Origin of the sequence: Streptomyces sp. NPDC005423 (genome assembly GCF_040606415.1) — a bacterium.
Classification (GTDB): domain Bacteria; phylum Actinomycetota; class Actinomycetes; order Streptomycetales; family Streptomycetaceae; genus Streptomyces.
The window spans coordinates 56,477-171,819 of sequence record NZ_JBEXET010000001.1; the positions used below are offsets into that span (position 1 = coordinate 56,477).

100 protein-coding genes and 4 pseudogenes (2 of these 104 running past the window's edge) are annotated in these 115,343 nt (G+C 68.4%); 55 read left to right on the forward strand and 49 right to left on the reverse strand.

The annotated features are described in order from the left end of the window. The 5 genes from ftsH to dacB all read right to left on the reverse strand — a co-directional run. On the reverse strand, nt 1-560 hold the 5' portion of the coding sequence (ftsH, locus tag ABZT12_RS00260; RefSeq protein WP_356374778.1) for an ATP-dependent zinc metalloprotease FtsH. The gene continues 1,474 nt to the left of window position 1, outside the view; only the first 560 of its 2,034 coding nucleotides appear in the window; the start codon lies at nt 558-560; its stop codon lies beyond the left edge, outside the window. 185 nt (nt 561-745) lie between these two features. Next, a complete protein-coding gene (gene hpt / locus ABZT12_RS00265; RefSeq protein ID WP_356374781.1) occupies nt 746-1,306 on the reverse strand; it encodes a hypoxanthine phosphoribosyltransferase in 561 nt (186 codons plus the stop codon). 66 nt (nt 1,307-1,372) lie between these two features. Then, nucleotides 1,373-2,425, reverse strand: a complete 1,053-nt coding sequence (gene tilS, locus ABZT12_RS00270; RefSeq protein WP_356374784.1) for a tRNA lysidine(34) synthetase TilS — start codon at nt 2,423-2,425, stop codon at nt 1,373-1,375. Between the two features lie 218 nt (nt 2,426-2,643). After that, nucleotides 2,644-3,762, reverse strand: a complete 1,119-nt coding sequence (locus ABZT12_RS00275; protein WP_356374787.1) for a zinc-dependent metalloprotease — start codon at nt 3,760-3,762, stop codon at nt 2,644-2,646. A gap of 49 nt (nt 3,763-3,811) precedes the next feature. Further along, on the reverse strand, nt 3,812-5,452 hold the full coding sequence (gene dacB, locus ABZT12_RS00280; RefSeq protein ID WP_356376642.1) for a D-alanyl-D-alanine carboxypeptidase/D-alanyl-D-alanine-endopeptidase: 1,641 nt from the start codon (nt 5,450-5,452) through the stop codon (nt 3,812-3,814). Nucleotides 5,453-5,576: 124 nt separating this feature from the next. Between dacB and ABZT12_RS00285 the strand changes: the two genes are divergently transcribed. Then, entirely contained in the window at nt 5,577-6,068 is a 492-nt protein-coding gene (locus ABZT12_RS00285; RefSeq protein WP_356376645.1) for an inorganic diphosphatase, read from the forward strand. Between the two features lie 136 nt (nt 6,069-6,204). Continuing rightward, on the forward strand, nt 6,205-7,848 hold the full coding sequence (locus ABZT12_RS00290) for a threonine/serine exporter family protein (RefSeq protein WP_356374790.1): 1,644 nt from the start codon (nt 6,205-6,207) through the stop codon (nt 7,846-7,848). A 3-nt stretch (nt 7,849-7,851) separates the two neighbouring features. Here the strand turns inward: ABZT12_RS00290 and ABZT12_RS00295 are convergent, their stop codons facing one another. Further along, complete coding sequence (locus ABZT12_RS00295; RefSeq protein WP_356374793.1) at nt 7,852-8,853, reverse strand: VTT domain-containing protein; 1,002 nt, start codon at nt 8,851-8,853, stop codon at nt 7,852-7,854. 244 nt (nt 8,854-9,097) lie between these two features. Then, nucleotides 9,098-9,880, reverse strand: a complete 783-nt coding sequence (locus tag ABZT12_RS00300; protein ID WP_356374796.1) for a MerR family transcriptional regulator — start codon at nt 9,878-9,880, stop codon at nt 9,098-9,100. 127 nt (nt 9,881-10,007) lie between these two features. Between ABZT12_RS00300 and ABZT12_RS00305 the strand changes: the two genes are divergently transcribed. Both ABZT12_RS00305 and ABZT12_RS00310 read left to right on the forward strand, forming a co-directional pair. Beyond that, entirely contained in the window at nt 10,008-11,291 is a 1,284-nt protein-coding gene (locus ABZT12_RS00305) for an ion channel protein (RefSeq protein WP_356374798.1), read from the forward strand. Nucleotides 11,292-11,321: 30 nt separating this feature from the next. Continuing rightward, the gene (locus ABZT12_RS00310; RefSeq protein WP_356374801.1) at nt 11,322-12,734 is read left to right on the forward strand and encodes a glutamate decarboxylase; all 1,413 of its coding nucleotides are present in this window, start codon (nt 11,322-11,324) and stop codon (nt 12,732-12,734) included. A 132-nt stretch (nt 12,735-12,866) separates the two neighbouring features. Here the strand turns inward: ABZT12_RS00310 and ABZT12_RS00315 are convergent, their stop codons facing one another. Together ABZT12_RS00315 and ABZT12_RS00320 are read right to left on the reverse strand one after the other, a co-directional pair. Beyond that, nucleotides 12,867-14,327, reverse strand: coding sequence for an aldehyde dehydrogenase family protein (locus ABZT12_RS00315; RefSeq protein WP_356374804.1), 1,461 nt, complete (start codon nt 14,325-14,327; stop codon nt 12,867-12,869). 72 nt (nt 14,328-14,399) lie between these two features. Next, a complete protein-coding gene (locus ABZT12_RS00320; protein WP_356376648.1) occupies nt 14,400-15,224 on the reverse strand; it encodes a helix-turn-helix transcriptional regulator in 825 nt (274 codons plus the stop codon). 364 nt (nt 15,225-15,588) lie between these two features. Between ABZT12_RS00320 and ABZT12_RS00325 the strand changes: the two genes are divergently transcribed. Beyond that, on the forward strand, nt 15,589-16,080 hold the full coding sequence (locus ABZT12_RS00325) for an ATP-binding protein (RefSeq protein WP_356374807.1): 492 nt from the start codon (nt 15,589-15,591) through the stop codon (nt 16,078-16,080). Nucleotides 16,081-16,171: 91 nt separating this feature from the next. Here the strand turns inward: ABZT12_RS00325 and ABZT12_RS00330 are convergent, their stop codons facing one another. Next, nucleotides 16,172-16,441 (reverse strand): DUF397 domain-containing protein, encoded by a 270-nt coding sequence (locus ABZT12_RS00330; protein ID WP_356374810.1) that lies wholly within the window; start codon nt 16,439-16,441, stop codon nt 16,172-16,174. A 421-nt stretch (nt 16,442-16,862) separates the two neighbouring features. Here ABZT12_RS00330 and ABZT12_RS00335 point away from each other — a divergent pair, with 421 nt between their 5' ends. Both ABZT12_RS00335 and ABZT12_RS00340 read left to right on the forward strand, forming a co-directional pair. Then, a complete protein-coding gene (locus tag ABZT12_RS00335) occupies nt 16,863-17,408 on the forward strand; it encodes a hypothetical protein (protein WP_356374813.1) in 546 nt (181 codons plus the stop codon). 82 nt (nt 17,409-17,490) lie between these two features. After that, complete coding sequence (locus ABZT12_RS00340) at nt 17,491-17,982, forward strand: DUF4232 domain-containing protein (RefSeq protein ID WP_356374816.1); 492 nt, start codon at nt 17,491-17,493, stop codon at nt 17,980-17,982. Nucleotides 17,983-18,015: 33 nt separating this feature from the next. On the opposite strand, the gene ABZT12_RS00345 is transcribed toward ABZT12_RS00340, so the two are convergent. Beyond that, the gene (locus ABZT12_RS00345) at nt 18,016-19,134 is read right to left on the reverse strand and encodes a DUF2786 domain-containing protein (protein ID WP_356374819.1); all 1,119 of its coding nucleotides are present in this window, start codon (nt 19,132-19,134) and stop codon (nt 18,016-18,018) included. 145 nt (nt 19,135-19,279) lie between these two features. Between ABZT12_RS00345 and ABZT12_RS00350 the strand changes: the two genes are divergently transcribed. The 3 genes from ABZT12_RS00350 to ABZT12_RS00360 all read left to right on the forward strand — a co-directional run bounded on the left by ABZT12_RS00350 (nt 19,280) and on the right by ABZT12_RS00360 (nt 22,425). Further along, complete coding sequence (locus tag ABZT12_RS00350) at nt 19,280-19,621, forward strand: hypothetical protein (protein WP_356374822.1); 342 nt, start codon at nt 19,280-19,282, stop codon at nt 19,619-19,621. Nucleotides 19,622-19,685: 64 nt separating this feature from the next. After that, on the forward strand, nt 19,686-20,432 hold the full coding sequence (locus ABZT12_RS00355) for a Clp protease N-terminal domain-containing protein (RefSeq protein ID WP_356374825.1): 747 nt from the start codon (nt 19,686-19,688) through the stop codon (nt 20,430-20,432). Nucleotides 20,433-20,688: 256 nt separating this feature from the next. Further along, complete coding sequence (locus ABZT12_RS00360; RefSeq protein ID WP_356374828.1) at nt 20,689-22,425, forward strand: bifunctional 3'-5' exonuclease/DNA polymerase; 1,737 nt, start codon at nt 20,689-20,691, stop codon at nt 22,423-22,425. Between the two features lie 99 nt (nt 22,426-22,524). Here the strand turns inward: ABZT12_RS00360 and ABZT12_RS00365 are convergent, their stop codons facing one another. The 6 genes and pseudogenes from ABZT12_RS00365 to ABZT12_RS00390 all read right to left on the reverse strand — a co-directional run bounded on the left by ABZT12_RS00365 (nt 22,525) and on the right by ABZT12_RS00390 (nt 33,899). Beyond that, complete coding sequence (locus ABZT12_RS00365) at nt 22,525-23,418, reverse strand: glycosyltransferase (protein ID WP_356374831.1); 894 nt, start codon at nt 23,416-23,418, stop codon at nt 22,525-22,527. 804 nt (nt 23,419-24,222) lie between these two features. Then, nucleotides 24,223-24,413: pseudogene (locus ABZT12_RS00370) on the reverse strand (IS5/IS1182 family transposase); the annotation flags it as partial. 778 nt (nt 24,414-25,191) lie between these two features. Then, complete coding sequence (locus ABZT12_RS00375; RefSeq protein ID WP_356374834.1) at nt 25,192-27,993, reverse strand: RNaseH domain-containing protein; 2,802 nt, start codon at nt 27,991-27,993, stop codon at nt 25,192-25,194. A 14-nt stretch (nt 27,994-28,007) separates the two neighbouring features. Next, nucleotides 28,008-31,337 carry a hypothetical protein gene (locus ABZT12_RS00380; protein WP_356374837.1) on the reverse strand — a complete coding sequence of 1,110 codons (3,330 nt, stop codon included), beginning with the start codon at nt 31,335-31,337 and terminating at the stop codon, nt 28,008-28,010. Then, on the reverse strand, nt 31,334-32,578 hold the full coding sequence (locus ABZT12_RS00385) for a hypothetical protein (RefSeq protein WP_356374840.1): 1,245 nt from the start codon (nt 32,576-32,578) through the stop codon (nt 31,334-31,336). The genes ABZT12_RS00380 and ABZT12_RS00385 overlap by 4 nt, the downstream gene beginning before the upstream one ends. Before the next feature lie 61 nt (nt 32,579-32,639). Then, nucleotides 32,640-33,899 carry a helix-turn-helix domain-containing protein gene (locus tag ABZT12_RS00390; protein ID WP_356374843.1) on the reverse strand — a complete coding sequence of 420 codons (1,260 nt, stop codon included), beginning with the start codon at nt 33,897-33,899 and terminating at the stop codon, nt 32,640-32,642. A 352-nt stretch (nt 33,900-34,251) separates the two neighbouring features. On the opposite strand from ABZT12_RS00390, the gene ABZT12_RS00395 reads away from it, so the two are divergent. Further along, nucleotides 34,252-35,190, forward strand: a complete 939-nt coding sequence (locus ABZT12_RS00395; protein WP_356374846.1) for a DUF5655 domain-containing protein — start codon at nt 34,252-34,254, stop codon at nt 35,188-35,190. Nucleotides 35,191-35,268: 78 nt separating this feature from the next. Here ABZT12_RS00395 and ABZT12_RS00400 read toward each other — a convergent pair whose 3' ends face one another. Both ABZT12_RS00400 and ABZT12_RS00405 read right to left on the reverse strand, forming a co-directional pair. Next, a complete protein-coding gene (locus ABZT12_RS00400; RefSeq protein WP_356374849.1) occupies nt 35,269-36,318 on the reverse strand; it encodes a hypothetical protein in 1,050 nt (349 codons plus the stop codon). A 3-nt stretch (nt 36,319-36,321) separates the two neighbouring features. Continuing rightward, a complete protein-coding gene (locus tag ABZT12_RS00405; protein ID WP_356374852.1) occupies nt 36,322-36,798 on the reverse strand; it encodes a hypothetical protein in 477 nt (158 codons plus the stop codon). 332 nt (nt 36,799-37,130) lie between these two features. Here ABZT12_RS00405 and ABZT12_RS00410 point away from each other — a divergent pair, with 332 nt between their 5' ends. Next, the gene (locus ABZT12_RS00410) at nt 37,131-38,192 is read left to right on the forward strand and encodes a hypothetical protein (RefSeq protein WP_356374855.1); all 1,062 of its coding nucleotides are present in this window, start codon (nt 37,131-37,133) and stop codon (nt 38,190-38,192) included. Nucleotides 38,193-38,223: 31 nt separating this feature from the next. Here ABZT12_RS00410 and ABZT12_RS00415 read toward each other — a convergent pair whose 3' ends face one another. From ABZT12_RS00415 to ABZT12_RS00435, 5 genes are all read right to left on the reverse strand, one after another. Then, complete coding sequence (locus tag ABZT12_RS00415) at nt 38,224-40,530, reverse strand: UvrD-helicase domain-containing protein (protein WP_356374858.1); 2,307 nt, start codon at nt 40,528-40,530, stop codon at nt 38,224-38,226. Beyond that, nucleotides 40,527-47,273: a DEAD/DEAH box helicase gene (locus ABZT12_RS00420; protein ID WP_356374861.1), complete on the reverse strand. Its 6,747-nt coding sequence runs from the start codon at nt 47,271-47,273 to the stop codon at nt 40,527-40,529. Before ABZT12_RS00420 ends, ABZT12_RS00415 begins: the two co-directional genes overlap by 4 nt. Next, nucleotides 47,270-52,804, reverse strand: coding sequence for a hypothetical protein (locus tag ABZT12_RS00425; RefSeq protein ID WP_356374864.1), 5,535 nt, complete (start codon nt 52,802-52,804; stop codon nt 47,270-47,272). Before ABZT12_RS00425 ends, ABZT12_RS00420 begins: the two co-directional genes overlap by 4 nt. Beyond that, nucleotides 52,801-55,815 (reverse strand): SNF2-related protein, encoded by a 3,015-nt coding sequence (locus tag ABZT12_RS00430; RefSeq protein WP_356374867.1) that lies wholly within the window; start codon nt 55,813-55,815, stop codon nt 52,801-52,803. Before ABZT12_RS00430 ends, ABZT12_RS00425 begins: the two co-directional genes overlap by 4 nt. A gap of 173 nt (nt 55,816-55,988) precedes the next feature. Then, nucleotides 55,989-57,158, reverse strand: a complete 1,170-nt coding sequence (locus ABZT12_RS00435) for a protein kinase (RefSeq protein WP_356374870.1) — start codon at nt 57,156-57,158, stop codon at nt 55,989-55,991. 482 nt (nt 57,159-57,640) lie between these two features. On the opposite strand from ABZT12_RS00435, the gene ABZT12_RS00440 reads away from it, so the two are divergent. After that, nucleotides 57,641-58,759, forward strand: a complete 1,119-nt coding sequence (locus tag ABZT12_RS00440) for a hypothetical protein (RefSeq protein WP_356374873.1) — start codon at nt 57,641-57,643, stop codon at nt 58,757-58,759. A 389-nt stretch (nt 58,760-59,148) separates the two neighbouring features. After that, the gene (locus tag ABZT12_RS00445; RefSeq protein ID WP_356374876.1) at nt 59,149-59,433 is read left to right on the forward strand and encodes a hypothetical protein; all 285 of its coding nucleotides are present in this window, start codon (nt 59,149-59,151) and stop codon (nt 59,431-59,433) included. Between the two features lie 322 nt (nt 59,434-59,755). On the opposite strand, the gene ABZT12_RS00450 is transcribed toward ABZT12_RS00445, so the two are convergent. Further along, the gene (locus ABZT12_RS00450; RefSeq protein WP_356374877.1) at nt 59,756-60,514 is read right to left on the reverse strand and encodes a site-specific DNA-methyltransferase; all 759 of its coding nucleotides are present in this window, start codon (nt 60,512-60,514) and stop codon (nt 59,756-59,758) included. A gap of 579 nt (nt 60,515-61,093) precedes the next feature. Here ABZT12_RS00450 and ABZT12_RS00455 point away from each other — a divergent pair. The 7 genes from ABZT12_RS00455 (at nt 61,094) to ABZT12_RS00485 (ending at nt 68,395) form a co-directional block, all read left to right on the forward strand. Continuing rightward, on the forward strand, nt 61,094-62,239 hold the full coding sequence (locus ABZT12_RS00455) for a C40 family peptidase (RefSeq protein WP_356374880.1): 1,146 nt from the start codon (nt 61,094-61,096) through the stop codon (nt 62,237-62,239). Between the two features lie 88 nt (nt 62,240-62,327). Further along, nucleotides 62,328-62,636, forward strand: coding sequence for a DUF6112 family protein (locus tag ABZT12_RS00460; RefSeq protein WP_356376652.1), 309 nt, complete (start codon nt 62,328-62,330; stop codon nt 62,634-62,636). After that, nucleotides 62,636-63,325: a hypothetical protein gene (locus ABZT12_RS00465; RefSeq protein WP_356374882.1), complete on the forward strand. Its 690-nt coding sequence runs from the start codon at nt 62,636-62,638 to the stop codon at nt 63,323-63,325. Before ABZT12_RS00460 ends, ABZT12_RS00465 begins: the two co-directional genes overlap by 1 nt. 26 nt (nt 63,326-63,351) lie before the next feature. Further along, a complete protein-coding gene (locus tag ABZT12_RS00470; protein ID WP_356374885.1) occupies nt 63,352-64,761 on the forward strand; it encodes an ATP-binding protein in 1,410 nt (469 codons plus the stop codon). Nucleotides 64,762-64,903: 142 nt separating this feature from the next. Next, on the forward strand, nt 64,904-66,376 hold the full coding sequence (locus tag ABZT12_RS00475; protein ID WP_356374887.1) for an SCO6880 family protein: 1,473 nt from the start codon (nt 64,904-64,906) through the stop codon (nt 66,374-66,376). Between the two features lie 33 nt (nt 66,377-66,409). Beyond that, nucleotides 66,410-66,862: a DUF6238 family protein gene (locus tag ABZT12_RS00480; protein ID WP_356374890.1), complete on the forward strand. Its 453-nt coding sequence runs from the start codon at nt 66,410-66,412 to the stop codon at nt 66,860-66,862. 27 nt (nt 66,863-66,889) lie between these two features. Then, nucleotides 66,890-68,395 carry an ATP-binding protein gene (locus ABZT12_RS00485; RefSeq protein ID WP_356374893.1) on the forward strand — a complete coding sequence of 502 codons (1,506 nt, stop codon included), beginning with the start codon at nt 66,890-66,892 and terminating at the stop codon, nt 68,393-68,395. Nucleotides 68,396-68,582: 187 nt separating this feature from the next. On the opposite strand, the gene ABZT12_RS00490 is transcribed toward ABZT12_RS00485, so the two are convergent. Continuing rightward, on the reverse strand, nt 68,583-69,056 hold the full coding sequence (locus tag ABZT12_RS00490) for a hypothetical protein (protein WP_356374896.1): 474 nt from the start codon (nt 69,054-69,056) through the stop codon (nt 68,583-68,585). A gap of 681 nt (nt 69,057-69,737) precedes the next feature. Between ABZT12_RS00490 and ABZT12_RS00495 the strand changes: the two genes are divergently transcribed. The 21 genes and pseudogenes from ABZT12_RS00495 (at nt 69,738) to ABZT12_RS00595 (ending at nt 85,322) form a co-directional block, all read left to right on the forward strand. Continuing rightward, complete coding sequence (locus tag ABZT12_RS00495; protein ID WP_356374899.1) at nt 69,738-70,220, forward strand: HNH endonuclease signature motif containing protein; 483 nt, start codon at nt 69,738-69,740, stop codon at nt 70,218-70,220. A gap of 540 nt (nt 70,221-70,760) precedes the next feature. Beyond that, nucleotides 70,761-71,278, forward strand: a pseudogene (locus ABZT12_RS00500) (IS5 family transposase); the annotation flags it as partial. A gap of 132 nt (nt 71,279-71,410) precedes the next feature. Beyond that, nucleotides 71,411-72,550: a hypothetical protein gene (locus ABZT12_RS00505; protein WP_356374902.1), complete on the forward strand. Its 1,140-nt coding sequence runs from the start codon at nt 71,411-71,413 to the stop codon at nt 72,548-72,550. 97 nt (nt 72,551-72,647) lie between these two features. Then, complete coding sequence (locus ABZT12_RS00510; RefSeq protein ID WP_356374905.1) at nt 72,648-73,424, forward strand: hypothetical protein; 777 nt, start codon at nt 72,648-72,650, stop codon at nt 73,422-73,424. Between the two features lie 28 nt (nt 73,425-73,452). Next, the gene (locus ABZT12_RS00515; protein WP_356374908.1) at nt 73,453-73,674 is read left to right on the forward strand and encodes a hypothetical protein; all 222 of its coding nucleotides are present in this window, start codon (nt 73,453-73,455) and stop codon (nt 73,672-73,674) included. A 61-nt stretch (nt 73,675-73,735) separates the two neighbouring features. Next, nucleotides 73,736-75,517: a TraM recognition domain-containing protein gene (locus tag ABZT12_RS00520; RefSeq protein WP_356374911.1), complete on the forward strand. Its 1,782-nt coding sequence runs from the start codon at nt 73,736-73,738 to the stop codon at nt 75,515-75,517. Beyond that, nucleotides 75,514-75,738: a hypothetical protein gene (locus tag ABZT12_RS00525; protein WP_356374914.1), complete on the forward strand. Its 225-nt coding sequence runs from the start codon at nt 75,514-75,516 to the stop codon at nt 75,736-75,738. The genes ABZT12_RS00520 and ABZT12_RS00525 overlap by 4 nt, the downstream gene beginning before the upstream one ends. Next, on the forward strand, nt 75,735-76,904 hold the full coding sequence (locus ABZT12_RS00530) for a DnaB-like helicase N-terminal domain-containing protein (RefSeq protein WP_356374917.1): 1,170 nt from the start codon (nt 75,735-75,737) through the stop codon (nt 76,902-76,904). The genes ABZT12_RS00525 and ABZT12_RS00530 overlap by 4 nt, the downstream gene beginning before the upstream one ends. A 54-nt stretch (nt 76,905-76,958) precedes the next feature. Beyond that, nucleotides 76,959-77,543 carry a hypothetical protein gene (locus tag ABZT12_RS00535; protein ID WP_356374920.1) on the forward strand — a complete coding sequence of 195 codons (585 nt, stop codon included), beginning with the start codon at nt 76,959-76,961 and terminating at the stop codon, nt 77,541-77,543. Between the two features lies 1 nt (nt 77,544). Beyond that, a pseudogene (locus ABZT12_RS00540) lies at nt 77,545-77,727 on the forward strand (DNA methyltransferase); the annotation flags it as partial. 115 nt (nt 77,728-77,842) lie between these two features. Further along, nucleotides 77,843-78,121 (forward strand): annotated as a pseudogene (locus tag ABZT12_RS00545) (DNA cytosine methyltransferase); the annotation flags it as partial. A 312-nt stretch (nt 78,122-78,433) separates the two neighbouring features. Continuing rightward, entirely contained in the window at nt 78,434-78,742 is a 309-nt protein-coding gene (locus ABZT12_RS00550; RefSeq protein WP_356376655.1) for a hypothetical protein, read from the forward strand. Nucleotides 78,743-78,895: 153 nt separating this feature from the next. Beyond that, nucleotides 78,896-79,501, forward strand: coding sequence for a DUF4913 domain-containing protein (locus ABZT12_RS00555; RefSeq protein WP_356374923.1), 606 nt, complete (start codon nt 78,896-78,898; stop codon nt 79,499-79,501). Continuing rightward, a complete protein-coding gene (locus ABZT12_RS00560; protein ID WP_356374925.1) occupies nt 79,498-80,265 on the forward strand; it encodes a glycosyl hydrolase in 768 nt (255 codons plus the stop codon). Before ABZT12_RS00555 ends, ABZT12_RS00560 begins: the two co-directional genes overlap by 4 nt. Then, nucleotides 80,262-80,750, forward strand: coding sequence for a hypothetical protein (locus ABZT12_RS00565; protein WP_356374928.1), 489 nt, complete (start codon nt 80,262-80,264; stop codon nt 80,748-80,750). Before ABZT12_RS00560 ends, ABZT12_RS00565 begins: the two co-directional genes overlap by 4 nt. Beyond that, entirely contained in the window at nt 80,747-81,415 is a 669-nt protein-coding gene (locus ABZT12_RS00570) for a hypothetical protein (protein ID WP_356374931.1), read from the forward strand. The genes ABZT12_RS00565 and ABZT12_RS00570 overlap by 4 nt, the downstream gene beginning before the upstream one ends. Further along, a complete protein-coding gene (locus tag ABZT12_RS00575; protein ID WP_356374934.1) occupies nt 81,412-81,735 on the forward strand; it encodes a hypothetical protein in 324 nt (107 codons plus the stop codon). Before ABZT12_RS00570 ends, ABZT12_RS00575 begins: the two co-directional genes overlap by 4 nt. A 533-nt stretch (nt 81,736-82,268) precedes the next feature. Then, nucleotides 82,269-82,811: a hypothetical protein gene (locus tag ABZT12_RS00580; RefSeq protein WP_356374937.1), complete on the forward strand. Its 543-nt coding sequence runs from the start codon at nt 82,269-82,271 to the stop codon at nt 82,809-82,811. A gap of 184 nt (nt 82,812-82,995) precedes the next feature. Then, nucleotides 82,996-83,697, forward strand: a complete 702-nt coding sequence (locus ABZT12_RS00585; protein ID WP_356374940.1) for a winged helix-turn-helix transcriptional regulator — start codon at nt 82,996-82,998, stop codon at nt 83,695-83,697. A 122-nt stretch (nt 83,698-83,819) separates the two neighbouring features. After that, complete coding sequence (locus ABZT12_RS00590; protein ID WP_356374943.1) at nt 83,820-84,761, forward strand: DUF317 domain-containing protein; 942 nt, start codon at nt 83,820-83,822, stop codon at nt 84,759-84,761. 72 nt (nt 84,762-84,833) lie between these two features. Then, nucleotides 84,834-85,322, forward strand: a complete 489-nt coding sequence (locus tag ABZT12_RS00595; RefSeq protein ID WP_356374946.1) for a hypothetical protein — start codon at nt 84,834-84,836, stop codon at nt 85,320-85,322. A gap of 4 nt (nt 85,323-85,326) precedes the next feature. Here ABZT12_RS00595 and ABZT12_RS00600 read toward each other — a convergent pair whose 3' ends face one another. Beyond that, nucleotides 85,327-85,599, reverse strand: coding sequence for a hypothetical protein (locus ABZT12_RS00600; protein ID WP_356374949.1), 273 nt, complete (start codon nt 85,597-85,599; stop codon nt 85,327-85,329). A 219-nt stretch (nt 85,600-85,818) separates the two neighbouring features. Here ABZT12_RS00600 and ABZT12_RS00605 point away from each other — a divergent pair, with 219 nt between their 5' ends. The 7 genes from ABZT12_RS00605 (at nt 85,819) to ABZT12_RS00635 (ending at nt 88,593) form a co-directional block, all read left to right on the forward strand. Further along, nucleotides 85,819-86,166: a DUF317 domain-containing protein gene (locus tag ABZT12_RS00605; protein ID WP_356374952.1), complete on the forward strand. Its 348-nt coding sequence runs from the start codon at nt 85,819-85,821 to the stop codon at nt 86,164-86,166. Nucleotides 86,167-86,421: 255 nt separating this feature from the next. Continuing rightward, nucleotides 86,422-86,544, forward strand: a complete 123-nt coding sequence (locus ABZT12_RS00610) for a hypothetical protein (protein WP_356374955.1) — start codon at nt 86,422-86,424, stop codon at nt 86,542-86,544. A gap of 53 nt (nt 86,545-86,597) precedes the next feature. Then, the gene (locus ABZT12_RS00615) at nt 86,598-86,810 is read left to right on the forward strand and encodes a hypothetical protein (protein WP_215127616.1); all 213 of its coding nucleotides are present in this window, start codon (nt 86,598-86,600) and stop codon (nt 86,808-86,810) included. Nucleotides 86,811-86,902: 92 nt separating this feature from the next. Then, nucleotides 86,903-87,232 (forward strand): esterase, encoded by a 330-nt coding sequence (locus tag ABZT12_RS00620; RefSeq protein WP_356374958.1) that lies wholly within the window; start codon nt 86,903-86,905, stop codon nt 87,230-87,232. A 104-nt stretch (nt 87,233-87,336) separates the two neighbouring features. Beyond that, complete coding sequence (locus ABZT12_RS00625; protein ID WP_356374961.1) at nt 87,337-87,573, forward strand: MarR family transcriptional regulator; 237 nt, start codon at nt 87,337-87,339, stop codon at nt 87,571-87,573. Nucleotides 87,574-87,605: 32 nt separating this feature from the next. Further along, nucleotides 87,606-87,785, forward strand: a complete 180-nt coding sequence (locus ABZT12_RS00630) for a hypothetical protein (protein WP_356374964.1) — start codon at nt 87,606-87,608, stop codon at nt 87,783-87,785. Between the two features lie 280 nt (nt 87,786-88,065). Beyond that, nucleotides 88,066-88,593 (forward strand): hypothetical protein, encoded by a 528-nt coding sequence (locus ABZT12_RS00635; RefSeq protein ID WP_356374967.1) that lies wholly within the window; start codon nt 88,066-88,068, stop codon nt 88,591-88,593. A 262-nt stretch (nt 88,594-88,855) separates the two neighbouring features. Here ABZT12_RS00635 and ABZT12_RS00640 read toward each other — a convergent pair whose 3' ends face one another. The 10 genes from ABZT12_RS00640 to ABZT12_RS00685 form a co-directional block, all read right to left on the reverse strand. After that, nucleotides 88,856-90,094 carry a DUF6236 family protein gene (locus ABZT12_RS00640; RefSeq protein WP_356374970.1) on the reverse strand — a complete coding sequence of 413 codons (1,239 nt, stop codon included), beginning with the start codon at nt 90,092-90,094 and terminating at the stop codon, nt 88,856-88,858. Nucleotides 90,095-90,200: 106 nt separating this feature from the next. Further along, entirely contained in the window at nt 90,201-90,605 is a 405-nt protein-coding gene (locus ABZT12_RS00645; RefSeq protein WP_356374973.1) for a hypothetical protein, read from the reverse strand. Nucleotides 90,606-90,712: 107 nt separating this feature from the next. Further along, nucleotides 90,713-92,476 (reverse strand): mobilization protein, encoded by a 1,764-nt coding sequence (locus ABZT12_RS00650; protein ID WP_356374976.1) that lies wholly within the window; start codon nt 92,474-92,476, stop codon nt 90,713-90,715. Continuing rightward, nucleotides 92,476-92,934: a plasmid mobilization relaxosome protein MobC gene (gene mobC / locus ABZT12_RS00655; protein ID WP_356374979.1), complete on the reverse strand. Its 459-nt coding sequence runs from the start codon at nt 92,932-92,934 to the stop codon at nt 92,476-92,478. The genes ABZT12_RS00650 and mobC overlap by 1 nt, the downstream gene beginning before the upstream one ends. A gap of 203 nt (nt 92,935-93,137) precedes the next feature. After that, entirely contained in the window at nt 93,138-93,362 is a 225-nt protein-coding gene (locus tag ABZT12_RS00660) for a hypothetical protein (protein WP_356374982.1), read from the reverse strand. Between the two features lie 104 nt (nt 93,363-93,466). Continuing rightward, on the reverse strand, nt 93,467-94,534 hold the full coding sequence (locus ABZT12_RS00665) for a DUF2637 domain-containing protein (protein WP_356374985.1): 1,068 nt from the start codon (nt 94,532-94,534) through the stop codon (nt 93,467-93,469). Then, nucleotides 94,531-95,097, reverse strand: a complete 567-nt coding sequence (locus tag ABZT12_RS00670) for a WhiB family transcriptional regulator (protein WP_356374988.1) — start codon at nt 95,095-95,097, stop codon at nt 94,531-94,533. The genes ABZT12_RS00665 and ABZT12_RS00670 overlap by 4 nt, the downstream gene beginning before the upstream one ends. A 117-nt stretch (nt 95,098-95,214) precedes the next feature. Then, a complete protein-coding gene (locus ABZT12_RS00675; protein ID WP_356374991.1) occupies nt 95,215-95,922 on the reverse strand; it encodes an ATP-binding protein in 708 nt (235 codons plus the stop codon). After that, nucleotides 95,922-96,941 (reverse strand): hypothetical protein, encoded by a 1,020-nt coding sequence (locus ABZT12_RS00680; protein WP_356374994.1) that lies wholly within the window; start codon nt 96,939-96,941, stop codon nt 95,922-95,924. The genes ABZT12_RS00675 and ABZT12_RS00680 overlap by 1 nt, the downstream gene beginning before the upstream one ends. Nucleotide 96,942: 1 nt before the next feature. Next, entirely contained in the window at nt 96,943-97,269 is a 327-nt protein-coding gene (locus ABZT12_RS00685; protein ID WP_356374997.1) for a transcriptional regulator, read from the reverse strand. Nucleotides 97,270-97,699: 430 nt separating this feature from the next. On the opposite strand from ABZT12_RS00685, the gene ABZT12_RS00690 reads away from it, so the two are divergent. Then, nucleotides 97,700-98,146: a helix-turn-helix domain-containing protein gene (locus ABZT12_RS00690; RefSeq protein ID WP_356375000.1), complete on the forward strand. Its 447-nt coding sequence runs from the start codon at nt 97,700-97,702 to the stop codon at nt 98,144-98,146. Between the two features lie 50 nt (nt 98,147-98,196). Here the strand turns inward: ABZT12_RS00690 and ABZT12_RS00695 are convergent, their stop codons facing one another. Further along, nucleotides 98,197-99,039: a helix-turn-helix domain-containing protein gene (locus tag ABZT12_RS00695; protein ID WP_356375003.1), complete on the reverse strand. Its 843-nt coding sequence runs from the start codon at nt 99,037-99,039 to the stop codon at nt 98,197-98,199. Between the two features lie 354 nt (nt 99,040-99,393). Here ABZT12_RS00695 and ABZT12_RS00700 point away from each other — a divergent pair, with 354 nt between their 5' ends. Genes ABZT12_RS00700 through ABZT12_RS00710 form a run of 3 tightly spaced genes read left to right on the forward strand, consistent with a single transcriptional unit; the run spans nt 99,394 to nt 102,348 of the window. Beyond that, the gene (locus tag ABZT12_RS00700; RefSeq protein ID WP_356375006.1) at nt 99,394-99,939 is read left to right on the forward strand and encodes a regulator component; all 546 of its coding nucleotides are present in this window, start codon (nt 99,394-99,396) and stop codon (nt 99,937-99,939) included. Beyond that, nucleotides 99,936-101,135: an MAB_1171c family putative transporter gene (locus tag ABZT12_RS00705; RefSeq protein ID WP_356375009.1), complete on the forward strand. Its 1,200-nt coding sequence runs from the start codon at nt 99,936-99,938 to the stop codon at nt 101,133-101,135. Before ABZT12_RS00700 ends, ABZT12_RS00705 begins: the two co-directional genes overlap by 4 nt. A 4-nt stretch (nt 101,136-101,139) precedes the next feature. Then, the gene (locus ABZT12_RS00710; RefSeq protein WP_356375012.1) at nt 101,140-102,348 is read left to right on the forward strand and encodes a cytochrome P450; all 1,209 of its coding nucleotides are present in this window, start codon (nt 101,140-101,142) and stop codon (nt 102,346-102,348) included. On the opposite strand, the gene ABZT12_RS00715 is transcribed toward ABZT12_RS00710, so the two are convergent. The 8 genes from ABZT12_RS00715 to ABZT12_RS00750 all read right to left on the reverse strand — a co-directional run bounded on the left by ABZT12_RS00715 (nt 102,298) and on the right by ABZT12_RS00750 (nt 110,143). Beyond that, complete coding sequence (locus ABZT12_RS00715; RefSeq protein ID WP_356375015.1) at nt 102,298-103,239, reverse strand: aminoglycoside phosphotransferase family protein; 942 nt, start codon at nt 103,237-103,239, stop codon at nt 102,298-102,300. The genes ABZT12_RS00710 and ABZT12_RS00715 overlap by 51 nt on opposite strands. A 136-nt stretch (nt 103,240-103,375) precedes the next feature. Continuing rightward, nucleotides 103,376-103,876 carry a LuxR C-terminal-related transcriptional regulator gene (locus tag ABZT12_RS00720; RefSeq protein WP_356375018.1) on the reverse strand — a complete coding sequence of 167 codons (501 nt, stop codon included), beginning with the start codon at nt 103,874-103,876 and terminating at the stop codon, nt 103,376-103,378. 32 nt (nt 103,877-103,908) lie between these two features. Next, a complete protein-coding gene (locus ABZT12_RS00725) occupies nt 103,909-105,339 on the reverse strand; it encodes a glutamine synthetase family protein (RefSeq protein ID WP_356375021.1) in 1,431 nt (476 codons plus the stop codon). Continuing rightward, nucleotides 105,339-106,871: an amino acid permease gene (locus tag ABZT12_RS00730; RefSeq protein ID WP_356376657.1), complete on the reverse strand. Its 1,533-nt coding sequence runs from the start codon at nt 106,869-106,871 to the stop codon at nt 105,339-105,341. Before ABZT12_RS00730 ends, ABZT12_RS00725 begins: the two co-directional genes overlap by 1 nt. Before the next feature lie 79 nt (nt 106,872-106,950). Beyond that, nucleotides 106,951-107,955, reverse strand: coding sequence for a hypothetical protein (locus ABZT12_RS00735; protein WP_356375024.1), 1,005 nt, complete (start codon nt 107,953-107,955; stop codon nt 106,951-106,953). Between the two features lie 206 nt (nt 107,956-108,161). Next, nucleotides 108,162-108,356 (reverse strand): hypothetical protein, encoded by a 195-nt coding sequence (locus ABZT12_RS00740; protein WP_356375027.1) that lies wholly within the window; start codon nt 108,354-108,356, stop codon nt 108,162-108,164. Next, a complete protein-coding gene (locus tag ABZT12_RS00745; protein WP_356375030.1) occupies nt 108,356-108,751 on the reverse strand; it encodes a hypothetical protein in 396 nt (131 codons plus the stop codon). Before ABZT12_RS00745 ends, ABZT12_RS00740 begins: the two co-directional genes overlap by 1 nt. A gap of 153 nt (nt 108,752-108,904) precedes the next feature. Next, nucleotides 108,905-110,143: a helix-turn-helix transcriptional regulator gene (locus ABZT12_RS00750; protein ID WP_356375033.1), complete on the reverse strand. Its 1,239-nt coding sequence runs from the start codon at nt 110,141-110,143 to the stop codon at nt 108,905-108,907. Between the two features lie 394 nt (nt 110,144-110,537). Here ABZT12_RS00750 and ABZT12_RS00755 point away from each other — a divergent pair, with 394 nt between their 5' ends. Further along, on the forward strand, nt 110,538-111,260 hold the full coding sequence (locus tag ABZT12_RS00755) for a haloacid dehalogenase-like hydrolase (protein ID WP_356375036.1): 723 nt from the start codon (nt 110,538-110,540) through the stop codon (nt 111,258-111,260). A gap of 111 nt (nt 111,261-111,371) precedes the next feature. Here the strand turns inward: ABZT12_RS00755 and ABZT12_RS00760 are convergent, their stop codons facing one another. Continuing rightward, complete coding sequence (locus tag ABZT12_RS00760) at nt 111,372-111,716, reverse strand: hypothetical protein (RefSeq protein ID WP_356375039.1); 345 nt, start codon at nt 111,714-111,716, stop codon at nt 111,372-111,374. 711 nt (nt 111,717-112,427) lie between these two features. Here ABZT12_RS00760 and ABZT12_RS00765 point away from each other — a divergent pair. Further along, nucleotides 112,428-112,787, forward strand: coding sequence for a hypothetical protein (locus ABZT12_RS00765; RefSeq protein ID WP_356375042.1), 360 nt, complete (start codon nt 112,428-112,430; stop codon nt 112,785-112,787). 8 nt (nt 112,788-112,795) lie between these two features. Here the strand turns inward: ABZT12_RS00765 and ABZT12_RS00770 are convergent, their stop codons facing one another. Then, on the reverse strand, nt 112,796-114,466 hold the full coding sequence (locus ABZT12_RS00770) for a hypothetical protein (protein WP_356375044.1): 1,671 nt from the start codon (nt 114,464-114,466) through the stop codon (nt 112,796-112,798). A 164-nt stretch (nt 114,467-114,630) separates the two neighbouring features. After that, nucleotides 114,631-115,343, reverse strand: partial view of an FAD-dependent oxidoreductase gene (locus ABZT12_RS00775; protein ID WP_356375047.1) — the 3' portion only. 40 nt of this gene lie beyond the right edge of the window; only the last 713 of its 753 coding nucleotides appear in the window; its start codon lies beyond the right edge, outside the window — the gene reads right to left on this strand; the stop codon is at nt 114,631-114,633.

The following is a 115,343-nucleotide window of genomic DNA, read 5'->3' on the forward strand; positions in this document are numbered from 1 at the left end:
TTGATCTCGTGGAGCTCCTCGACGGCCTCGTCCGAGCCCGCGACGTCCGAGAACGTCGTCTTCGGGGTGTCCTTGGTGATGAGCTTCGCCTTGGACTTCCCGAAGTTCATGACCCGGGAGCCGCCGCCCTGCATCTGGTTCATCAGGAACAGGAAGACGACCACGATGAGGACGAAGGGGAGCAGGGACAGCAGGACTCCGACGAAAGCGTTCTGCTTCGTCGGCGAGACCGTGTAGCCGTCCGGGATCTGCTTGTCCTGGTACTTGCTCTGCAGCGTGTCGGCGATGGTCACGCCTTGGTCGCCGATGTAGCTCGCCTGGATCTTCGAGCTGCCGGCGACCTTCACACCGTTCTTGAGCGTCGCCTTGATGGTCTGCTCGTCACCTGTGGTGATCTTGGCTGACTCGACCTTGTTGTCGTTGATCGCCTGGACTACCTGGCCGGTGTCCACCGTCTTGTAGCCGCCGGACGAGCCGACGACCTGCATCAACACGACCACGGCAAGGACGGCCAGCACGATCCACATGACCGGCCCACGGAAGTATCGCTTCACGTCCATCCATACGGAGCGAAGTCGCCCCGTCCCTCCTGCCATAGTGAGTTTGATAAAGACAGTTCTTCTGACGGTACCCCAGCATTGTGGCCCGAAGTCGCTCAGGACGACTGGCGAACCCGTCTGCATGCTCCAACGCCGCGAGGGCCGCTGGGGTTCCCGAAAGTCCTGTGAGGCTTGGCCCGGGTGGCTCAGCCGCCGTAGACGTGGGGCGCGAGCGTCCCCACGAACGGCAGGTTGCGGTACTTCTCGGCGTAGTCGAGGCCGTAGCCGACGACGAACTCGTTCGGGATGTCGAAGCCCACCCACTCCACGTCGATGGCGACCTTGGCTGCCTCGGGCTTGCGCAGCAGGGTGCACACCTTGAGGGTGGCGGGCTCGCGCGACCCGAGGTTGGAGATCAGCCAGGACAGGGTCAGCCCCGAGTCGATGATGTCCTCGACGATGAGGACGTGCTTGCCCTTGATGTCGGTGTCGAGGTCCTTCAGGATCCGCACCACACCGGAGGACTGGGTACCCGCGCCGTACGACGACACGGCCATCCAGTCCATCGTGACGGGGGTGGACAGCGCCCGGGCGAGGTCCGCCATGACCATCACCGCGCCCTTGAGGACGCCGACGATCAGCAGATCCTTGCCCGCGTACTCCGCGTCGATCTTCGCGGCCAGCTCCACGAGCTTCGCGTCGATCTCTTCCTTGGTGATGAGCACCGACTTGAGGTCGGCACCCATGTCTTTCGCGTCCACCCGCATCACTTTCGGTCGTCCGTCCCACCGGCTGCCTGGTCCCGCCCCCCGGAGGCCGGAGGGGGTGCCGATTCAGCCTTGCCGGATCACCAGTCTGCCACCCTGGCGCTGGGCGACGACTTTGCCCGGGAGATTGATGACCCCCTGGCCGCGCCAGCCGGTGATCAGCCGGTCGACTTCCTCGATGTGCCGGGCGGACAGGGATCCCGCCGGCGCGCCCGCGCCGATGGCGGCGCGCCGCAGGATGCGCCGGCGTACGGCGGCCGGCAGGGCGTAGAGCTTGGCGCACTCCAGGAGACCGGCGTCGTCGCGCACCGATGCCTCCGCTTCGGCGGCCCAGGCGTCGAGGGCGTCGGCGTCGTCCCGGGAGAGCCGTGCCGTACGGGCGAGCGCCTCCACGACTCCCTTGCCGAGCGCCTTCTCCAGGGCGGGCAGGCCCTCGTGGCGCAGGCGGGAGCGGGTGTACGCCGGATCGGCGTTGTGGGGGTCGTCCCAGACGGGGAGGGACTGGACCATGCAGGCCTTGCGGGCGGTCTGCCGGTCGAGGGCCAGGAAGGGGCGCCGGTAACGGCCGCCTGCTCCCGAGACCGCGGCCATTCCGGAGAGGGAGCGGATGCCCGAGCCGCGGGCGAGGCCCAGCAGGACGGTCTCCGCCTGGTCGTCGCGGGTGTGGCCGAGGAGGATCGCGGCGGCGCCGTGGCGGCCGAGGGCGGCGTCGAGGGCGGCGTAGCGGGCGTCTCGGGCGGCTGCCTCGGGGCCGCCCTCGCGGCCCACGGCCACGGTGGCGGCCTCGACGGGGTCCAGGCCCAGTTCGCGCAGCCGCAGGACGACCTCGTCGGCGCGGAGGTCGGAGCCGGCCTGGAGACCGTGGTCGACGGTGACACCGCCGGCCCGGACGCCCAGCCTGGGGGCTTCGAAGGCGAGGGCGGAGGCGAGGGCCATGGAGTCGGCGCCGCCGGAGCACGCCACGAGCACGAGCGGCGAGGGCGGGCGCTCGTGCGCCGTGTGCGCCGGAGCGGTCGTGAGGCCGGCCGACGGTTGGGCGTCGAGGCTGTCGTTGAGGATGTCGTGGAGTACGCGGCGGACCGCCAGGCGTATCGCCGCGACCGCAGGATGGGGACCCATGTCCGGTTCCCTTCATGGAGTTTCCGGGGGGTGAGGCCCGGAGGTTCGGTCACTCAGAGTGTGTAGATGGTGACAGAACCGGGCCGTTCCCCGAGCATCGCACGCCTACCCATCCCTGATGGTCCCTCGGACGGGTGATTGAAGAGGCGTTCGCCTGCCGCAGGCGGGATTCGCTTCACGACGTCCGCGCGCGGCTCACGACTCCGGCGCGCGGCTCACTACTCGGCCTTGCGGTGCACCCGCGCGACCCAGTCCGCCGGTTTGGCGATCTCCGACTTGGTCGGCAACGTGTTCGGAGAGGTCCACACCCGGTTGAAGCCGTCCATGCCGACCTCGTCGACGACCGCACGCACGAAACGCTCGCCGTCGCGGTACTGCCGGAGCTTGGCGTCCAGGCCCAGCAGCTTGCGCAGCGCGCTGTCCAGCCGGGAGGCGCCCTTGGCCCGCCGCTGCTGGAACTTCTCCCGGATCTCGGCGACGGTCGGGACGACCTCGGGACCGACGCCGTCCATCACGAAGTCGGCGTGCCCCTCCAGGAGGGACATCACGGCGGTGAGGCGGCTCAGGATCTCGCGCTGGGCGGGCGTCTGCACGATCTCCACCAGGGAGCGGCCCTCGTCCTCCTCGCCCTCGGGCCGGCCGCCCGCGAAGGACTGGGCGGCCTCCCGGACGCGCTCCAGGACGGTCATGGGGTCGACCTCGGTCTCTCCGAGGAAGGACTGGATCTCGCCCTCCAGGTGGTCGCGCAGCCAGGGCACCGCGGTGAACTGCGTGCGGTGCGTCTCCTCGTGCAGACAGACCCAGAGGCGGAAGTCATGAGGCTGTACGTCGAGTTCGCGTTCCACGTGGACGATGTTCGGCGCGACCAGCAGCAGCCGGCCGCCACCGTTCTGGCCGGCCGGGAGGTCGCGGGTGTCCGGGGCGAACGTCTCGTACTGGCCGAGGACGCGCGAGGACAGGAACGACAGCAGCATGCCCAGTTCCACGCCGGTGACCTTGCCGCCGACGGCGCCGAGGACCGCGCCCCCGGGGCTGTTGCCGCGCCGCTCCTGCATCTTGTCGAGGAGCGGCTTGAGGACCTCCCGGAACCCGGCGACGTTCGCCCGGACCCAGCCGGGGCGGTCGACGACCAGGACCGGGGTGTCGTGGATGTCCTCCGTACCCATCCGGGTGAAGCCGCGGACGTGTTCCTCCGAGGCCTTCGCGTGGCGGCGCAGCTCCGCGACGATGGCCCGCGCCTCGTCGCGGCTCACCTCCGGGCCCGGCCGCACGAGTCGGGTCGCGGTCGCCACCGCGAGATTCCAGTCGACCATCTCGGCACCACCGATGCTCGTCATGCGTCAACCGTACGTGGTCGCCCCCGCTTGGGGCAGGCCGCGGCTGCGGCTAGCCGCAGCCGCACCCCGCCAGCGCGGTCGCCGTCCGGTCCAGGGCCGACTGGGCCGCCAGGGGGTCCGTGGTGTCCGAGGCGAGGAACGCGAACGCCAGGAGACGGCCGTCCCGGTCGACGACCGTGCCCGCGAGGGTGTTGACGCCGGTGAGGGTGCCGGTCTTGGCCCGGACGACTCCCGCCGCGCCGGTGGCGCCCGTGTAACGGCTGGTCAGGGTGCCGGTGAAGCCGGCGACGGGCAGGCCGGTGAGGACCGGGCGCAGCCCCGGGTGGGCCGGGTCGCCCGCCTTCACCAGAAGGGCTGTCAGGAGGTCGGCCGTGAGCCGGTCGTCCCGGTTCAGGCCGCTTCCGTCGTGGAAGACCGCGCCCTTGACCGGGAGGTGAAGCCGCGTCAGCTGGGCGGCGATCGCGGCGGCGCCGCCGTCGAAGTCGGCCCGTTTCCCGGCCGCGACGGCGGTCTGGCGGGCCAGCGCCTCGGCGATGTCGTTGTCGCTGTTGGTCAGCATCCGTTCGACCAGGTCGGCCAGGGGCGGGGAGGAGACGGTGGCGAGGGTGTCGGCGCGGCCGGTCGCCTTGGAGGGGCCGGGGGGCGTCGTCCTGATGCCGTCCTTCCGCAGGAAGCCCGCGAACTTCCGGGCCGCGTCCGCCGCCGGATTCGTCAACCGTGTCACCGGGCCGCTGAGGGAGTCGTCCGTGCGGCCCTCGTCGGCCATCAGGGCGCTGACCGGGGCCAGGTTGTCGTTGACGCCGATCGGGTGGAGTGCGGGTCCGGAGTACAGGGTCGTGTCGTACGACAGGGTCACCGCGCGCGTGCCGCGCTTCGCCAGGGCGGCGGCCGTGGAGTCGGCGAGCGTGCGGAGGCTGGCCCAGTCGTCCGTGCTGTCGCTGCTCGCGGCGCCGTCGGGGGCGTGGGCCGTCAGGGTGGGGTCTCCGCCGCCGACCAGGACGAGTTCCCCGGTGTCGGGCTCCAGGGCGGCGCGGGTGGTGAAGCGGTGGTCGGCGCCCAGGGCGGACAGGGCCGCGACGGCGGTGGCGATCTTCGTCGTGGAGGCGGGAGTGAGCGCCTCGTCCGCGCCGGTGCCGTACAGGCGCTTGCCGGAGGTCACGTCCACGACGGCGCCGGTGTGCCGGGTGCCGAGCGCGGAGTCGCGCAGCAGGGGGCCGAGGACGTCCGCGAGGGCGGTGTCCTTGGGCGCCGACTTCACGGTGTACGACGACCCGCCGAGGCCGGCCAGAACGGACCCGGCGCTGGGTGCCGGGTGGGGTGCGCCGGCGGAGATGTCGACATGGCGGCCGTGATCTGCGCCACCTGCCTCCTCCTGTGCGGCGGCGTGGTCCCGCTCGGCCGTACGCTGGCCCGCGGAGTCCCAGGGACCGGCGGCGGTCACCGCAGCGGCGGCCAGCGCCAGTCCGGCGGTGGTGGCCACCGCGGTGAAACGCCAGGTCCCGTTCGGCGGCGTCAACCGCGCGACCTGCGGTGACACTGTTTCCTGGAGCCGCGTCAGCCGCGGTGACACGGCTTCCCGGAGCCGCGCCACCTGTGGTGCCGAGGTTTCCCGGAGCCGCGTCAACCGCGGTCCCACGGTCTGCGCGGCTCGCACGAGACGGGGCCGAGCGGCTCGCGCGACCCGCGCCACATGCGGTCTCGCGGCCCGCCAAGGCCTCAGCTCCGGCACGACCACCAGCCCCTTTCGCGATCACACACCTGCGTGAGGGACACTTAACCACCAGAACTATGTGCTGATCATGGAGGAGCCACCGGTGGAGTTCGACGTCACGATCGAGATCCCGAAGGGTTCGCGGAACAAGTACGAGGTGGACCACGAGACCGGTCGGATCCGCCTGGACCGTCGACTCTTCACCTCGACCAGTTACCCGGCCGACTACGGCTTCGTCGAGAACACGCTCGGCGAGGACGGCGACCCGCTCGACGCGCTGGTCATCCTGGAGGAGCCGACCTTCCCCGGCTGCCTCATCAAGTGCCGGGCGATCGGCATGTTCCGGATGACCGACGAGGCCGGCGGCGACGACAAGCTGCTGTGCGTCCCGGCGTCCGACCCGCGGGTGGAGCACCTGCGCGACATCCACCACGTGTCGGAGTTCGACCGCCTGGAGATCCAGCACTTCTTCGAGGTCTACAAGGACCTGGAGCCCGGCAAGTCCGTCGAGGGCGCCGACTGGGTCGGCCGTACGGACGCCGAGGCGGAGATCGAGCGGTCCTACAAGCGCTTCAAGGACGAGGGCGGGCACTGAGCCCCCTGAATCCCCTGGGTCCCAGGAGTTCTGGGACCGCTGCGCGGTCGGGCCGTACGCATGCGCGTGCGGCCCGTCCGCGTACCTGTGCGCATACTGAGGATCACTGCAGGCGTCGTACAGGGAGCACCACGGAGTGACGGACGCGGAGGACCGGAAGCCGCAGCCGGACGAGGCCAGGAGCGCGTTCTCCGCCCCGGCGGGGGTCGCGGCGGCCGACGGGGAGTCGGAGTCGTCGAGGACGTCGGAGTTCGCCCTCCCGCGGGGTCTCGACGTGCCGGAGGCGCCCGCCGCTGAGCCGGAGGGGTCGGCGTTCAGCCTGCCGAGCACCTACGACGCCCGACACGCGCCGGCCGCCTTCACCCCGCCGGCCGGGAGCCCCGTCGTCAGTCTGACGAAGGACCTGCCCTGGCAGGACCGGATGCGCACGATGCTGCGGATGCCGGTGACCGAGCGGCCCGCGCCGGAGCGGGCGCAGAAGCCGGACGACAGCGGTCCCGCCGCGCCGCGCGTGCTCGACCTGACGCTCCGTATCGGCGAGTTGCTGCTCGCGGGCGGGGAGGGCGCCGAGGACGTGGAGGCGGCGATGTTCGCGGTCTGCCGTTCCTACGGCCTCGACCGCTGCGAGCCGACGGTCACCTTCACCCTGCTGTCGATCTCCTACCAGCCGTCCCTGGTCGACGATCCGGTGACCGCGTCCCGGACGGTGCGCCGCCGGGGCACCGACTACACACGGCTGGCGGCCGTGTTCCGGCTGGTCGACGATCTCAGCGACCCGGAGACGGCGCTCTCCCTGGAGGAGGCCTACCGGCGGCTCGCGGAGATGCGGCGCAACCGGCATCCCTACTCCGGCTGGGTGCTGACCGCGGCCGGCGGGCTGCTGGCGGGCGCGGCCTCGGTGCTGGTCGGCGGTGACGTGATCGTGTTCGTCGCCGCCGCGCTCGGCGCGATGCTCGGCGACCGGTTGGCGTGGCTCTGCGCGGGGCGCGGGCTGCCCGAGTTCTACCAGTTCACGGTGGCCGCGATGCCGCCGGCCGCGATCGGGGTCGCGCTCACGGTCGCGCACGTCGACGTGAAGGCGTCGGCGGTCATCACCGGCGGTCTCTTCGCGCTGCTGCCGGGGCGGGCGCTGGTGGCGGGTGTACAGGACGGCCTGACCGGGTTCTACATCACGGCCGCCGCCCGCCTGCTGGAGGTCATGTACTTCTTCGTGGGCATCGTGATCGGGGTGCTCGTCGTCCTGTACTTCGGGGTGACGCTCGGCGCGCAGCTCAACCCGGACGCGGTGCTGAACATCTCCCGGCGGCCGCTGTGGCAGATCGCGGCGTCGATGCTGCTGTCGCTGACCTTCGCGGTGCTGTTGCAGCAGGAGCGGTCCACCGTGCTGGCCGTGACGCTCAACGGGGGCGTCGCCTGGTCGGTCTACGGCGCGCTGCACTACACGGGCGGGCTCTCGCCGGTCGCCTCCACGGCCGTGGCGGCGGGGCTGGTGGGCCTCTTCGGGCAGTTGCTGTCGCGGTTCCGGTTCGCGTCCGCGCTGCCCTACACGACGGCCGCGATCGGGCCGCTGCTGCCCGGTTCGGCGACCTACTTCGGGCTGTTGTCGATCGCGCAGAACCACGTCGACAAGGGGCTGGTGTCGCTGGCCACGGCGGCCTCCCTCGCCATGGCCATCGCCATCGGGGTCAATCTCGGCTCGGAGATCTCCCGGCTCTTCCTGCGGGTCCCGGGCGGCTCCGAGAGCGGCCGCCGGGCGGCCAAGCGGACCCGCGGATTCTGACCGTCACCCCTGGTGGTAGCCGTTCTGCGAGTAGCCCTGCTCGTTGTACGGATACTGCTGCTGGTCGCCGTACGGCTGCTGCTGCCGCTGTCGCGGATACGGCTGCGGCTGCTGCGGCTGCGGCTGCGGCTGCGGCTGCGGGGTGAACTGCTCGTTGCCGTATGGCTGTTGGGGCTGCTGGGTCTGCTGCGGCTGGGCGTAGTACGGGTCGTACTGGTCGTAACCGCCCTGGTGGCCGTTCCCCTCGTCGTCACGGCCGCCGTTCCGGCCCTGGGGGTACGGCCGGTGCTCGTCCACGCGGCGCAGCTGGGTGGTCGAGTCGTCCATGATCACGGGGAACGGCTGGGTCGCGGCCGGGTCCGGCACGTCCTGCCGCGGTTCCTTGCCGGCCTTGGCGCGGGCGCGCAGGAACTCGATGGCGATCGGGACCACCGAGACGAGGACGATCAGGATCAGGATCGTCTCGATGTGGTTGTTGACGAAGTCGATCTTCCCGAGCCAGGAACCGAGGAGGGTGACGCCCGCGCCCCAGAGCACCCCGCCGATGATGTTGAACGTGAGGAACGAGCGGTACCGCATGCCGCTGACGCCCGCGATGATCGGCGTGAACGTGCGCACCACGGGGACGAAGCGGGCCAGGACCAGGGACTTGGGGCCGTACTTCTCGAAGAACTCGTGGGCCTTCACCACGTTCTCCCGCTTGAAGAGGCGGGAGTCGGGGCGGTTGAAGAGCGAGGGACCGACCTTCTTACCGAACAGGTAGCCCGCCTGGTCGCCGAGGACCGCGGCGACGCAGATCAGCACGACGGCCGCCCACAGCGGGAAGTCCAGGGTGCCCGCGGTGATCAGCAGACCGCAGGTGAACAGGAGCGAGTCGCCGGGCAGGAAGAACCCGATGAGCAGGCCCGACTCGGCGAAGACAACGAGGAGCAGGCCCCAGATGCCGAAGCGGTCGAGCAGGGTGTTCGGATCCAGCCAGCTCGGTCCGAGGGCAAGCGTCATCACGGTTCCGGGCTCCTGAAGGGGTGGAGGGAGGGGCGGCATCCGGGTAGCCGCACAAAGCTATCAACGCAGTGTGTCCGCACCAGGTTCCACCCGTGTCTCCAGGATGCACTGTGCGTCCCATGGGACAAAGCTGTGGGAACGGGCAACCGGGTGTGCGCTCACCGCCCTCGGCGCTTCCGCCCGGGCACCCGTCCCGGGTACTGGTCCCGGGCACCCGTCCCGGGTACTGGTCCCGGGCGGGTGCCTAGGCGTTGTGCCGCGCCGCATTCGCCAGGATCGCCTCCTTGAGGTGGCCGGCGAGACCGGGGCGCATCGCGTCGTAGAACGCCTTGAAGCGCTCGTCGGAGACGTACGTCTCGGCGAGGCACCGGTGCATGGGGTACGAGCAGGCGTAGAACCAGCGGTCGATGTGCAGGCGGTGCTCCTCGGCCAGGTCCATGGCCGCGTCGGCCGCCGGGGGCTCGCCGGCCGCCATCAGGGCGACGTAGCGCGCGGTCCACTCGTCGACCTCGGCCCGCAGCCGCTTCCAGTCGTCCTTGGTGTACCGGGCGGCCCGGCGCTGGGACTCCGCGTACTCCTCGGTGCCGCCCCAGCGTTCCTCCGCCTCGTCGGCGTACTGCCCGGGGTCCTTGTCGCCGAAGACCTCGAACCGCTCCTCGGGTGTCAGGTCGATGCCCATTCTGCGTGCCTCCATGGCTTCTTCCACGGCCTCGGCCATCTGCCGCAACGTCTCGATCCGGGCGGTCAGCAGCTCGTGCCGGCGGCGCAGTTGCGCGCGCGGGTCCGTCTCCGGGTCGTCGAGCAGGGCCGCGACCTCGTCGAGCGGGAAGCCGAGCGCCCGGTAGAACAGGATCCGCTGGAGCCGGTCGAGGTCGGTGCCGCTGTAGCGCCGGTGGCCCGCGCGGCTGCGTGCGCCCGGGACGAGCAGACCGATGTCGTCGTAGTGGTGCAGCGTGCGCACCGTGACCCCGGCGACCCGGGCGACCCGTCCTACGGAGTAGCCGTCCTGTTCCTCGGAGTAGCCCACTTCGTCCGCTCCCTTCTCGGTACGTGCTCCACGCTGCCGCCTCACGTGACGTGAGGTGCAAGTCCCGGGCTGCCTCCCGGGCCGCACTCCGGATGTCATGTCCGTTTCGCCCGCTTATGGTGAGCCCGTGGCCCAGGACACCGCCCAGCCGGCGCCTTCCGCTCCGGGGACCCCGGCACGCACCTTGCTGCCGTCGGTCCTCCCCGCCCTCGTCGTCGGGGTGCTCGCGAGTCTGCTCTTCCTCGCGGTGAGCGGGGTGGCCGAGCGGCTCCAGCACGTGCTGTGGAAGAACCTGCCCGACGCCCTGGGAGTGGGCCGCTACTCCGTGCTGTGGATGGTCGTCATGCTCACCGCGACCGGTGTCGCCGTCGGCCTGGTGGTGTGGAAGGTGCCGGGACACGCCGGGCCCGATCCGGCCACCACCGGCCTGGACGCCGCGCCGATGCCGCCGGCCGTGCTGCCCGGCCTGGTGCTGGCGACGGCCCTGATGCTGGCCGGCGGCCCGAGCCTCGGCCCGGAGAACCCGCTCATCGCCGTGAACGTCGGACTGGCCCTGTGGCTCGGCCGCCGGGTGCTGCCCCGGCTGCCGGGCGGCCTGTGGGTGGGGCTGGCCGAGGCCGCGACGATCGGCGCGCTGTTCGGTACGCCGGTGGCGGCGGCGCTGCTCCTGTCGGAGGCGATGGCCGGGCGTGGGGCGAAGGGCGCTCTGTGGGACAACGTGTTCGCGCCTCTCGCCGCCGCCGCGGTGGGGGCGATGACGACCGCCCTGGTGTCCCACCCGACGTTCGACCTGCATCTGCCGCCGCTCGGCGGCCCCGGCTGGGTCGACCTGCTGGCCGCACTGGTCCTCGCCTCGCTGGCCGCGCTGCTCGGCATGTGCGCAGTCCGCGCTTTCCCGTACGTCCACGGCGCCTTCTCCCGGCTGCGGCACCCCATGGTGGCGCTTCCCGTCGGCGGGCTGGTGCTCGGCCTGCTGGCGGCCGTGGGCGGTCATCTGACGCTCTTCAAGGGGCTGGACGAGGTCGGGGAGCTCGCGGCCGACCCCGAGGGCTGGTCGGCCGGGCAGTTCGCGACGATGACGGTGGTGAAGCTGGCCGCGATGCTCGTCGCCGCGTCCTGCGGCTTCCGCGGCGGGCGCATCTTCCCCTCCGTGTTCGTCGGGGCCGCCTTCGGTCTGTGCGCCCACGCGCTGGTGCCCGCGGTGCAGCCCGCGGTGGGCGTCTCCGCGGGCGTGCTGGGCGTACTCCTCGCCATCACCCGGCAGGGCTGGCTGAGTCTGTTCACGGCCGCCGTACTGGCGGCCTCGCCCGCCCTCCTCGCCCTGCTGTGCATCGCCTCGCTGCCCGCCTGGCTGCTGGTGACCGGGCGCCAGCAGATGCAGCTGCGCGAGGACGGAACTCCGGTCCGCTGACACCCGTTGATCCGCTCAGGAGGCTCACCCATGCCGTTGCACGAAGGTCCCAGGAAGCGCGATGAGCGCCCGCTGTCCGTCAACCCGTTCTTCGGGGAGGCCAACCCGGTGGGCGGCATGGCCCAGGCGCCGCCCAAGCACCGGCTGGCGGACGCGCCGCTGCCACCGGCGACGGCCGCCCAGCTCGTCCACGACGAGCTGATGCTGGACGGCAACTCCCGGCTGAATCTGGCGACTTTCGTCACCACGTGGATGGAGCCGGAAGCCGGCGTCCTGATGGCGGAGTGCCGGGACAAGAACATGATCGACAAGGACGAGTACCCGCGCACCGCCGAGCTGGAGCGGCGCTGCGTGGCGATGCTCGCCGATCTGTGGAACGCGCCGGACCCGGCCGCCGCCGTGGGCTGTTCCACGACCGGTTCGAGCGAGGCGTGCATGCTCGCCGGGATGGCCCTCAAGCGCCGCTGGGCCCAGCGCAACCAGGACCGCTATCCCTCCCGGGACGTCCGCCCGAACCTGGTCATGGGGGTCAACGTCCAGGTCTGCTGGGAGAAGTTCTGCAACTTCTGGGAGGTGGAGGCCCGCCAAGTACCCATGGACGGCGACCGGTTCCACCTCGACCCGCGGGCCGCCGCCGAGCTGTGCGACGAGAACACCATCGGCGTCGTCGGCATCCTCGGCTCCACCTTCGACGGGTCCTACGAGCCGATCGCGGACCTCTGTGCCGCCCTCGACGACCTCCAGGAGCGCACCGGTCTCGACATCCCCGTCCACGTGGACGGCGCGTCCGGCGCGATGGTCGCGCCCTTCCTCGACGAGGACCTGGTGTGGGACTTCCGGCTCCCGCGGGTGGCGTCGATCAACACCTCGGGGCACAAGTACGGCCTGGTATACCCGGGTGTCGGCTGGGCGCTGTGGCGGGACAAGGAGGCGCTGCCCGAGGAACTCGTGTTCCGGGTCAACTACTTGGGCGGCGACATGCCGACCTTCGCCCTCAACTTCTCCCGCCCGGGCGCCCAGGTCGTCGCCCAGTACTACACGTTCCTGCGGCTGGGCCGGGAGGGCTTCCGCGCGGTGCAGCAGTCCACCCGGGACGTGGCGAGAACGCTCGCCGCCCAGGTGGAGGCGCTCGGCGACTTCCAACTCCTCACCCGGGGGGACGAGTTGCCCGTCTTCGCCTTCACCACCGGCCCGGACGTGACGGCGTACGACGTGTTCGACGTCTCCCGGCGGCTGCGGGAGCACAGCTGGCTGGTGCCCGCGTACACCTTCCCGGCCAACCGCGAGGACCTGTCGGTGCTGCGGATCGTGTGCCGCAACGGGTTCTCGACGGACCTCGCGGAGATGTTCGTGGAGGATCTGTCCCGGCTGCTGCCCCAACTGCGGCGCCAGCCGCACCCCTTGACCCATGACAAGGGGGCGGCCACCGGCTTCCACCACTGAGACCGTCCACGGTTCCCGGGGCGGGCGCCGGTCAGTCGCCGAGCGCCCGGGAGCGTCGTACCGCGAGAGGGCGGACCCGCACCCGGTCGCCGTCCGGGTGCGGGTCCGCCCTCGCGTCGCGGTGGTTGCCGCTCAGAACGGGAAGGCGCTCCGCCCGTGCTGGACCGAGATCCACTTCAGGGTCGTGAAGGAGTCCAGCATCATGTCGCCGTTCAGCCGGCCGAGTCCGGAGGACTTCTCGCCGCCGAAGGGGACGATCGGCTCGTCGTGGACGGTGCCGTCGTTCACATGGAACATGCCCGTGTCGATCTGCTTGGCGAAGGCGACACCCCGCTCGACGTCACCGGTGTGGACGGCGCCGCTGAGGCCGTAGGGCGTGTCGTTGACCAGGCGTACCGCCTCGTCCTCGCCGTCGAACGGGACGAGGAAGGCGACCGGGCCGAAGACCTCCTGCCGGAGCAGCGCGGAGTCGGCGGGGAGGTCGGTGAGGACGGACGGCTCGACCAGGTTGTCCCGCGTCGCTCCGTGCACCAGCGCCGTGGCCCCCTCGGCGAGCGCCTGCTCGATGACGGCCGAAACGGCGTCCGCCTGCGAGGAGTTGATGACCGGGCCGATCACGGTCCCCGGGTCGCGCGGGTCCCCGGTCTTCAGCGTCCGCACCTTGGCGACGAACTTCTCGGTGAACTCGGCCTGGACGGAGCGGTCCACCAGGACGCGGTTGGCGGCCATGCAGACCTGGCCCTGGTGGACGTAGCGGCTGAAGACCGCCGCGTCGACCGCGTAGTCGATGTCGGCGTCGTCGAGGACCACGATCGCGCTGTTGCCGCCCAGTTCGAGGACCGCGCGCTTGAAGTGCGAGGCGCAGACCGTGGCCACGTGGCGGCCGACCTTGTCCGAGCCGGTGAAGGAGATCACCTTCGGTACGGGGTGCTCCAGGAAGGCGTCGCCGATCTCCGCGATGTCGGTGATGACGACGTTCAGCAGTCCGCCCGGCAGGCCCGCGTCCTCGAAGATCTTCGCCACCAGGGAGCCGCCGACGATCGGCGTGTTCTGGTGCGGCTTGAGGACCACGCCGTTGCCCAACGCCAGTGCGGGGGCGACCGACTTGAGGGAGAGCAGGAAGGGGAAGTTGAAGGGGCTGATCACGCCCACCACGCCCACCGGGACGCTGTAGACGCGGTTCTCCTTGCCGTCGATCGGCGAGGGGATGATGCTCCCCTGGGGACGCAGCGCCAGGTGCACCGCCTCGCGCAGGAACTCCTTGGCGAGGTGGATCTCGAAGGCCGCCTTGAGGAGGGTGCCGCCCAGCTCGGCGACGATCACCTCGGTGATCTCCGGCTCGCGCTCCTCGACCAGACGCAGGGCCTTCTCCAGGACCGCGCGGCGGGCGTAGGGGTTGGTCGCCGCCCACTCCTTCTGCGCGCGGGCCGCCGACCGGTACGCCTCGTCGACCTCGTCGACCGTGGCTATGGTGATCGACGCGAGCTTCTCACCGTCATAGGGGTTGAAGTCGATGATGTCCCAGGATCCCGTGCCGGGACGCCACTCACCGTCGATGTACTGCTGAGCAAGGTCGCTGAAATAGGACGACATGTGATCTCTCAATCAATCGCTAGCAGACACGACCGACGTCACGGTCTGATCACATGTCATCGTACGGTTGTTTCAGAGGAGTTGGCGGAGTCCTCGGAGAAGATCCCGGCTCTCGTCCGGCCCCGGACTGTCCTGCTGAAGCTCCTTCAGCGCCTTCTCGTACTGGGCCACGTCCTCGTGCTTGTCCAGATACAGCGCACTGGTGAGCTGCTCCAGGTAGACGACGTCCGACAGGTCCGACTCCGGGAAGGAGAGGATCGTGAAGGCACCGGACTCACCGGAGTGGCCGCCGAATCCGAACGGCATGACCTGGAGCCGTACGTTGGGATGTTCGGACACCTCGATCAGGTGCTGCAACTGGCCCCGCATCACCTCACGGTCGCCGTACGGGCGGCGCAGGGCGGCCTCGTCCAGGACAACGTGGAAATCTGGCGCGTTCTCGTTCACGAGGTACTTCTGCCGCTCCAGACGCAGCGCCACGCGCCGCTCCACGTCGGCCTCGCTCGCGCCCTGCATACCGCGCCGGACGACGGCACGGGCGTACGCCTCGGTCTGCAGCAGTCCGTGCACGAACTGGACCTCGTAGGCACGGATCAGGGACGCGGCGCCCTCCAACCCCACATAGGTGGGGAACCAGCTGGGCAGGACGTCCGAGTAACTGTGCCACCAGCCGGCGACGTTGGCCTCCTTGGCGAGGGAGAGGAGCGAGATGCGCTCCGCCTCGTCCGTGATGCCGTACAGCGTCAACAGGTCTTCCACGTCCCGCGTCTTGAAGCTCACTCGCCCCAGCTCCATGCGGCTGATCTTGGATTCCGAAGCCCGGATCGAGTACCCCGCCGCCTCGCGCGTGATACCGCGGGCTTCCCGCAGTCGCCTGAGTTGCGAGCCGAGCAGCATCCGCCGCACCACCGATCCGGGCTCTCCCGCGCTCACGTTCGCCAGCCTCCCCAACCGTCTTCAGGGGCCGCAGTCTGCCACTAAAACACTTCGAGCAGTACTCGTCCGGTTACGGAAATGGAAAGAGGGCCTCCATCCCTCACAGCCAACTGCCAGGAAGACGCAAGGGTCGGGCACGAGAACGGCGTGAAGTCGGCGGAAAAAATGGCCAACAAGCGGTACGGGAGGGTTCAATTCGGTCAGCTGCACGTGCATCTGCCCTTGCATCTGCTGTACGCATCCGAAACCATGGTCCCGCGCCACCGCTGCATCGCAACGACCGCGAATTCCGGGAGTGCCTCGCATGGGGACGAATGGATCGACCATGCTCAAGCCCTTACGGCAGGGCCTTCCGCCGCTGGACCCGTCGACGGTGGCCGGCGCCGCCTCCTGCGCCCTGCCCCCCCGCTACGAAGCGGTGCGCGAGGCGCGGCAGTTCACGCGCCGAACGCTCGACCAGTGGGAGACGGGCGACCGCTTCGACGACATCTGCCTGGTGGTCTCGGAACTCGTCACCAACGCCCTGCGGCACGCGCTGCCCGCCAACACCCCCCGCACCGCCGAGCAGAGCCCGCCCGTGCGGCTGCACCTGATGCGCTGGACCGAGCGGCTCGTGTGCGCCGTACGCGACCCCAGCCACGACAGTCCGGTGGCGCGCGACTTCGACGACTCCGCGGCCGAGTCGGGCCGCGGCCTCTTCCTCATCGACTCCTTCAGCGACGGCTGGGGCTGGCACCCGCTCGCCGGCACGCTCAGCGGCAAGGTGGTATGGGCGCTGTTCCGCCTCACGCCCGACGCGCTGCCCGCCGCCACGTGAGGAACCGCGGCCCCTTTTCGGGCCGCGGTTCTACGCGCGTTACCGACCGCTACACCTCTGCCACCCGCGGTTACCGGCGGTGCCGCCGCCGTCAGCCGGCGATCAGGTGGTCGAACTCGCCGTCCTTGATGCCCAGGAGCATCGCCTCGATCTCGGCCCGCGTGTAGACGAGCGCGGGACCCTCGGGGAAGCGCGAGTTCCGTACGGCGACATCGCCGTCCGGCAGCCGTGCGAACTCCACGCAGGAACCTTGCGAGTTGCTGTGCCGGCTCTTCTGCCAGGCCACTCCGTCCAGCTGCGTGGCAGCCATGCCGTTGTACACGTCGTACCGCCCGTACACGCTGTCAACGCGGTGGTTCACAGGTCGCTCCCCGGTGGTGCACTGGCTGGTGTGGCCATTGATGTAACGGTCAACTGACCCGGATCATAACCCCGTTCACGTGCAAGTGCATGAGCAGATGCACGTGCACGCGGGGTGTTGCCGTGGTTACAGTTCTGGCGGCCGTCACCGACGCCGTTCCAGCGCCCAGACGCCGTCCGCGGCCTGGGTCGTGTACTGAGTAAGGACGCTTACCCGGCCTCTCCTGTTCCAGTGTCCAGGTACGCGTCCGCGGCTCGGGACGCCGGGTGCCCCTCGGCCGGGCCCGCCGCGCGACCGTCCACGCCACTGTCGCCACCGGGCTCACAGCGATTACCTACCGGCCGTACGGAAGCCGTCCGGGCAAGTGCTGGTAGCTTGCTGCGGTCGTTCCGGCCAACCGCCTACAGCATGGGAGCAACCAGTGACTACGGCGAATACGGCGAACACGGCGGCCAGAGCCACTGCGAAGGCGCGGATATCGGCCACGGGCGCCCTCTGCGCGCTCGCGCTGACCGCGTGCGGTGGCGGCGGCGCCTCGAAGGACGACGCGTCGGCCACCCCCACCGTCTCCGCGACCGCGACCGCGACCGCGACCGCGGACACCGGCGGCGGCACGGGCGCCACGGGCGCCACGGGCGCCACGGGCGCCTCCGACGGATTGCAGGGCAGCTGGCTCGCCACCACCGGCGGCAAGGCGGTGGCCCTCGTGGTCACCGGCAAGCAGGCCGGTCTCTTCACCACCGCGGGGACCGTGTGCAGCGGGACCGCCGGCGAGGAGGCGGGCATGCGGATGATCCACCTCACGTGCACGGACGGGAACAAGGACCGCGCCACCGGCATGGTCGACTCCGTGAACAAGAGCGGTCTGACGGTCACCTGGTCGGGCGGTCTCGGCAAGGAGACGTACACCAGGTCCGCCGGCGGCAAGCTGCCGTCCGGACTGCCGACTGCGAGCCTGGGCTCGTAGCGGCGGTCCGGGCCGGGCGACGGGAGTCCCGCGGGTGCGGGATGATCCTGTGCAGCAACGCCACGAACCACCAGGGGACTTCATGCGCACCGTTCCGATCGCCGTCGTCGCACTCGCGTCGGCCCTCCTGCTCACCGCCTGCGACAGCGGCGGCGGGACCGGCAAGAACAGCTCGGCCTGCAAGTTCGGCGAAGTGGGCGTCCAGGTCGGTCCGGCGAGCACCGCGCCGGCCGCCGGTGACACGGGAGAGGTCCCCGTCTCGCTCACCAACCAGAGCAAACCGTGCACCCTGGACGGCTTCCCCCGCGTCACCCTGCGGGCGGGCGGCACCAGCGTCGCCCTCACCAGTCAGAAGGGCGCGAAGGCACAGAAGCTGAAGCTCGCCAAGGGCGAGGCGGCGGCCTTCACGATCACCTACGTACGCGGCAAGGCCGGCGACCCGCAGAGCCTCGCGGCGACCAGGCTGCTCCTCACCTTGCCCGGCGGCTCCGACAGCGCGAGCTACACGTGGTCGTACGGCCCGGTCCAGGGCAAGCAGGCCTCGGTGAGCGCCTTCCAGCAGGCGGGCGACTAGGAAGCCGCCGGATCTCCGTCTCGGCAGGGGCCGTCAGCCGAGTCTCGGCCGGCCCCTGACCTGCGCCCGGTCTGCCGCCTCCGTGCCCTCGGCCCAGCCGGTCTCGTCGCTCACCCCGCGCAGCCGGGTCGTGGTCGTCTCCGGGAACATCGCCTCCAGCCGGCCGGTGACCGCGACCTCGCGGGTGGCCAGCACCGGCAGCAGGTCGTCCGTCACCTGGGTCTCGGCGGCGACGGTGAGACGGGCGCCGACGCGGTGGGCGTAGGCCGCGAGGAACGACTGCCGGAACGTCTTGGTCCGCTTGCGTCCGCCGGCGCGCTGGGCCGCCTCCGCCTTCGTCATCGCGGTCGTGGCCTGCACGAGGAGCGAGGTGTAGAGGAGTTCGACCGCCTCCAGGTCGGCCTCGAACCCCACCACGGTCGAGAAGCCGAGGTCGTCGTTCCACACGGCCCGGCAGTGGTTCGCGGAGGCGACCGCGTCCAGCAGCACCGCCTTGGCCTGCTCGTACGGCGGCTCGACCCCGATCCGGCAGGCCCCCGGCGCGTCCTTCGCCGGCGTCCGCGCGGCGAGCAGGGCCTCGTCGACACTGTGCCGCGCCATCAGCTCCTGCGCCTTGGCGCTGAGCGCCTCCGCCTCCTCCGGGAAGCCGGTCGCCTCCGCCTTGGCGAGCAGGGCGCGGATCCGGGTGAGCATCCGGGACTCGGGGCGCCGGTCCGCGGACCGGCGCGGCTCACCGTGCGCTTCGAGCGGCTCCAGGGCGGGCAGCCGCAGCAGCAGCCGGTACAGCTCCAGCACGGCGGTCGCGTGCGTGAAACGGTCCGTCCGAGCCGGTGCCCCGGCCGTCAGCTCGTCGAGCTGCGCGGCCCAACGGCGGCCCCGCGGGCGGTCGTCCGGCGCCTGCGCCCGGATCAGCGCGGCCGCCAGCCCCGCGTGCTCCTCGCCCAGCCGGCGCCGGACCAGCCGTACGACATCGGCGGGCAGCCAGCCCCGACGCCAGGCCGCGGCCACGAACTCCCGCCCGCGCCGCGCGAGTTCGGCGTCCGAGGCGGGGTCGGCGGCGAGGAGCGAGGCGCCCGTGTCGAGGGCGTCGTGGGTGTCGGCGTAGAGGGCGGCCTCGAAGGCGCGGTCCACGGTACTGGGCGTGCTGCTCACGCTCCGATCGTGTCATGGGGCGGCTCGGGGCGCGGGCGGGCAGGGGCGCGGACGGCGACCGGGTGGCGCGGGGGAGGCGGGTCGAGTCTCTGAGGATCCTCAAGTCGCTTGCCCTGTACGGGGCATGACCGTCACGGTGATGCCCATGGGAGCCATCGCGGGACTGAGCAAGAAGCACGACGCCGTACTGGTCGTCCGGGACGCTGACCTCGTGGCGGAGGCCCTGCGCCGGGCACTGGCCGAGGCGTCCCCCGAGGAGCGGCCGGGGCTGGAACGCGCCGCCGCGCTCGTCGAGGCCACGGCCGCCGCCACCGAGGACCGGGTGCGCGCCCGCTGGGTGCGGGACCGGCTGGCCGCCGTCGGCTTCGACGGGGACCTCTCCTCGGTGGCGGCGGTGAAGGCACTGCGGAAGGCGGAGCCTGGGCTGAGCCTGCTCGGCGCGGTGCAGCTGCAGAAGGCCGCGGTGGCCCACCCGGATCTGGGCTGAGAACCGCGTCGGAACATGTCAACCCGGGGTTGACGGGGCCCGCCCGTCAACCTACGGTTGACACATGACGACCAACCCCGAGATCACGTCATCCGTACGGCTCGACGACCTCATCGCGGCCATCAAGAAACTCCACCCCGACGCCCTCAACCAGCTCCAGGACGCCGTACTCGCCGGGGAGTACCTCGGCGAGATCGCGGACCATCTGATCGGGCACTTCGTGGACCAGGCACGGCGGTCCGGTGCGTCCTGGTCGGAGATCGGCAAGAGCATGGGCGTCACCCGGCAGGCCGCGCAGAAACGGTTCGTGCCCAAGGAGTCCGCCGACCTCGACCCCAGCCAGGGCTTCGCCCGCTACACCGTCCGCGCCCGCAGCGTGATCATGGCCGCCCACACCGCGGCCAGGGACGCCGGCAACGCCGAAGGGCTGCCCGAACACCTCGTCCTCGGCCTGCTCGCCGAGCCCGCCGCCCTCGCCGCGAGGGTCCTCGTCGCGCTGGGCGCGCCGCTCGACGCGGTCCGCGAGGCGGCGACGGCGGCGCTCCCGCCCGCGGTCGAGAAGGCCCCCGAGCTCGTTCCGTACGGCCCCGCCGCCAAGAAGGTCCTGGAGCTCACCTCCCGGGAGGCCCTCCGCCTCGGCCACAACTACATCGGCACCGAGCACATCCTGCTGGCCCTGCTGGAGCACGAGAACGGCGAAGGCGTCCTGAGCGGGCTCGGTCTCGACAAGGAGCGGGCCGAACGGCACGTCGCCGAGACGCTGACCGAACTGGTCCGGCAGGTGGAACAGCCGGAGCCCCCGCGGGACTGAGGCGGCGGAAGCGAGTACGGCCGGGGCATCGGCTGGATCCGTGGCCGGGGGGCGGCGGTATCAGCGGCCGGGACGTCTACTGGATATTCGGCTGGGACTTCGCTGAAATCCTGGCGGGGACTTCGGCCGGGGCGTCGGTCGGGCGTCGCTCGGGCCGTCGGTCGGGGCTTCGCTTCGCTGGAGGGGACCCGGCCGGGACATCGGCTGAAACGGCAGCTCGCGGGCGTTGTCAGTGGCGCCTGCGAAACTCGTTGTCATGACCGACCGGTGGGCGCTGGCTCCGGCCGAGGGCGGCGGTGCGGAGGTCGCCGCCCTCGGTCCGGACGGGGTGCCCGTCGGCCCGGCGGTCCATGAACCGGACCTCGTCGCCGCCGTGCGCGGGCGGCCCGAGGTGACCCGGTGGGTGTGGCGCTCGACGGCCGAGATCTACCCGCGCCTGCTCGCCGCCGGGGTACGGGTCGAACGGTGCTACGACGTCGAGGACGCCGAGACCCTCCTGCTCGGCCACGAAGGGCGCTCCGGCGAGCCCCGCTCGGCGGCGGCGGCGCTGGCCCGGCTGCGCGGCGGCCCCGTACCGCCCGATCCCCCGCAGCGCGCCGCCGAACCCGGCGCGCAGTCCTCCCTCTTCGACGCCTCCGGTGCCTTCGGCGCGTTCGGGGCCTTCTCGGCGCACGGCAGCCGCCTCCCCCTCGACGACCTGCTCACCGTCTACGCCGAACAGCAGCGGCGGCACGACAGGACCGCGCACCCCGAGCGGATGCGGCTGCTCACCGCCTCCGAGTCGGCCGGAATGCTGGTCGCCGCCGAGATGAACCGGGCGGGGCTGCCCTGGAGCGCCGACGTCCACCGCGAGCTGCTGCACGAACTGCTCGGCGAGCGGTACGCGGGCGGCGGCGAGCCCCGTCGGCTCGCCGAACTGGCCGACGAGGTGTCCGCCGCGTTCGGCAGACGGGTCCGGCCCGACCTGCCGGCCGATGTCGTCAGGGCCTTCGGGCAGGCCGGGACCAAGATCGGCTCGACCCGCCGCTGGGAGCTGGAGTCCGTCGACCACCCGGCCGTGAAACCCCTGCTCGAATACAAGAAGCTGTACCGCATCTGGGTCGCCCACGGCTGGTCCTGGCTCCACGACTGGGTACGGGACGGCCGCTTCCGGCCCGAGTTCCACGCCGGCGGGACGGTCACCGGCCGCTGGGTCACCAACGGCGGGGGCGCGTTGCAGATACCGAAAATCATCCGGCGTGCCGTGATCGCCGACCCCGGCTGGCGGCTCGTCGTCGCCGACGCCGACCAGATGGAGCCCCGGGTACTCGCCGCCATCTCCCGCGACCCCGGCCTGATGGAGGTGGCCGGCCGCGCCACCGACCTCTACCAGTCGGTCTCCGAACGCGCCTTCTCCGGCGACCGCGCCCAGGCCAAGCTCGCCGTGCTCGGCGCGGTCTACGGCCAGACCTCCGGCGACGGCCTCAAGAACCTCGCCGCGCTCAGACGCCGTTTCCCCCTGGCCGTGGCGTACGTGGACGACGCCGCGCGGGCGGGAGAGGAGGGCCGGCTGGTGCGGACCTGGCTGGGACGGACCTGCCCGCCGGCCGCAGGCACGGGCGAGGACGGCTCGGAGGAGGCCGGCATCCCACAGGACGGCCCCCCGGACGCGTTGGCCGGCGCGGACCGGGCACCCGGCCGGCCGGGCTACGCGTCGGCCAACTCCCGTGCGCGGGGCCGTTTCGCGCGCAACTTCGTCGTCCAGGGCAGCGCCGCCGACTGGGCGCTGCTCATGCTCGCCGCGCTCCGCCGGACCTGCGCCGGCCTCGCGGCCGAGCTGGTCTTCTTCCAGCACGACGAGGTGATCGTGCACTGCCCCGAGGAGGAAGCCGACACCGTCGTCACCGCGATACGGGAGGCGGCGGACCTGGCGGGACGGCTGACGTTCGGGGAGACCCCGGTCCGCTTCCCGTTCACCACGGCGGTCGTCGAGTGCTACGCCGACGCGAAGTGACGTCGTAGCACTCGACGGAGGTCGCCCTCAGGACGCCTCCCGAATCCTGTTTCCGTCTCCGTATCGGTCTCCGACACGTCAACTCCCCCTGAACGTAGGTCAGATGACGGGCGGCCGGCCGAGCCGCGTGAGTCGCCACACCGTCCGCCAGCGCATCGGGCGGCGCTCTCCGGGGGAGGTGCGGACGCCCTCCGCGAAACCGGCGCACCACGCCCGCAGTCCCCCGGCCGACCGGGTCCGTACGAGGGTGAGCAGCGTCCACACCCCGAGGTGCACCGGGATCAGCGCGAGCGGAAGCCTGCGCCGGACCAGCCAGACGCGGTTGCGGGCGGTCACCCGGTGGTAGATGGCGTGCCGGGCGGGCGAGGTCTTGGGGTGCTGGAGGAGCAGCTCGGGGGCGTAGAGGATGCGCCATCCGGCGTCGGCGGCCCGCCAGGCCAAGTCGGTCTCCTCGTGGGCGAAGAAGAACTCGGCCGGCCAGTCGCCGGTCTCGTCGAGCATGGCCATCCGCAGGGCGTGGCCGCCGCCGAGGAACCCGGTGACGTACCCGCCCTGCATCGGATCGGCGGCGCCGACGCGGGGCACGTGCCGGCGCTGGGTCTCGCCGTGCTCGTCGGCGATGCGGAAGCCGACGATGCCGAGCCGTGGATCGGCGGCGTACAGATCCCGGACGCCGCGCAGCACATCGGCGTCCACAAGGAGCCCGTCGTCGTCGAGTTCGACCACGACGTCGGTGTCGCCGAAGGCGCGGAGCCGGGCGAGGGCCACGTTGCGGCCACCGGGGCAGCCGAGGTTCTCGTCGACGTCGATGGCGCTGACCTCGCCGGGCAGCGACAGCCGGCGGGCGAACTCCGGCAGCCGGCAGCCGTTCCCGACGATCACGATGCGGACGGGCGGCAGGTCCTGCTTCGCCACGGACCGCAGCAGTTCGTCCACCTCTTCCGGCCGGTTCCCCATGGTCACCACGGCGACGGCGATCCTCGGTTCCCGCACGCAACCCACCTCATCCGGCCTCCCGACGGCGCCCGCGTCCGGACCGCGTGCCACTCGCCGTTCACCAAGATGTTGCCTCACGTCGGCCGGTGACTCCGCCGCCGCTTCACTTCGCACCGCCCTTTCTCCAATTTCTCAGACTTCTCAGACCCCTCAGAGGCCGCCGAGGCCGCCGAGGCCGCAGGTCAGAAGGTCGTGACTCCGGCTCACCCGCTATGCCACTGGAAAGCGACCCTGTACGGGAGGGCACACGGCGGACCATGGAACCGGGTGCTGAGCCGGAAGTCCGTGCTGTTCACCCTCATCGGCAACGATCTGGCGAGGATGGAGCAGTTCTCCGCCTACGGCCGCCCCTTCCATCAACGAGGGGTGCAGATGGTTCTCGCCCCCTCTACCTTTCCGAAGTCATGAGGATGACCGGTCCCCCGGCCGGCGACGCCTTCGACTGCCCTTCATCTGCCAGGGGTGGCGGGAGGGCGAGGGCCGCATCGATTTCCACTCCCGGACCTACGCGATTCCACCTCCCCCTCCTCGCCCCCGCAGAGCGGGCACGACCGCACAGTTCCCCACTGCCCTCCAGGCACGGCAGCTGATCTCCATGCTCGGTAGCGCTGAGCGGACGTTCAGGATCTCCAGGGCAGGAAGCGGACAGCAAACCCAGCGGGAGGGAAAAGCGTGACACTTTGGCCAGGAATGTCACACTCCTGCGTTTCACTTGTCGGGGACCCAGCTACCCACCGCACCGCTCACCTCCGTAGACATGCGGCTACACGCGTACGGAAGTCCGTGGCGCCCGTGGTGAGGGCGGACGAGGCGTTTGTCGCAGCAGATGGCGGTGGCGAGGCCGGCAAGGGCTGGTAGTTGCGGGGGTTGCGTTCGTAGCGGGGGCTGAGTCTGCGGTGGCCGAACAGCCACGACATCGCGCTCGATCACCCACCTCCGGCGCCCTGAGCGTTCGCTGGATCCAATGCCTTGCGGGCGATGCGCACTCCGACGCATCCGACAGGACGTGCGTCTTGGAGCCGGGTTCGCCTCTGTCCGACACGCGACGACCAGCCCCGTCGAGAGTCGCTTCGGGCCGACGACTGCCCAGGTCTACGAGAGATCATCACGACAAGCAGCGGGTGAGATGAGATGGCCACCGCCGCAGGTGTCGGTACGCCTCGCTCCGCTCACGCAATCGTCCACGCAAGTGCTTCCCCGGCATTCCCGTCATGCGACTCGGCACGCCCCGGGCATGAAAAAACCCCAGGTCACGGCGAGTGAGTCCTGGGGTTCCTCCGAGCCGCCTTCGGGATTCGAACCCGAGACCTACGCATTACGAGTACGCGAGCGATCGTGCTGCACCCTGCCATGGGGTGTTGCCAGTTCTCATTTTGCCTGATCAGAGGACACGAGCGGGGTTGGTTCGTGCCACCTCATGTTGGCCGGTCCAGAGGCGTCCGCGCTCCCCTTGCGCTCCCCTTCCCTCCAGCCCGTCCTGTATCGGTACCTCCCGGGAGACAGTGGCCTATCAAGACTGGCTCGTACTTACGCGCAAACCGTTCCGACCGGAACCCAGCGTCTGAGCTGTCGGCCGGACCCCGATCAGATGCACGATACGCATTGTCACGATCCCACAAACGCGCCCAATCTCCCACGGGCACATGCCCAGGGCTGCACCGTGTCGTTGGGTGTTCCGTTTGATCATGCGATGCCCAGCACCGTGAGTGGGCGGGTGGTGTCGCGTGCGGGGTGACGACAGCAACCTCCACCCACCGCTTTCCTCTGCCGCTACTGCTCGGATGCCTCGCCGTCAGAACCCGGCTCGGCGGCGGGCTTCTCCTCGGAAGGAGCGGTGCGCCGGTACTGCGGGTGGTCGAGGTCCATCTGCCTGGCGGCGTGCAAGGGCACGGGGAAGCGAGCCCGGTCGGACCAGAAGAGGGTCTGGTGGCAGAGTTTTGCGGTGGCCACGGCAAGGGCTTCCGCCGAGACGCCCTCGGCGCAGGCCAGCGGATAGATCTCGGTCGCAGTCATGGAGTACCAGTTCTGGGGCATCTCGCCCTTGCGGCGCTCCTCCTTCTTCTCCGAGTGGACGGACCGCTTGGCGTCCCATCGGGTGTACTTCGAGCCGAGTCGGCCAGCGCCGTCGCCGTCGTACGCGCGCGGCACGTTGCACAAGATCCAGACGGGTGCGCCGAAGTCCACCTCGACTTGATACAGCATCCGGGTTGTTTCGCCGTCTGTCGTGGCGCCAGCCTGTCCCTTCAGCACACGCGTGGTGCTGACAGGCGGCGGGACCTCCTCGTCCGCGATGTTGATACGGATCACGGAACGCGGCCTCTCGTCGCTGCTCAGGGAGCTGCCTGGGAGCCAGTAGCGGCTGAAGCGCGGAGTCCGGGAGGCTCCCTGGTTCATGTTCTGCAGCCCCTCCCACATACGGCGGCAGGCCAGCCCGTCCACGGTGACGGTGTAGGGGACGCCGTCCAGCTCCTCGGCGAGGTCTCCGAGGGCCAACTCGACCGCCTCGGCTGCGTCGTCCCAGCGCTGCCGGTGAGTCTTCTTGTCCCCGTTCTCCTGGGGGTAGGCCGCGGCGTGGAAGGCGGGCTGGGCGCTGCGGTAGGGCTGCCACTGGGGTCGGGTGGAGCTCCAACCGAGCATGCTCCATGCTCCGCCGACGTGGGCTGGCGGGATGAGTGCTGATGCGGTGATCACGACCTTGGGGGGCCCGTTCTCCCCCTTCCGCCGGTTCTGCTGGCGTACATGGAAACCGACTTGGGCTACTCGGTGAACGGGGTAGTCGGAGGTTTCGGGTTCCAGCGCGTTGGCGATGCGGTCGTCGATGACCCCGAGCGAGCGGTAGAGGTCGAGGAGAGCCATTTCGGCCGGGTGGTCCTTCGCCTTCGGCATGACGATGCCCTTGTCGTTCTTGCCCAGGATGTACTGGGTGGGAACGCCGAGGCCGGCAAGGAGCGACCGCGTCAGGAGCTTGCCGTCGCGGCTGTCGGCGTCCGTGCCGCTCTGCTCGTCAACGGCCTCGGGCTTCTCGGTCTCGCACCAGGCGCCGACAAGAATCCCGTCCCGGGAGGCCAGCGAAGCGCCGGTCTGTGCCAGGGCTTCTCGCCTGCCGTCCGGTCCACCGGGCTTGAGGAAGTCGGTGGCCAGGTGGAGCACCGCGGTGATCTGGTCGCCGTGAAGGCTGAACTCCTGGCCGTCGTGCGGGTCGAGCCCCGTGGGGTCGATGCCGTAGGTCTTGCAGAGAGTGTCGAGCATCCGTAGCCGGGTCTCGTCGCGGTACCACAGGCAGGCGATGCGCAGCTTCTTGAAGCCAGCGGCCTCGACGGCGGAGAAAACGGACTCCGGCGTGGGCACGGCGCTGCCTCGCGCCCGGAGCGGCTCCTTGCTCTCGCTCTTCTCTCGTTCCTCCTTGCGGCGTTCGAGCTCCTTCTTGGTGACGCGCTCGGGGTCGGTCGGCCGGTGGGGAAGCGTCATGGGCGCCTCCCGCATCGTCAGAGGCACGGCCACGTCGCCAAACGCCTCGGCGACGTGGCCGTAGAGAAGGCGCAGGTGCTGCATCCCGGTGCCGGTGCCGATGGGGAAGGAATAGCTCTTGGGGAGCACCGGCCACACCTGGCCGGGGTGTTCGCGGGGGAAGGCCGCCGGCCTCTTCTCCTCGCGGGCCCTCTTGAGGAGCTCCTGTTCCCTGCGGGATCGCTGGTCGATCGTCCGCAGGATCGAGTAGTCCATCTCCAGACGCCCCAGCGCCTCCAGTGCGAGCCGGTTCACGGTTCGGGCGGCGCCGCGGCCGTTGAGCGACACTTCGAGGAGCGGGCGCCCAGGGCCGGGCTGCACAGCCAGGGCCGTCTTCGAGAAGATCAGCGAGGAGGAGATGCGGGTCACCCTCGACGACACCAGGAGCACGGGACTGGAGATGTTCGGAAGGGTCTTGAGTCGCAGCGCGGTGCGGGAGAGGGCGTACCGGCCGCCCTGCTCGTTCTGCCAGGGTTCTTCCAGGGCGACCAGACCGCCGGTGGTGTCGGGGCGCAGTGCGATCTTCCTGCTGTCGGAGATCGCCCACTTTCCGGCCATGCGGCGGGAGAGGTCCCAGGCGACGGTCCTGTAGACCCATGCGGGGGCGTTGGGCTGCTTGCCGTCGATCGGCTTGAGGTGGTCGGCGAGCGCGTATCGGTGTTCTGGTGACGCGGCGATCCGTTTGGCGAGTTCAGGAGCCATGTCGAGGTCGATGGTGTCGATCTTCTCGCCGAGCGCCAGTGCATGGGTGAGGGTGAACACCTGACGGAGCAGCTCGCTGTCGAGCGGTTCGCGTGAGGCGAGGAACGGGCCACGGAAGTCGGGGTCGAAGTAGACGTAGCCGCCGCTTAGGGTGCTGAGCACGGTGGTAGCGATGGAGTACGGGGCCTGCGCCGCGTCGTCGCCGTAGCGGCGTGCGCATTGCCTGCTGAAGTCGCTCCACAGCTTCTCGGTCTCGCTGTCGAAGTGCCGCACGTACACCGCGGCGTCGCCGACGAGCTTCGGGGTGCAGCGGTAGGCGAGGGTGTTCAGGTACATCCCGGGCTCGCGGTCTGGCTGGGTCACGCGTCCTCTTCTCTTCAGGCGCCCGGGAAGCCGGGCTCGTGGGGTTCGATGCCGGCGTAGGACAGGAACGCGTTGAGCGCCTCTCCGTACAGCTCATTCATCCGTTGACGCACCTGGGGCGTCCACTGAGAGTGGATGCGGCGCAGGACTGTTTCCAGGTCGGCGTTCCAGGTGTCCTCGTGGAAGGCGTAGTCGACCATGTGGAGGACCGCTTCGGTGCCTCCGCGGCGAGCCCGGCCGGCCAGCTGGATGAGATCGACGATCATGCCCGCGACGACCTCCTCCTGGAGGGACTTGTGCATGGCGGTGAACTGCGGGGCCGTCCGCAGGAGAAGGGACAGGCGTTCCCAGGCAGCGTCACGACCGACGGCAAGCCCCTGTGACGGGTTCGAGCTACCGCCGGTCGGCAGGGCCCGCAGACCGGCGGCGTTGATGCTGGCGTACATCTCGGCGGGCTCGCTGAGGAGCGCCAGGGGACGTACACAAAGGTAGACGGAGCGGACGGCGGAGCGGATGCCGACGACGATGTTGAGCCCCCTGGCAATCAGCGACAGGGGCACGACCAGGATCTTGCCGTGCTTGGGGAAGTCCTCGAACTCCTCAGCGGTGAGGCGTACAGCGACGTTCTCCTTGGGCAGGTCAGGGTCGGCACGGTGGCGGTCCTCCGCCCGCACCGCGACGCACAATCCGCCGCCGTAGTGGCCGGCTTGCGCGATGCCACGCGCGAGCCAGGCGCACTGCTGGTATGAGTTGGCCACCACGAGCACGTGGGCGCGGTCGGGGTCCTGGGCCGCCGTTCGTTCGAGTTCGCGGTGGATCTTCTGGTCGTACAGGTTGCTGCCCAGTTCGATCAGCGCGTCCTTTTTACGGCTGGGGTGGGTGCCTGACACCTTGATGGGCTCCCCGAACAGGGGGTGGCCCTCTCCGTACTCGATACGGTGCTTCCTGGCCCGGATGGACTTGGCCTGCGCGTCGGTCATCCACCATCGGACGGGGGCATGGACATGTTCGCGCACGGCTTGGGGGAAGTATGCGGTGGCCGACAAGCCCATCACCGGCCGCTCCACAGCGGCCAGGAGGAGCGAGACGACACCGCCGAGCTCGGCGGTGTAGGTGTGCGGGTCACCGGTGATGGTCTGAGCGACAAGGCTCGCGTTCTTCTCCTTGTCGTCGAGCCCAGTGATGCGGTAGCCGGTGATGGAACGGCCGAGCATGCCCAGCGGAATCACCGAGGAGACTGCCGTGGTCCCCAGGAGTTCCACGATCTTCTGTGCCGACCGCAGGCCGGAGGAGCGGTAGTCCTGGGCCTTGTCCTGCAGTTCGGACAGAGCTTCGTCCAGCTCGATCATGGCCGTGCGTGTGACCAGGAGGTTGATGGCCTTGGCGCGCCGTTGAACGTCCTTGATGGAATCTTCGAGAAGCGTGTGCAGTTCCAGCTTCACCATGTCGAGCAGGTGCTCGCCGCGTGGCGCCACGAGGGCGCCGAGGGCACGCCGCACGTCGTCCCAGTCAGGTTCGAGCAGACTCGGTTGGGAAGCGAGCGGATCGAGGCCCCGATATCGGGCCGGCATGAGGGCGTTGAGCCGTTGGAAGAAGTCCGGCGGAATGTCCGTCTCTTCCGCGATCTCCGTCTCGGGCCAGAGCAAGCGGATGAGTGCGCGGTCCCGTCCACGGGCCAGGTGCCAGCGGGTACTGGTCTGGTCCGGAATGCGGGCCTGGGCTCGCTCGTCCTCCGTGGCGTGCAGGCTGAGGGCGTTCTTGCAGATGCTCAGGAGGAGGAACTCCGCCATCAGCCGCACGTGGCTGACGGCGGGCAGTAGGTTGTGCTCGTCGTCGATGTGCAGCCGCTTCGCGTCGGTGTCCATCTCTTGCGGCGCTGCGGACCAGTGCCGCCGAGAGTGCAGGACCACCTCGCCGGCGCAGTTGTCGATGGCCCGGGACTGGAACTGGTCCACTTCGTCGACGAGCACGGCGTGGCAGGTCCGGAGCGCGAATTCGGCCGCCGTCATGCTCCGGACGGCCCGGCCGTCCAGGTTCACGCCGATGCGCAGGTTGCCCTGCATGAAGGCGTAGTGGTTCATGATGACGACGTTCGCGGCGCAGGCGTCGTAGACGGGGGCGAACTTCCCGCACGTCGGGATCCAAGGGCAGGCTGCGGAGCCCACCCCCTGACGGCGCAGGTTCAGGCACGGTTCGCGCCCGGGTGGGTAGTCGCCGGTGGCCTCCAGGAAGGTTTTCTGTGCACATCCGTAGGCCAGTTGGTCAAGATCGCGCTCGCCTCGCTCACCCCATTCACCGGGGAGGTCGGGATCTTCGTTGATGAGGGAGGCGTGCTTGAGGGCGCGGTCGTGCATCCCGGACGAGGACATCAGGTGGGCGCAACCTGCCTCGTGTTCGATGACCCCAGTTTTGTGCAGGTGGTCGAGGTCCCCACGCACATTCCACGTCGCTGCCAGGCACGCCTTGATGTCGGGCAGCACGATGGCGACACGTAGCTGGTTCGCGGCGAACCATGCGGCCATGATCCGGACCAGGACGCTCTTGCCGGTGCCGGTCGGGGCGTTGAAGATCTCTGTCCGGCCAGCGGTCATCGTCAGCGCCTCGCGGGGCGACAGGCTGTCGGTGGTCTGTAGCACCTCGAAGAGCTGCTGCAGGGTCTGGTGCAGGTAGCGCTTCTCCGGCGTGTAGCGCAGGTCGATATGCCGGGCCAGGCCAAGGAGTTCGGGCGTGGGGATACGGACGTCGGGCAGGTAGGGGACAGAGGAGACGTGCGGGAGCTGATCGTGGCCGAGCGGGGCGGTGAACTGGGGGTAGGTGGGGATGGTGAGCCGCCCCTGGATCTGTCCCTCCCCGTTCACAAACATCTCCTGCGTGGCCCATGTCCCCGGACCGGCGAAGTCCGGTGGCTTGGGACGGCCGCTGGGGCGGCGGAAGCGGGCCGTGAGACGGTCGACGTATCCCGGTAGGTCGCCGCCTACCCGTGGGAATGCGGCGCTGGCCGTAAATGGATTGTCACCAACGAGCTCAAAGGGAAGCATCGTCCCCGGGCTGTCGGGGTCGTTTCCGTGCAGGGGCGCGAGCATGGTCCGGGCTGTGATCGAGAAGGCCCGGAGACCCGAGATCTCGGCGGGGGCGATGGCGTACACCGCCGTGATCCGCTGCTTCTCCTCGTGAGTGAGGCTGTCCCAACGTTCCCACGCCTGGTACTTGCCAGAGACCAGGAACGCCGCCTGCGCAAAGGACGCAGCGCCGCGTTCGTCCCCCTCCACCGTTTCGGGGAAGTAGTGGGCGGCCAGCGCCAGCGCTGCCAGTACCGCAGTCTCCTTGACCGACACCTCGCTCATGTCCAGCTCACCCCTGCCTCCTTGCACACCAGTTCCCCGAACTCGGAGGCGGTGACCGCCCTCATCCCGTACGTCTCGCACACCCCAGAGAGCAGCGGGACCTGGCGGGCCCGGTAGTCCGGCACGACCAGCCACTCGGCTCCGCCCTTGTCGCCCTCCTGTGCGTGGATGAGCTTCGCGAGCGTCGTCACCGACGTGTAGTCCTTGACGTCGACCTTGAACGACACCTTCTTGCGTCGCTTCGGCGCGACCTCCACCAGGAGGTCGTAGGCGTCCAGCCCCGGCCACAGGTCCACCTTCAGCCCGCACTCCTTCAACCGGTCGAACAGGGCCAGCTCCGGAAGCCCCGGCACGGTGGTGTACCTCCAGATTCCGCGGGCGAGCGCCTTGTGGCCCTCTGCGGGCAGCGCCTCGGGCAGGGTCTCGGTGTCCGGATACAGCACTGCCTCCCTCCCGCTCGGGCGCGCCGGCGACGGCTCTGGCAGCAACTCCGGCGCTTTCTCGGCCGACGCTGGACGGAACAGGTACGCGGCACCCATGTCCGCGTGGGGGGCGTGCCAGCAGCGAGCCGACCCCACGATGTTGCCGGCGTTCTTGCGGAGCATGAGGCGCATCGGCCAACGGCAGACCGGGCAGGGAAACCACCAGCCGTGGTGGACGGACCCGTAGGGGATCTCCTCGTAGAAGTCGACGACCCCCATCGGCAATTTCAGCTTGCGCAGTTGGTCGACCGGACCCGCCGGATGCCGGATGAGGTCGGACCGGCCTGCCTCGTAAGCGTTCTGCGTACCCTGCTTTCGTAGAAGCGCGTACGCCGTCTCCTGCTCGATCTCCGACTGCAGCTCCCGATCGCTGATCGCACCCGCGTCCTTTTCGAGCTTCCGCAGGGTATGCAGCAGAATCCGCTGCTCCAGATCGAGATCGAAGGCATCCTCGGTCACCTGCCCGTCCCCGTCGACGACCAGCAACCCGCCTAGGTCCAAGGCACTCACGCCGTCCGGCAGCAGCCTGGCCAGATCCCCTCTGAGTGCCTTCCGGAACTCGGCAAATGGCAGCGGGCTGCTTGGGCCGCGAGCCGCTAGCATCGTGCCGTGGCACTCCATCAGGGTCGACAGACGCTGCTCCGGCTTCAAGCCGGGCGACGTCATGGCCTTCGCCGCCCACAGGGCAGCCCGGGTGACCAGGTAGCGGACCCTGACTTCGTCAAGTGTCTGAGCATCGTCGTGCGTGGGGCTCGTCACAAATCCGCAGCGTAGACCGCACCACTGACAATCTCCCCGAGATGGAGGGAATTACCAGCTTCTAGAGTGAGTCGACCGGAAACGGGCCGAGCCCTGTGGTATCAACCTTCGGATAGAGCTCCCGATAGAGATCGAGATACTCCGCGACATGCCGCTTTCCGAGCCTGGTCAATCGCCATCGGTACTCGGCAACGTGCGTGCCCCCTGCCGCCATCACCGGAACGGATTCGACGAAGCCCCGGCTCGGCTGACCGCCCGCTTTCCCCTTGTAGCCCACCCCGATGAAGAAGAGGGACCGGCCCGCCAACCGGTCGTCCTCCAACCCTGCCGGCTCCGCCGCCGCAACCCGTGCCAATACGCCCCACAACCACTCCGACAACAGATGCACTGCGTGGTCGGATTCACGAGGCTCGCCCAGCCCGGCGCGGGCAGCTGCTCGGCCCCGGCGAGTAATCTCCACCAGCACCCGGTCCACATAACCAACGCCGGGATGCTCGACGGCGTCCTCCGTGATGATCAGCAGTCCCCGCCGCTCAAGTGCATGCACGGTCTGACCAGCGCCAGGATCGTGCACTCCGCCACGCCGAAGGCGTTCCTGCAGGCGGGTATAGCCCACCAGTGACGGTGCTGCCTTGAGGGTCAACGGCAGCTTGCGCCACTCGGCCGCTCGGGGCACTGCCAGACGCTGCACCCGTCGCATCCACATCTCGGTCTCCGTCATACGGTCATCCCGCATGATTTCGCCCAGGTAGATGCGCTGCCGTTCGTTCAACAACTCCCAGGTCTTCAGTGCGGCATGCGAGGGGTCCTGCTGCCGCTTGCCTGGAATCTGCGGCGCAGGCTCATCTGTACGTGTGCGCATCCAGGCGTCCAGGACCATACGCACGGGCACGCCGTAGGCCTTCGCAAGAGGAGCGAGCAGCCTGCCGGTCGTCTGGGCGTCCTTCCACCCCCGGCCACGCACCTGGCGACCGCTCTCCAGAGCCGCCACCTTGGCTGCGGACACGCACAGCTCACGTCCTGCGGACGATGCTCGCAGCAGTTCAGCGACTCGGTCGACGGGCAGTCCAGCGGCATAACGAAGATCGATCAACGTTTCTGCACCGCGCTGAGCTCCGGTGAGCGCTCCAGAGTCGCACCCCAAAGCCTTGGCCAGCTGGTCCAACCGGGCCGGAGTGGGCGAGTGCCGACCCTCCTCGTAGAAGAAGATCATCCTTTCCGACACCCCAGCCCGCGCCGCCAGTTCCGCTCGTGTCAGCCCCAGCTCTTTGCGCCGGGCCGCCAGGCGGCTCGGCTCGATTTTGCGAAGGGGCGCGGGCATGACTCCATAAGAACCAGGCTGAAGACTTCATTGCAACCGTGCCTCTGCACCCCGTGTCGGTCCTGCTACCGGCATGGATCAACACTGACAACGGCGAGCCGTCCCCGAACGGTGCGTGCCGCCCGACCGCTCCGTCATCCTTGGGTCTGCACGGCCTCTGCCTTCACCGCAGGTACCGCGCTCTGACGACACCGCTGCGACGCCGGCCGCGCTCCAGCCCTGAGTCTCGGATGTTCCCTATCCACTCGCCGATGTCCTTGCATGAAGCAGGAGCAACTCATCCTTCCGGCCGGAATAGTGCGGTACCGCTATCGATTGATCCTCCTGTAGCGATCGCAGGAGGGGGACGCTGGTGACCGACCTGAAGCTGTTCCGGCTGGATGCCGATGGCCGGGACATCGAGCTGCGGGGTTCGACGGTGGCTCTGGAGGTGGAGCTTCAGCGTCGGATCGAGGCGGGGATGGCGGCGATGCTCGGCATCCGCTTCCTGGCGTCCGAGTACCCGACCGGGCCCTGGCACCGGGGCCGGATCGACACGCTCGGGCTCGACGAGAACAACACGCCGGTCGTGGTGGAGTACAAAAAAGGCGCCGATAGCGGGGTCATGTCACAGGCGGTCTCCTACCTGTCGTGGCTGTGCTCCGCGCGTCACGAGTTCGAGGCCCTGGTCAAGGAGAGGTTGGGTTCCGAGGCGGCCGAGGCGATCGACTGGCGGAACCCGCGGATGGTCTGCATCGCGGCGAGCTTCTCGCACCACGACCGGGTCGCGGTGCACCGTCTTCACGAGCGGATCGACCTGGTGCGCTACCGCGTCTTCGACGGCGGGCTGCTGAGCCTGCTGCTGATCGAGTCCGCCCCTGGGTCTGCGAGCTCGGCCCCGGCTCGGCGGCAGAGTCGGGAGCGGGAGGTGGCAGCTGATGCCGACAACGGGGACGGGAAGCCGTCGGTCCAGGCGACCCCCGGCGTGGCTCCCGCTTGCCTCCGGGACCTATACGGCGAGCTGGACGAGGCCCTGACCGCATGGGGCGAGGTGGAGGTGGCTCCGCTGCTGCACTACATCGCCTACCGGCGGATGGTGAACCTCGCCTCGGTCATCTTCCGCCCGAAGCATGAGGCGATCCTGGTCTACCTCAAGGTCGACCCGGACACGGTCGAGCTGGAAGATGGCTTCTCTCGCGACATGCGCGGCATCGGTCACCTCGGGACGGGCGACCTGGAGGTCCGGATCGCTTCGGCGGCCGACTTGGAGAAGGCGGGGCCGCTGATCCGGCGGGCGTTCGAGGCTGCCTGACGCAAGGGGAAGGGCGGCTGGTGATGGGGATCCCAAAAAATCCTCAGGATCGATCAGCTTCCCCACTTGGTTGCTGACTCAACGATTGGTCGGCTCCTCAGGCATGGGCAGCCCAACACGGTAGGCGTCCAATGCCGCCGCCCTTTCGTGATAGGGCAGTCGGGACAGCTTGGTGACGAGGGCCCACATGGCGCGCTCTCCCTCCAGGCTGGAGGGCAGAACCAGCGCCAACGACTCGGCGAGTGGCTTGCGACCGACATTCACCAGTGCTCGTACCGCCGCCGCCCATTCATCGGTAGCGGCAAGCGCAGCCCGATACCACAGCGGGATCAGACAGCCGAGCACAACAAGGCTGACCAGCAGTGCCAAGACGTTGGGGCTGGTCATGCACAGCGCCACCGCTGCCACAACAGCGATCACGGCATGGCCATAGAGCAGTGAGACGAAGAAGTCGACGCTCGCGCGGGCCAGGTCCACTTGGCGCCGTACCTGCTCGGGTGCCGTGCCGGTCAACTCGTTCCACAAGATCTGGGTGTCGAGACGGAACCGGTCATGGCCGTACTCCTCGAAACGGCGGATGGCATTACCCAAGCGGGTAGGGGCGATCTGCCCGTCATCAACCGGATACCGGGCGAGTTTCTCGCGTAGCAGTGACCGCTGAATAGCCGTGCGCTGACGGTCCCTTCGTGCCGCCCGGGCGACTCGCGCACTGGCGCGCAGCCTCGCCAACTCGGCTACGTCGTTCTCGGACAGTTGGTCTGCTTGTTCCGCTTCACGACGCTCCAGCCTCAAAAGCGCAAGCCGATCCTGCAGGTCGTGTTTGGACCGTAGGTGCCGGGCGCAGCCGCGATCGTACGAACGGCTCGGCCACAGCAAGTACCCCTCCAGTACGCGGTAGAGAGGGTTTTGCAAGGCGGCCAGTACGAGTCCGAGCAGGATAGACATGGCCAGCAGCAACAGCGCACCGTTGCTTCCCGTCGTGGGCCACAAGCGCGTAGCCACGGCTGTGTGGCGCAGGCTGGGCGCAACGCCAAACCAGAAGACGCTCAGATTGAGGGCGGTCGGCAGTATCCAGCCAACGAGCAGCGTCCATGCACCACCGAGCACGCCCTTAGCGATGTCGCCCACTCGTCACCATTCATCGTCGTCGTCACCGAGCGGAGGGCCGGGTGGCGTATTGCCCACCCCACTGCCTTCACGCAGGCCCTCAGTGATGTGCATGTCGCGGCCGGCCTGGTAGATCCGCCCGCTTCCAGACGCTCTGGCCTCCATGGTCACGTCAGGGCGAGCCTGCGCATCGGGTGGAAGCGCACCAACGGCGTCCACGAACGCCCTTAGTTCGTCCGCTAGAGCTGGCTCCCTCCTCAACAGGCGCTCAATCCTCAGCCGCCACTCGGCTGCCAAATCTGCCTCAGCGGCGTCATCTCCGGAGTCACGGCTAGCGAGCACCTCCACTCGCGTTTGCGTCAGCTCGGCGTCGATGGCTTCGCCCTGTTCCGGAACGGCCCGTCGCCACAGCTCCACCATCGCAGCCTGTGCCTGCTGCCAGGCGTCGGTGGACATCGCATGCACCAGCACGCTGGCAGCGGCCACCGCGATCGGATCCATCCCATCCCCTCCACGAAGTACCGGCTCTCTGCGACCAAGCTAGGGGATCTGAAGCAACCCGGTCAGAGCCAGTCCATCCACCGAGCACGGGGCGAGGATAGTCAAAGAGCGCCAACACTGGCGCATCGGTGCCTCGATGCACCAGCCGCCCTTCGCCGTCTGCGGTTCATCGGCCCCGGCCCGGTCACTCTCCTGAGCCAACTCCGCTCGGAGCCTTGCTCAACCGATGCATTCCAGTACCGCCCCCATAGCGTGACCGTCTCCTTCCGCCGACCGGATGAGATGATCACGTTTGTCTGTGCGTGATCGGCTCGAAGAGAGGGAGCACAAGGGTGCTCAAGGACTCGTCGTTGCGGGGCTACTTACTGGAAGAATCGCTGGCCTGGCTGCTGCGCTTCAGCGGCTACCGGCTTCTCGTCCACGAAGATCAGGATCCGGTCGAGTTGATGACGGAAGGCCAGACTCTCCGAGTTCGAGGGAGGGGCGCGCTCCACCAGGTCGACGTGCTCGGAGAGTTCACTTTCACTCCGGCGTTCTCCATGCCAGTGCGACTGTTCCTGGAGGCCAAGTACTACCAGACACGCTGCGAGCTGGAGGTCGTGCGGAACGCCCACGGCGTCATGCACGACGTGAACGAGAACTTCATGACGGGCCCTGGCACGCGGCCCCGGCAACGGTACAAGTACTCGTACGCCTTGTTCTCAGCGAGCGGATTCACTCCGGACGCCCAGAAGTACGCGCTCGCCCACCAGATCTCCCTCGTGGACCTGTCTGGTGCCTCCTTCGCCTGGCTGCTCGGCCACATCGGAGCCACGGCGACGAGTCTGTACGCGGCACAGCAGAATCTGCCGAAGTCTGCCCCCTTTCCGCTGAACTGGATGCGTGCGGAGCTGCGGAAGGCGCTGGCGACGTCCCCGCTGGACCTGCTGCCGTCGGTCTCCATCCCTGATGGGAAGTTCAAGCAGGCCGCCGGCACCGCAATTGAGGAGTTCGCCACTGTGCTGCGGCAGCACAGCGACGCGGAGCTGCTGCTCGGTTTCCCTGCCGCGCCGTTCATCCTGCCGCTCGCCGCCAATGATCACCGAGGGTTTCTGGAGTACGCGGAGGCGAAGCCGGACCATGCGGTGCGGATCAGACGGCGGGGTATGGGGGCTGCGGCGGAGTGGACGTTGTCGCCCGCGGACGATGTCAGTGCCTATGAGTTGACCTTCAAGCTCCCGGAGCACATCGAGGAGTGGATCAGTGGCATCGGCGAGAAGGAGCGCCGTCGCACCGCGGAGGTCAAGGAGCAGTTCCTGTCGGCGATCACTCTCTACCGTATGAACGGCACAGGGGTACGCGCCTACCAGCTGCGCTATGAGGCGAGTTCTCTGTCCCGGGCCGGGGCCTCGTAGGCATTCCGGCCCGGGTGTGCCGTACGGCAGGTCAGATCGGTAGGTACGGGCTGGGCTTGTCGTGCCAGCTGATGTTCAGGGCGTCGCGGGCTCGGGTCGTGGCGACGAACAGCAGGGAACGGGCCTTGCGCTGCTCGCGTTCGTAGCGCGGCGGGTCTTCGGTGCGGTATCGCTCGATGACACTGGTGCGCGGGATGATGCCGTCGCTGGCGCCGACGATGGCCAGGCGCTGGTATTCGAGTCCCTTGAAGCGGTGCATGGTGCCGACGTGGACTTCACCGTCGCCCTTGGGGCCGTCCTTGGTGAGTTCGGCGCAGGTGATGCCTGCCTTAGTGGCCAGGTAGTACATGGTCTGGCTGACCATGTCGCGGTCGGCCACGCACACGGCGATGCGGCCGCTGGGGTCGAGGGAGGCTCCCTTGTCATCGGTGGACAGTTCCTCGCGCCAGGTGCTCAGGGTGGTGGCGAGCCCGGCGAGTTCGTCGTCCCAGGTGTCGTACCGGCTGAAGGTGGGCTTGGGGCCGTGGAGGACGGAACGATATCCGGCAAGTGTGTCGGTGCCGTCGTCGAGGTCGTCGTAAGTGACCTTCCCGTTTTTTCCCTTGGGCTCGACGACGCGGAGGGCCTCGGCGAGGATCTCCTTCGTGGTGCGATAGCTGAGGGTCAGCCGTGAGGCGCGGCCTCGGATGTTGATGCCGAGGGCCCCGAGAGCGACCTGATGGTCGTAGATCCGCTGGTGGGTATCGCCCGCGACGAACATGTCGTTGGGCTGGTCGGGATCCGCCATGGCGCGCAGCATCTTCCAGTGCGCGGGGCGGAGGTCTTGTGCCTCGTCGACGACGATGTGCCGGTAGCGGTAGCCGAGGTAGCGCATGCCGGAGCTGTTGTCGCGGTGGATGAGGTCTTTGCCGCCGATCTCTTCCTTGTACTCGCGGCGGGCCCTGATCTTCGCGGCGCGTTCGATCTCGAAGCGGGCGGCGCGCTCTGCTGCCTGGCCCCAGGTTTCGACGCCGAGTTTGTCGAGGCGGGCGGTGAACTGCTCGATGAGCTTCCAGATGTGGTTGCGCTCGGGGCGGGTCAGCGCGCGGCCCCGGCCGGCGCGGCGGGCCCTGAAGTAGTCGGAGCGGGTGGGCACGGACTGGCCGAGGATGACCTGTTCCCACTCCTCAAGGAGGAACTCCGGCTCGAAGCGTCGGTCGTCGACTTCGGCCAGGAGTTGGCGCATCTCGTTCAGGGCCACATGGTCGTAGACGCGCTGCTTGCCACGGCCCGGGGCGGTGTTCTCGCCCAGGACGCGTGCGGCGAGCTGGTCGATGTGGGCGATGTCGACGCGGGCCAGGAGGTCGGGTTCGACGAGGGAGGCGAGCCGCAGTCGCAGGTCGGTGGTGAGGTTCTTGGTGAACGTGGTCAGCAGGATCGGCTTGTTGTGGCCGGGGGGCAGCTGTTCGGCGAGGTGCTTGACGCGGTGCAGGGCGACGATGGTCTTGCCGGTACCGGGGCCGCCGGATACGCGGGCCGGGCCCTTGTAGTGACGGTGGACGATGCGTTCCTGCGTGGGATGGAGGAAGACCTTCCAGGCGCGGAAGTCGCCTTCTTCGATGACGACGCGTACGGCGTCGTCGACCGTGGTGACCTTGGTGCGGGAGAGGGCCGTGGCGAAGTCGTCGGGGTCGGGGCGCTGGTCGAGTTCGACCGGTGCGGTGATCTCCTTGCGGACGTCGTCGATGCCCATTCCGGCGGCGAGGCCGTACAGGATGTCCTTCGACAGCAGTGGGGCACTCTCGACGAGCTGGTCGAGTTCGGCACTGGTGGTCACGGTGAGCGCCAGTTCGATCAGCTGCTCGGCCACGCCGAGTCCGCGCAGTTGGTCAGCGTCGTACGCAGCCAGCAGCGGTGGAGCAGCGGGCTCGGGCTCCGGCGCGGTAGCGGGCTTGGGGGCCTGCGCCTCGGGCTCTGACGGGGTGAGGGTGATGCCGGCCCGGCGCAGGGCGCTGTCGCCGACGACGGCGAGGTCGACGAACTCGATCTCGCCGGTAACGCGGTTGACGGCGACCTGAAGCTCTTCGTAGACGTCTTTGCGGTGGCGGACCGCGATGACCAGCCAGCTCTCGGTGCCGTCGGCGTCGACTCCGGTCTGCGTGAGCAGGGCCCGGTAGTCCTGGGAGACACGGGCCGAGTGGATACGGGAATCGCCCTTGAGCTGCTTCTTCCTCAGTCCCGGCAGGTCAGGCTTGTTCCGGAAGTTGTGGCAGAAGTCGTAGAACTGGGCCTTGACCGAGCGGTCGAGCTTGTACAGCTCCTGTTCGGCTTTGCGGTACAGGCTGAGCCGGGCCGTCATCGGGGAGTGCCTTCTTCCGTGTCGGGGAGCTGGTCGAGCAGTTCGTCGAGGCGGGCGAGCCATTCGGCGGCGGTGCGTGCTGTCCAGCCGTCCTCGGCGTACGCGGCGTCGCGTCGCTGCGCCTCGTCGTCGTCCTCGCCCTGGTGGGCGGAGACTACGGCGATCTTGATGCCGCTGGTGTGCCAGGCGAAGTCAGCCGGCCAGCGGCTGCTGTTGCCCAGTTCGTAGCCGAAGAAAGGTGCCTCCTTGCCTCGGTCGGCGAGAATCCCGGCGAGGCGGAGCAGGTCGGGCCACTCGTCGGGGTCTTCGCGCAGGATCTCCAGGATGTCCTCGTCCCAGACGGCGTCGCGGAGGACCTGGGCAACGGCGGCTTCGGCGGCCGAGTCTTGGTCGGGGTCGGGGTCGACGGGCTTGATGACGACCGCGTTCGCCTTGGGTACGGCGGGTGAGGGGGCGCCAATGAGTGAGTCGAGTTCACCGAGCCCGCCGCAGACCGCGAGGACCTCAACCTCGAAGTCGGCCGCCTTGCTGGTGGCGAGCTGGACACCATCACCGCCGGCCAGGGACAGGAACTGGGTGAGGTTGGTCCAGTACAACCAGGACCGCCAGCGCTCCTTGTGCTCGTCCGTGTCCAACACAGCCACGGAATCATCAAGCACGGCGAGCGCGGTCCACTTCAGAGCCTCGGGATCGGCCGCATCCAGGGCGAAGATGATCGGCAGCCCGCTCTCATCCTGCGTGCGGAAGACGTGGACGGGGCCGATACCTGCGGCATCCGGCACGACCGGCTTGTCGTGGCGCTCGGCGGCGGAGAAAGTGGCCAGCTCGCCGCGCAGGGCTGCAACCAGTTCGCTGCGGCGACCGGTCGCGGCGACCGGGACCGTGCCCGGCTGGGCCGTCAGCCCGGTGACCAGGGCGCGGGCCTGGCGGGCCCAACGGTCGGCATCCGGGTCCCGCAGATAGGCGATCAAGGTGTCGATGGGGTTGGCGAAGACGGCGTTGGCGAAGTGGGCGCGCTGTCCGCCGTACTGCTCGTACGCACTCTTGGCCCCTTCCTGAGCCGTGCCCCGGTAGGGCGGCCATACGGGCTGCGTACGAGTAGGGCGCTTCTCGAAGAGATCGATGTCCGCCCAGGTGATCTGGAAGACGGTCTCCCCTTCGGCGCGCAGGAGGGTGCGCTTCGCCGCGTCGGTGGCGATCTGGTTGTGTTCATGGCTGGCGTGGAAGCGAAAGCCTTCGAGGTAGACCTTGACGCTCTGGGCCGGGCCGTCAATGCGGGTGAAGGTGAAGTCGGTGACGGTGCCTCGGAGTTGCTGCTGCGCGGTCAGCCGCCAGTGCATCACTCCAGGGCCGTCGGTGAAGCGCAGATGCCCGCTGGCGTGACCGTCCTCGTCCAAGGAGGCATCGCCGGTGACCTTCACCCAGTCCCTCAGCGCGGCCAGGAAACGAGCCTCCAGGTCGGATTCCACCTGGGCGTCCAGGCCGACCAGCCCGGTGTGTTCGACCTCGGTGGTCTCCCACCCGTCCTCGCCGTCGTTCGTGAACAGCAGGGACTCCAGCATGGTCAGCGCGGCTTGGCGCGAGACGATGTCCTGGAGTGGCTCCGGCGTATAGCGGTGCAGGCAGCGGTGGCAGGCCCTGCGCTGCTCCTCCGCGCACGGGCAGTCCTTCAGCATCTCGTACGCCTTCATGAGCGTGTCGCGGAAGGCGGTGGGGTCGGTGAGCCGGTCCAAGTAGCCGGTGCCGCCGGGCAAGGAGTCGAAGAGCACCAGGAACCAGCGGCGCTCCCCGCTCTCGTTGTCCGGCATCGACGCCACGGTGGTGGCCAGGTGCTGCGGGTCACCGCCGAAGTGCAGGTCCACGCCGAGCCGCAACGCGGCCCTGAAGGAATGCACCTTGGAGTCGACGTCCGCGGTGGCGGCCGGGATCAGCACCCGCAGCGCCTCGGTCTGCAACCGATGGGCGAGCAGCACCGGTTCCTCGCGGGCTTCGGTCTTCTTACCGCGGCGCAGCGGGCACCACGGGCGGTGGTGCTTGAGGCGCCCGCTGCGGGCGGCAAGGGAGTCCAGGGCGTCGGTGTCGTGGTCGAAGACGGGCTGTCCGTCCGCGCTGGCCGCCCCGCACGCCGTGCACACGTGGAACGGGTTGAGCCGTACGCGTTGTCCGGCGAAGTCGTCGCGGGTCGGGGCGTCATAGCGGACCGGTCCGACGTTGATCCGCCGGATCATGGCGGTGCGGCAGTAGTCGACGCCGAACGTCTGGGATGCATGCCGCCACGAGCCGGGTTCGATGTCCTCGACCGGGATGTCCACGGCGTCCACGACCTTGTAGGAGCGACGGTCGCGGTCGTCCTTGTCGTCGCGGATGTGGGCATCTTCCCGTTTGTCGCGCGAGGTGACGGTGGCCGGCTCGACGATCTGGAACAGGCACGAGCCGTCGTCCGCGATGTGGGCGGTCTTGCAGCGCGGGCACGGCGAGCGGTCCTCGGCGGCGTCCTCGGTGCGTACGTAGCCGCAGCCGGGGCACACCCGCCAGGTGCGCCATTCCTGCCGGCCGCCAGTGGCGATCTCCAGACCACTGATCTGGTGCTTGTAGCCGTTGACGTAGAAGGTGTTGCCGGGGGCCAGCTCTTCCAGCGCGATACGCCTGGGCCGCTCGTAGGCGTAGGTGTCGGAGCTGTACTTCACCTTTCCTGTCTTGGCGTCCACTCCTTCTTCCCCGTACAGGGTCGCCGACAGGACAGTTGTGGAATCCATCAGCGCGTAGTTGGGCAGCAGTCCTAGGTCGCACAGCGCGGTCTGCGCCGTGGTCTCGCCCAGGTTCATCAGATGTCGCCCGACGCCGCGCCGTTCGGCGTCCAGCTCGGCCTTCTGCCGCGCCTGGTCCGGATCGGTGTCGTGCAATTCGTCGTGGGCTTCGTCGATCTCCTTCAGCCGGGCTCGCAGTGCCTGCTGGCTTCGGAACCACTCCCGCTCGGCCTCCTCCACAGCGGCGCGCAGCCCGTGTGTGGCGTACGCCCGGAGATCGGCCTTGGCCTGGTCGCTGACCCCGGTAGGGAACAATTCCAGGAACCCGTCGGCGAGTTTTTCGCCCTGGGCAAGGGCCATATCGACGAGGTCGGCCAGGTAGCCCGACGGCCCGAACAGACGGGGGGCCTTGTGCGGCAGGGCGCGCAGCACGATGCCGTCCGCGCGCACCAGCCGTCCGGCGGCGGTGAGGTCCAGCAGGTGGGCCAGGTACTGGCGGCGCAGGATCTCGATGGCCGACAGGTAGCAGCCCGGCGGCACGATGGTGCCGGCGATCAGGTCTTTCGGGCGCTCCAGGAAGTACAGGTCACGGCGTCTGCGGTCCGGGATCGTCAGCAAGAACGCATTGCCGGTACGGCGCCCGGCCCGCCCCACCTGCTGGGCGTAGGAGGCGGGCCGACGCGGCAGCGCGGCCAGCACCACCGCCGACAGGTCGCCGATGTCGATGCCCATCTCCAGCGTCGGGGTGCAAGACAGCACGTTGGGGTCCTTGAAGCCCTCGCGCCGTTTGAAGGCCTTCTCCACCTCTTCACGCTGCGGGCGGGTGAGCATGCCTGTGTGCTCGGCGGTGACCACCTGATAGGTGCCCGCGCCGCGGTACAGGCGCCGGTAGTAGTCATGGGTGTAGTCGCGATCGCGGTGGTGCACCCCTAGCCCCTCAGGCCGGTCGCCGGCCACCAGACGGCCTCTGCGGCAGCGGTAGGAGGGGCAGGGCTGCTGGTGCCACTGGTCCAGCAGGGACGGGTGGACCGTCTGCTCCCAGAAGCAGACCGGGCAGCGTACGTACGCGTGCCTCACCTGCTCGTCGTCCAGCAGCTGCGCCTCAATGTTGCCGGGCTTGAGCCCGTAGACGTTGAGCGAGGTGTCGCGGGGGGTCCGTACCGACAGCAGCCCCAGCGCGGCCAGTTCAGGCAGCAGCCGGGACCAGAACTCCGGCGCCATCTCGCGCGGCAGCTCCAGGCAGCGCCCGGCCCAGCGCTCGTACCAGGAGAGCCGACCGGTAGCGGAGTCGAACTCGCTGCCGTTCTTGGGCTGGCTGAGCAAGAACACCGGGGCTGCGACCCGCGCCGGAAAAGCCCGCATGCCAGGTGCCCGCTTGCCCCAGATGAAGTACCGGCTGGTGCCCGCCTCGTCCACGTACTTGTCGAGCCACTTGTGGGCGACCGCGCCCCGAGTGCGGAGCCGTTCCAGGAAGATTCGCACGAAGGACAGATACCGCGCGTCGTCCTGCGCGATCAGCGGCACCCCGTCGCGTACGCACTCCTCGTGAATCCGCCGGACCAGCGCCACCACGGCTTCCGGATCGTCGATGCGCACCTGCGCGGCGGCGGTGCGGGTCAGCTCCAGGGTGCGGCCGTTGCGGGAGCGGAACCCGAATTCCATCAGGGCCTCGAAGGCGAGGCGCTGTCCGATGAGTCGCCACGTGGGCATGCTGCCGCCGCGTCCCTGTCCGGACAGCAGCCGGTCAACTCCCTTGTAGACGTGCAGATCCGGCGGCACCACCGCGGCGAGGGTTTCCTCATCCGTGGTGGCCTCGACCACGTTCGCGATGAGGTCGTTGAGGGCCGTCGGCTCGTCGTGGCGCAGGTGCCCTGTCAGCAAGGCGCGCAGCGAGAAGGTGTACGAGCGGTTGGCGACGAATCCGGCCCGGTGAGCGGCGTCCTGCACCGAGTCGTTGAACATCAGCGTCTTGTCCTCGTGCAGCTTCTTGACGAGCTCCCCGCCCGTGAACAGCTGCGTGATCGACGCAGCGGCCATCGCCGCCGACCCGGTGCCCAGGTAACGGATCGCGTTGCGTTCGCCGCACGCCGGGCACCAGTCCTCCTTGGCTGCGGTGTTCGCGACCGTGCCGCCGAAGTGGACCAGGACGAACGCCGAGTCTCGGGCCGTCAGCCGGGGCTCCTTGGTGTCCTTGTCGTAGTCGTTGAGGGGATCGGGTAGTCGCAGCCGCTTGCGTGCGCCGTCCATCACCATCAGCGTGCCGCCGGCGCCCTGTCCCGCCGAGGCGCCGCCCGCACCCCGGCCGGCGCTCGACATCGGGGCCGCGCCGGAACCTTCCTTGGCTTCCCGCTCGGTCGCCGCGACCAGGTTCCGTACCCGGGCCTTGTCCTGGCCGAGCGAGGCACGCCGGATCTTGAACGTGTCGAACTGGACGTCGTGGTCGTCGCTCTCCGGCGAGAACACCGCCCAGCCCGACCGCCCGCAGTCCCGGCAGTAGACGGCCGGCAGGAACAGATTGGCGGTCTGCCCAGACGTGGCCGTGGTCACCGGCGCAGAACGTCCGCTGTCCGTCGCACTCGCGTCCGCCATCCCGGCGACGTCCCAGCGGAACTCCGCCTTCGGCCACGGCAGCACGCCGCGAAGCAGCCGGGACACCGACCGGGCCCACTGGTGCACCTCGACATGGACGAACGGGCGCGGCTCCCCGGACGACGACTTCGGGTCGCGCGCGTACGACAGGAGCGCCACGAACCGGGCCAGCGCCTCGGCCGCCTTCTCCGGCTGCCGGGCCACCGCCTCCGCCCAACCGGCCGCGCCCGCCCGCCACATGACATCCAGCACCTCCGGGCCGCTCTTCACCTCGCCGTCCAGCGCCTGCATCACCGCTCGGGTGAACAGGTGGCGTTTCAGGTTCTCGCCGAGCAGGAAGGGATCCCGGTCGCGAACCCCGGTCACCGCCTCGATGAGGTCGAGCAGTGCCTCCTCACCCGTAGCGGGATCGGGCAGCGCGAGCAGTTCATCCGGCGTGGGCAGCCCCTGCATCTTCACATCGGTGAGTGGGATGAACTCCTCCACCGACAGCCGGTTCTCCCCGACGATCGACTCCGCCGTGAACTCCGTACCGAAGACGTCGGTCGCCACCTCCAGCAGTCGCGCCACGCCGTCGTCGTCCGTCCCCGACGCGAGCGTTGCCGACGTCGCCACAGGGCAGATGGTCCCCAGCGGGCGCCCCTTCTCGGACGCCCCGATCGCGGACGCCAGCCGTCGCAGCAGCATCGCCACGTCGGTGCCCTGCGCGCCGTCGTACGTGTGGAACTCGTCCACCACGACGTATCGGATGTCCGCCTCCTGCCACAGCGGGGCGTCGTCCTCGCGCTGCAGCAGCAGGTCCAGCATCTTGTAGTTGGTGATCAGGATGTCCGGCGGCGCCAGTTGCATGTCCGAGCGCCGCGTGCGCACCTTCTCGTACCGCGTCGCCGCCCGGTCCCCGATGTACAAACCAGCCCAGAGCTTGCCCAGCTCACTGTTCTGCGTAAGCAGCTCGTTGATGCGCTGCGCCTGGTCGGTCGCGAGCGCGTTCATCGGGTACAGGAACACGGCTTTGACGCCGGTCTTTCCTGCTTCCCGCTCACGACGGCAGTGATCCAGCACCGGGTAGAGGAACGATTCCGTCTTGCCGGAGCCCGTACCTGTAGTGACGAGGGTCGGCTGCGGCGTGTGCTCGTTCGCGGACGTCAGCCGCGCAAACGCGACCGCCTGATGCGCGTACGGCGTGAACCCCTCGCGCTGCCACTCCAGTTGCTTGCGCCACTCGTCGCCGTCAGTGGTGAAGGGGGTCCGGATCCGCAGATACGGCCCCCGGAACATCCCCGACGTCTCGTCCCCGAGGAACCGGTGCAGCGCCTCGCGCGCGCCCTCGTCCGTCAGGGCGTACGTGGTCGACAGGTACTGCAGCAGGCTCTCCTTGAGCCCCCGCGCCTGAAGCGTCGGCCTCACGGCGTCGGCACCTCCTGCTTGATCGGGTCCCACTTGCCGTTGGCGATCGCATCGTCGAGCCGCTTCTGGAAGTAGGCGTGTGCTTCACGCATCTCCGCCTCGCGGTTCGCCTTGTAGAAGGGGGCGCTGTAGCCGTCGGGTACGGGGGCGGTCTTGGAATCGGCATTGTCGGCCAGGTACGTCTGGAGCTGAGTGAAGTGCTCTTTCTCCTGGTCATGGCCGTAGGTGTAGCGGTCACCAGCGATCTTGCGCTCGTTGGCATCGAACCAGGTGACCAGGTCGAAGCCCTGCATGATGTCGAAACGGGCCCGATACATGATGATCAAAGTGTCGGCGTCAATGCCGAGCCAGACAGCGACCAGAGCGTCGATCTCCACCAGCGCGGCGCGACGGGCGTATTCAGTGCGAAGGGGGGTGTCACGCTGCCAAGTAGGGGTTACGGCGTGGAGCTCCGTCTTCATGCCAGCCCATTTGTGGGCCCAGGGCTCGTCGGTATTCCAGGTGGAGTCGTAGAGCTCCTCCCAGAGGCTGGCATAAGCAGTGGTCAGGCAGTTGAGTCGAAGTGTGCGGAGGAGCAGCGCAGGGGCTAGAGGGTGCGCGGCGACGAGCGCCGGGAGACGACGGGCCTGCGCTACGTCGAGGTGCCCCACACCCGTTGTCTGGAGCAAGTAGTCCGTGGGCAGTGCGGCCCAGTAGCCAGCCATCAGCGTTGAGCTACGAACATCGTCCAGTGCAGCGGAACGGACTGAATGGACGTGCGTGGCTCCTGGCGGAATCAACGCAACGTACAAACCACGTTCCGTATCGGCCGCGATCCGCTCGCGCCATGCCAGCCGGTAGAACTCGGTGTACGGCCTAGTTGCCTTCGCGACCAGTCGGCGGTCCACTTCCACGTCCGACACCTCGCTCGGGGAGCGGCCACAGGAGAACGCGATCTCCGATCGCGCCAAGAAGTGCACCACGGCATCCAAGCGCATTCGAGCGAGCAGTTCGTGATCAAGCCACTTGGCCTGCTCGCCCACATACGTCGCGTCATCCGCGATCTGCTGGTACTCCGACTCCGGCACCGCGTCCGACGGGATCTCTAGGTGGTTCAGCCCCCGAACTTCGCCGCCACCCTGGCTCGGCTGCTTGAAGAGCGGATTGGCGACGCCCAGCTGCGGACCCTTGAGGATGACCTCGTCCCAGGAGTCGGCATGGAAGTCCTCGCGCCCTTCCCTGTTCTTGTTGTAGTCGATGAGCGGCTTGTTCTTGCCGGGGCCATACACGGACTTCTTGGCACCCGTCTCGTGGAACCCACCAGTGATACGCGGGTCGAGTGCCCCCAGCCGCAGCGGGTACGCCGCCAAGGCGTCAACGGCCGGGTCCTCCGCCGTACTCACGGGTGTGAGCAGCCGCGCCTGCGCGACGGGCACATCCTGCTCACCGGACAGCTTCAGCCACCGCGCAAGGGTATGGGGCGTCACCCGAACGACGCGCTGCTGATGTGGGCGTTCGTCCCAGTCGCCGGCGTACTTCACACCAGGCGCGTCGCCACTACCATCGTGCGTGCTCGAGAGTCGCAGTGCGTCGACGGAGAACAGCCAGGACAGGTGGTCGAAGTCGATCTCACCGCGCTCGCCGTAGATGTGCACCCCGAAGTGGCTGGACCGGCCCACCGGAGGTGGGAAGAAACGGTTGCCCGAGTTCACGAAGTCTCCGTGTACCCGCAGCCGCCGGTATGCCGCCTCCCGGAGGCCCGCTTCCTTGTCACCGCTGAAGTGGGTGTCCGGATGGACGAGTCCGACGGTGCCGCCCGCAGCGGTGTGGTCCCAGGTCTGGCACATGAACGCGCGATAGAGATCGGGCTGGCTTCCCGCGATGAGCGGATACACCTGTGGTGATGCCAGATAGTCGGACGTGGTGGCCGTGGCGGTCAACTCGCCGAGAACGTAGGAATGCACCTCGGGCTTGGCCAGCTCGGCTGAGCGTCGCCGGTTCTTCTCCGCCGCCGGAGGCTTCTCCGTGAGCATGAACCACGGCTCGTACTCCGCAAGGACGGAGTTCTCCTTCCACTCCGGCCGCACCCACGGCGGATTACCCACCTGAAGGTCGAATCCTCCGCCCCGTGCGAAGACGAGCCCGAACTCCAACTCCCAGTGCAGAAAGCCTTGTTCCCGCGCGATGTCCTTGACTACCCGCAGCCACGGGTAGCGATCTTCGGGGTTGGCAGTGTCCATGCCCATGAAGCCCGGGAGGGTCTCCTCGAACTCCTTGAGAGCATCCAAGGAGTCAAAACTGTCCAGGAGTGTGCCCTCAGGGAGGTCGGCGGTTCCCAGCATGGATTCCAGGAAGTCCAGCCAGTCACCCAGGTCCTTGAGCGGGATCATCTGCCGTCGCACTACGACCTTGGGCTTCGGTGCGGTCTTCTTCCTGGACTTCGGTCGGTTCTCCTTGGGCTCGGCAGCCTGCTCCGCTTCCTCGGCCTCGGCGAGGTCGTCGAAGGATGTCTGCTCAGCGCCCAGCGAGAACAACGCCGTCGTCGTAGCTTCGACGAAGCGCGGCTGAGCCGTCGCCGCGGGGTCCTTCTGCGACGCGCGCGGTTCGACGTACGCCTCGTCCGTAGCCTCTCCACCGACCAGCGGTACTCCCCCGAGTTCACTGAGGACGTCAGCGCCGTCGATCACCTCCCGCGGCGTGTATTCACCGTCCGTACCGTCCAGCAGTCCGGCCTTGTCTGCGGGCCAGAACCACAGGGCACACCACGCATCCATGACCGTCTTCAGCCGCCAGTACGGGGTGTCGATGGCGTTGAAGAGGTCTTCAAGGACCCTCTCCTTCGGTACGGCCTGCTCAGGGCGTCGGAGGAAGGCGTACTCGGGATCATTCGGATCGGCCTGCCAGACGTCGATGCGCCGTGCGATCGCCTGCTCGGACAGTTCCATGCGCTTGATGACGGCCGACCAGAGGAATTCCGCTCTTCGGGCAGCATCCCTCAGCCTCGTGAACTGCGAGGTCGCTTCCGGCTTCAGCCTCCCGCCCGGAAGCCGGGTATGGCTGCCGTCTTTGTTGAGATGGGCGGTACTGCGCTTCGGACGCTTCAGGAGCCCCCTCCTCCAGGAAGCGAGTTGCTCGACGCCGTCCTTGGCAAGCTCTTTGGCCTCTTTCGAGCCCGTGACCGCAGCCCAGCCTGGGCTCGGCAGCAGGAATTGGTGCACCGCGTCCTGAGGCAACGGTTGTGGCTCGCCGCCCTTGAGGAACGGGAGCGGAGTAGGCGCCATAGCGCCCTTCGCCTTCAGCCACGCCTTCTCTGTACCGGAGACATCGTCGCCATCGTAGACCGCACGCCGCCCACCGACGAGCGAGTTACCTCGGCGCAGGTGCAGGCCGAACCAGGGAGCGCGCATGCCGGGGTGCATGGTGTTCAACCACAGGGACACTTCGGCCAGTTCGACGCCGGTGGCGTTGAGATCGACGCCGTAGGCGTTGTGCAACGCGACGTACGCCTTGGCCTTCTGCTTCTCGGTGACCGCGTCAGCGGTGGGGATAGCAGTCCCGAGTTCGTCCTGGCGGCGGCGCAGGTATTCGTCGGCAACCTGGTTGATTGCCTCGTTCAAGAACGCGCCGGAGCCGAGCGCAGGCTCGCAAATCTTGTACTTGAGCAGCTCCGACGCCCGCGTCTTGATGACTTTGCCGTGCTCGTCGCGCTCCTGGTCGAGGCGGTTCTTGAGGGTGAGTTCGACCGTAACCTTGGTCAGTGACTCGGGGGTGTAGTACGAGGCGGAGGTCTCCCGGTCGCGGCCGGCAAGCCGGTAGACGAAGGAGCCCTTCTCGTACTTCTTGACGCCACGCAGGCCCTTGCGAGCGTCCTCATCCTTGTAGTGGACGAGGGCCTTCTCCGGGTAGTCATTCTGTTTGTCCGCAGGGACGAGCCAGGAACCCTTCTCCGGGTCACCCCCCTTGGCCACCTCGCACAGTAGTTCCTCTGCGATGATGCCGGTATATGACATCAACCCCTCATAGACGGCGCCGAGTTGGTTGATGCCAAGGTTGCGATAAGAGATGAAGCCGCCGCGTTCGCCGCGCTTGCCCTTCTTCATGGTCAGCAGGCGCAGCACCTCATGCAGAGCGGAGTTACGCAGCTGCAGGTCGAGCCAGCGCGGGTCATCGTCCTCGTCGCTGCGCGGGTCGATGACGCGGGTCCCGATGAGGCGGACAGCGGCGGGCTCGAAGAGTTCGCTGCGCAGCGGCTCAAATCGCAGGCCACGGTCTTCGCTGCGGCGGGCCACCTTGGCCTTGCGGGTCTCCCCATCGTCGCCGGGCTGGTCGTCGTCGGGTTCGGTGCCATACGCGCGGTGACCGAAGTTGACCTTGTTGAACAGGACGTCGAGGGATTGGAAAAGATGGAAGCCGTTCTTGGCCTCTTCCTCGACGAGTTCCTCGTCGCGCTCCACCAGTTCCCGCAGGCGGGCCATGGAGTAGCCGGCCTCGTACGTCCCGTCGTCGGCGGGGAGGATACCGAGTTCGGGGCGGGCCTCCGCGTACAGGAGGAACAGGATGCGGTAGAGGTAGCGCAGGGATTCTCGGGTGAGTTCCCGGGCAAAGGGGATCTTGGTACTTGCGATGTCGGCCGGTGTGACGTTGTTCTTCGGCTCAGCCATCCGAGCCAGGACTTCGTTGGCGATGATCTCGACGGAACGCTGCAGGCCGTAGCGGAGTTCGCTGGAGACACCGGCCGCGCTGTCGCTGGAGGACTTGAGGAGGCCGTCGATCGCGCGGGTCTGGTCGTTCTCGCCGGGGCGAAGCGTGTCCAGGCTGAACAGGGCGGCGATGGTGGCGAGTTCGCCCTGCTGGGTGCGGTCGTTGCGCTCCAGAGCGGCGTCGAGGTTGGCCGCGAGGTAGCGGCCCTCGCTCCAGGCTTGGCGGTCGGCGAGCAGGATCACGCCGCCGCACAGCAGCAGGACGAACCGGGGATGCGGGCCGCCGGCCTCGCCGAGTTCGCTCTGGAAGAGCCAGGAGACCAGAGCCGCGCCCGCCTCGTACGACTCGCTGGCGCTTACGCGCAGAGGCCAAAGCAGGCGTCCGGCGCCGTCAGTGTCAAGGGCGGCGTCATTGTCGGGGGACCAGCCACAGTCGAGAGCGACGATGCCGTGGCCGTGGTAAGCGACGGGCAGGGTCTGATCGCGTCCTGCGCGGTGCACGGTGAGTTCGACCGGCGTGGTGTCGTAGCCCAGCGCGCGCAGGACCATCTGGTGCCACTCGGCGAGCCGTTTGGTCCACTCGGGGTTGTTGTACGTGGCGAGGCGGGTTTCGTCGCCGGCGTCGGCCTGGGTGGTCTTGACAAAGTAGCCGCGCAGCTCTTCGCTGAGGTAGGGCGTACGCAGGCCGCGCAGCGACTCACGCGGCGTCTTCCGCGGGTCGTTCTCGTCGCCCTCGCGCAGCGCCCAGGTTGTGAACAGGCCCTTCTTCAAGTCGGCGCCGAGTTGATCGGCGAAGTAGTGCGCGGACATGTACTCGCCGCGGTTGGTGAAGGAGTCGAAGTCAGTACTCATCGTTCGGTGCCTTCTTCAGCGGCGGTGATCGGTTCGAGGACGGCGAGCAGGCGCAACATCGGTTCGCCCGCCGTCTGCAGGGACTTGACCAGTTTCAGCCGCCGCCCGGCCGTCCGGTCGAGCTCTGCTTCGTTCGGGCGCGCACTGGCAAAGAGCGCTTCCTGCTTCCAATCGGCTACCCGCTTGCGGTAAGGATCGAGAGTCTTTTCGATCTGCTTGCGGTACTCGGCTTCGAGAACGACGAGTTCACGATGCGCAGCCTCGATCGCATCGGGCACGAGCGCGCTGAGTCCGGGCATGTCGCGGGGCTCGGCGCGGCCGGGCATGTTCGGACCGACGCCATAGCGCTCCAGCACATCCGCGGTCAGCGTGTCCACGACCGGGTTGTCGTGCAAGTTGGAGACACCCATCCACTCGACGATGGTGGGCTTGCCGAGCGCGTTGGAGTAGATGCCCTGCACAAGGAAGGTCGGACTGTCCACGGTGGCGGCAAGCACTGGGGCCTTGTGCCGGCCGATCTCGACGAGCACCTTGTCCGTGAGCCAGTCCAGGACCGGGTGAACGTCGGTGACGTACGAGACGTTCGGCCACTGGGAGGCGGTCGTCTCCCGTGCCGCCTTCAGGCGCGCGCCTGCGAGCTTCTTGGAGAAGGTGATGCGCACCCGTCCCGGCTCGGTCTTGCGCGGCAGAATCTGTTGCTCGTCCAGGTACGACTTGGGGAGTGCTTTGAGCCGGTACAGCAGGTCCCGCGGAGGCTCGAAGGCGATGGTGCCGTCGTCGTCGCGCCGTAGCGACAACATGTCCTCCGGATTGGGGTCACAGACCTGCCGCAGCGCCTCCTCGAAGTAGTCGGCCGTGGACCGGAAGAGCTTGGGCACCACCGCTCGGGCGACTTCGGGGTGTTCGTGGACGGCGCCCACCTGGCCGAGGAGCCCGGTGAGGAAGGCAGCCCCGCCCTGTTGGGACTGTTTGATGGACTCCTCGACGGTGCGTCCCGCGATCAGGTCCTGGGTGAGGCGGTTCTCTTCGTCCCTGGCCCGGTACAGGCCGGTGACCGCTTCGGCCGACCCTTCGATCTTGTGGGCCTCCGCCTCACGCAGGAGGAGTTTCTCACCCACCAGGCGGTCGTCCAGGGTTCGCGGCTGCCCGGTCGTCTCGTCCGTGCGCCACGGGATGTCGCTCGTGAGGATCAGCGCGCGGAACTCGGGTCGGTGCTCCTGTCCGTAACGGTCGATACGACCGTTACGCTGCTCGATGCGGATCAGGGACCACGGCAGGTCGTAGTGGACCAGGCGATGGCACTGCTGGTGCAGGTTGACGCCTTCGGAGGCGACATCGCCTGTGAAAAGGATGCGTACGGGATCGTCGCGGAGCCCGAACTTCTCGACGATGTCCTGCTGTTCCTGATCGGTGCTGGCCTCGCCGTGCATGACCTGCACCGCTCCGCCGAATCCCAGCCAAGGTTTCTTCTCATCCGGGCTGGTGGTGTGGTTGAAGCCGAGCGCGGTCGGCACGGTCTCGGCAAGCCACTTCAACGTGGGGATACTCTCGGAGAACACCACCACTCGTGTATCGGAGCCCGGTCCGACTTCCATGTCGCGCAGTTCGTCGAGCAGCGCTGCCAGTTTCGCCGAGTCCTGGTCCTCGATCTGCTCGGCGAGGTGCCGCAGGTCGACGAGCGCGGCCCGCTCGGTCTTCCGTGCCGCTTCGCGTACCGCCGGGTCCTCGGGCCGGGACTTCTTGGCGCCGTTCTTGGGCTTGTCAGGCGGCGGATTGTCGAGGTTTCCGATCCGGGTCTTGATCGTCGCCAGCAGGGCCTTGTGCGACGACAGGGACGACTTCAGCAGCCGGTACGGAACGAGTTGATGCCTGCTGGCCGACGGCTCCGACGTGCTGACAGGAATCCAGCGCGTAGCCAGTTCCTTGAAGACCGCGAGTTCCTTCTCGGTGGCCGCAACGGGGATGGGCTTGGACGGACCGCGCCGAGCCCAGACGTCGTCCTTGATCGACTCCCGCACCTCGTCCGATGTCTTCGTACGCCGGATGTAAAGGTGTTTGAGGTCCTCCACCTCGTACTGGGACGGGTTGGCGATCGCCGCCTCGTCCAGCATCCTGACCAGCTCGGCGAACGAGGCGGCGTCGCCGTTGTGCGGGGTGGCCGAGGCCAGGACCAGTGCGTCGGTCTTGCGCGCCAGCAGACGGGCCAGCGCGTTGTTCTTCGTGCCCCGGTTGACGAGGTTGTGGGACTCGTCAATGACGACGGCGTCCCAGTCGGTGTGCTCCAAGTGGTGCGCGTACACATCGCTCTTCAGCGTGTCCACGGAGATGATCACGCGCTTGAAGTACGCGAACGGGTTACGGCCCGCGGGAATGTCCTGCTGCACCCGTTGGATGCCCGTCGAGTCCAGGCGCACCAGCGGAATCCCGAACCTGGTCCACAGCTCCCGCTGGAACTGCTCCAGCACATGCTGCGGCGTCACCACCAGGATCCGCTCGCCGCGACCGCGCCGGATCAGCTCCGCCAGCAGCACCCCGATCTCCAGGGTCTTGCCGAGACCCACCACGTCCGCGATCAGGATCCGCGGTTGCGGGTTCTTCATCGACAGTGCCAGCTCCGCCGGCCGCAGCTGGTGAACCTGCTGGTCCATGAGGAAGTTGTCCGCCAGCGCCAGCCCGTGCTCGGTCTGCGGCAAGAACGTCTTCCGCATGATCGCCTCAAGGAAGAGCCTGGACCGGCGGTGGTTCCGGGAGTCGTCCGGAACCAGCTCGGTCTCGCGCGGGTCCAGCGCCTGAACCGCATCGAGCCGGTCGTAGAAAGTGGCGTCCATGCCACGGACGAACGAGGAGATACCGGTGACCTCGACCATCCACCCGTCGTGCTCCGTGAGCGTGCACTTGCGCACGAGCCAGAGGTCGTCACGGACCAAGACCTGCGCACCCGGCGCGTAGCCGCCCGACTCCGGAGACCACTCCTCCGGTAGGGCTTCGGCGGGCTCCTGGGCATCCTTCACCGCATCGCTCCGACTGCCCACGGCTTCCGCCTCGACGCCCAACGTCCACTCCGATTCCTCACACACGGCGCGTCCCACGCCGTTCGCTTCCTAACGAGATATACGAGCGGCGCCCAGGCTCGCCCCATACACGCGTCCGCCAAGCTTCTCACCAGGCACCGACAGCGTGACCGTCACAGCGCGGTATCCACCGCGTACGCCGCCCGCAGCTCATCCGCCACCCGCTTCGATGCCGGGGGCCGCCCGCCCGCAGACCGGGCCTTCGGCTTTGGCTCAGGGGTCGGAATCGGCTCAGGAGACGCGGGCTCGGGATCGCCTTGCTCCGCGCCTTCCGAATCCGTCTCGCCGCCCTCAGTAACACTCGGGGGACCATCGAGTGGTGAGTCCGGGCCACCACCCTCGGCGATCTTGACCTGGTCCTCAAGCAGCTTCTCGAACGACGGAGACAGCGCTTCTTTGGCCGCATCCGGGGTACCGCCCGCGGTAGTCTGCGCGATCAACGCCAATCGCGCGTCGGCCGGCACCAGCCCGGCGGACTTGAGCAACGACCCGCACGCCTTGGCCACGGCGCCGAGCGTCGGCCTGCCTTCCGGAGCATGGGCCAGCATCGAGGTGATCAGCGGCTTGAGCCCCTCCGGCACGCCACTCAGGTCCGGGCAGATGTCAGGGTTCGCCACCTGCACGGCCACTGCCTCCCACGCCGCGCCGTCGTACGGATAATGGCGGGCCGCCGCATACAGCAATACCGTCCCCAGCGCATAGACATCTGCCGCCGGTGTCACCTTCGGATTCCCGCTCGCCTGCTCCGGCGGCATGCAGCGCACCGTTCCAATGATCATGCCGCTGTGCGACAGGGACTCCTTCGCGGCGTCCATGAACGCGCCGAGCCCAAAGTCGATGATCATGGGACCTTCCTTGCCCATGATCACGTTCTGAGGCTTGAGATCCCGGTGCAGCAGCTCAGCGGCATGCACAGCGCTCAGTCCCTCGGCAAGCAGCACGCCGAGGCTGGCGACCAGTGGCAGCGGGAGGACACCGTCCTCGTCGACGCAGGACAACAAGGTGCGCCCTGCCACGTACTCCATGGCCAGCCAGGGCCGGTCCGCGAACGGGTCGGCGTCCAGGAAACGCGCCACCCTGTTGGTGCCGATCACGGTGCGCGCTATCAGCGCTTCCTTCTCGAACCGCGCACGCGTGAGGGGATCCAGCTTGTCGCTCCGGATCAGCTTCACCGCCACCGGGTCACCGCCCGGGGTGTAGGCGAGGTACACCTCCCCCATTCCGCCCGAGCCCAGTTCCTTGGCCACGGTGTATCGGCCGATCCGCTCGGGCGTCCCCGTCATCTTCTGTTCAGCACTCCTCATGCATGCCCATACAGCCACCAGTCAGGCTCCGGGGCGCCTATCAAGCGTAGTCGCTCACGGTCTGGGCCATGGGCTGTCGTGGCTGGATTCGACGCATCACGAGTTCGAGGCCCTGGTCAAGTAGTAGCTGGGAAACCATCGATCACCACGAGCCGTTCGTCACAACGGTCCGCGAGCCGGTACAAGACCGTCTCGACCGTCGCCGGCCAAGGCCAGCGGTGACTCCCGCGCACCAGCACCCGGCCATCCGCCAGATCCAGCACGACTCTCACCTTTCCCTTCCCGGCCGGCCTGGCATCCCACGCTGACATCGACCGACCTGATCGACATCTCGTTGTCAGTGACGGCTGCAACCATGCCGCTACGGATGAGAACGGACGAGAGGGGCAGCAAGAGTGGGGAAAGCAGCACAACGCCGACGGGCCGGACGACCAGAGCAACGGCGTCGGCGCCCTATCTCCTTGACCTTCTGCGACGTCGACTACGAGCGCGGCTCCCGCGCTCACGGACGCGGCGTCGCCGCCGCCCCACCCGAGGGCTGGCTCATCGGCCGCTCCGGGCTGGTCGACGCCGACTTCGACGGCGAACGCCTACGGATCACCGGGGACGAACTGATCACCGGGCCGCACCCCGCAAGCACCCTGATCAACGCGCTCCACGGCAAACAGCTGGTCGTCGGGCACGGCATCCTCACCGCTGACCTGCGGGCCGCCGCCATGGTCACCCCGATCCCCAGCCAGCTCCTGGACCGCACGATCGACACACTCGTCTTCGCCCACCGAGTCCGCGGCGGCCCCTTCCCCAACGGCTGCAACCTTGACGACCTCGCGAAGGAGAACCTGGGCGAGACACGGCGCAAGCTCCGCTTCCCCACCTCCGCCCCTGGCCTGCGGCCCGGCGCCACAGGAATGTCGCCCGACCGGCACGACGCCGACCCGCGTGAGGACGCCGCACTGGTCGCCCGGATCTGGGAGGCGATGGTCACCACCCGCACCCTCGCCTGGGGACCCGGGAAGCCGTCCTGGACACACCACGATGGCGACACTCGCCCAGGCGCCCCCGCCGGCTCCGCGAACCTCGGCATCGAGCACATCTCCGAACTCACCGGAGACCAGCCCCAGGTCGAGGCAACCGAATGGGCCGACCGCATCCGGGCGGAGGGCCTCATCATGCGGCCCACCGTCCCGAGCAGAGATGCACTGGTACTGGCCAACCTGGCCGCCGCCTACGTCCCTGCCCCAGAGCCGGTCCGGCTCATCGCCGACAAACTCCAGGACGCAGGCGAGATCCCCGCCGACCAAGTTCTAAAGGCCGAGGACCTCTACGTGGCCTGCCAATATCTCGGCATTCAGCAGAACAAGGACGTCCGCCACCGCAGCTTGACCGGCAAGAAGCTCACCAAGCCCCTGCGCGAGCCCGTTGCATGGGCCCTCTGGCAGCACACCCACCCTGAGTGGACGACCGCCTACCGCCTCGCACGGCGAGAATCAGAGAGCTCCGCGACCGGCTTCATCCGCTTCGAGGAGCTCAAAAACGACCGCGCACGCATCCGCGGACGCCTCGGCGCCCTCGTCGGCTGACCGCTACGGTGGTGGAGATGCTGAGGGCCGTGGGCTCTCAGAAGTGAGGCCAGGTGCCCCGGGGCATTACCGGGAGCCGGGCCTCGCACTCTGTTCGCCAGCCTCTGCCGTGGGGCATGCACGGGTCCGGATGGACGAACCGGCCCGAGACACGCAGCTCCATGGACCTCAACCCCCCGTTACAGGAGTCACAGGGCGCTATCGAAGGGGCATGACGTCCCACAGCACGCCCTTTCGCCCACCTGGCCACGGAGCACTCCAAGGCGCTGTCCGAGCCGCTTCCTGTTCGTCGCCGGCGCAGCCGCCGCCAGGACTCGCTTCGGATCTCCGCCCTTGCCTACGAGCACCCCAGCGACAGTGGCGCGGCGCTCGAAGCCAGTTTCCAGATGATGCGGACGATCCAGAGCCTGCTCGGCGCGGACGATTTCAGGAGGGCACTGGACTTCTTTATCGCGGCCTTTGGCCCCCGGACCCCAGAACAGGAGGAGAGGAATTCTGTCTTTGATCGCACTCCGCACCGAGAGATGCGAGCCGCCGACAAGCACCTCGGGGAAGAACGCAGCGAGGAACTGAGCGTCACCTATCAAATGATGTATTGCATCGGGCACATGCTCGAAGACGAGGGCCTCACGAAGTTCCTCGATTTCATCGAAGCCGCCTACATCGCACCATGAGAGCTGCGTACACTGCATGAGCGCACGGCATCCGAAGCACCCCGGGCGGTCGTTCTCAGCTCACGAGGCGCGAAGCCTCCCCGATGGGTCAAGTGCTCAACACGCAGGGCTTGACAGGGAAGGCATCGGTCACCTCGGAACGGGCGACCTGGAGGTGCGGATCGCCTCGGCGGCCGACCTGGAGAAGGCGGAACCGCTGATCCGGCGGGCGTTCGAGGTGGCCTGACGCAAGAGGAAGGGCGGCTGGTACATCGGTTTCTCGATGCACCAGCCGCCCTTTGGTGTTTGCGGTCCGTCGGCCCTGGTCTGGTCGTTCTCGTGCTCATGCCTCCGGCCCGGCCAGGACGAAGTCGTCCTGGGTCAGAGTGTGTTGCCTTGCCTGCAACAGTCGCTGTTCTGCCACGTCGGCGTAGTGCGACGACAGCTCGACGCCGACGAACTGCCGGCCCTCGCGCAGGGCGGCGACGCCTGTCGAGCCGCTGCCGGTGAACGGGTCGAGGACGGTGCCGCCTTCGGGGCAGATCTGCACGAGCTGCTGCATGATCTCGACCGGCTTCTGGGTTATGTGGACACGGTCCTTGCGGGGCTGGGAGGCGATGAAGTGGCCGGGCAGGTAGAGGTCCCGGTCCTTTTCGAGGCTGCCCTTGACGCCCCAGATGATGAACTCGGCCGACTGCTTGAACCCGCCCTTGCGGGGTCGACTGGCCGGCTTGATCCAGGGGATCGTGCCACTCCAGGTCCAGCCCGCCATCTGCAGGGCGTCGCTGGTGGTCGGCTCCTGGCGCCAGTCGGAGAAGACCATGGCGACGGAGTGCTCGGTCGCGGCCCGGTACGCCTCAGTGAGCAGCGCGGTCAGCCAGCTTCGATAGCTCCGCTGGTCGCGGTTCTCTCCGGGGAAGTTCTGCAGGTCGTGCGCCGATCCGGCCGTGACGTACTTGGCGCGGGCGGTGCGGCCGGTGCGGTCCGAGCTGGTGCGCCCGCCGGAGTTGTACGGGGGGTCCGTGATGACGGCGTTGACGCTCTCGTCCGGGAGGGACTTCAGAACGGTGAGGGCGTCGCCTCGGTGCAGCGTGTAGCTCATGTGCGGGGCCTCTTTCAGGGCACGACGGGACTGGACCCGCTCCGGACGGCACGCAACAGCGGCCGTTCGGAGCGGGGTTGCGCCGGAGGTTAGCCGCGTTTTCCGGCCGCACCTAACGAGCCCGTGCCGTGCTTCGGGCCCGGGTCCGGCGGTCGTTTGGTGCGGCCGGAATCCCGGTCTACTGTCCCGCCATGTCACCGAGGCGGAGCCCAGCTCCACCACCGCTGACCTGTGCTGATCCGTGTTGCCGAGTCCAAAAACGTGACCCGGCAGGCACGTTGAACCCCCGTTCCCGAAGCCGCGAGGAGACCCGGTGCACCGCCTGAGATTACGAGCGCGGCTGGCTGCCGCGCATGACCTGAGACCGGCGTCCGGGAGCTACCAACTCCCCTGACCCGGGCCCGCCCTGAGAGGCGGATTCACATCGGCGCGGTGCCGACGGCTTTGCACGAGAAGTCGGCACCGCGCCTCCTACAAACCGCGAGGAGCCGCTGCGATGCAGCACGCCCTGATACGCCCACGCCCTGACCCAACCCCGTTGCCCGGCCGGGCTGTCCGCCCCGGCGAACAGCGGCGGCGATGAACAAGACCACCGGAGCCGTCGTCGGTCTCTTCGCCTCCGGTCCGCTGCTGCTTGCCGTGCCGGTCCTCGGCATCGCGGCAGGGAGCGCTTCGGCCTCCTGCTCGACCGGCGGTACACAGGCTGTGGATACCTCGGCCGTTGCCGCTCAGGTGAAGGCGATCCTGGACGGCGGCGGCAAGGGCACGGTCTCCGTGCCGGGGCTGGACGACCCGGCCGAGCAGATCCCCAACGCCAAGACCATCCAGGCCACCGGTGTCGCGATGAACATCCCGGCCCGGGGCCAGATCGTGGCCCTGGCAACCGCACTGCAGGAGAGCGGCCTGCGGAACCTGACCTACGGCGACCGCGACTCATTGGGCTTGTTCCAGCAGCGGCCGTCGCAGGGCTGGGGCACCGCGAACGAGATCCTGGACCCGGTGCACGCCTCGACGATGTTCTACGAGGCGCTGGAGAAGGTCTCGGGCTGGCAGTCCCTGTCTGTCACCCAGGCCGCCCAGGCGGTGCAGAAGTCTGGCTTCCCGGAGGCTTACGCGAAGTGGGAGCCCCTGGCCACTGCCTTGCAGAAGGCGATCGAGCCGCTGTTGTCGAAGGCCGGCGGCACGTCGCCGAGCCCCTCGCCATCTGGTTCGGACAGCACGAGCAGTCCTCCGCCGAGTACCACGGGTGGCTGTACGACCGGCGGGGACGGAACCGACTTCGGAACCATCCCGCCCGGCGCGTTGCCGGCCGGATACAAGATCCCGGCAGACGCTCCGCCCAAGGTCCAGACGGCGATCCGATGGGCGCTCGGCCAACTCGATACCCCGTACCAGTGGGGCGGGAGCTGCACCGACTCCCACGGGCCCGACCCCATGGACCGCTGCGACTGCTCCTCGTTGATGCAGCAGTCGTACAAGGCCGCCGGGGTCACCCTCACGCGGACGACGTACACGCAGGTCAAGGAGGGCAAGCCGGTATCGGTTGACGCTCTCCAGCCCGGCGACCTCGTCTTCACCGAGGGGACTGCCGAAATCCCGGAACACGTCGGGATGGTCGTCGGCCAGGGCTTGATCGTCAACGCCCCGCACACCGGCGACGTGGTCCGCCTCGCAACCCTCGCGTCCTGGAAGCCGCAGATTCTCGCGGCCCGCCGAGTCGCCTGACCGGCGCTTCTCTCCCTCCCCCTTCCTGCACTGCCGCTTCGCCCTCGCGGGCTTTGGCGTGCCCAAAATCGAACTGGAGTTCACAACGATGTATCTCGCCGACAAGGTCGTCCAGCTCGCCTACAACCCCGGAATCAAACCGAACGAGGGCGGGCTGCCAGGCCTCTCGGTCCTCAAGCAGGTGATGGGCTCGATCAACCTCTTCGGGATCATCGCCGTGGTCGGCGCGCTCGCCGTCAGCGCCGGCGTATGGGCCTGGGGCCACCACTCCGGCGGCCACCAGGCCGAGGCCAGCGGCAAGAAGGGCGTGCTGGTCAGCGCTGGCGCGGCCCTCCTGCTGGGTGCCGCGAACGGTGTGGTGGCGTTCTTCAGCACGCTGGGGACGCAGGTCCACTGATGTCTCCCCGCTCCACGAACCCCGGCGGCGCTTCTCGCGTGCGCCGCCGGGCGCTGCTCGGCACCGCTGTCCTGGTGGTGCTCGTCGCCCTCGCCGGCCTGGCCGCCTACCTCACCCGCGACGGCAGGACCTCCTCCAAGGCTCCTGCACTGCAGGCGAGTTCGGCTTCCCCCTCCTCCCCGACCGCTTCCGCTTCCGCCTCGTCACCACCGCACGGGAGCCACGGCGCCCTGCCCGTTCCCCCGTCCACGCACGACCCGATCACCTTCGGGAAGGCGGCAGCCGCAGCGCTGTGGTCCTACGACACCCGCGCCTACTCCCAGCATGAGCTGCTGGCCTCCCTGCACAAGTGGCTGACCAGCAAGACCAAGTACGCCGACGCCGCCTCGGTCGACGCGCTCGTCCCCTCGCCCGTGCTGTGGAAGGAAATGGCCGCCAACGGCCAGTTCGCCACCGCCACCGTGAACGAAGCCCACTTCCCCGACTCGTTCACCCAGGCCCTCCAGGAAGACCCCGGGGCGATCACGCAGACGTACATCTACGCCGTGACGGTCTCCGGCAAACAGTCGATCGCCTGGAAAGGCTCGCCGCACGGCGGCGCCGAGAACCGCGTCACCACCCTCGCGGTCCAGTGCCGCCCCTACCAGCCCTGCGCCCTGGCCGGTGTCCTGCCGGCCGTCGCGCCCTGACCCCGCCCCAGAAAGGAGGTACCGCCATGGGAGTCTGCGACTTTCCACTGATGGACAAGGTCTGCGGCGCCGTCGACTTCGCCACCAACCCCGCCGGGACCGTCACCGACGGCATCGGGGCGTGGATCGCGAAGTCAGCGGGTGAACTGGCCGCCAGCGCAGCCGATCTCGCCGCCAAGGCCGTCAACGAAACCACCGCCATCGATCTCAACGCCGGTTGGTTCCGGGACAACTACGAGCTGCTGTTGCCCATCGGCCTCGCCCTGGCCGTCGGCACGTTCTGCATCCAGTTGATGTTCGCGGCCTGGCGGCGGGACGAACGCGCCCTCGCCCAGGCAGCGATCGGCACGATGACCGGCGTCCTCTTCTCTTTCTGCGCCGTCGCCTTCACCTCCGTGGCCATCACGGTGGTCGACGCTCTGTCCGACGGCCTGTTCCAAGCAGCCAACAGCTCGGTGGACGACGCGATCCGCCGCGTCATCAAGGTCAACAACCTGGGGCCGATGTACGGCCTCGGCTGGACGGTCCCAGCCCTGGTCGCCTTCGGCTGCGCGATCGGCGCGTTCATGTACTGGGGCGTGATGGTCGCCCGCAAGGTCGGCGTCCTGATCATGGTCGCCCTCGCGGTCTTCGCCGGAGCTGGCGGTGGCTGGGAGGTCGCCAAGCTCTGGCGGCGGGGTTGGATCGAGGCCACCGCCACCCTTGTCGTGTCGAAACTACTGATGACCGTGGTCTTCCTGATCGGCGTCTCGGCGATGGGCAAGTCCGATCCCCAGGACGGAATGGCCGCCCTGTCCGACGCGATGGCCGGCATCGTCGTGATGATCCTCGTCCTGCTCTGCCCGTACGCCACCTACAAGTTCGTCCACTGGGCGACCGACGGCGGCGGCCACGACGACCTGCACCGCACCGGTGTCGCCGGCATGGCGGTCGCCGCAGGGGCCGCGAAGACCGCGGGCAGCCTCGCGATGCAGGCCAGCACCGGTACTCCTGCTCCGCAGGGGCCGAGCCGGGTCCCTGGTGCGGGCAGCGACGGTGTCGCCTCCGGCATCAACCCCACCGGCGGCAACCTGAGCAAGGAGGGCATCGACGCCGGACCCCCGAAGCCGCAGACCAGCTTCCGGTACGGCGAGGACCCGAACGCCTCCGGCGACAAGGGCCGCGCCCTGATCCAGCGTCCCGGCATCCCTGCGCTGATCACTCGGCCCGGCGAGGCCGAAACGGGAGGCTCCGAAGGGGGCACTCCGGGTGCCGACGGCGACTCCGCCGCCCAGCCCGCTGGTGCGTCGACTCCGGGCAGCAGCTTGACCCGCGCAGGCGCCGTGTCGCCCAGCGGTCCCGCCGCACCGCCGCCGCCCTCCACCGGTCCGTCGGCGACCGGCTCGCCGACTCCGACGAGCTGGGTCTACCCCAACCAGCCGCCGTCCGGGTCCTGACCCACCACCACCCAGGGGGCGGCCTGCATCCCTCCAGCCCGCCCCCTTCCCCCGACCACCCGAAACGGAGTCCTGCCATGACCTCCAGAAGAGCGCCGCGCCTTCCGCCTCTTCCCGCCCGCTCTCACTGTCTGGAACCGCCATGTCTGACAACCCCCAGGCCGAAGCCACCACGGCCACCGTGAAGTTCCCGCACCGCAGCAGGCGCGGCATCCTGCTCGGCCTGACCGCCCCGCAACTGATCGTCGCGAGCCTCACCGGCTTGCTCCTGCTCGCCGTGATCCTCGCCCGTGGCGTGGTCGGCGCTCTCGAACTCATCCCGCTGTGGGCCGCCATCGCCCTGCTCGTCTTCGTTCGCCACCGAGGCCGAGCCCTGGCCGACTGGGCTCCGATCGTTACCCGGTACGTGTTCCGCCGGATGCGGGGCCAGTTGATCTGGCTCGTCCGGCCCTCCCGTCGCCCGGTGCGCGAAGGACTCCTCCACCTGCCCGGTACCGCCGCCAGCCTGCGTGTGGTCACCGCACCCGACCGCCGGTACGGCGCAGTGCACAACCCCCTCACCGGCACGCTGACCGCCGTCGTCAAGGTGTCCTCCCGCGCCTACGCGCTGCTCGACCCGGGCACCCAGAACGCCAACGTCAACGGTTGGGGGCGTGCGCTCGCCGCGCTGGCACGCACCGGTCAGGTCGCCCGGATCCAGGTGATCGAGCGCACCGTGCCGGACTCCGGCGACGCCCTTCGCCGGTACTGGGAGGAGCACGGCCAGCCCGACGCCCCGGTGGCCGGCGCGATCTACAGCGAGCTGATCCAGAGCGCGGGCCCGGCTGCGGCTCCGCACGAGGCGTACGTCGCGGTCTCGCTGGACGCCAAGGCCGCGCGACGCCTGATCAACCAGGCCGGAGGCGGTCTGACCGGGTCCTTCAGCGTCCTGACGCAGTTGACTTCGACCTTCGACCAGGCCGCGCGTACCGCCGGGCTCAACCCCACCGGCTGGCTCACCGCCCACGAGATCGCGGCCGTCGTGCGAACGGCATACGACCCCAAGGCCCTTGCGGCACTGGACCGTTGGTCCTCCTCCGGGCGCCCCGAGGCAGACCCTGCCGCTGCCGGCCCGGTCGTGGTCGTTGAGAAGTCGGACCACATCGCGACCGACTCCGCCGTCCACTCCACGTACTGGGTGGAGAACTGGCCCCGCACCGAGACGTCGGCGGGCTTCCTGCACCAGCTCCTGTTCACCGCCGGGGTGCGGCGGACCCTGTCGCTGTCGTACGAACCGAAGGGGCTGGACGCCGCACTGCGCGACGTCCAGCGCAAAAAGGCCAGCGTGATCGCGGACGCCGCCGAGCGAGCGCGGCGCGGCCAGGTCGACTCCGAGGCGGACTCGATCGAGTACCAGGACATCAAGTCCCGTGAACGCCAGCTCATCGCGGGCCACGCGGATGTCGCCCTGACCGGCCTGCTGACCGTCTCGGCTGACTCCGAGGAGGAGCTGCGGTCCGCGTGCGCGGTCGTGGAGACCGCGGCGGTCGGCGCCCAGCTCGACCTCCGGCCACTCACCTGGCAGCAGGCAGAAGCGTTCACCGCCGCTGCCATGCCGCTCGCTCTCGCCGTCTGATGCCGACCCTTCTCCCTTCCGAAAGAGCACCCCATGTCCCGCACCACCAGCGCGACCGCGCAGGACTTCGTGCCCTTCGCCACCGCAGCGCTCGACTTCCACCGCGCGCTCAACGTGCCAGGCGGCCCTCTCGTCACCACCCGCGCCGAGCTGGACGCCCTGCACGCCCACCTCGTCTCGCTGCACGGCCTGCTGGACGCCCACGCGGCCCGCACAGGCCAGTTCGTGCCGATCGAGGGCGACCAGCTCCGCGCCGCCCGCACCCGGATCTGGCAGGCCGCCGACCACGTCCACGCCGCCTACCACGCTGCACCTCGGCCGGACTCCGGCGATGTTCCCGACCGCGAGGCGTGCCAGGTCGGCCTGCCAGAAGGCGTACCAGAGCTGACCATCTGCCAGCGCCACCAGCGCACCGCGCACCTGGTCCGGCGCCGCACCACCGCGGCCGACTTGCACGCGCCGTTCACCGGCCTCGTCCGCCACTGACCCCGCCTTCCGTCTGGAGATATGTTCATGCCCCGCACCCGCGCCAGCGCCTCCCACCTGTTCGTCCCCCGCAAGGCATCGCGGGCCGAGCAGCGAACCGCCCGCGCCGGTTTCGCTGCGGCCCGCCGACAGGCCCGCCTCGCCGGGGCTCCGCCCAAGCGCCGCGACGAGGGAACCCTCGACCCGGAGCTGCGGCCGACCTACCCGCCGTCCGGGCGCCCCGGCTCCTCCTCGGCACGCGGCGGCAAGCTCAGCCTGCCCGCCCACCGGATGACCACCGCCACGGTGTCCGGGGCCTATCCGTTCCTCGCCGAGGGGGGCCTGGGGGCGGAGGGGATCTTCATCGGCCGGGACGTTCACGCCGAGGCGGCGTTCTGCTACGACCCGTTCTCGCTGTACAACAGCGGCCGGATCGAGGGCTTCACCAATCCCAACGCGGTGCTGGCCGGGATCATCGGCATGGGCAAGTCCGCGCTGGCCAAGTCCATCGCTACCAGGGCGATTGCGCACGGCTACCGGGTCTACGTGCCCTGCGACCCCAAGGGCGAGTGGACGGCCGTCGCGCAGGCTCTCGGTGGCTACACCATCGCCCTGGGCCCGGGGCTCCCGGGCAGGTTGAACCCCTTGGACGCGCCTGCCCGGCCCGCCTCGGTGAGCGAGGACGACTGGTCGACCGAGGTCCGCAAGCGCCGTCTCCTGCTCCTGGCCGCTCTCGCTCGCACCGTGCTGAAGCGCGATCTCCAGCCGATGGAGCACACAGCCCTGGATCTCGCGCTGGATCTGGTCGTCGCCGAGGCCGCAGCCAGCAACACCGTGCCCCTGCTCGGAGAAATCGCACACACTCTCGGCTCACCCGAGCGCCTCGACCGGGCACTCGGCGACCAGGCCGGGCGTTTGGGGCCCGCGGCACAGGACCTCGCGCATGCCCTACGCCGTCTGGTCCACGGCGACTTGAGTGGCATGTTCGACGCGCCCTCGACCGTGGCCTTCGACCCGACCACCCCAATGCTGTCGATCGACCTCTCCCGGCTCGGCGGCTCGGGCGACGACACCGCGCTGGTACTCGCGATGACCTGCGCGAGCGCCTGGATGGAATCAGCGCTCGCCGACCCGGACGGCGGCAGGCGCTGGGTGATCTACGACGAGGCATGGCGCGTGATGAGGCACGTCGGCCTCCTGGAGCGCATGCAGAGCCAGTGGAAGCTCAGCCGAGGTCTCGGCATCGCCAACCTGATGGTCATCCACCGCCTCAGCGACCTGCTGAGCGCAGGCGACGCCGGCTCGCGCGGCCGGGTACTGGCCGAGGGCCTCCTCGCCGACTGCTCCACCCGCATCATCTACCGCCAGGAGCCCGACCAGCTCGCCGCCGCCGCGTCGCTGCTCGGCCTGACCGGTGTCGAGACCCAGGCAGTGGCCGCCCTGACCAAGGGCCGGGGCCTGTGGAAAGTCGCAGGTCGGAGCTTCATCACCCAGCACATCCTGCACCCGGCTGAACGCCAGTTGTTCGACACCGACGCCCGAATGTCCGCTTAGCCCAACTTACCTACTAATTAAAGGAGTTGAGTCATGCGGCCAACCGTACCGCGACCAGCGCACCGGGTCCACGAGGGCGTCCAAGGCCCGGACGCTAGTCCGGGCGGCGTCTCACTGAGCGCTCCAGCTGGCCACCGCGTGTTCTAGGTGGCCGCGCTGAGTGCCGGTCAGGCGAGGCAGCGCGGCGTTACCCCCCTGTGGCAAGAAGGCTTGCACGCATCGCGACTTGGAGATCTTTGCGGGCTTGGTGGAACCGCTCCAGCCCTTCGAGGTACTCCGGTGATACGAGGGAGAGGCCCGGATGCGTGTCAAGCAGGTCACGCCACTGCCGGAGCAGTCTGTAGGCCCGGTCAGACTTCTCTTGAACCGCTGGTGGGGCCTGGAGGGCGACTCCGTAGCGTTGCGTCAATACCGCGGCGTCACGAAAGACGTCCAGAGCCGCCTGGTATCGGGCAGCGGCGTCACTCTCCCTGAGAATGATGATGCGTAAGGATGACGAGCTGTCGTTGAGGGCGGCGAGATATCCGCTGTAAAGATCTCGAAGGGTGTCCTGCGCGCGGTTCGCTTGGTCGCGACGGTATCGCGTGCGATCGGCAACCACGGTCGAGCCGATCCCCAGCACGGCGCCGACAACTGTGCCTAGCAGTGTCCCCCAGTCCATGAGCGGCACCGTAGTTCCATCGGCTCACCATGGGAATGGCGCAAATACGGGCATTCGTCCCCGTGCTTGCTGGCCAACAACGCCGCTCAAGTGGCCAACTGGGATGCTCAGTCACACTCACCGACCGTGGACTGGAACGACCGCCTCCCCGCAGTCCGAACCGAGGACTTCACCGACCTGTTCCACCAGTCCGTCACAGAGGGACTTCGGCAAGGTGGCCCACCTGCACCAGATGCTCGAAACCGCCTCCGAGTGGTGTCTCGCCCACGGCGCCCAAAGCAGCGCGTCCGAGATGGACACCATCCCTCCCGGCTGACCGACCTCGGCGAGGAGTTGCATCTCGTCGCGGAGAACGTCGACCACGAGATCTGCTCCCGGTCGCACCGAGCCGCAGCAGCGGCCCGCCTATCGACCTCGGCATCGGCATCGGCCTCGGCCCGGGGAACTTCCCCCGGCCAGCAGAGCGACGCTGCTGTTCACGTCCCACCGCCCGCCGCGCGCCCGCCGCCGCGTTCGCGGTGAGGCACCCGTACAAGAACGAGGAACAACCATGCCCACCTCTCCCGACGCCCCCACCTCCCCTGACAGCCAGCCGCAAGACACCAGCGAACAGGCGGCATGGCGAGTGCGCGTCCAGGCCCTGGCCTTGGCCGCTGACGGCATCAGGCAGGCGTCAGACCGATGGGATGCCATCTCGGACTCGTACTGCGACGAAGACGGCTGGCCCATCGACGAAACCGGGTACGCCGACGGCAAAGTGGCCCGGGACGCCGCCGCCTGGGAGCACGTCGAGACCTTTCTGGCTCATGGCCCCGAAGTCCTCGCCGGTGTACGGGCAACCGCTCAACCGGCCGACTACCTTGGCGGCACGATCAGCGCCGACCTGCTGCGCCTGCGGGGGATCGACTCCGTACTGGCGCGGGGGCCGCTCGGCTCCGTGCTCTGGTCGGTGCCCGTGGTGGTGCCCGATGCGCGCGGTGCGGGTCGCTCGTCCTCGCGGACGTGGTGGACGTGGACCATGTGCAGCCGATCGCACTCGGGGGCGAGGGCACGGACGGGAACGTTCAACCGCTATGCCGCGACTGCCACTTGGCCAAGACGGGCGAGGACTTCCCTCCCGCGGTAGCCCGCCTACCGCGATGCCAGCCACGCGGCGAGACCTGAACAAGTAAGCGTCCCGAGTGCTGTGAACAGCCGTGCGGGGAAACGCTGAATGGTCAAGTGCAGCCCACCCCAACGTAATTCGAACCTTGCCGACTGCCTTCTTTTGTCTGTGTTTGTTGTCATGGCGCAAGTCGAGCACGAGCTATCCATGTGCACCAGGGCTTTCCGGTTGCTCCTTGTTGCTCCCCGTTGCTTCTTATTGCTCATCTGACCCAATGCCTTGACAGACGTTCAGTGACTCATCCACCAGGCTGCCCCCGCTCCGGCGGCTGTGGTCACCAGCGTGACGAGCCATGGGGGTATTCGCTGGATGACCACGTGTAGCCCCCCGCACGGGAGTTCGAAGAGTGGCCGGTTGTTGGTGCTTTCGGTAGTTGGAGTCATGGGTTCAGGAGACCGTGAAGGGTCGGAGGTGACCAGTAGACAACTGTGTGCCTCATGTGTGCTCGATGCCATGCGCCTAGCCAAGCACGGGCCAGATACAGGCTGTGGATCTTGGTGGATAGCCCGCGGGTTGTGGATAACCCGCCCAACAGACACCTCCTCGGGCGCTTGAGGGGCGGGCAGACCAGCAAGATCCACGTCGCCGCCGACCGCAAGTGCCGCCCACTGGCCTTCGTCCTGACCGCGGGCCAGGCGGCGGACAGCCCGCAGTTCATCCCGGTACTCAGGAAAGTCCGGGTGCCGGGCCGGTCGGCCGCCCCCGGACCCGGCCCGACGCGGTCGCCGGCGACAAGGCCTACTCGTCCCGCGGCAACCGCGCCTACCTGCGCAGACGCCGCATCAAGGCGGTCACCCCGGAGAAGAAGGACCAGGCCGCCAACCGCAGGAAGAAGGGCAGCCGGGGCGGTCGGCCCGTCAGTCACGACACTGCGCTCTACAAGGAGAGGAACACGGTCGAGCGTCTGATCAACAAGCTCAAGGCGTGGAGAGGCATCGCCACCCGCTACGACAAGACACCCAAGAGCTACCTCGCCGGAGTCCGCCTGCGCGGCTCGATGATCTGGATCAAGGCTCGCGCGGGACACCCCTTGATCAAAACCAGATACACGCCCTAGCACCGACTTCCGGCGAGGCCAAACCGCCCGATCGCCGGATCCTCAACGAACGCCACTACCCCTACCAGCCCCCGCCCGGCTGCGGCTTCCCGCCGTCGGCCGCTGGGGACGACCGGCCACGGAGAAGCCCACATGCGCCCCGATCAGACGCTGGTCACCCTCCAACGCGAGGGCACACGCATCACTGCGCGCACCAGCGAACCCTTCATCCAGGAAGCCGCCACTGGCGCGTCGGAGCGTGAGCACCAGTACAGCCACCTGACCACACCGCTTCGGCAGCGCGGCCTGGCCTGCACCGTCGAGTACGGCCTCAGTGACTACATCGTCCGCGCCGAACTTCCCGACGGCAGCGCCCTGATCATCTCTCCGCCCCAGGAACCGGCCACCGACCACCCGCCCGGGTATCCGGAGAGCTGGTTGGTGACGCGCGGGCATCCCGATGACTCCACGCTCCACGAAGTGATCTACGACTCGGAACCCGACGGTCCTCAATCCCAGTACGGCGGCAGCGTCCCCCGCCTGCTCGCCGCCATCGACGCGCGCCTGGATCTGCTCGGCCTGCCACCCCGACCGGAACCCCGGCGACTCGCCCAGGAGAGCGCTGCCGACGCAGCGCTCCACCGTGCGGGCTTCGTCCCCGTCGTGCTGTTCCGTGAACGCTTCCACCGACTGCCCTCGGCCATGACCAACCTGGTCGAGCAGCGGGAGATGGTGACCCGGGCCTTCGACATGCTGCAGGCCGAGGGCTTCGACGTCTCGTGCGATCCCGACCTGCTCGATCCCAGTCGGCCGCCCCCTGGCGGTCACGGGTTCAGCCTCGGCGACCGGCTCGGCTACCTGTCCGAGTCCATCCAGTCGGCGGAGCATACGAGCGAGGTCGTCGCTGCACTGAGCGAGCTGACCGCTCCCGGTGACGGCGTTCTCCAGCGGGTCGTGGAGTCCCTCATCACGACGGCCGACTGGTGGGAGGGCCTGGGCGAACCCGTCGATCCCCACTACGCGAACCGACTGCGCTACATCACCAAGAAGCTCGACTCCTACGCGTTGGAGATTCGGTCCATGCGCGGCGATCTGGCCGCCCGGCACCACCCCGACAAGGTCCTGGTCCGGGTGGACCGCGTCGCTCCGGAGGAGCCTGCGGGGCCTCGCGTCGCTGCCGCTCTCGCGGTCTCGCCGACCGCACGGCGCACGACCCCGGCGGCGGTGCCGTCAGCTCCTGCCGTACCTCCCGCCCTGGCTCCTGCCCGACCCTCGTCCGCACCCGGTCGCTGACCGCTGCCCACCTCGGAGCCCGCCTTGACTAGCACCAGCAGAACCATCCCCGCCCTCGACCGCCCCTCTACCCATGCCCGCACCGGATGGATCCGCCATGCCCACCTCCGAGCACGACCCGCTTCCCGACATCGCATTCGGCCGCCACCCCGACTTCGGCATCGTCGCCTCCAACCCCAAGCAACTGGCCGCGAGCGCCTGGATGTTGAAGGGATTCGACTTCCACCCCGTCCCCGACCACTCCAACCTGTACGCGCTGGCCAACCAGCAGCGTGACGGGCAGGACCGCGCCACCCGGGCTGTCGCGCTGCTGCGCAAGGCCGGCTACCGAGTTGATGTGGACGCCGCGTTCGACCCCTCTCTGGCCTCCGTACCAGCGCCCGCCCGCGACCGGCCCCCGCGCGTTGAGCCGGACGTCGCGTTCGCCGAGCATCCGCAGCTCGGCGTGTTCGCCGCGACCGCCGACGGTTCCTCCGCTCTCGGCGGCCGACTCATCCTGGAAGAGAACGGCTGGCGGCATAACCCGAGCCTGGACATCTACACGCTGCCGATCACCACCGACCGTGGCCAGGCGCTCGGCAAGGTAGCTCAGGCCACCATGGCGATACACCGCGCCGACCTCCAGGTAGCCGTGCAGCCCGCCCTCGCCCGGGACGTCACCGCACACCATCCGCCCGCACCGTCGGCGGCAGCGCGCCATGAACACGGCCCGGACGTCGCCCCCCGCCGGTTCCCCGTCGTGAACGCCGCCGCGCTCGCCGCCAGTCCCGCCCGCGCCGGCCTGCCCGGCAAACCCCCGGTCCCCGCGCCCGCCGCCTCCGTCCCGGCTTCCCGCCCGGTGGACCCGCGCGTGGCGTTCTCCAGCACCCCCTGACATCCAACAGCCGTAAGGAAAAGCTCCCATGGCCGTGAAAACCATCTGGCACATCGACTTCTCGTGCGGGCACAGCGGCGCCCGCGACCTTTCCGCCACGCTCCTCACGCACGCCGGCTTTCAGCAGATCGAGGACTGGTACGGCCGACGCCACCTGCCAGCGCCCCGCCGCCCCGGTCGCCGCGCACCCGATGACCTCGGCCTGACCTTGGCCACCGTCCCCTTCCCGGAACAGGAGCTACCCCGATGACCAGCAGAAGAGCGCCGCGCGCCCCGCCCCGCCTAGTCCGCTCTCCCTCCTTGGATCCGCCATGCCCGCCCCGCGTACCAGCGCACCCTCGACCACCACCGGCACCGACGCGCTCCTCTACCTCCTGTTCGGCGTCCTCGGCGCCGCCATCGCCTTCGGCTCCCTCGCCTGGCTGACCGGCAACCTCACCAACGCCCTCGTCGGCGCCGGCCACTGGGCGCCGTTCAAGGCCACCGACGCGCTGCTGCACCCCGACGTGCTGTGGCCGCACCTGAGCCCCACCGCCCTGCTGATCGGCGCACGACTCGTCCCCGGCCTGCTCTCCGTCTCCCTCACCATCACCGGCCTGGTCCTGTGGCTGCGCGGCGGCGCGAAGAACGGCCTCGCCCGCAAGCAAGATCTCGCCCCGCTGCTGGACAAAGAGATCACCGCCAAGGCGAAGAGCCTGCGGCCGAGCCTGTCCGATCTCAAACCGAAAGAGATCGCTCCCGCCGACCGCGGCATCCTCGTCGGCACACACTCCCCAGGCCGGGCCGAGGTCCGCGCCTCCTGGGAGGACGTGATCGTCGCGATCATGGCCCCGCGATCCGGCAAGACGTCCGGCCTGGCGATCCCCGCGATCCTCGCCGCTCCCGGCCCGGTGCTGCTGACCTCGAACAAGGCGGCGAACGATGCCTTCACCGCGACGGTGGACGCCCGCGCCAAGGTCGGCACGATCTGGACGCTCGATCCGCAGCAGATCGCCCACCACCCGCGCGAGATGTGGTGGGACATCCTGGCCGACGCCCGCGACCTGGCTGGAGCGAAGCGTTTGGCCGGGCACTTCGTCGCCGCCAGCGTGGACGAATCCAGCGGCTCCGACTTCTGGTCCACCGCCGCGAGCAACACTCTCGGTGCGCTGTTCCTGGCCGCCGCCAGCCACCGCCGCCCGATCACCGATGTCCTGGCCTGGCTCGCCTCCCCTGCCGACCGCACTCCGGTGGACCTGCTCACCGATGCCAGCCACGACGCAGTCGCCGCCCAGCTCCAGGGCACCGTCAGCGGGGCCACGGAAACGCGGGACGGCATCTATGAGACCGCGCGGCAGTACGCGAGCTGCCTGCTCGACCCGGACGTCGCCGCCTGGGTCACCCCCAGCAAGCACCTTCCCGAGTTCAAGCCCTCCGCGTTCGCCACCTCCCGCGACACGTTGTACCTGCTCAGCAAGGACGGCGGCAGCTCGGCATCGGCGATCATCGCCGCAGCGGCCGATGCGGTGATGCGCGCGGCCGTGGTCGTCGCCGAGCGCTCCGGCGGGCGGCTCGACCCACCTGCCCTGTGTGTCCTCGACGAGGCCGCCAACGTGTGCAAAATCTCCGATCTCCCCGACCTGTACAGCCACCTGGGCTCACGGGGCGTGATCCCGATGACGATCCTGCAGTCCTACCGGCAGGGCCAGCGGTGCTGGGGCGAGGCAGGCATGGACGCACTCTGGTCCGCCGCCACGATCAAGATCATCGGAAGTGGCATCGACGACGCCGACTTCGCCGACCGTCTGAGCAGGCAGGTCGGTGACCACGACATACAGACGACATCGGTGTCGACCAGCGACAGCGGCAAGTCCACCTCGGTGAGCATGCGCACCGAGCGCATCCTGCCCCCCGACGCGATCCGCGCGCTCCCCAAGGGCAAGGCCCTGCTGCTCGCCACCGGTATCAGGGTGGCGATGCTCGACCTGCAGCCCTGGTACAAAGAGCCCGCCGCCAAGGTGGTCGGTCCGGCCTCGGCCCGCGCTACGAAGGCCATCACCGAGCGGGCCAACGCCAAATCCCTGGGCCGCGACAACTTCGGGCTCTCGGCATGATCGCCCCGACGCTCAAGGGCCTCGCCCAGTCACCGGTCGTCCGGCGGGGCGGCCAGTGGTGGCTGGTCGCCGGTACCGGCTCGATTCTCGCCACCGATCCGACGTTCACCGGCGAGTTGGACCGCTTCGCCGCCGCGATGGCCGCCGCCGACCAGACCGTCGCCGATTTCCGCTCCCAGCAGACTGATCCGCCGACTCCCCATCCCGGGCGGCAGCGATGAATGCGCTGCTCACTGCCGAGCAGGCGGTGCTCGGCGCGGTGCTGCTTGATCCAGGCCAGCTCGCGCACCTGGACTGGCTCGCACCGGATCACTTCCACCGGCCTGTCCACCAGGCGCTGTTCGCCGCCCTGCGCAAGCTCCGGACTGACGGCCACCTCGCCGTGGCGACCAAGGAACTGGTGCCGCTGTCCTGGGTGACCGACGCGGTCGACGAGGCCGGCCACCACGTCCGGGGGCTGACCGCGGTATACGCCCACACCCTGATCTCGGCCTGCCCCCGCCCCGAACACGCCCCGGTGTACGGCCGGATGGTGCTGGAGGGAGCAATCCACCGCAGCGTGACCGAGCACGCGATCCGCCTGCACCAAGCGGCCCGTGCCGACGCCCTCCAGGGCGAGGTCAAGGGAGCGCTGCACTATGCGGATGTCCTGACCGGGGTACTCGGCGACCTCGCGCGCCGCTGGGGGCCCGAGCCACGCTCAGTGGCCCCGGCCACGCCACCGTCTACAGCACCCGTCGCGCTGCCGCATGTATGGGCGGACCAGGTCGCCGAGGACGAGCAGTTCCTGCTGGCGGTCCTGGTCGAGCGGCCGAAGGCGATGGACGAGGTCGTCGGCTGGCTGCGACCGCGCGACTTCGCCGACCCAGCCCACGGCCAGCTCTACCGCTGCCTGGGCGCACTGCACCACCGCGGCGAGCCCATCGACCGGATCACCGTGCTGTGGGAAGCCCAGCGGCGCGGTCTGCTGGCCGACGGCACGCTGACCACCGAACAGCTCACCGCCATCTGCGACGGCGTCGGCCCCGGCAGCGCCGAGTGGCTCGGCGAGCAGATCATTCGCTCCTCCGTCGCCCGTACGGCCGCCACCTCCGCCCGTGCCATCCGCGCCCTGGCCGAGAACGAGACCCTCGCCCCCGGGAGGCTCATCAACCACGCCCTGCACGCGCTCGGGCCGCTCGACGAAGTGCGTGCCCGTTGGCAGACCGCGAACGGCCACCCCTCTCCGGCGCCACCCCCCGCGCCGCAGGCCGAGGGGCCCCCGACGGCGCGGGTCCACGCCGCCCTCGCCCGCAGCACACCGCAACCGACCGCACAGTCCTCGGAATGCCCAGGCCCTGCCTCCACGCCATCAGCCGCACGACCGCCCTCACGCACCCACGGCTGACCGGTCCTCACCCACCGACCCAGCCCATCCGACTGTCCCCACCTCTGGAACGCCATGGAAAACGCCCCCATCTCCGACGCCCTGGCCCTGCGCGCCACGGCCTCCGCCTTCGACGCCCAGCGCGGCAAACTGCCAGTGGTCGGAGACCCCCACCTCTCACCCGATGCCGTCGCCGTCGCACGCCAGATCTCTGAACTCGGAAAGCTGATCACCGACCTGGGTGACGAGATCCTCTTCCGAGCCACCCACCAGAACCAGGCGCCCCACACCGCTCGGGTGATCACCAACTTCGCCGCCGCCGTCGAGCCCGCAGGCGAAGCAACTTCCGCCCTGGGAGCGGTGGCCGACCAACTCACCTTCCTGAACCAGACCGAGAGCATGCGCGACCAGCCCGACGCCAGGGATGCCCGGCAGGCAGCCGTACGAGTGATAGAGGAAGCACTCGCCACCGCCGACGCAGCCCTGCACGACGGGGCCAACTCCCTGTACGCCGCGTCGGCGACGGTTTCTCCCCTGTCCGTTCGGCTCCAGGCTGCCCGCAGCCGGTCCACAACCGCCGCGCCCTCTCCGGGGTTCCCACCTCCCGACGCCACCACGACGGCGGCGGCCACCTCGGACCGAATCGCACGGGGCCGGTGACATGGAGACCACCGCCGCGCGACCGCCGTTGATCGGCTCGCTCTGCTCGGGTTACGGCGGTCTGGACCTCGGGGTCCAGACCGCCCTCGGCGGCACCCTGGCCTGGCACGCCGAGATCAACCCCGACGCCGCGCGCATCCTGGCCCGGCACTGGCCCGGTGTGCCCAATCTGCAGGACATCACCGCGGTCAACTGGGCCGATGTGCCTCGGGTGTGTGTCCTGACGGCTGGCTTCCCTTGTCAAAGACGTCTCCGTCGCCGGCCGCCGGGCCGGACTCAACCCCCACACCCGCTCGGGGTTGTGGCTGCACGTCGCCCGTGCGGTCGAAGCCCTCCGCCCCTGCTTGGTTGTGATCGAGAATGTCCGAGGTCTCCTCACCTCGCCCGCCGGTTCCCCTGGCGACGTGGAATTCTGCCCGTGGTGTCTGGGAGACGACCCAACCCAGCCTGCTATGCGGGCACTTGGTGCCGTACTCGGCTCCCTGGCCGATCTCCGGTACGACGCGAGGTGGCTCGTGCTTCGTGCCTCCGGCGTCGGAGCCCCCCATCGTCGCGAGCGGACCTTCCTCACCGCCTGGCCCGCCGAGCACCCTGCTCAAGACCCCGACGAGCAACATCGGCAAGAACGGCGGCTCCCAGCACCCGTCGAAGCGGAAGAGCGGCGGCCACGGCCCGAACCTGGCCGACGAGGTGGAGTGGCTGCTGCCCACGCCGAAGGCGTCGGACGGGACCAAGGGCTCGCCGAACCAACGGCACGGCAACGGGGACATGACGCTGCCGAGCGCGGCAGCGTCGCTGCTGCCCACCCCGAGGGCGAGCGACACCGGCACTCCTGGCCGCCGTCCGGGCAAGGGCTGGCGCCCGCCCCTGTCGGCGGTGGTCCTGCCTCTGTGGGCGGAGGCGGCCCCGGAAGCCGGGGAACCGACGGGCGATGGGGATCGTACGCCTCCGCCATCGCCCGATGGGAGAACCTCACCCGCCCCGGCCCGCCGCCCACCGACGCTGCCGGACGCCTGCGCGCCGACTTCGTGGAGTGGATGCAGGGCCTGGCACCTGGCTGGGTGACCGCCACTACGGGACTCGGTCGACCCGCTCAGCTCACCGCGCTCGGCAACGGCGTGGTCCCCCAACAGGCCGCCCGCGCCGTGCAGTTGCTGGCACCGCCCTTCCCGCGCTGCCCACGCTGCACCGCGCCATAGCGCTGCACTACCGCCTTTCCCCGGCCGGACCAAATCGCGGAATCTCCGCATCCTCTTGCTCATGCCGACCTGCGAACGGAGCACCGCCGTGACCTCCAGAAGAGCGCGCCGCACTTCGCCCCCGCCCTGCTCGCTCACTCCCCTGGATCCGCTATGCCCGACCCCAGCAAGGCCACCCCCGAGCCCGAGCCGTTCCGCGTTCCCGACGGCGATCTCGACGATCTCGCCAGCACCCTCGCCAAGACGATGGCGGAGGTACGCCAGCACGGTGTCATCCTCGACCGCCTCGGCTCCGAGCCCACCACCGCGCCCACTGCACCCCAGCCCGCCGACGACGCCCCGGCCGCAGAGACAACCGACGCCGACCAGGCCGAGGGCCCCACGTCGGTGTTCATCCTCGCCTTGGGCGGCGAGGCACACGCGGTCGAACTGGCAGCGCTCAGCGACTGGGTGAACTACCTGTTCCTGCCGGTCTACGGACGGGAGATCAGCACCACCCGTCCGTGGTGCGACCAATGGCACGAGCATCCCGAGGCTGTGGCCCGGCTGCACGCGCTCTGGCTCGCGTGGCAGCAGCTCACTGATGCCGAGGCCGGCCTGTCCGGTCCCTCGACGTGGCACCGCGACCACCTCGACCAGGCTCTGGTTCATCTCCGTGCCCCCGACGGCCCCTTCGCCGCATGCACGACGAGCCCGACCCGGCCCAACCACCGCGTACTGGCCACCCCCGCACCCGAGTTGGCGGGAGCCACCCAGTGACCACGGAACACGACTTCCACCTCGACGACTTCGAGCCCGCCGACACCGTCTCCGAACTCGCCGAGAGCAGTCTCTGGGCCGGAGACCTGACCGTGCTGGCCGAGCACCACACCACCCCGAACGGGTCACACAGCTACCTCGTCGCCCACGACGGGTCGGTGACCTGGGGCGTCCCCGGCGAACCACAGCTCGTTGCCATCAAGATCACGCGGGACCTGCGCGAGCGCACGTTCACCTTCGAGACCGCGAACCACGTCGGTCTGGCCTTCGCCCAGAACTGGCTGATCGACCATGGCTGCCCGCCCGAGCAGATCACCCAGGCCGGCGGGGACTCCCTGAAGCCCGCCGACGATCTCACCCTCTGGATCGAGCAGCAGATCCGGGAGTCAGGCTCTCGCTACAACGTCCTCGACAGCTGGACCTCGGACTTCGCCCCGTGCGAGACGTGGACGTTGACCCGTGACTCCAGCGCCGCTCAGGCACCGATTCGTGTCTTCCTCGAAGAGGGGAACCACGACGCCCACACGTACACGATGCGCGAGGGCGCCTTCGCCGATGAGGCCGCCGCCCGGCACTGGCTGGAAGACCGCAGCAGTCCGCTGCCGCAGCCACCGGATTACCGCGGTGAGGCCGCCGCCCGGCTCACCCGCGCCGCCCTCACTCGGTCCGCGGGTCCCTCCGTGATCCCGAAAGCCGGCCTCGACACGGGCACTGCGCCGTCGGCAGGAACGGCCCAGCGCCCGAGCCCTGGGAGGCCGATGTGAGCCGCGCCCGCTTCGCCTTCGCCGCGCACCCGGATGCCATCGCGGACCTGCGCGAACTCCCTGCCGACATCCGCGACCTGGCGCTGCTGGAGCTGCAGAATCTGGTCCACGGCAGCGACGACTGCCTGCCGCTGAACGGCCGCCTCGCAGGCTTCCACAAGGTCTACGTCGACCCGGCAGTCTCCTACCGGATGGTCATCCAGTTCCGCCCGGCCCCGCCCACCTCGACCCACAAGCGCGAGATCTACCTCGTGGCGGCCGGTGCCCGAGAGGACTACGCGGTCTACCGCACGGCCCAGCTCCGCACCCACCGCGCGGGCCTCAACGGGTCCGCCGACACGGGCCCGGCGGCCGAGGCGCGAGTCCAGGCGGCCCGATCTCGATCCCCCCACGCGGTCGACCAGACCGCGTCCCTCGCGGCCACCGCACCGGCGGCAGTCAGCCCCACCGCGCCCGCCGCCTCCCGGAAGGTCCCGCAGCGATGACCGCCGACCGTACGCCCCTGGCCCGCACCGAACTGGCCGCGCTGCTCACCGACGCCGCGCAGAGCGTCTCCGGGGTCCTGACGACCGAGTACCCCACCTCTGCCAGCCGCTCCTATCTGCATCCCGTCCTCGGCGCGCTGTCCGCCGGCCCCCGGGTGGTCTGCGAGTTGAACGACCGGCTCGAAGGGTTCGTCGTCGAGGAGCCGCTCCCCTCCACCTCCGCCGGTCTGTTCACCCTGGCGTCCTACGCTTCTGCGCTCGGCTGGCTCACCGAGTCCCTCGCCGAGTTGACCGCATCCGTGGACCAGATCTGCACGCGCGTCGGCATCCCCGCCGAGCCGCCGGACCCGGCGGTCACCGTGCCCTCACCTGCGGAGCAGGACGACGAGTTCGACTTCGCGTTCAGCGCGCTGGAACTGGCCGCCATCCGCACAGCCGCTGAGGCTGCCGGCCTCAGCCCCGGCGACTACGTCGAGGTGCTCTCGCAGTCCCTCCTCGCCGCCTCCCGGATCACCGACGCCTGCATGGAGATCTCCAGCGGCCTGCTCGAAGACGCCGCGTACGTCCTCGGCGAGGCGACCGACCACGTCTGGATCGGTGAGAGCCCCGACAGCCTGCCCACCCTGGTGCGCTCCCTGCTCGCCCGGATGGAGGCGAGCGAATGAACCCCCATGACATGGCGAAGCGCCCCGGCGCGCACCTGGTCGCCGAGGAGTTCGGCCTCGCGGACCCCTGGGCGCTGAGCGACGACCATCCACCCCGCGACCCGCTTCACCTCATCGGCACGATGGTCGCCGAGGCCGCTCGCGATGTCGACGAGGTGCACGGCGAACTGACCCGCGCCGCCCAGTCCGCGATCGAGCTTCTTGAGCCCATCGGGCGGGGCGATCACGCCGGCATGCGCGGCTGGTACGGGATCCTGCGCACCACGGGTCCGCAGATCGAGCTGCTCGTCGCCGCCGAGGTGCGGCTTACGAGCAACTGACCCGGGCCGTGTCCACGTACCGCCGCCTTCTGCCCGAGTCCGACGCCGCGCCGGCCTCAAAGGCATCGCGCCAGAGCCTGGGCCTGGACCCAGAGCAGGCGCCGGGGCGGGACGATGACTGGGCCATCTCGGGTGGTCGCCAGCTCCGAGCCCTTGAAGCTGTGGAGGCGGGCGGGCTTCGATTCCACCGGAGCGGGGCCTACGGCTACATCTATCTCTCCGACGGGCGGGGCCAACGCCCCATCCCAGAGGTCTGGCCCGAAACCGTCCAGCGGCTGGTCACCGACGGGCTGTTGGACCAGGACACCAGCGAGCGACTGTACCGGCCTGGACAGCTCCTCTCGCTCACGCCGCAGGGCGAGGCGGCCCTTCGAGATGCACGTACGGCCACGCCGCGCCTATCCGCCGCCCTCAGCCGCAGCAACACTGCGGCGATCTCCGGCGTCGTCGCCGATCCAGCTGTCGCACTCGCACCAAGCGCGGCCACCAAGCCTTCCCGTTCCCGCTGATTCCCCCTGGAAAGGACGTCCGCCATGTCCACCGCGATCTACACCCGCCACCTGGTCGAGCACCGGTACGGCCGCCCGTTGGAGGACCTCCAACGCGACGGCGCACGCGGCGGTTCAAGCGATCCCGTCCTGCCGATCGTGCTGCGGCGGCTCGGCGGTCTGGCCGAGACGAACGCCCATGCCCGTGCCGCCCGCCGCAACCTCGACGCGGCCTGGCAGCGCTGCCGCTCCGGCGGGCACACCCTCGACGACCTCGTGCTGGGGTACGCGGCCGAAGTCGTGGACCTCGAACGCCAGGAGCAGTCGGAAGCCGAGGCGGTGTGGGACCTGCTGGACGTCCGCCTCCTGCTGGACCAGCCTGCCGCCCGCCGGCCTTCGGCTCGGCGAACCGGACCCGCGCCGGGCGATGAGGACCTCATGGCCATCGCCCGGCAGGTCGCCGCCCGTCTGCCCCGGCTCAACCGCGAAGCCCTGCGCCAGGGTCTGCGCGACCGAGGCATACACGTCAGCAACCGCCGCCTCGGCACGGTGCTCCAGCGTCTTCGCGCCGAGCGCGACCCTCACTGATCCGCGACCCGCCGCCCGATTCGCCCTTCGTCATAACGGAGTTACCGCCATGTCCACCCTTGTAGAGCCCGCAACCTCCCAGATCGGCTCCGTCGACGCGCAGCGCGTCGAGGACGCGCTGTCTCTTATAGCGCCGAAGTGGACGACCTAGTCGGCGCAGACCCTGGCCCAGCAGGGCGGCCCCATGCGTGTGCGTGATGTCGCCGCCCGCCTCCCCTTCGTCAGCGAGCAGTTCGTCGGCAAGCGGCTGGCCCAGATGCACGCTGACGGGCTGGTGACCCGAGCCGTTGATCGGCACGGTGCCCCGTACCAGCTCAGCGGGTTCGGCAACTCACTGTCCTCAGTGCACCGGGCACTGTCCGACTGGTCCCAGGCGCACCTGCCGCTCGGCAAGGTGGCCGGTGCCGAGCGCGTCGAGGACGCCGTGCGCCGACTGCACCTTCGCCACTCGACCGCCGTGATCCAGGTCCTCGACTCGGGCGGGCCCGCGCGGTTCGTCCACATCGCCGAGGAGGCCGGGCTGGACAACGGCTTCACCCGGCAGCGGCTGAACCGGCTTCAGCTCGACGGCCTGGTCGCCCGCACCGGATCGCGCCACGGCGATCCGTACGTGCTGACCGATGCCGGGCGGGCGCTGGGCCCGGTCTACACAGCCGTCGAGCGCTGGAGCAATCCCGTCGCCACACCGCGTCCCGCCGCTGCCCCGGTCGCGGCGGCCACGCGCACCCACACCGGCATCCCGCTGAGGTCGGAAGGCATCCGTACCGCAGCGGCCCTGCGTCAGAGCACCGCCGCGCCGAGCTCCCTGTTCAGCCACGCTCCGCAGCCACAACCACGGGTGCCGGCGGCCGTCACCGTCCAGTCGGCCCCCTCTCGGGGCCGGTGATCGGCGTGGCACTGAGAGCGAGCCGCGTCTCCCCGTGGCCACGAAGCCCGCGTGCCTTCAAGCAGCTCGTTCCGCTGCGCACGCGGGCACGTTCCCCTCCTTACGGCCCCGGAGCCTCGACTATGAGCACCCAGCAGCCCTACGACCAGCATCCCTACCAAGAGGTACTGGTCAGCCCCATGTACCTGGCCGGCTCCAACGGGACCGGCGACGCTGGCTTCGCCCCCGTCGCCCGATGGCCTCACCACTATCTCGACGAGGGTCCCTGCCAGCTCCTTGTTACCTCGCCCGACCAGAGGATTCGTATCGGCTGGTTCGGCGACGACTTCGAGCTGTGGAAGATCACCGCGGCCGAGGACGCCGTCTCCGCACCCCGCTGGACAGCAACCTTCAACCATGTCACCCCGGCCGAGATCGTCGCTGGTCTCACCACCGCTCTGGCCCACGACTACGCCGAAGTCGACGCCGCTGACGGCAACGGGCGATTTCTGGCGAGCCCGTCGTTGTACTGGGCCGACGCCGTCCGGCCGCTGACCGATGCTGGCTGGACCCGTGGCGCGGCAGAGCGCGGCACCGTCGAGCTCATCGCCCCTGACGGACAAGCAGGCGTCCTGATCGACAACCGTCTCTCTGACTGGGACGACGAAACCGTCACGCTGTGGGCCGGTCCACCGGGGTGGGGTACTCGCGCGGAGGCGGTCTTCACAGCCCGTACCCCGTCCCACTTGATCGCCGCGACGGCAGCCGCCATGACCGATTCAGCCCCGGTGATGCGTGAGCGGCATCAGCTCGATCGCAAGGTGGAGCACCTGGTCACGCTCACCCCCGTCGGCCCAGCCGCCCCCCAGATCTCTCGGGCTCCGACCCCACTCGACGTGCGCCGCACCGCTGTCGCCCAAGCCGTCCACCGCGCCGCACGCGCTCCGCAGACAGCCGCAGATCTCCGGGTCATGGCCGCCCGCAGCCGCACGGCGACTTCGGCACAGAACCGGGCGAGCACGTCCGCGCACACTCTCGGGGCCCGGCCGCCGGCCAGCCCGTCGGCCCCGCGGCACAGCCGCTGACCCCTGGGCTCCGGGCCTTCCGGGGCATCACCTCCGACCGAAACAGCACCTCCGAATGCCGGGAGTTCCGCCATGTCCGACACCACCGCACTCGACCAGGCCACGGCCATGATCGAGAAAGCCTGGGACCGCCCTATCGAAGCTCTGGAATCCCTCGCGGTCCGCCGGCCCGCCGAGGACCCTCTCCTGCGCTCGGCGATGCATATCCGATCGACCCTCGTCGTCTCGAACGACGCGGTCGCCGTCCACCAGGACCGCTTGCACGCCCTCACCCGGTCCGGCCATGTGCCGGCCTTCTATGACCTGGAGCGGATCACGAGCTCGGCGGTGGACTTGCGGGTCGCGCAGGCCGAGAGCCGCGCGGCCCTGCAGGCGATCAGCCACGTGATCGAGGCCCGCGAAGCCGCCGCAACAGCGGACCGCGCACCGGCGGTTCGCTTGGCCCAGGCCGCTGTCGCCCGCTCGGCGCATGCACCGCGTGCTCTAGGCCAACCACCGGACCAGCCCGCTCCGTCAGCCGCTGTCGGCCCGCCGGTGGCCGCGACCGGGCCACGCCGCTAACTGCTCAGTCCGCGTCTTCGTCGCGGTGGGCTTCCCCGAACCGGGAGCCCACCGCGCGGGCCAGTTCCTCCACCGTCAGCTCGACGCGCCGCTCATCTGCGATCCGGCGCTCCACCACGGCTTCCCCGTCGTGCTTCTCCTCGGTGTCGGACTCCGTACGCACGGCCCACTGGCCGTCGGCGACCATCGCGATGTCACCCACCGTCCACGGCCGCCCGGCCGCCCGGATCTTGCGCTCCAGCCCTGCTCCGTCCCAGTGTCTGCTCGACTCCGCCACGTCTTCTCCCCCTTCGGCTTCGTACGGCCTTGCACCGCAACCCAGTTACGACAACCATCCGCGCCGGTCCATTCCCCGGACCGTCGGACCAACGCTCCCGACGGCCAGTTCGCCCACGGCAGACACCACCTTCCGGGAACGACTACGTACTTCGGCACACCGCATGTCAACGTACGGGTGTCGGGAAAAGCCGCAGGTCAACGAAGGGAACGTCTAGTCGTGAGCGCCTCCAGTACCCTCCTGCCCGCTGTCGTCCGCCCCGCCATGGAGGAGCGCGCCTGGCTCTCCAGCGACCACTGCGCGGGCCCGGTGCTCGAACTTCTCGGGGCGCTCGACTGGGCGATGGTCGACACCCCGGAAGCCAACGTGCACTGCACCAGCCCGGACGGCCGCGTCTACGTGGGCTGGCTCCCCGAGGACGCCGCCGCCTGGAAGCGGGGCATCGTCTGGCAGGTCCGGGTGGCCCCCGCCGACGCCGAGCCCTGGGTCCAGGAATTCGGCCTCTACACCCCCGCCGAGGCCGTCGCCGGATTCATCGCCGCCCTCGTCGCCACCCCCTCCCGCTGACCGTGCGGCGGCCGGGACGCCCTCCCGGCCGCCGCACACACCGCACCCCCGCTGATCGACTCATTCATCAAGCCGACCGGGCCCTAACCACCGAGAGGAACGCCTCTTGACCTTCCGCGCCCCGCTGACCAACCACCACGCCGACGACACCAACTGCCCGGCGGACCACAAGCACACCAGCTCCAGCAAGCCGCTCCACCCCGACTGCCCTGGCCGCACTACTCCCAGGCCGTCTGCTCCTGCGGTGACTGGCAGATGACGAACCCCGGCAAGGGATACGTCAACGAATCCCGCAGGCGGCACCTCGCCAGCCATCCCAAGCCGGAGGCGACCGGCCCGAAGGTCCTGCGCGACCTGCTCCGCCTCGACGCCAACTGACGCTCCAACAACAACCCTGCTTCGCCTAACCGATCCCGCTCCCGGAGGTTCCCGTGCCCCACTACCTGACCGTCGGCCACCTGCTCCGCCAGCTACAGAACCTCGACCCCAACCTGCCGATCCGCCTCGCTGTCAACCCCGACTGGCCATTCACCCACTACCTCGGTACCGACGTCGTCGTGCGCGACGGCGTCGCGTTCATCGCCGACGACGGCCAAGAGGACTACCTCCCGCCGGCAGTCCGCGGCGCCCTCGCCTGGGCCTGACCCCGGCGCACCGACTCCGACAGGAGGCCCTCATCTCACCGCGACTCCACACTTGCGCCGCCCGCTCGCTGCACGGCCTCGCCCTGCGGCCCATGCCGTCCGGAGTGCGCGGCGCACTCGTCCACCGCGTCTCCGCCCTGTCCAACGGACCACTCGACGTCTCCTGGCTCCCGGCCGGCACCCCCAGACTCCCGCTCGGCCGCATCCGCCTTCACTGGGAACCCGCTTCCATGTCGGGCTGGGACGTCACCGCCCACCTCGGGCTGGCCAACACCGAGGTCCATCTCGCCTCCTGGCCCGCCGCACCCGACGACTGGCCGCACCTGGTCCGCCCGACCATCCACGAGGTACGCGGCCTGTGCGCCGCCCTCGCGGTGGCCACCGCCGCCCTCGACCTCTCCAATCGCCTCGCCAAGGTGTGACCGCAACCGCAAAGGCCGCCCCGTGCCGATCAGGCAGGGGCGGCCTTGCCGTGCGCCCAGCCGCGCGTTGCGTACGCTCGTCACCGACAAACGAGGAGGACACGATGGCCGACGACCAGCAGCTCTGGGGGTATCCGGAGGTCGCCGCTCACCTGGGCATCAGCGTCCGAGCAGCCCGGAGCCGCAAGAGCCGGGGCAGTCTGCCGGAGCCCGACGACACCAGCGTGCCGGACCGGCCGCGCTGGAGGCCCGCTACCTTCCAGCGCTGGCAGCCCGTCGGCCGGGGGTTCCGTAGCGACCTGCACGGCACCGCTCAGCACGACGGCACCGCATCCGGCTGACCGGCGGTCGGGTCCGCCCGTAGGCCGCGGCCATGACGACCGACTCGCCGATGCCGTCCCCGCCGTTCCCTTCGCCCGACAGCTCCGTGCTCCGGGTGGTCGTCGGCAAAGCCATCGCATCGGTCCGCAGCGGCGAAGCCTCGGTGGAGGAGGCGATCCTCCACGCAGCCGTTCACGGCTGGTACGAGGGCCATGTCCAAGGGCGAGGATGAGTGCCCTGGCTGCGACTTCCGGGGCGAGCTACTCAAACACAGCAACCGCGGCTAAGCGCAGCTAAGCGGTTACGGCGAGGTCAGTTGCTGATCCTTCTCTGCGACTGAGTGCTCGACCAAGCAGAACAGCGGGGGACCAGCAGCGCACTTCGCCGCATCCGCGTAGTGCGCCGAAAGCGACTTATCTCATATGCCCATGAGTTGAGCTAGATCTCCCGTGGTTGTCAGTGCCTTCCGGTAGACATGAGGCCGACCAGGTACTCGTTCCGCGGAGTTGTGAATGACGACAACGTCAGTGGTGTCTTCCGACGGTGAAGGTACCGCGCATGACGGTGGGGGCGCTGCAACCACAGCGGCCCTGGATGCTCAGCGGCGGCAGGCTAAACAGATGGTGTGGCTCCGGTTCACCATCTGGCTCGCCCTGTCGGTGCTCGTCGGGCTGGCGCCCACAATCAGCGAGTACTTGCACAGCAGGCAGACCGCTGGTGCCCCTCATCACAGCTTCTGGGAGTGGTGCAGCGAGGCTCAGCTCTACCCCATGGCCATGTCGCTGGTCATCGCTTCGGTCGGTGAGGCCCTGATGCAGTTGATGCAGAAGGCTTCCGCTGCCTTGGTGTTGGTGACGGTGAACAACCTAGTCATCATGGTGTTCGCAGCCATCCTCTCGTCCTCTTCGGACGACGACAACAAGATCAAGGAAGTTGTCGGCCAGCAGTCACTGATCGCGTTCCTTGTGGCTGTTGCTGGGTCTGGGCTGTGTACGTTGATGTGCGCGAAGGCGGCTGCGGCAGAGGAGACTGCGCGATGACCGATTGGCTTGGAACACTCGCCCCCGTTGGCTCCACCGTGGTCACTGCAATCGCGCTTGTGGTCACCAACCGCGAGACGATGGCCCGGATTCGGGAGCGGCTGGGTCGCAAGAAACACTCGACGTTCCCTCATTCGGACCGCAAGGGGCCTGGTTCTAAGCGGATGTGGTGACGTGTCCTGCTGATCCTCTGCTGTTCTGCTTGGTCGAGGGCTCGGACGCAGAGGCAGAGAAGGATCAGCGCTTGACCTCGCCGTAGCGCTTAGATTCCGGAGCCCGCAGCTCGACCAATCGTTCGCGCGATTCGCCGCGCCAGCGTGGTCGGCTTCAGGTGCCGTTCCACTCTGAGCAGGTAGCTGACTGGCGAGCCTTCGAGTTGAGCGTCGCGTGCCTCCGCCGTCGCTTGTCGCAGGGTTGCGGCAGCGAACGCAATGCTTCCTCCGGCGATCGGCACGTTGCCCGCCCAGCCGCTCGCCAGTGCGGCTAGGGCTGGCAGTTCGAACTTGTAGCTCATCGCGCTGTAGAAGGTCTTGAGCTTGAGGTCGCTCATGGCCTTCCGCAGTTCCTCAAGAGGTACGGCAATGCTGTCGTCGAACTGCATCCGCAGGTGATGCTCGAACGCCGCCCGGTCTTCGATGCCGGCCACCTGTCCTCGCAGTTCCTCCGCAGCCTTGTCGACTGCCTGATTGAAGGCAAGAAACTCAGCTCGGTGCTCTCTCCGCAGTTGGATGATCTTGGCCACCGGCACCGATCGCAGGCCGTCCGGAAGCACACACCGCACGGCCATCAGACCGAGCCGCGTTGCCTCATCGGAGGCTGCCGTTCGAGGCGGCTCGCCCAACATGGCGGAGGCGACCCGGTCACTGTCCCAGCCGTCCGTCGCACTGTGGGCGGCCACCTGGTCTGTGATCGGCGCGTAGCACGTGCGGCGGGCCAGTTCCTCGGTGAGGACACACTTGTAGATCCAGGCAAGGACCGGGTCCATGGCCAGCCACGTCACGTCCGGTGAACTGGCAATGCGCGACCGCATGGCCGGCACGGCGAGACCTGTACTGCGTAGGGCGTCCGCAAGCCGCAGGTCTACCTCGTACGGATAGAGGCCGGCGAGAGGGCGTTCGTCGCGCGGAAGCGTTCGCACGTCGCCGGGTGGTGTCGGCTCCGCGTTGACGATGCGCTCTCCCATACCCAGCTCAGCCAGGTTCCCGTGGTGCGCGGGGAAGGGCCGAGTGTCGGCAGTTGCCAGAAACCGCCGCCTCAATTCGGGGCCGTGGTCCTCGACAGCCTTCAGAAAGGCAGGGGCAACAGCGGCTGCGGCCTCCGCAGGATCCACGTCGGTGACGAAGTCCAGCCCATCTCGCAGAGCCTTGACCATGTCCGGATCGGCGACGGGGAACCCGGGCGGGACTACTCGGGCAAGGCCCCGCCAGTAGAGGGCGGCAGCCTTGATCCACTGCTCATTGCGGAAGTGAACGTACGGGTAGTAGAGGCCGATCCGCTGCACTGCTGCCCTTTCACCGTCCTTGTCGGCCTCATCGGATACTTCCGGGGGCCGACAGCATGCTACGCAAACAGCGCGCCGCTCGTGAGGGGATCGGCGCTGCGCTGCCCTACTCCAAGTAGGTGCCGGCGAAGGCGCCGTCGAAGCCGAGTGCGGCCAAGCCCTGCTCGACGCTGGCGTAGGTCGTCCCGTCAGGGATGGCGATCATGGCGTCGAAGTCGGCGCGGCTGATCTCGGGCTCGAGCCACTGGTTGCTGCAGCGGCAGCGGACCCAGACGTTGCGGCCATGGTTGATGAGCAGCCAGTCGCGCCGGGCGCGGCAGGCCGAGCACATCACGGGGATCCCGCGCAGGGACAGCTGCGGGGGGTGGCTGAGACAGCGCGTCGCGCCGGGTCCACTGGGAGGCTGCGTCTCGAACTGGAGCTGCAGCAGGGGGTCGCTTCCGGCGGGGACGGCGGGTAGGACGGGGGTCGGCTCTACGTGGTGGTCGGTCGTTCTGAGCACGAGCGTCATCTCCCGGTCGAGGGCCTTCTCTGTTCATCCGTAACAGCCGGCGGAGCCGGTTGTCCATGGGTTTCGCGCAGTCCGGCAGGCCGGTGGTGGGCCTGCCGGACTGCTGGTCAGCGGCGCGGCGGGCCGTTGCGCGGCTCCGGTGCGGTGGGACGTGTCGCTGTCCGCGGTGCGGTCCGGGTGCCGATTCGGTTGGACGCAGGCTTGGTTCGGCCGGTACCGGCCTGCGGGAGGCGGGGGGCCTCGCCCGGGTGGGCGGGGAGCTGGGCGAGCCGGCGCAGTCGCCAGACCAGGACGTCGTTCACGTCCTCGGCGGTGTCGAGTTCGCGCATCTCAATGGCCTCCTGCAGGAGGGCCTTCGGGTCGTGGCCTGCCTGCTCGGCCTGAGCCAGGGTGGCGGCCAAGGCGTCGTTCTTCGTGCTCGTGCCAGGTCGGGTGCGGTTCTCGGGCAGGGCGGCGCGGATGGTGGTCTCGTAGGCGCGGCGCTGGGCTTCGGGCAAGGCTCGGCCCTGGTCGCGCAGGACCTGCATGGGTGCGGCAGCGGCCTGGCGGTAGGCGGCGCGAAGGTGCTCGGCGGTCCGTCGGGAGGCTTCGGCCTGCTGGGCGTGACCGCGTGCGGAGTGCCAGCGTGCTGCGGCCAGGGCGACCAGGACCAGGGTGGAGACGAGCATGGCGGTGGTGCCGCCGTCCTCGCCTCGGCCGAGCGCGCCGCCGGCCTGGATGATGCCCCGGGCCGCCGAGCGGATCGCCCGGGTATCAGCGCGCTCGGCGCGGACGTGGCTGCGGGTGGCGCGTTCGAAGGAGCGAGCGGCGGAGGCCAGCTCGGAGCGGGTGACGGCCGGGGAGGTCTGGGCAACCGCGTCCAGGAGTTCGCCGACTCCGACGAGTTGGGCTGCGGCATCGTCGTCGTTGTTGTCCAGGAGAGTCGCGGCGCGTTCGGCGATCCCGGCCGCTGTGCGTCGCCCCCGTGCGGGCGACGACCAGTCCGACCGGCCGGTGTCGGCTTCCGGCATCGTGACCGCGTCGGCGGTTCCTTCGGCAAGGCGGCGCTGGATCTGCGGATAGGAAAGGTCGGGGGCAAGGGTCGAGCCGGCGAACCAGACGGGTTCGCGGTCGCGGTTGCGGTCGCCAGGCAGTGCGACGGTGTAGCCGAGGACGTCACCGGAGGGGGCGTGCCGCAGCTTGACGCGCAGGCCCGCCTCGCGAAGGCGGGCGAAGAACTCGGCTTCGCTCGCCGCTCCGGCGACCGCCTGGCGGACGGCTTCGCGCAGTGTCTCGCGCGGTGTCTCGGGTCGGCCGGTGCGCTCGGCTTTGAAGCGCTCGGCGCTGGTGGGCTTCTTGGCTCCGGTACCGTCGCCGGGCTTGAGCTTGCGCAGGCCCATCTCGTGTTCGATGCGGCGGCATTCGGCCTGGGCCTTCTTGAAGTCGTAGTTCATCCTCGGGCGGCGCAGGTCGCCTCGGACCATGGTGGCCAGGATGTGGATGTGGTCGTCTGCGTGGCGCACCGCGACCCAGCGGCAGCCGTCCGGATCGCCCTCGGGGGCGAGGTTGACGGCGTGGACCAGGCGACGGGCCACGGTGTTCCACTCCTCGTCGGTCAGGATGCGGTCGCCGGGGTCGGTACGCACCGAGCAGTGCCAGACATGCTCGGCCTTGGTGCCGGCCTGCTTGACCCGCAGGTCCAAGGCTGCGGCGAGCCGGGCCAGCGTGACCTTGGGGTCGGGATCGGGGCTGGTATCGCGGCCGGGGTCGGGGGCGAAGCCGTCCCAACTGCCGACGAGGTGGGGGTCGGTGTGCTCGTCGCGCTTGCCGGGGCCGTACAGGTAGACCAGCAGGCCGTGGGTGCGTGAGCCGCGTCGGATCTTGGGGACCATCAGAGTCGCTTCTTCGCCAGGGTGTCGGCCGTGTCGTCGATACGGGCCAGGAGGCGGGTCAAGGTCGTGAGGGCGTAGTCGAGTTTGCCGGGGCGGGGTTGCCCTCCGGCGTTGAAGACGAAGGCGATCTGGTTGATGTTGTTGCCGATGCGGGAGATGGCGGTGCGCAGGGCGGCCAGCTCGTCGATGGCGGCGTCGAGCTGTTCGTTGGTGTGCGCGGTGGTCGAACCGCGGGCGACGGCGAGGCCGGCAACAGCGAGGAAACGGGCAACGGTGACGGCGCGCTGCTGGGCGGCTGCGGTGATCTCGGTCTTCTCGGTGTCGGACAGGCGGGTGGTCGTCTTGTGGGTGCGCTGGCTCGGGTTGCGGGTGCGTCGGCGCGGCTTGCGGTCGGGGAACGCAGGTTGACTCGGGCTCTGCTGCTCGCGCGGGGCGCGGTCGTCTGCTTCTCCTCCCACGACCGGCGCCCCATGGTGCCGGGAGTCCGGCTGGTCCCCGTGCGCCCTCGCTCGGGGACCAGCCGGACTTCCCCCGCCCCCCTCGGCGGGGGCAAGTGCATACGACGGGCCGTAGGACCGTCGTATGCGACAACTTGCTCCGCCAGGAGCCGTGTTGGGGTCACGCTGCGGTCCGGACGTGGTGGCCGCCGGGTCGTTGGCGGTCACCGGCCCGTCTCCGCGTCCTGCTGGTGGATGTCGCGGACGACTTCCTCGATCCAGTCCATGGCCAGGACCGGGTGATGCAGGGTCCAGGGGCGGCTGTTTCGCCGTCGTTGCACGGTCCAGGTGCTGTCGGGGCCGGATTCGGCACGGTGGAGGTGGCTGCGCTGGTGCAGGACAGTCAGCCAGGAGTCCACCTCGGCCGGCGTGGCGGGGGTCGTACGCATGGCGGTGCTCTCCAGTTCGCTTCAGGAGGTCGTGGGGCGCGTGTCCAGGGGCGGGTGACCGGCCGAGGTGTCCGCCTCGGTCACCCGCCCCATGTGGTGTGCGGTCAGTTCCGGGAGGTGGTGACCGACTGTCCGTGCTGCTGGCGGAGCTGGACCATCAGGGCGGTCAGCGTGTCGCTGGACAGCGGGATCTGCTGACCGCGGATCGCCTGGGCGACCACCTTGCGGGTCAGTTTGTCCTCGGCCCTGACCGCTGACCGGGCGATCTCCAGCAGCTCCTCGGTGTCCGGGTCAGGTCGCCGGTCACCGGGTGTCCGGGTGTCCCGGTCAGTGACCGGTGGCGGAGCGACCGGCTGGCCAGGGACCAGCGGGAGGTTGGCCGGAGGATCGGTGACCTGCTCGGTGCCGGCCGGTCGGTCACTGACCGCGGGGGCGATGTCCGACTGTCCGCCCAGGCCAGCGGCGTTGAGCCCCCGGTCATGGTGACCGGTGTCCGGGCCGCTGCTGTCCGCCGGGGCGCCGTCACCGGTCAGTGTCCGGGCGTCCGGGGTCTGCTTGTCCAAGGACGGGCGGGGCCGGTCGGTCAGGGCGGCGACCGGCTGTCCGGCGCTGACCTGACCGGGCTGCGGCTGCTGCTGACCACCCCGGTCAGTCCGAGTGACCGCGATGCCCTCGGGCTGACCGGGGTGACCGGCCTCAACGAGGTCGTCGCGGTCACTTCGGTCACTGTCCTTGACCGGCCCCCGAGCAATGAGGATGTACAGGTGGACCGCTCCGGCCAGGGCGAGCGGCGCGATGGTGGACAGCACGGCGACCACCGTGTCTCCGAGCCGCAGCCCGGTGTCCGAGGCGGTCTCCTGGTTGAGCCTGACCGCGTGTAGCGCGTTGGCCCAGATGCTGGCGGCGGTGGCCGTGCCGAAGAGTGTCCAGACGTAGAACCGGGCGCGCAGCGGTGCGTCGCGCAGGACCAGCAGGGCGCGGATGCCGTAGGCGATGAACCCGTCGATCACCAAGGGGAAGAGGTAGGTCAGCAGGCCCCGGACGTGGATGGCGACGGCCATCTGCTGCAGGGCGTCGTACGACAGGGCGCATCCCGCACCGCCGAGGGCGATGACGACTGCGCGGTCCCACCCCGTGACATGCGCCGTGTTCGGCGCGCTCGCGAGGCTCACGCCGCCGTCCCGAAGTCGTCACGGCCCAGGCGCTCGCCGTCGGTCTCGGAGGGCGGGGCGGTCTTCGTGGTCTGTTCCAGGTCTCGGTTGCGCAAGGCTCGGCGGGTTTCGCGGTACAGCTTCTGGGCGTGCTCCTCGGTGATCTTCAGGAGCCAGGCCAGGCGCTGTTCGGTGAGGCCGTGGCGGTAGGCGGCGCGGACGACCGCACGACGTTCGGCCTTGGTGAGGTGGACGTCGCGCCCGGCGACGGTGGCGTTGACCCGGCTGTAGTCGAGACGGTTGGCGAGGTTCTCGTGCAGGGGCTCGCGCTCCTCCTCGGTCATCCCGCCCCGGATTCCGTGGGTGTCGCCGCCTTCCAGGGCGGCGTCCAGGCAGGTGTGGCGGACCGGGCACTGGCCGCACAGCGACTTGGCGGCTGTGATCTTGGTGGTCTCGTCTGGCTCGGGGAAGAAGATTTCGGGGTCCACCGGGTTGTACTCGGTGCTCTGGCAGACGGCCTGGTCCTGCCAGGTGTGGTCGCCGAGCGACCGGTGGTGGGCAGGGCTGATCGTCGTGGTGGTCATGCGGGTTGCTCCGATCGCTCTCCGCGCGCAGGGGCGTCGGCGGAGGGGTGCACTGGGTCGGGAGGTGCATGGGGCGGTGCGCTGGGTGCGCGGCCCGGCGTGGCGGTCTGCGGTGGGTCAGGCTGCGGGGCGGTGGCGTCTGCGGTCGACCGGCTCGAACTCGACCCGGGTGGTCATCTGCGCGAGCCGGGACGTGACGCGGTCGCCGAGGTAAGCCCGGAGGTCCTTGATCGCCAGGTTGGTGGTGATCAGCGTCGGGAGCATGTGGTTGTACCGGCGGTTGATCAGCCGGTACGTCACTTCCTCGACCCACTCGGACGCCTTGGCCGCGCCGAGGTCGTCGATGATCAGCAGCGGGCACCGGCTGACGGCCGCCAGCTCCCGCTCGCTGTCGACTCCCTGCCGGGGGCGGAGGTCCGCGTACAGGTCGGCGGCTGTGGTCGCGCGCCAGCGCACGCCGACGCCGGTCTGCACCAGCTGTCGGACCGCGCCGTACGCCTGGTGGGTCTTGCCCGCGCCGACCACCCCGGCCATCAGCAGGCTCGGGCCGGTGGTGACCTGACGCCTGGCTCCGATACTCGGGGCGACGGCCTGCTGGGCGACATCCCGGGCCCAGTCCAGGACTTGCGGGTGGTCGGCGACCGCGCCCTGGTAGCGCGGGGGCATCGCGGCCAACAGGGCGTCCAGCGGGGAGAAGCGCTCGGGCTCGTCGGACAGGGCGGCGACGGCTGCCGGGTCGATGTTGCGGGCGGCCAGGATCCGGGCCATCCGGTCCAGGGTGCCCGCGCCGCCGAGGGTCTGCGGGTCGCGGGTGTGGGTGCGCATCACAGCTCCTCGGCGTAGGCGGCGGCAGCGTCGAGTGGGTTGGTCCACCCCTGGTGAGCGGGCACGGTAGGCCGGATTCCCGGCCGCGCCAAACCGGCCGATCGTGCGTTCATGGCGTCGTTGACCAGGCTCGGCAGGCGGCTGGGGTGACCCTGGATCTCTGCGAAGCGCTTCAGCCCGGCGCGGACGTGCTCCGGGGCGATGCCTTCGCCGAGGAGTTTCTTGGCGATGCGGCCGAGGTGTCCGATCACGTCGCTGGGCGGTCGCTCGTCGCAGGCGGCGACGTACTCGCCGATCAGGTCGTTGGCCGAGACGGTGGCGGCGGGCGCTGTGCGCCCCGTAGGGAATGAAGATCCAGGATCCAGGATCCTAGATCCAGGCGTCGAGCCCTCTCCGAGGTTTCGGGGAGGCTTCGGGGAGTCCTCGGGGAATACCCCCTGACCTGCGGGTTTCTTACGGGTGGGGTCAAGGGGGCGGACGGGGCCGACGAGGGCGTCCTGTTCCGCGGTCGAGGCCTGGCGTCGGGGGACGGGAGGCCCCGGAGCGGGCTGCGCGGGCAGATCGAGGGCTTGGGGAGTGTTCGGCGAAGTCTCGTCGAGCCCTCGGGCAGGGGTGGGCGACGCCTCAGTGCGCTTGGCGCAGGTCCCCTTGCAGGTGCCGCACCGGTCCGCCGGGTGGTGCTGCGGGCACGAGGGCAGTCGAGACTGGCTCGGCTTGTCGATCTTCTGGTGCTCGGACCAGGTCACGATGTGGAGGTAGCGGCGGCCGTCACAGCCGGTGTACCGGCAGATCAGGCCCGCGTCGGCGAGCTGCTGGAGGTCGTCCTCGACGTGGACCGAGGTGTGCTCGGCCCGCAGGGGCCAGAGCAGCCCCGCGATGATCGCGGCGTTGTCGCGGTGGCGGCCGTGGTCGTCGGCCTGAGTGAGGAGGCCGAAGAAGGTCCGCTCGGCCTCGACGCTCACCTCGGCGAGCGACTCGGAGAAAAACGCCTCCGGCTTGACGGTTCGGATCCGCGCCATGTCAGCGGCGCCGACTGGCAGCGGCGAGGTCGCTGCGGGTGAGGCTCGCGGCGGCGAGGTCGAACGTGTGGGGCCGGGTCCAGTCCGCGTCCGGCCAGACCCGCAGGACCCACCGGGCTGCGACCCTGGCGGTCGTCCGGCTCAGCTCGATCGGCTCCCCGGCCGCGTCCTTGACGATGGCGTGGGGGTGGGGCCACGCCTGGTTCGGGTCGGTGAGGCTGACGCGGATGGTGGTAGCCCCGGGGATCATGTCGGCGAGCTGGGCCGCGAGGCGGCGCTGGCGGGCCGCGTCCGGGCATGCCGACGTTCCGCTCGGTGTGGCGAGCATGCGATACTCCGTTGTTCGTAGGAGTGCGGTGCGGCGGTTCTCGTGCAAAAGCCCCGCCGCCCGCGAGATGTGAATCGGTGCCCTTCGGGGTGCCGGCCCGGCGCTTGGGAGTTGGTAGCTCCCGGGCGCCGGTCTCCTTCGCCCCGATGGGCGCTATGGCCCTCGTGCGTGCATCGCCCCTCCCTTCCTGACCGCCTGGCGGCCGATGATCCGCTTGTGCGGGACCAGAACCATATGGCGACCCCTGACACAAGTCCACCTTCTTCGCACCTGCTCCCACCAGGCACGGAACACTGCACTGGACAAGGTACGTGACAAACGTACACCGCAATTGCGCCAATCCGTCAACTGCGATGTCGTCATTTGAGGCGTGCGGACGCGTGATCGCCACTGGAGTGGATAGGGTTGCGGACATGAGGAAGGGTTGGAGATGACCGAGAAGCACGAGCGCGCCTTCGCGGAGCTGCTCGACTACCTGTTCCGGGAGGTACACCCGAAGGAGCGCGGCTCCTACACGTACGCGGAGGTGTCGCAGGGCATCCGCGACTCCTCCGGTGTGGCCATCTCGGCAAGCGCCATCCAACAGCTCCGCACCGGGACCAACACGAACCCGAAGATGCAGACCATCCGGGCGCTGGCCGGCTTCTTCGGCGTGCCTCCCGGCTACTTCTTCGACGAGGAGGTGGCCGAGCGGACGCGTGCCGAGATTCAGGTGGTCGCGGCGATGCGCGACCGGGAAGTGCGCAGGGTCGCCCTGCGCGCCAACGGGCTCAGCACGGCGAGCCTGCAGATGCTGAACGCGGTGATCGACCAAGCCCGGCGGCTCGAAGGTATGCCGGATGACTCGGACGACTCCGGACTGCTCGACGACGAATGACCCTCACCCAGACATGAACCGCAGCGCGGACGGGTCTGCCCCCAGGCCGATCAGGCACTGGCGGCTCCTCGGCGTTCCTCCATCAGCACAATCACACGGAGCCGGTCGCTACGCATGGGTCGCAAAGCGACGATGCGAACAGGGACTTCCCGGCCCCGATGGTGCGGCACCTTGAGCCTGCGCAGTTCACCGTCGGCATGCTCGTACACCTCACGGCGGTCCCAGATCTTCCGTGCGTCCGGAGACCCCGCGAGAATGTCGCGCTCAAGGATCCGCAGGGCTTCGTTCTCGGGATAATGGGCCCGCGCATAGCGAATCTGCCCCAGGTAGGGCCGTGCCCAGTCCTGCTCCCAGTTCACGAGCTGCTCGCGAGCCCCCGGATCGAGAAAGGCCCACCGCATTTGGTTGGCCTGGTGGACGGCCCACGGGAACCAGTCACGCAGCGGCTCGTTGTAGCCGATCACGTTCCACACCAGGTCCGTCACGAAGGCGGGGTCGGGCGCCTGATTGTCGAGGAATCTCTGGAGCGCCTCGTCCATTTCTGCTGCGGCGTCCGCTTCCGGCACGACGGCGAGGGCCGGCGGACGTCCGATAGCCCTCAAGTACAGCGCGTGGCGTTCAGCGCGGCTCAGTTGCAGAGCGGACGACAGACGGTCGAGAAAGTCTGCCGAGTAGCCGGCTTCCTTGCCTCGCTCCAGCGAGCTGTACCAACGCTCGCTCACGCCGGTCAGTCGGGCCACATCACGTTGCGAGAGCCCCATGCTCCGCCGGCCCTGCGATGCAAGACCCGGGAATGCGCGGGGATCCACCCGTCTCCGCCAGGAACGCAGCAGCTCAGACAGGGACTCGCCGTCGAGCTCACCGCCGTCGCCCTGCTCGCCCCGAGAGTCCATGCCGTGAGGCTAGACCAGATGATCACGTGCCATATATCACAACATGCCCCGATGACCCATCAAACGATCATGAAGCAGTCATTCAGAGTAGTCAGACATAACGGATAGTCGACTGTTGAACCAACCGCATCACTTAACCCAACTTCTTGAGGCCGTCGCAGATCACCCGACGTGGATCAAGATCGGGAAATCTGACGAGCCGGGCCGCCCCTTGCGGCACACCCCCCAGAACGATCACCATCCGTAACCGGAACTGCCAGTTCCAGGAACTGCGAGTTCCGCCTTCTTCTTGCCATCCTCTTGCCATCGCTCACGTAGCAATTTGGCGCACAGTCAGGCCGAGGGAGGATTGCGATGCCCTTGCCGGAAGTCGACAAGAGTCGGCTGCGTAAATCGTGCGAGGAGCAGGTCGATCGCTTGCGACTGCCATATCGCTTCAGTACGCGCGAATTGCGCGAGGCGATAACCGCCCTTCGTGGTAAGCCCATCATTCTGAGACCTCTGAACACACTCGGTGCGATCGATGCGCCGTGTGGTCTACGCCTGGAGACGCCAGATGCCGATCTCCTCTACTACGAGGAGGGCACCTCTGTGCATCACCAGCGACACATATTGACGCATGAACTGTGCCACGTGTACTGCGACCATCCGGGGAGTCTGGAGGTCGACGCCGACACAGCGCACATACTCGGGGTCAATCCCACGCTGGTGATGCGCATGTCGGGACGCACAAGCTACTCGACGGCCGACGAACGCGAAGCAGAGATGATGGCGACCATCATTCGCCAGCGCATCTATCGCGAACGTGAATCCCCTCCTCGTCGGCCTGAAAAGGGATCGGACAGCTGGGAAGCACTCTTCGCCCAGCCCATTAAGAAAGGGCGGTTCCGCGCACGATGAATGCCGTTTTCCTTGGCATGGCCTGCCTGCTCGCAGCGGCTGCCAGCTACTGGATCCTTGGTCGGGGTAAGCCCCGTCCGGCCGGCACCTGGGCCATGGGCGCCCTCCTCGCTTCGTTCGCTCTGGCCTTCGCTACCTACGCGCCGCTGTTCGAGAACGCGGTCGAAGCGATCGTGCCGCACGTGGCCCGGCTGCTGAGTAACTCCGCGTCTCTGGCCGCTGCCACCTCTGTGCTGGCCGTCTCTTTCCAAGTCAACCTGCAACCTGCGGAAGCGCGGCGCCGCATCCGTCTGCGGCTCTTCCTTCTCGGCGCCTCTGTGTCCGGCATGGCGGTGCTGCTCACTGTCGAGCAGATGACGCACCGCTCGCCGCAGGTGTACGCGCTCTACCTGCTCCTTTTCATCTCGTACCTGGGCTTCGCCATCGTCGACTTCCTGCAGCAGACCTTGCGGCAGTCGAAGTCGACCCGCAGAAGCAGCGTTCGGATCGGCCTCCGGATGGCAGCGGCAGGCTGCGTGTTCGCCCTGGTCTACGCCGCGTACAAGGTCACGGTCCTCTTCTCCCTGGGCCTGGACCTTCACCTCGTCCCCGACCACGCACGGTGCTCCTCGCTGGTCGCCGTGCCATGCGTCTTCAGCGTGACCTCCCCAGCCCTCGCGGTTCTGCTGATCTGCCTCGGCCTCACCCTGCCCGCTGTGGTCTATCCGATCAGTCAGGCCCGCCGCCACCGCTGGGAGGTGCGGTCCTTCGACGCACTCGGCCCCCTCTGGCAGGACCTGTCGGCCGCAATGCCGGAGATCGTCCTGTCGGCCGCAGACATCGACGAGGACGGCGCGAACGACTCCGACTTCCTCCTCCAGCGGCGTGTCATCGAGATCAGCGACGGCATTCTCGCCGTGCGCCCGTACTGCTCCCGGAGCGTGTACGAAGCCGCCCAGCGGACCGTCGACGCCGGGACAGAGCAGGGCTCCGCGATCGTCGAAGCTATGGTCGTCAAGGCAGCACTGGCCGCTTTGCAGAGCGGCCATCCCGCCGACGAGGTCGCCGTACCGTCGGCTACGGACACCGCTTCCCGTGCCGGAGACCTCCGTGCGGAGACGCAGTGGCTTCTCCGGATCGCCGAAGCGTACGCGCATGCGCACGGCGGGACTCTGCGTGTCGCCGACGGCGGCCAACCGGAACCGGCTGGAGCCTGACAGCATGAACGACCCGACCAAGGACCCTCGATTCCTGCACGACCCCTACCCCACCTACGCGGCCATGCGGTCCGCGTGCCCGGTGCAAGCCGTTCCCACCGGTTCAAGTGGACACAGCAGCTACCTGGTCACCGGGTACGCGGAGGCCCGGCAGGCACTCGGCGACCCACGGCTCTCCAAGAACACGGCCGCCTTCTTCGCCGACAAGAGGTCGCGACGCCGCCTGCACCCAGCGGTTGCGCACAACATGCTGGCCAGCGACCCGCCACAACACACCCGCCTGCGCAAGCTGGTGACCAAGGCGTTCACGACGGGCGCAGTCGCCGAATTGCGCCCGTTCATCGCCGGGGTGACCAACACGCTGCTCGACCGGTGGCCGGTGGGCGGACAGGTCGACTTCATCGCCAGCCTGGCGGTACCTCTGCCTGTCATCGTGATCTGCGAGCTGCTGGGGGTGCCGGAGGCCGACCGGCCCGAGGTCCAGCGCTGGTCCGCCGAGCTGTTCGCCGCGGGGAAGCCCGACCGCATCGACGCGGCCTCCCACTCCGTGGCCGACTACATGACCGGCCTCATCGCCGCCAAGCGCCTGCGGCCAGGTGATGCGCTGCTCGACCGCCTCATCGCGGTCCGCGACGGAACCGACCAACTCAGCGAGGAGGAACTGGTCTCCCTGGCCGTGCTGCTGCTCGTCGCCGGACACGAGACCACCACCAACCTCCTCGGCAACGCCGCCCTGGCCCTGCTCCAGCACCCAGCTGAGCTGGAACGCCTGCGCAGCAACCCCGAGGACGTCCCAACCTCGCTGGACGAGCTACTTCGCTTCGACTCGCCCGTCAGCACGGCCACCTTTCGGTACACCACGGAGGCCGTCACGCTTGGCGGCACCGAGATCCCGGCCGGTGTCCCGGTGCTGGTCGCCCTTGGAGCAGCCAACCGGGATCCGGAGCGGTTCTCGTCGCCGGACCAGCTCAAACTGGATCGGGATGCCGTCGGCCATCTCGGCTTCGGCCACGGCATCCACCGCTGTGTCGGTGCTCCGCTGGCCAAGGCCGAAGCCGACATCGCCCTGCGCACGATCCTGTCCCGCTTCCCAGGGATTCGGCTTGCCGTATCGCCTGATCAACTGGACTGGCGGCGCACCCGCCTTGTGCGCGGACTGGCTTCACTTCCCGTCCTGACCGTAGCCACCACTCTTCCCCGCCTTCCGGCTTGACGAGTAACACGCGCTCCACCCGCCCCACACGCGCCTGCCGTGCTCCAGGCGCAGGTTCTCCAGCATGGTGTGGGCCTCGTCGACCAGTCCGATGTCACGGTGCTGGATTCCCCAGGACAGCGAGTCCAGGGCATCCAGTGCCGCGTACGCCCGGCACGCGACCTGTTCCTCCTCGGTCAGGCGACGGCCGTATCCGTGGTGGAAAGCGCCGTCGAGGGGGCGGTGATGGTGCAAGATCCGGTAGCGCAAGCGGCTCATGTCCCGGTAGGCGGCGGGGCGGAGTTCGACACGTTCGAAGTCGATGACCCGCAGCAGCTGCTCGGTCTCCTCCCACATCCAGTTCTTGGGCATGTAGTCGCCGTGCCCGGCCACCAGCGGCAGGCGCGGCGGGGCTTGTTTGGTGAGCTCGCGCACCAGCGCGACGTCGTGTTCCAGCACGTACATGCCGGTGCGGTCCAGAAGATCATTGGCCGCTTGCTCCCACTCCTCCTCGTTGGTTTCAGATGTCGGCCCGTCTGCGACCGCAGCGTGATGCCGGGCGAGCAGTTCACCGGCCTGTTCGTACGCCTTGCGTTCCTGCTCGGCCGGCAGATGGAGCTTGTCGAGGCTGCACCCGGGCACGGCGGTGACCAGGATGGTGCGCGTCTCCTCGTCCGCCGTGACCAGTTCGGGGGCGCGGTCCGCGCCGAGGGCGACCGTCCAGTTCCTGTAGGCGAACACCTCCCGCCGGTGCAGCTTGGGGCCGGCGTGCTGCTTGGCGAACCACCGCTCGCCACCGGGGCCGTTGACCTCCCAGACGGACGGCCGGCTGTCTCCGGGCCGAGGGCGTTCGGCAACCAACGTGTACGCGTTGGTCACCGAGTCCACCAGCTGGTGGAGTGCGCCGGGCATGTCGGTCACGTTGGTACGCCCTTCTGTTCGCCGAGCCATCCCGCCGCACCACAAGGTGTGACCGGTTGGATGCATTCGGTGTTCGCGTGTGGGTGGGCAGCTTGGCAAGAGTCTCTGACAATGCGGTCTGACCTGGTCATCTGCGCGCCAGGACGGGAAGGACGGTGCCTGAGACCATCTCGACGAGAGACTCGTCGAGCACCTCGTATCTCCAGCCGAGCGTCACAAAGTGCGGGTCGTTGTCCGCCTTGACGCGCTCTCGCATCGCCCTGACCCGCCGCAGAGCTTCGTCGCGGCTGATGCCGGCTTTCTGCGCGTAGTCCTTCGACGTCGCACCGGTGGCGACCATGCGCCACGTCTCGATCTCCGCCTCCGAGAAGGCGGCCGGGAAGGCGGCCTTCTCGGGGCGCTGGAGCTGCTCGGTGACGAAGCAGGCGTGGACGACGGCCGCGCGACCGCGCACGCCGAGCTTCTGACCGCAGTGCTTCATCTGCACGTTGATGGTTCCGGCGGTGATCGTGAGGTCGGAGGCGATCGTTTCGGTGCTCTGGCCCTGCGCGATCTTGTTGGCGATCCGAACCTGTGCCGGTGTGAGATCAAGCAGCGGAGGGGACGGACGCGCCGGTCGGGCACTCACGGGTGTAGATCCTCTCTGAGAGGAGGGGGGTGTCAGGCGCGGGCCAGCCACCGCTGCCGCTCGGCATCGGTGACTATGCGCTGGTCGTGGTCGAGTTCCAGTTGGGCGAGCCGGGCGTAGTGCTCGACCACCTCGGCGCCGAAGGCTTCCTCCGCGAAGGCGCTGTTCTGGAAGGCGGTCAGAGCGTGGCTGAGGGTGGGTGGCACGGGGATCCCACCCGAGCGGTAGGCGTTGCCGGTCTCTTCGGGACCAAGGGCGAGCTTCCGCTGAAGACCGTGGTCGATCGCCGCCAGGACCGCGGACAGGGCGTGGTAAGGGTTGACGTCCGCACCCGGCACACGGATCTCCAAGTGCAGACCTTCGCCCCGGCCGACGACCCGGACCGCGCAGGTGCGGTTGTCGTAGCCCCACGTGAACGTGGTTGGTGCGAACGAGCCGGGCGTGAACCGCTTGTAGGAGTTGACGTTGGGCGCGTAGAAAAGGGCCAACTCGGGCAAGCCGGCGAGCAGACCCGCGATGGCATGCTGCCCGATCCGGGACAGCTCGTAGCCGCTGCCGGGCTCGTTGAGTTGGCTGATGGCCTTCGACCACAGCGACACATGCAGGTGCAGGCCATTGGCCCGACCGGTTTCCGGGGCCGCCATGAACGTGGGCGCCAGACCCGCGCGCGAGCCCAGGGTGCGCACCGCGTGCTTGAAGAGCAGGTGCCGGTCGCAGGCGGTGAGCGCGCCACCGTACGGAAAGGTCACCTCGACCTGGCCAAGGCCAGCCTCGGTCTTGATCGCTTCCACGGGCATCCCGGCGCCGGCCAGCGCCCGCTGAAGACGGCGGCAGAACCGGTCTGAGATCGGATCGTGATCGAGGGAGTAGTCCAGGTTCTCCGTCGTCAACGGCCGCAGGCCCCGATAGCCGGCCTGTTCCGCGTCCGCGTACGTGCCCCTGTAGAGGACAAACTCGGTCTCGATCCCTGCCTTGGGGTGCAGGCCGTGCCGGGACAACCGGGTCAACTGCTGGTGGAGGATCTGGCGAGGCGCGATCTCGATGGGTGTTCCGTCGTGAAGCACGGCGTCGCCGAGCACGATGGCGGTGCGCGGCAGCCACGGCACCACGCGCAGGGTCGGCAGAGCCGGTTGCACGGACAGATCCTGGTAGCCGGTCTCCCACGAGGTCAGTGCGAAGCCGTCCGCCGGGCTCATGTCGACGTCAGTGGCCAGGACGTAGGCGCACACCTCGGCGCCATGATGCGCGACGCGCTTGAGGAAGTGGTTCGCGTCGTACCGCTTCCCCTTCAGCCGGCCCTGCAGATCGGGGACGGCCAGCAGCACGGTGTCGATCGCGCCGGCCTTGACGAGGTTGCGCAGGTCAGTCAGAGAGAAGGCCTTCTCCGAGCGTCCAGCCGAAGCAGGAGCGGCTGCCGTGCTGAGGTGTGCCAGAGCGCCATTGCTCGTCGCGGCCCCCGTCATCACACGACCTCGTCTTCATACGTGCTCGCGGAGCGGTCGAAGTTCTGCGCCGGGACTTCGTATGAGCTGCCCTGCTTGTGCCACCATCCCCAGGCCATCGCAAGGACGACGAGCAAGGCGACCGGCGCGTAGTTGAAGGTCTCGACGGACACCAGACCGCCGCCGTCGGGGCGGACCTGCGGCAGGCAGAACAGCGCCGTCACGAACACGACCCAGATGACCGCGATCGTGCCGACCGCCACGCCCCAGCGGCCGAGGTTCCACGGACCGGGTCGGAATCGGTCCCGGTTCTTGATGCGCAGGTAGATCGGGATTGCGTAGGCCGGCGTGATGCCGACCACGTTGATGCTGGTGATCGCCGCGTACGCGACCGGGCTGTACATGCTCGGCAGAGCGAGTATCGCGGCGCACACGACGGCCAGGAGCACGGCCTTGCGCGGGGTCCCGGTGCGCCGGTCCACCTGCCGCCACAAGTGCGAGCCCGGGAGTGCCCCATCACGGGAGAACGCGAACACCATCCTGCTCGCGGCGGCCGTCTCGGCGTTGCCGCAGAACAACTGCGCAGCGATCACGACCAGGAGCAGCGCCTTCGCCCCCGCCATGCCCAGCGCGTCGAGGAAGATCTGCGCCGGCGGAACCCCCGTCGCCGTACCCACGGTGCCCGCGTAGTCCTGGATAGCGAACGTGAGCCCGGCCAACAGAACGAAACCGGCCAGCCATGACCAGCCGATCGAATGGATGATCCCGCGCGGTGCGGACACCTGAGCGTCAGTCGTCTCCTCGCTCAAGTGCGCAGACGCGTCGTAGCCACAGAACGTGTACTGCGCCAGCAGCAGCCCGAGCACCGCCACGTACAGGGGGCTGGACCAGCCGGTGTTGTTGACGAACTCGCCGAACATGAAGTCGGGGGACTGGTGGTGGGAGGGCACGATCACGAGTGCACCGACGATCACTATGACGCCGACCAGGTGCCACACCACGCTGATGCTATTGAGGACGCTGACCAGCCGTACCCCGAACAGGTTCAAGGTGGCGTGCAGGACCAGGATGCACACGTAGATCATCATGATCTTGCCCGGCGTCGGCTCGAAGCCCCACTGCAGGTTCAGGAACGCGCCGGTGAACAAGGCGGCACCGTAGTCGATTCCGGCAATCGCGCCGAGCAACCCGAGCAAATTCAGCCAGCCCGTGTACCAGCCCCACTTGCGGCCGCCGAGCTGCTCCGCCTGGTAGTACAGGGCTCCAGACGTCGGGTAAGCGGAGGTCACCTCGGCCAGCGCGGCGCCGATGAACATCACCATGGCACCGACGAGCACCCAGCCCCACAGCATCACGGAGGGACCGCCGGTGTTCAGGCCGAATCCGTACAACGTCATGCAGCCGGACAAGACGCTGATGACGGAGAAGGAAATCGCGAAGTTCCCGAACGGCCCCATGCGCCGGGTCAGTACGGGCTCGTATCCGAGCTCCCGCAGATACGTATCGTCCGGCTTTCGGGGCGTGGCACGGTGGGTGGAATTCAAACGGGACATGGACGACCTCCAAGGTTCAGGGGAAATGAGACTGGGCGGGTTCATGCCAATCCGGGACGGGATGGGCAGCCGATGTTGATCACGGGTGCGGTCCGGCGCGCGGCTTGTGGGTGCGGGCGTAGGAAAGGGACTCGGCTCGCGCTCGAAGAAGCAGCGTCCCGCCGGGGTCTGGTCCTGCGGCTCCGTCATGGGCCGAAGTCCACGGCTCATGGGCCGCGTACGAGCCCATCGCCTCGAACACCTCGGCTGCTTCCAGGTATTGGTGGCCCGCCCACAACGCATAGGCAAGAAGGTTCAGATCAGCCACCGAACGCTGCTCGGCGTTCGTCTTGTGGAACCAGTCGTGGAAGGCGTTCAGCGTGCAGTCGAGCGTCGTCTCCTGCGCCCACTGGCGCCGCCACAGCGGATCGGCGCGCGATCGCCGACGCTGCTCGATCTGCGCGTACGCGGGCAAAAGTAACAGTGGCGATCCGACAGGCCGCTGCGACGCGATCCACCGTCCGAAGTCAAAGATCGCGGCCAAGGAAGCCGCGCGCGGCCCCTCAAGGGCGAGCAGGAACTGCAGAACGCGGTGGTAGGCCTCGCGGTTGTACGGATCCCGCTGGTTGACTTCGTAGAGCAGTCCCCACGGACCACTGGGCAGCATCGGTTCGGCGGATATCAGGCGGTGTTCACGCCGCAGTTGCCGTGTGTCGATCTGAGCCAACGCCACCAGGCACACCCACGGCACAGGATCGTGCTGCGCACGACGAGCTGTCAGCAAGGCCTCACGCCGCGCCTTGATCTCGAACTCCGAAGTCTGTGGATGCTGTTGACGGTGTGCACGCAATGCCCGCTCGACGGCCACGCGCACGTTCATCAGTTGCGCGTCGTAACTGCCGGGCTCTTCGGCGAGCCACACGCCGACCACGTCCGAGCGGGCCGCTGCCACCGCCAGCAGTTGGGTACGTGACGTTCGCAGCCCCCAATGGGTGCCCGTATCCAGCAGCAGCTCCCGTGCCGTTCTCCAACGCCCAGCCTCTAACTCGACTAGGGCGACGCGCAGGTCGTCGTCGTGGCCGGCCGGGTGATACACGAGACCCATCAGAGTCCCTCTCCACAGACGACGCGACGCCTGCGAGCGGGATCGGAGCCGTTCCTCCGATGCGTGCGGACCATACGAGGTGCCGTGCTCTCCTGGACGGATGTGAATGTCATCGGGGGCCTTAGGCAAGTGAGGGGATGGGGCCGCGAAGGGCAAGGGTGAACCGCTGTCCGAGCGGCGGGTGGCTGGGTACCGAGTCGGTCGTCCTAGAAGCGGATCTGGCCGATCATGTCCGCGATGCTGGTAACGAAGCGGTTGATGTTCGGGGCCATGGACGTACTCGCCAGGAAGAACCCGAAGAGCACGCAGACGATCGCTGGTCCGGGCTTAACGGATTTCGCACGGATCAGAACGACCACGAGGATGCCGAGCACCAGGACTAAAGAGATGCTCAGGGCCATCAGGAGGCCGCTTCCTCCGCAGACCCTCGCCGCTCCCTGCGTGCCTGGCTCAGCGCACGGCGGAGCGCATCAGGCCGGGTCAGCGATCGCGGGCCGCTCGGGAGGACATGCCAGTGCATCCCCGGAGGTGTCGTGCTCTCGGCGGACGGCACGACGACGTGGCATTTCTGGCCCAGCGCGACAGTCCCCGGCTCATCCCAGCGGGCCGCGGTGCCCACGGGAACCAGGAAGTACAGCCGAGGCTCCGGCCCACCGGCGTCCAGGATCACCGGGCCGACCGGCTCGTCGCCCTCGTTGAGGATCTCGATCGCGCGCCGGCCCAGGGCCTCCACAGCGCGTACGGCATCCCACCATTCGCCCGCGGAGCACAGCTCGGGCTCTTCACCGATGGGCATCCAGCGCGGCGGTAGCGCACGAGCTGCTGGATTGGCGTCAGACATGGAAACGGTCTCCTCACCACTATGTGTAAGGAGACCATTCCACTCAGCAAGTTCTGTGCGCGGACAGCTTGTCCGTGGGTTTCACTCGCCAAGCCCCTTGACAGGGGCTCAAGTTGTGCTCATACCTGCCCAACTACCGAATGCTGAAAGCTCGTTAGATGGGTGGGCATCCACCCTGAGCAGTGCCGCAGTGGTCTCACGCACGGACGGATGGAAACGCGTGTGGTTCGGAGCAACCTTCCGAGCACGCTTGAGATCGCTGAAGGCACCAGCCCGGTCGCCCACGGCGAGCTTCGCGGAAGCCACGTCGATAAAGTGGTGACTCGACCGCTCCCCGACGGTCGTGGCCGGCGGCGTCCACTCGCCGCCAGAAACCGGAGACCACTCGGTGAGGCGGGCGAGAGCCTGCTCGGTGTCGCCCATGTCGATCATCGCGTGCACCTCGTGGATGCGGATGTTCGTCGGACCGAACGACATCTCGTACGCCAGGGAATCACGGTTGCCCGCCATACCTGCCACCTGCTCGGCTTCGCGCAGGTACGCATCCGCACGGTCCGAGTTGTTCTCGCGGGCTTCCAGCACGGCCAGCTTCAACAGCAGCGCACCGTCGACAGCGAGCGCGTCATCCGTGAAGGATCGCTCCGGCTGGAACCTCTCCAACTCGGTCCGCAGCGCGAGGAGCTTGCGGCGAGCAGGCGAGTAGGCGCCCTGGCGGAGCATCGCCCCTGCGACCAGGTAGCCGGCCGTGAACTGCATCAGCGGGTCGCCGGAGTGGTCTGCCGCCCACCGGACCCGCTCCAGCGCCGTATTCGACAGATCGTGGTGGCCCATCTTGTGGGCCAGCGAGTTCACGGCGCGGTAGGCGCGCGCCAGGTGCCAGAACGCCTTGCCCTCATCGCCGTTGCCACCACCGAGGGCCACGTGCGTCAACTCAGTGATGATCGGCGGCAGCAGGGGGCCCATCGGGGCGTACCGGGCGTCGCGGCGCAGGGCCGCCACCTGGTCGACTTCCGAGGCGAGCACGGGAAGCGCCCTGGGAGCGATCTCCAGGTCGTCGGGGCTGTCGTAGCAGAGCAGGAGGCGGCGGAGCTCAGGGATGACGGCGTGGACGCCGTCCTCGGCCTCCGGCTCACCGTAGTACGGCTGGCCGGTCAGAACCTCAGGGCCGAAGCGCAGCGCCTTGGCGAGCGCCAGCACCAGTGAGGGTGAAGCCTTCCGCGCGCCCGACTCCAGCTTCTGCACGTAGCTCGGGGAGACGGCGACCTTCTGTGCCAGTTGAGCGGCAGACAGCTTCCGTGTCCTGCGAGCGATACGGAGACGGTCTCCCAGCGTCAGGTTTTCAGTCATCGGTGGACGTGTCCCTTCGCGATGAAGCACTTCGATCAGAGTACGGATAATGTCCAAGCCTGCGCCCGTGGTCGCCAACTGTTAACAGAGCCGATGACATCGCGCCCCCGACGTGGAACTGCAGAACCGACCAGAGGTAGCTTGCAGCTCCCTACCGGACCTCCGACCGTGTGGTCGAAGTGAGGCATGTCGGGACGATGCGGGCAGAGGGTGAGTAGGACTGTCGCTCTCCAGTCAAGAGGTGGACAGCGAACTGCCTACGGACAGATTGTCCGCGCGATTCCTGCACGTGCCGGAAACCCCCGTTCGCCGCCGGTCGCAGACCGTAGCCAGTCATCCAGAGCGCCTGCGGCACTCGGGCGGTGCCGTCCTGGCCGAAGGCAAGGAGTCGGGAGTGGCTGGAGCCGAACGGTCCCTCGTGTTGTGGGACATCGACCGCACGTTGCTGTACGTCGGCGAGATCGATCGGCAGGTCTACCGGGAGACCTTTGCGGAGATCGTCGGGTACCCGGTCGAGCATCTGCCGGCACGCGGCACGGGCGTTACGATGCCCCTGGCGATCCGCGCGATGCTCCTGGACAACGGCGTTCCTGATGGCCGGGCGCGGGAGCTGCTGCCACTCATTATCGAGCTTCTGCCGAAGCGACTTGCTGCGCACACGGCTGACCTTCGGCAACAGGGAAAGCTCATGTCACGAGTTGTCGTTGCTCTGAGGGCAGTACGGGACCGGTCGGATCTCGTAGCGACCGTGGTCACCGGAAACCTCAAGACAAACGCCATGTTGAAGCTCGGAGCCTTCGACCTCAAGTCGTTCGTGAACACCGAGATCGGCGGGTACGCGTCCGATGACCACCATCGCCCTGCTCTCGTCGGCATCGCGCAGAAGCGAGCGCAGGCCAAGTACGGCGTCTTCTTCGGCCATTCCAACTCAGTGATCATCGGGGACTCGTTGGAAGACGTACGTACCGGCAGGGACAGAGGCGGCGTCCCCGTCATCGGTATCGCATCCGGTACAACGTCAGCAGCGGAACTCGAACGAGCCGGCGCGGACGTCGTTCTTCGGACTCTGGAAGACGTTGAGGGGGTAGAGACGGCGATCGCGGAGCTCCTCTCCTAACCGGTGGCAGTCACCAGCTGGACGATCTCCTGAACGAGCCCCACGACAACGTGACGCCGGAACCGCCATGGCCGCAGTTGTGGAGCACCGGGACTCAATCACTGCGGCTGTCTACCGCGACACGCGCCTCGGAGCGTGTTGGCCGTGCTCCGACTCGGGACGCGATGACGGGAGTCTTCGCCAGCCGAGGTTCGACTGCCGCGCAGCGCTCGACGATCGCCTTGCCGTGGCGGGATCCTCCTGGAGGCCCGCCTCGCCGTCGATCGCCGTGCCGCCGAGAACCACGGTCTCACCGTGCGGGTAAATGCAGACGAGGTCGGGCGACAGGCCCGTGTCCTCGGAGAAGAACTCCGTGATGCCCGGGTTCTTCACGACCACATGCTGGCCGCGGATCGGTCGCACGCTGTCATCCGCAGCGAGCTCGCCGGCGCCCAGCCTGGCGCAGTTGACGATCACAGATCCGTCGTCGATCTCGTCGAGCGAACTGCCGCTGCACCGTGCCTCCGGCCTCCCGGAACCGCCGCAGAAGGTACTGGAGGTAGAGGGGCATGTCGATGAGAGGAACCGTGAAGCGATAGCCGCCCTGGAACCACGAGCAGCAAGGTGCTCCACTCCGGGGCGGACATCGCCTTCCGGGCAGCTTCGACGCCGCTGACCATCCGAACGCCAGTAGCAGGGTCGCCTGACAATCCTCGAAAGACGTCGAGAGAGACAGGTACTACAGCCGCAGATCTTGAACCGGCGGTCAGAGCCGGTCAGCCTCGATCGTCGAGATGCTGGCTGCTTCGTCTGGCAGGCGGCACGGTCGAGGGTGGTCACCCCGCAGGTGTCAGGGCAACGGAGATCTGCGGCTGTAGTACGAGTCACCGGCCATCATGGGCCTCCCAGTGGTGCACTCTCAGAATCATCCGGCTGAGAGGCTGGCGTCAATGGTCGCCTCTCCCCTTCAGGCCGTTCGATCTTCAAAGATGCGCGTAATTACAGCGTGTATCCGAGAGGGCTATTTGCCCCACGCTCTCATTCACTCTTAGTTACGATTTGACACCGCCACGTTGCAGGCGTCGACTCGAAGAAAGGTCTTCCGGTACATTGCCGCGCTCGATGAGTGGCCGAGTTGACTCTAAGCGTCGTTGATCCTACCGTTTGGATAGAGACTGGGTGGCATTTATGGCGAAGGAACTTGTTTACGTCACGATCTTCGCTTCACTGGTGAGCATGATTACGATGCTCATAGTGGGGGCTTTCATTCAACTTCGCTTTCATCGCCCCATAGATAATTACGCGAAAAAGGTTCTCAAAGCCACGGCCAGAGCCACTAAGAGGCACGTTACGGAGCTTCCAGATGACGCCCAAGATTTGCAGAGGAAGCGGGAGAAGCTGGAATTGATTCGGGGTTCCGGAACACACCTTGTTGATCTCTCAAAGTCATTCAAGGAGAATGACCCTGCCATGCGATGTTACATCGCCTCCGGGATGTTTCTTGCTATTGGCGCAACAACAGCCCTACTCGCTGCAACCATCGTCTAGCTAGCTCGTCAATCGATGACGTGATGGAGGAAGTAAAGGATGAAGGCAGAGCCTAGGAGTAAGAAGAGTGAAGCGAGGAGAATAGACTGCCGCAGCCTTCTCAGACTGGCACTCATGGTAGACGTATCCCTAGAAAGCAGGAAAGCAGCCGAAAATGCCACGGGAATGAGAATCACCGCAGCATCCTTGGCACTCAGGCCGTGGTCCGCTGAAGTGTTTTGGGTAATAACTAGCGGAATCTTTTGATTTGTCGAGACTGTCGTTGTTTGCGATCCGGGGTGGTGATACTCGGCGATCCCTCTCCACCACAAAAGTCCGATGCCAGCGATGGTGATGGCAATTGTCAGCGAGAGCATCCACGACATAAGTCTATTGAGCCTAAGATGGCATCGTACCCAGATCCGTCCATTCCGATTTGGTGTCGAGTCCTGCCGGATATACAGCTCGGAAGTTTTCTCTTCCTCATCAGGCAGGTCAAGGATCGGCTCGCATTTGTCACCAAGGATTTGGTGATCATCGGGCCAGTGGTGAAGCTTTACGGCAGTATCCGATACACGGATACTTAGATGGTTGGTTGCAGCATCGTTGAACGAAATAATTTTCCAGGCCGTTTTCCCATAATGCCCAGTAATAGGAAGAACCGTTCCACGGTTTGGTTTAGTGTGCCATTTCGCCGTGAAGTGGATCGGCCTCTTTTCTTCCACCGTGATAATGAAAGACTTGTTTTTAGGCACGGAACATTTCGCGAACACCATCCAGCGTAGCCCGCTGATGGCGTAAGTCCTGAGGAGGCGGCGCTTAGCGGCCTCCTTTTCCTCATCATCGCTTTTATCCTTTTCCTCGACAGCCTTTTTCAGGAGATCCAGCAGCTCTTCAAGTGTGTTAGTAACAACTCCTTCGGTTAGCTCTCTATCCCGAATGCGTAGCATTTCGCGAGCGAACTGCGGAAGGGCCATGATTGGATTTTCACAAGAGCTCTTGTAATCGGTTGACTCATACCTTTGAACGATTTCTCCAATCTCTGAGCAGTATCTTTTCCATTTCTGGTAAGTTAGCCTGCGGATCTTGAACTTCAAGATTGATTCACAGTGTTGAAGATACTCTCGCCCTGGGTCGAATCTGACCACCCTCCCCTTTGTCCAGTAGTACCAGCTCTTGGGACTCCGGATTTTTAGTTGATTGTACTTGCTCCAGAGTTTTTCATACTCTTGCGAAGGGAAATACAAGAGTGCGCTCAGGAGGATCCTTAGTTCAAGACTTACACCTAGCCCGGCGATATCTGCCAGACGCGCTACATATCCTGCATGGATCCACGCACCTTCATCCAAGGGAATCCTGTAAACATGTTTTCCTGCCACCTCGATGTGAAGGTCCAAGATTGGAACTCTCGGAAGATACGCAATGGGCAGGACTAGTTCGATTTTCTTGTCCTTCTGAGTCTCTGAAAGTGCAAATGTTAGATTCGCGCCGACATCGAAGTGCGCTGTTGAGTGTCTTTTTTTGAAATACAACGACGCTACTGAATCCTTTAGTGGCAGCACATGAATCTCTCGCACGTGCTCTCCCCATAGCTCGCTCGAGAGGTCGATACGCTCAATGGCCCGAAGTCGCCATTCGGCTTGAATATCAATAAGCCCCATAGAAATTTCTTGTAGTTTTTGATTCGTAACCATGCTCACCGCCTCCTTCGCAGGTATTACTCACACCAAGTAGGGCACACTCTTGCATGATGTGATTTCAACTGCATCTTGGAGGCGCCTAATGGGGTGATGCATCAGACATCAGACTCCTTCGCCCTATAGATAATTGGGCTATTGGCACATTACGAATGGAGGGGTATAGACTAATTCTCGCGAAACGCCGACCCTGGGACGCATCGGAGGTCAAGGCCTTTATCGAGGCGCCCAAGGGTGACCGCCTGTTTGGCGTGATGCTTCTGACTTATCGCCGAGCGCCCCGCCGAGGTGTGTGGTACGCGCTGGCAGGACATTGACCTCCGCCGCGAAGATGGCGCTATCGCCGTCGGGAATGCGCGCACCATCGTGTATGACCGGAGCCTGCCGAAGGGGCAGCGGAACAGGGTCGTGGAGAAGACCCCAAGATCCAAAACGGTAAGCGTGTCCCCCGCTGCCCAAGCTCTTGCAAGCAGCGCTTGTGTCCCTGCGTGCTCGGCAGGCGGAGGAGAAACTCGCGGCGGGAGAAGCCTACGAGGACAGCGGCTATGTCGTCGTTGATGAGTACTACAGCCGCAGATCTTCGTTGCCCTGATCGAAGCTGATCGGTTCGACACCTGCGGAGTGACCACCCTCGACCGTGCCGCCTGCCAGACGAAGCAGCCAGCATCTCGACGATCGAGGCTGACCGGTTCTGACCGCCGGTTCAAGGTCTGCGGCTGTAGTACAAGGCTCCACCGCCGTGCCTTCGGCCACGGTTCAACCAGACAAGGGCCCCACATCGCGCCCGCGGCGACCGACGTAGGGCCAGGGATCTGTCCTGACACCAGGTGTACGGGCAAGCCTGCTTCGAGGAGTGCCACTCCCGCGGTCAGACCCGTGA

Coding starts and splice junctions, on each gene's coding strand:
- ABZT12_RS00350 (WP_356374822.1), top strand. CDS start 19,280: ATGGGAGCCATCGCGGGACTGAGCAAGAAGCACGACGCCGTACTGGTC.
- ABZT12_RS00355 (WP_356374825.1), top strand. CDS start 19,686: ATGACGACCAACCCCGAGATCACGTCATCCGTACGGCTCGACGACCTC.
- ABZT12_RS00315 (WP_356374804.1), bottom strand. CDS start 14,327: ATGTCGTCCTATTTCAGCGACCTTGCTCAGCAGTACATCGACGGTGAG.
- ABZT12_RS00360 (WP_356374828.1), top strand. CDS start 20,689: ATGACCGACCGGTGGGCGCTGGCTCCGGCCGAGGGCGGCGGTGCGGAG.
- ABZT12_RS00700 (WP_356375006.1), top strand. CDS start 99,394: ATGCCCTTGCCGGAAGTCGACAAGAGTCGGCTGCGTAAATCGTGCGAG.
- ABZT12_RS00570 (WP_356374931.1), top strand. CDS start 80,747: ATGACCGCCGACCGTACGCCCCTGGCCCGCACCGAACTGGCCGCGCTG.
- ABZT12_RS00585 (WP_356374940.1), top strand. CDS start 82,996: ATGCGTGTGCGTGATGTCGCCGCCCGCCTCCCCTTCGTCAGCGAGCAG.
- ABZT12_RS00525 (WP_356374914.1), top strand. CDS start 75,514: ATGATCGCCCCGACGCTCAAGGGCCTCGCCCAGTCACCGGTCGTCCGG.
- hpt (WP_356374781.1), bottom strand. CDS start 1,306: ATGCGGGTGGACGCGAAAGACATGGGTGCCGACCTCAAGTCGGTGCTC.
- ABZT12_RS00485 (WP_356374893.1), top strand. CDS start 66,890: ATGCCCCGCACCCGCGCCAGCGCCTCCCACCTGTTCGTCCCCCGCAAG.
- ABZT12_RS00415 (WP_356374858.1), bottom strand. CDS start 40,530: ATGACGGCCCGGCTCAGCCTGTACCGCAAAGCCGAACAGGAGCTGTAC.
- ABZT12_RS00680 (WP_356374994.1), bottom strand. CDS start 96,941: ATGGCGCGGATCCGAACCGTCAAGCCGGAGGCGTTTTTCTCCGAGTCG.
- ABZT12_RS00610 (WP_356374955.1), top strand. CDS start 86,422: ATGACGAACCCCGGCAAGGGATACGTCAACGAATCCCGCAGGCGGCAC.
- ABZT12_RS00380 (WP_356374837.1), bottom strand. CDS start 31,337: ATGAGCGAGGTGTCGGTCAAGGAGACTGCGGTACTGGCAGCGCTGGCG.
- ABZT12_RS00520 (WP_356374911.1), top strand. CDS start 73,736: ATGCCCGCCCCGCGTACCAGCGCACCCTCGACCACCACCGGCACCGAC.
- ABZT12_RS00320 (WP_356376648.1), bottom strand. CDS start 15,224: ATGCTGCTCGGCTCGCAACTCAGGCGACTGCGGGAAGCCCGCGGTATC.
- ABZT12_RS00470 (WP_356374885.1), top strand. CDS start 63,352: ATGGGAGTCTGCGACTTTCCACTGATGGACAAGGTCTGCGGCGCCGTC.
- ABZT12_RS00555 (WP_356374923.1), top strand. CDS start 78,896: ATGCCCGACCCCAGCAAGGCCACCCCCGAGCCCGAGCCGTTCCGCGTT.
- ABZT12_RS00435 (WP_356374870.1), bottom strand. CDS start 57,158: ATGACGGGGACGCCCGAGCGGATCGGCCGATACACCGTGGCCAAGGAA.
- ABZT12_RS00710 (WP_356375012.1), top strand. CDS start 101,140: ATGAACGACCCGACCAAGGACCCTCGATTCCTGCACGACCCCTACCCC.
- ABZT12_RS00480 (WP_356374890.1), top strand. CDS start 66,410: ATGTCCCGCACCACCAGCGCGACCGCGCAGGACTTCGTGCCCTTCGCC.
- ABZT12_RS00705 (WP_356375009.1), top strand. CDS start 99,936: ATGAATGCCGTTTTCCTTGGCATGGCCTGCCTGCTCGCAGCGGCTGCC.
- ABZT12_RS00535 (WP_356374920.1), top strand. CDS start 76,959: ATGGAAAACGCCCCCATCTCCGACGCCCTGGCCCTGCGCGCCACGGCC.
- ABZT12_RS00340 (WP_356374816.1), top strand. CDS start 17,491: ATGCGCACCGTTCCGATCGCCGTCGTCGCACTCGCGTCGGCCCTCCTG.
- tilS (WP_356374784.1), bottom strand. CDS start 2,425: ATGGGTCCCCATCCTGCGGTCGCGGCGATACGCCTGGCGGTCCGCCGC.
- ABZT12_RS00475 (WP_356374887.1), top strand. CDS start 64,904: ATGTCTGACAACCCCCAGGCCGAAGCCACCACGGCCACCGTGAAGTTC.
- ABZT12_RS00685 (WP_356374997.1), bottom strand. CDS start 97,269: ATGCTCGCCACACCGAGCGGAACGTCGGCATGCCCGGACGCGGCCCGC.
- ABZT12_RS00495 (WP_356374899.1), top strand. CDS start 69,738: ATGGGATGCCATCTCGGACTCGTACTGCGACGAAGACGGCTGGCCCAT.
- ABZT12_RS00730 (WP_356376657.1), bottom strand. CDS start 106,871: ATGTCCCGTTTGAATTCCACCCACCGTGCCACGCCCCGAAAGCCGGAC.
- ABZT12_RS00675 (WP_356374991.1), bottom strand. CDS start 95,922: ATGCGCACCCACACCCGCGACCCGCAGACCCTCGGCGGCGCGGGCACC.
- ABZT12_RS00450 (WP_356374877.1), bottom strand. CDS start 60,514: ATGAGCTACACGCTGCACCGAGGCGACGCCCTCACCGTTCTGAAGTCC.
- ABZT12_RS00275 (WP_356374787.1), bottom strand. CDS start 3,762: ATGACGAGCATCGGTGGTGCCGAGATGGTCGACTGGAATCTCGCGGTG.
- ABZT12_RS00715 (WP_356375015.1), bottom strand. CDS start 103,239: ATGCCCGGCGCACTCCACCAGCTGGTGGACTCGGTGACCAACGCGTAC.
- ABZT12_RS00405 (WP_356374852.1), bottom strand. CDS start 36,798: ATGGATCCGATCGCGGTGGCCGCTGCCAGCGTGCTGGTGCATGCGATG.
- ABZT12_RS00670 (WP_356374988.1), bottom strand. CDS start 95,097: ATGACCACCACGACGATCAGCCCTGCCCACCACCGGTCGCTCGGCGAC.
- ABZT12_RS00725 (WP_356375021.1), bottom strand. CDS start 105,339: ATGACGGGGGCCGCGACGAGCAATGGCGCTCTGGCACACCTCAGCACG.
- ABZT12_RS00750 (WP_356375033.1), bottom strand. CDS start 110,143: ATGACTGAAAACCTGACGCTGGGAGACCGTCTCCGTATCGCTCGCAGG.
- ABZT12_RS00390 (WP_356374843.1), bottom strand. CDS start 33,899: ATGCCCGCGCCCCTTCGCAAAATCGAGCCGAGCCGCCTGGCGGCCCGG.
- ABZT12_RS00505 (WP_356374902.1), top strand. CDS start 71,411: ATGCGCCCCGATCAGACGCTGGTCACCCTCCAACGCGAGGGCACACGC.
- ABZT12_RS00625 (WP_356374961.1), top strand. CDS start 87,337: ATGGCCGACGACCAGCAGCTCTGGGGGTATCCGGAGGTCGCCGCTCAC.
- ABZT12_RS00325 (WP_356374807.1), top strand. CDS start 15,589: ATGCTCAAGCCCTTACGGCAGGGCCTTCCGCCGCTGGACCCGTCGACG.
- ABZT12_RS00645 (WP_356374973.1), bottom strand. CDS start 90,605: ATGACGCTCGTGCTCAGAACGACCGACCACCACGTAGAGCCGACCCCC.
- ABZT12_RS00735 (WP_356375024.1), bottom strand. CDS start 107,955: ATGGGTCTCGTGTATCACCCGGCCGGCCACGACGACGACCTGCGCGTC.
- ABZT12_RS00510 (WP_356374905.1), top strand. CDS start 72,648: ATGCCCACCTCCGAGCACGACCCGCTTCCCGACATCGCATTCGGCCGC.
- ABZT12_RS00580 (WP_356374937.1), top strand. CDS start 82,269: ATGTCCACCGCGATCTACACCCGCCACCTGGTCGAGCACCGGTACGGC.
- ABZT12_RS00740 (WP_356375027.1), bottom strand. CDS start 108,356: ATGGCCCTGAGCATCTCTTTAGTCCTGGTGCTCGGCATCCTCGTGGTC.
- ABZT12_RS00460 (WP_356376652.1), top strand. CDS start 62,328: ATGTATCTCGCCGACAAGGTCGTCCAGCTCGCCTACAACCCCGGAATC.
- ABZT12_RS00465 (WP_356374882.1), top strand. CDS start 62,636: ATGTCTCCCCGCTCCACGAACCCCGGCGGCGCTTCTCGCGTGCGCCGC.
- ABZT12_RS00745 (WP_356375030.1), bottom strand. CDS start 108,751: ATGCCCATCGGTGAAGAGCCCGAGCTGTGCTCCGCGGGCGAATGGTGG.
- ABZT12_RS00530 (WP_356374917.1), top strand. CDS start 75,735: ATGAATGCGCTGCTCACTGCCGAGCAGGCGGTGCTCGGCGCGGTGCTG.
- ABZT12_RS00595 (WP_356374946.1), top strand. CDS start 84,834: ATGTCCGACACCACCGCACTCGACCAGGCCACGGCCATGATCGAGAAA.
- ABZT12_RS00490 (WP_356374896.1), bottom strand. CDS start 69,056: ATGGACTGGGGGACACTGCTAGGCACAGTTGTCGGCGCCGTGCTGGGG.
- ABZT12_RS00660 (WP_356374982.1), bottom strand. CDS start 93,362: ATGCGTACGACCCCCGCCACGCCGGCCGAGGTGGACTCCTGGCTGACT.
- ABZT12_RS00635 (WP_356374967.1), top strand. CDS start 88,066: ATGACGACAACGTCAGTGGTGTCTTCCGACGGTGAAGGTACCGCGCAT.
- ABZT12_RS00445 (WP_356374876.1), top strand. CDS start 59,149: ATGCGGACGATCCAGAGCCTGCTCGGCGCGGACGATTTCAGGAGGGCA.
- ABZT12_RS00590 (WP_356374943.1), top strand. CDS start 83,820: ATGAGCACCCAGCAGCCCTACGACCAGCATCCCTACCAAGAGGTACTG.
- ABZT12_RS00515 (WP_356374908.1), top strand. CDS start 73,453: ATGGCCGTGAAAACCATCTGGCACATCGACTTCTCGTGCGGGCACAGC.
- ABZT12_RS00630 (WP_356374964.1), top strand. CDS start 87,606: ATGACGACCGACTCGCCGATGCCGTCCCCGCCGTTCCCTTCGCCCGAC.
- ABZT12_RS00765 (WP_356375042.1), top strand. CDS start 112,428: ATGGCGAAGGAACTTGTTTACGTCACGATCTTCGCTTCACTGGTGAGC.
- ABZT12_RS00575 (WP_356374934.1), top strand. CDS start 81,412: ATGAACCCCCATGACATGGCGAAGCGCCCCGGCGCGCACCTGGTCGCC.
- ABZT12_RS00690 (WP_356375000.1), top strand. CDS start 97,700: ATGACCGAGAAGCACGAGCGCGCCTTCGCGGAGCTGCTCGACTACCTG.
- ABZT12_RS00425 (WP_356374864.1), bottom strand. CDS start 52,804: ATGAGTACTGACTTCGACTCCTTCACCAACCGCGGCGAGTACATGTCC.
- ABZT12_RS00310 (WP_356374801.1), top strand. CDS start 11,322: ATGCCGTTGCACGAAGGTCCCAGGAAGCGCGATGAGCGCCCGCTGTCC.
- ABZT12_RS00650 (WP_356374976.1), bottom strand. CDS start 92,476: ATGGTCCCCAAGATCCGACGCGGCTCACGCACCCACGGCCTGCTGGTC.
- ABZT12_RS00455 (WP_356374880.1), top strand. CDS start 61,094: ATGAACAAGACCACCGGAGCCGTCGTCGGTCTCTTCGCCTCCGGTCCG.
- ABZT12_RS00695 (WP_356375003.1), bottom strand. CDS start 99,039: ATGGACTCTCGGGGCGAGCAGGGCGACGGCGGTGAGCTCGACGGCGAG.
- ABZT12_RS00620 (WP_356374958.1), top strand. CDS start 86,903: ATGCCGTCCGGAGTGCGCGGCGCACTCGTCCACCGCGTCTCCGCCCTG.